Source organism: Allomesorhizobium camelthorni (assembly GCF_011045125.1).
Lineage (GTDB): Bacteria > Pseudomonadota > Alphaproteobacteria > Rhizobiales > Rhizobiaceae > Allomesorhizobium > Allomesorhizobium camelthorni.
Genome location: NZ_JAAKZF010000009.1, coordinates 56,336 through 149,904 on the forward strand (window position 1 = coordinate 56,336; position 93,569 = coordinate 149,904).

Annotated in this window: 81 protein-coding genes (1 of these 81 cut by a window edge); 43 read left to right on the forward strand and 38 right to left on the reverse strand. The window is 64.5% G+C overall.

Annotated features, from left to right (window positions below; translation table 11 throughout):
• The 4 genes in view from G6N73_RS09795 to G6N73_RS09810 are tightly spaced (each overlapping or abutting the next) and all read left to right on the forward strand, a layout consistent with a single transcriptional unit that may run on beyond the window.
• A protein-coding gene (locus tag G6N73_RS09795; protein WP_165026862.1) for an ABC transporter ATP-binding protein crosses the window boundary here: on the forward strand, positions 1-941 show its 3' portion. It extends 97 nt beyond the left edge of the window; 941 of the gene's 1,038 nt are visible here — the last part of the coding sequence; its start codon lies beyond the left edge, outside the window; it ends in the stop codon at positions 939-941.
• Entirely contained in the window at positions 938-1,792 is an 855-nt protein-coding gene (locus tag G6N73_RS09800) for an ABC transporter permease (protein ID WP_165026864.1), read from the forward strand. The genes G6N73_RS09795 and G6N73_RS09800 overlap by 4 nt, the downstream gene beginning before the upstream one ends.
• A complete protein-coding gene (locus tag G6N73_RS09805) occupies positions 1,789-2,592 on the forward strand; it encodes an ABC transporter permease (RefSeq protein WP_165026866.1) in 804 nt (267 codons plus the stop codon). Before G6N73_RS09800 ends, G6N73_RS09805 begins: the two co-directional genes overlap by 4 nt.
• Positions 2,592-3,362 (forward strand): carbon-nitrogen hydrolase family protein, encoded by a 771-nt coding sequence (locus G6N73_RS09810; RefSeq protein WP_206078771.1) that lies wholly within the window; start codon positions 2,592-2,594, stop codon positions 3,360-3,362. Before G6N73_RS09805 ends, G6N73_RS09810 begins: the two co-directional genes overlap by 1 nt.
• 98 nt (positions 3,363-3,460) lie before the next feature.
• Here G6N73_RS09810 and G6N73_RS09815 read toward each other — a convergent pair whose 3' ends face one another.
• From G6N73_RS09815 to G6N73_RS09845, 7 genes are all read right to left on the reverse strand, one after another.
• Positions 3,461-4,858 (reverse strand): MATE family efflux transporter, encoded by a 1,398-nt coding sequence (locus tag G6N73_RS09815; protein ID WP_165026867.1) that lies wholly within the window; start codon positions 4,856-4,858, stop codon positions 3,461-3,463.
• A gap of 189 nt (positions 4,859-5,047) precedes the next feature.
• A complete protein-coding gene (locus G6N73_RS09820; RefSeq protein WP_165026869.1) occupies positions 5,048-5,872 on the reverse strand; it encodes a TolB family protein in 825 nt (274 codons plus the stop codon).
• A 42-nt stretch (positions 5,873-5,914) separates the two neighbouring features.
• On the reverse strand, positions 5,915-7,498 hold the full coding sequence (locus tag G6N73_RS09825; protein WP_425484069.1) for an FGGY-family carbohydrate kinase: 1,584 nt from the start codon (positions 7,496-7,498) through the stop codon (positions 5,915-5,917).
• Positions 7,499-7,606: 108 nt separating this feature from the next.
• Positions 7,607-8,770 (reverse strand): N-acetylglucosamine-6-phosphate deacetylase, encoded by a 1,164-nt coding sequence (gene nagA / locus G6N73_RS09830; protein WP_165026871.1) that lies wholly within the window; start codon positions 8,768-8,770, stop codon positions 7,607-7,609.
• Complete coding sequence (locus G6N73_RS09835; protein WP_206078777.1) at positions 8,767-9,777, reverse strand: SIS domain-containing protein; 1,011 nt, start codon at positions 9,775-9,777, stop codon at positions 8,767-8,769. The genes nagA and G6N73_RS09835 overlap by 4 nt, the downstream gene beginning before the upstream one ends.
• A gap of 14 nt (positions 9,778-9,791) precedes the next feature.
• Positions 9,792-10,580 carry a GntR family transcriptional regulator gene (locus G6N73_RS09840; protein ID WP_165026873.1) on the reverse strand — a complete coding sequence of 263 codons (789 nt, stop codon included), beginning with the start codon at positions 10,578-10,580 and terminating at the stop codon, positions 9,792-9,794.
• Complete coding sequence (locus G6N73_RS09845; RefSeq protein ID WP_165026876.1) at positions 10,573-11,451, reverse strand: BadF/BadG/BcrA/BcrD ATPase family protein; 879 nt, start codon at positions 11,449-11,451, stop codon at positions 10,573-10,575. Before G6N73_RS09845 ends, G6N73_RS09840 begins: the two co-directional genes overlap by 8 nt.
• Positions 11,452-11,649: 198 nt before the next feature.
• Between G6N73_RS09845 and G6N73_RS09850 the strand changes: the two genes are divergently transcribed.
• The 7 genes from G6N73_RS09850 (at position 11,650) to G6N73_RS09880 (ending at position 19,330) form a co-directional block, all read left to right on the forward strand.
• Positions 11,650-12,585 carry an N-acetylmuramic acid 6-phosphate etherase gene (locus tag G6N73_RS09850; RefSeq protein WP_165026878.1) on the forward strand — a complete coding sequence of 312 codons (936 nt, stop codon included), beginning with the start codon at positions 11,650-11,652 and terminating at the stop codon, positions 12,583-12,585.
• A gap of 24 nt (positions 12,586-12,609) precedes the next feature.
• Positions 12,610-13,869 (forward strand): ABC transporter substrate-binding protein, encoded by a 1,260-nt coding sequence (locus G6N73_RS09855; RefSeq protein ID WP_165026881.1) that lies wholly within the window; start codon positions 12,610-12,612, stop codon positions 13,867-13,869.
• Positions 13,870-14,150: 281 nt separating this feature from the next.
• Entirely contained in the window at positions 14,151-15,080 is a 930-nt protein-coding gene (locus tag G6N73_RS09860; RefSeq protein ID WP_165026883.1) for a carbohydrate ABC transporter permease, read from the forward strand.
• Positions 15,081-15,090: 10 nt separating this feature from the next.
• Complete coding sequence (locus tag G6N73_RS09865; RefSeq protein WP_165026886.1) at positions 15,091-15,930, forward strand: carbohydrate ABC transporter permease; 840 nt, start codon at positions 15,091-15,093, stop codon at positions 15,928-15,930.
• A 199-nt stretch (positions 15,931-16,129) separates the two neighbouring features.
• A complete protein-coding gene (locus G6N73_RS09870) occupies positions 16,130-17,191 on the forward strand; it encodes a Gfo/Idh/MocA family protein (RefSeq protein WP_165026888.1) in 1,062 nt (353 codons plus the stop codon).
• Positions 17,192-17,208: 17 nt separating this feature from the next.
• Complete coding sequence (locus tag G6N73_RS09875) at positions 17,209-18,207, forward strand: ATP-binding cassette domain-containing protein (RefSeq protein WP_165026891.1); 999 nt, start codon at positions 17,209-17,211, stop codon at positions 18,205-18,207.
• 7 nt (positions 18,208-18,214) lie between these two features.
• Complete coding sequence (locus tag G6N73_RS09880; protein WP_246251839.1) at positions 18,215-19,330, forward strand: adenylate/guanylate cyclase domain-containing protein; 1,116 nt, start codon at positions 18,215-18,217, stop codon at positions 19,328-19,330.
• A 218-nt stretch (positions 19,331-19,548) separates the two neighbouring features.
• Here G6N73_RS09880 and G6N73_RS09885 read toward each other — a convergent pair whose 3' ends face one another.
• Positions 19,549-20,394, reverse strand: a complete 846-nt coding sequence (locus tag G6N73_RS09885) for a fumarylacetoacetate hydrolase family protein (RefSeq protein WP_165026894.1) — start codon at positions 20,392-20,394, stop codon at positions 19,549-19,551.
• Between the two features lie 23 nt (positions 20,395-20,417).
• Positions 20,418-21,152, reverse strand: a complete 735-nt coding sequence (locus G6N73_RS09890) for an SDR family oxidoreductase (RefSeq protein WP_165027067.1) — start codon at positions 21,150-21,152, stop codon at positions 20,418-20,420.
• A 203-nt stretch (positions 21,153-21,355) separates the two neighbouring features.
• On the opposite strand from G6N73_RS09890, the gene G6N73_RS09895 reads away from it, so the two are divergent.
• Entirely contained in the window at positions 21,356-22,213 is an 858-nt protein-coding gene (locus G6N73_RS09895; RefSeq protein WP_165026897.1) for an amidohydrolase family protein, read from the forward strand.
• A gap of 45 nt (positions 22,214-22,258) precedes the next feature.
• Here the strand turns inward: G6N73_RS09895 and G6N73_RS09900 are convergent, their stop codons facing one another.
• From G6N73_RS09900 to G6N73_RS09920, 5 genes are all read right to left on the reverse strand, one after another.
• On the reverse strand, positions 22,259-24,634 hold the full coding sequence (locus G6N73_RS09900) for an aldehyde dehydrogenase family protein (protein WP_165026900.1): 2,376 nt from the start codon (positions 24,632-24,634) through the stop codon (positions 22,259-22,261).
• A 233-nt stretch (positions 24,635-24,867) separates the two neighbouring features.
• On the reverse strand, positions 24,868-25,914 hold the full coding sequence (deoC, locus tag G6N73_RS09905) for a deoxyribose-phosphate aldolase (RefSeq protein ID WP_165026902.1): 1,047 nt from the start codon (positions 25,912-25,914) through the stop codon (positions 24,868-24,870).
• Between the two features lie 186 nt (positions 25,915-26,100).
• The gene (locus G6N73_RS09910) at positions 26,101-26,388 is read right to left on the reverse strand and encodes a hypothetical protein (RefSeq protein WP_165026905.1); all 288 of its coding nucleotides are present in this window, start codon (positions 26,386-26,388) and stop codon (positions 26,101-26,103) included.
• Positions 26,389-26,439: 51 nt separating this feature from the next.
• Entirely contained in the window at positions 26,440-26,850 is a 411-nt protein-coding gene (locus G6N73_RS09915; protein WP_165026907.1) for a DoxX family protein, read from the reverse strand.
• A gap of 98 nt (positions 26,851-26,948) precedes the next feature.
• On the reverse strand, positions 26,949-27,776 hold the full coding sequence (locus tag G6N73_RS09920; protein WP_165026910.1) for a ferredoxin--NADP reductase: 828 nt from the start codon (positions 27,774-27,776) through the stop codon (positions 26,949-26,951).
• 204 nt (positions 27,777-27,980) lie between these two features.
• Between G6N73_RS09920 and G6N73_RS09925 the strand changes: the two genes are divergently transcribed.
• The 3 genes from G6N73_RS09925 to G6N73_RS09935 all read left to right on the forward strand — a co-directional run bounded on the left by G6N73_RS09925 (position 27,981) and on the right by G6N73_RS09935 (position 33,152).
• The gene (locus tag G6N73_RS09925) at positions 27,981-30,050 is read left to right on the forward strand and encodes a hydantoinase/oxoprolinase family protein (protein ID WP_165026913.1); all 2,070 of its coding nucleotides are present in this window, start codon (positions 27,981-27,983) and stop codon (positions 30,048-30,050) included.
• Positions 30,051-30,363: 313 nt separating this feature from the next.
• Positions 30,364-32,106, forward strand: coding sequence for a hydantoinase B/oxoprolinase family protein (locus G6N73_RS09930; RefSeq protein ID WP_165026916.1), 1,743 nt, complete (start codon positions 30,364-30,366; stop codon positions 32,104-32,106).
• Between the two features lie 89 nt (positions 32,107-32,195).
• Entirely contained in the window at positions 32,196-33,152 is a 957-nt protein-coding gene (locus G6N73_RS09935; RefSeq protein ID WP_165026919.1) for a sugar-binding domain-containing protein, read from the forward strand.
• 113 nt (positions 33,153-33,265) lie between these two features.
• On the opposite strand, the gene G6N73_RS09940 is transcribed toward G6N73_RS09935, so the two are convergent.
• On the reverse strand, positions 33,266-33,754 hold the full coding sequence (locus G6N73_RS09940) for a CAP domain-containing protein (protein WP_165026921.1): 489 nt from the start codon (positions 33,752-33,754) through the stop codon (positions 33,266-33,268).
• A gap of 268 nt (positions 33,755-34,022) precedes the next feature.
• On the opposite strand from G6N73_RS09940, the gene G6N73_RS38255 reads away from it, so the two are divergent.
• Positions 34,023-34,376 carry a hypothetical protein gene (locus G6N73_RS38255; protein WP_165026923.1) on the forward strand — a complete coding sequence of 118 codons (354 nt, stop codon included), beginning with the start codon at positions 34,023-34,025 and terminating at the stop codon, positions 34,374-34,376.
• Between the two features lie 170 nt (positions 34,377-34,546).
• On the forward strand, positions 34,547-35,479 hold the full coding sequence (locus G6N73_RS09950; RefSeq protein ID WP_165026926.1) for a LysR substrate-binding domain-containing protein: 933 nt from the start codon (positions 34,547-34,549) through the stop codon (positions 35,477-35,479).
• 270 nt (positions 35,480-35,749) lie between these two features.
• Here G6N73_RS09950 and G6N73_RS09955 read toward each other — a convergent pair whose 3' ends face one another.
• The 3 genes from G6N73_RS09955 to G6N73_RS09965 all read right to left on the reverse strand — a co-directional run bounded on the left by G6N73_RS09955 (position 35,750) and on the right by G6N73_RS09965 (position 39,130).
• The gene (locus tag G6N73_RS09955) at positions 35,750-36,364 is read right to left on the reverse strand and encodes a short chain dehydrogenase (protein WP_165026928.1); all 615 of its coding nucleotides are present in this window, start codon (positions 36,362-36,364) and stop codon (positions 35,750-35,752) included.
• 207 nt (positions 36,365-36,571) lie between these two features.
• Complete coding sequence (locus G6N73_RS09960) at positions 36,572-37,543, reverse strand: phosphotransferase enzyme family protein (protein WP_206078773.1); 972 nt, start codon at positions 37,541-37,543, stop codon at positions 36,572-36,574.
• Between the two features lie 618 nt (positions 37,544-38,161).
• Positions 38,162-39,130, reverse strand: coding sequence for an aldo/keto reductase (locus G6N73_RS09965; protein ID WP_165026933.1), 969 nt, complete (start codon positions 39,128-39,130; stop codon positions 38,162-38,164).
• 392 nt (positions 39,131-39,522) lie between these two features.
• Between G6N73_RS09965 and G6N73_RS09970 the strand changes: the two genes are divergently transcribed.
• The 7 genes from G6N73_RS09970 (at position 39,523) to G6N73_RS10000 (ending at position 47,692) form a co-directional block, all read left to right on the forward strand.
• Positions 39,523-40,833 (forward strand): ABC transporter substrate-binding protein, encoded by a 1,311-nt coding sequence (locus G6N73_RS09970; RefSeq protein ID WP_165026936.1) that lies wholly within the window; start codon positions 39,523-39,525, stop codon positions 40,831-40,833.
• A 335-nt stretch (positions 40,834-41,168) separates the two neighbouring features.
• Positions 41,169-42,041: a carbohydrate ABC transporter permease gene (locus tag G6N73_RS09975; protein ID WP_165026938.1), complete on the forward strand. Its 873-nt coding sequence runs from the start codon at positions 41,169-41,171 to the stop codon at positions 42,039-42,041.
• A 246-nt stretch (positions 42,042-42,287) separates the two neighbouring features.
• Positions 42,288-43,112, forward strand: a complete 825-nt coding sequence (locus G6N73_RS09980) for a carbohydrate ABC transporter permease (RefSeq protein ID WP_165026941.1) — start codon at positions 42,288-42,290, stop codon at positions 43,110-43,112.
• Positions 43,113-43,131: 19 nt separating this feature from the next.
• On the forward strand, positions 43,132-44,130 hold the full coding sequence (locus G6N73_RS09985; RefSeq protein ID WP_165026943.1) for an ABC transporter ATP-binding protein: 999 nt from the start codon (positions 43,132-43,134) through the stop codon (positions 44,128-44,130).
• A complete protein-coding gene (locus G6N73_RS09990; RefSeq protein ID WP_165026944.1) occupies positions 44,127-44,903 on the forward strand; it encodes an L-iditol 2-dehydrogenase in 777 nt (258 codons plus the stop codon). Before G6N73_RS09985 ends, G6N73_RS09990 begins: the two co-directional genes overlap by 4 nt.
• 190 nt (positions 44,904-45,093) lie before the next feature.
• On the forward strand, positions 45,094-46,572 hold the full coding sequence (locus G6N73_RS09995; protein ID WP_165026946.1) for a mannitol dehydrogenase family protein: 1,479 nt from the start codon (positions 45,094-45,096) through the stop codon (positions 46,570-46,572).
• 328 nt (positions 46,573-46,900) lie between these two features.
• A complete protein-coding gene (locus tag G6N73_RS10000; protein ID WP_165026948.1) occupies positions 46,901-47,692 on the forward strand; it encodes an SDR family NAD(P)-dependent oxidoreductase in 792 nt (263 codons plus the stop codon).
• 227 nt (positions 47,693-47,919) lie between these two features.
• Here the strand turns inward: G6N73_RS10000 and G6N73_RS10005 are convergent, their stop codons facing one another.
• The 4 genes from G6N73_RS10005 to G6N73_RS10020 all read right to left on the reverse strand — a co-directional run bounded on the left by G6N73_RS10005 (position 47,920) and on the right by G6N73_RS10020 (position 55,752).
• Positions 47,920-51,621 (reverse strand): DUF7929 domain-containing protein, encoded by a 3,702-nt coding sequence (locus G6N73_RS10005; RefSeq protein WP_165026950.1) that lies wholly within the window; start codon positions 51,619-51,621, stop codon positions 47,920-47,922.
• A gap of 10 nt (positions 51,622-51,631) precedes the next feature.
• On the reverse strand, positions 51,632-53,605 hold the full coding sequence (locus G6N73_RS10010) for a hypothetical protein (protein ID WP_246251842.1): 1,974 nt from the start codon (positions 53,603-53,605) through the stop codon (positions 51,632-51,634).
• Positions 53,606-53,925: 320 nt separating this feature from the next.
• Entirely contained in the window at positions 53,926-54,537 is a 612-nt protein-coding gene (locus tag G6N73_RS10015; RefSeq protein ID WP_165026954.1) for a LysE family translocator, read from the reverse strand.
• Between the two features lie 369 nt (positions 54,538-54,906).
• Positions 54,907-55,752, reverse strand: a complete 846-nt coding sequence (locus G6N73_RS10020; RefSeq protein ID WP_165026956.1) for an AraC family transcriptional regulator — start codon at positions 55,750-55,752, stop codon at positions 54,907-54,909.
• 403 nt (positions 55,753-56,155) lie between these two features.
• Here G6N73_RS10020 and G6N73_RS10025 point away from each other — a divergent pair, with 403 nt between their 5' ends.
• The 3 genes from G6N73_RS10025 to G6N73_RS10035 are packed head-to-tail and all read left to right on the forward strand — an operon-like array spanning position 56,156 to position 58,792.
• Entirely contained in the window at positions 56,156-56,716 is a 561-nt protein-coding gene (locus G6N73_RS10025; RefSeq protein WP_165026958.1) for a sigma-70 family RNA polymerase sigma factor, read from the forward strand.
• Positions 56,713-57,381, forward strand: coding sequence for an anti-sigma factor (locus tag G6N73_RS10030; RefSeq protein ID WP_206078774.1), 669 nt, complete (start codon positions 56,713-56,715; stop codon positions 57,379-57,381). Before G6N73_RS10025 ends, G6N73_RS10030 begins: the two co-directional genes overlap by 4 nt.
• Entirely contained in the window at positions 57,371-58,792 is a 1,422-nt protein-coding gene (locus tag G6N73_RS10035) for a S8 family serine peptidase (RefSeq protein ID WP_165026962.1), read from the forward strand. The genes G6N73_RS10030 and G6N73_RS10035 overlap by 11 nt, the downstream gene beginning before the upstream one ends.
• 6 nt (positions 58,793-58,798) lie before the next feature.
• Here G6N73_RS10035 and G6N73_RS10040 read toward each other — a convergent pair whose 3' ends face one another.
• Positions 58,799-59,821 (reverse strand): substrate-binding domain-containing protein, encoded by a 1,023-nt coding sequence (locus G6N73_RS10040; protein ID WP_165026965.1) that lies wholly within the window; start codon positions 59,819-59,821, stop codon positions 58,799-58,801.
• A 348-nt stretch (positions 59,822-60,169) separates the two neighbouring features.
• Here G6N73_RS10040 and G6N73_RS10045 point away from each other — a divergent pair, with 348 nt between their 5' ends.
• The 5 genes from G6N73_RS10045 to G6N73_RS10065 all read left to right on the forward strand — a co-directional run bounded on the left by G6N73_RS10045 (position 60,170) and on the right by G6N73_RS10065 (position 66,828).
• A complete protein-coding gene (locus G6N73_RS10045; protein ID WP_165026967.1) occupies positions 60,170-61,525 on the forward strand; it encodes an ABC transporter substrate-binding protein in 1,356 nt (451 codons plus the stop codon).
• A 316-nt stretch (positions 61,526-61,841) separates the two neighbouring features.
• A complete protein-coding gene (locus G6N73_RS10050; RefSeq protein WP_165026970.1) occupies positions 61,842-62,855 on the forward strand; it encodes a carbohydrate ABC transporter permease in 1,014 nt (337 codons plus the stop codon).
• A gap of 1 nt (position 62,856) precedes the next feature.
• Positions 62,857-64,011, forward strand: a complete 1,155-nt coding sequence (locus tag G6N73_RS10055; RefSeq protein ID WP_165026972.1) for a carbohydrate ABC transporter permease — start codon at positions 62,857-62,859, stop codon at positions 64,009-64,011.
• A 4-nt stretch (positions 64,012-64,015) separates the two neighbouring features.
• A complete protein-coding gene (gene bglA, locus G6N73_RS10060) occupies positions 64,016-65,683 on the forward strand; it encodes a beta-galactosidase BglA (protein WP_165027069.1) in 1,668 nt (555 codons plus the stop codon).
• Between the two features lie 32 nt (positions 65,684-65,715).
• Positions 65,716-66,828 carry an ABC transporter ATP-binding protein gene (locus G6N73_RS10065; protein WP_165026974.1) on the forward strand — a complete coding sequence of 371 codons (1,113 nt, stop codon included), beginning with the start codon at positions 65,716-65,718 and terminating at the stop codon, positions 66,826-66,828.
• Between the two features lie 54 nt (positions 66,829-66,882).
• Here the strand turns inward: G6N73_RS10065 and G6N73_RS10070 are convergent, their stop codons facing one another.
• From G6N73_RS10070 to G6N73_RS10105, 8 genes are all read right to left on the reverse strand, one after another.
• Entirely contained in the window at positions 66,883-68,796 is a 1,914-nt protein-coding gene (locus G6N73_RS10070; RefSeq protein ID WP_246251845.1) for an adenylate/guanylate cyclase domain-containing protein, read from the reverse strand.
• Between the two features lie 58 nt (positions 68,797-68,854).
• A complete protein-coding gene (locus G6N73_RS10075; RefSeq protein ID WP_165026977.1) occupies positions 68,855-69,697 on the reverse strand; it encodes a metal ABC transporter permease in 843 nt (280 codons plus the stop codon).
• A gap of 424 nt (positions 69,698-70,121) precedes the next feature.
• Positions 70,122-70,982: a metal ABC transporter permease gene (locus G6N73_RS10080; RefSeq protein WP_165026979.1), complete on the reverse strand. Its 861-nt coding sequence runs from the start codon at positions 70,980-70,982 to the stop codon at positions 70,122-70,124.
• A complete protein-coding gene (locus G6N73_RS10085) occupies positions 70,979-71,896 on the reverse strand; it encodes a manganese/iron ABC transporter ATP-binding protein (RefSeq protein WP_165026982.1) in 918 nt (305 codons plus the stop codon). Before G6N73_RS10085 ends, G6N73_RS10080 begins: the two co-directional genes overlap by 4 nt.
• A complete protein-coding gene (locus tag G6N73_RS10090) occupies positions 71,893-72,807 on the reverse strand; it encodes a metal ABC transporter substrate-binding protein (RefSeq protein WP_165026984.1) in 915 nt (304 codons plus the stop codon). Before G6N73_RS10090 ends, G6N73_RS10085 begins: the two co-directional genes overlap by 4 nt.
• A gap of 169 nt (positions 72,808-72,976) precedes the next feature.
• Positions 72,977-74,788 (reverse strand): YbaL family putative K(+) efflux transporter, encoded by a 1,812-nt coding sequence (gene ybaL / locus G6N73_RS10095; RefSeq protein WP_165026987.1) that lies wholly within the window; start codon positions 74,786-74,788, stop codon positions 72,977-72,979.
• A 207-nt stretch (positions 74,789-74,995) separates the two neighbouring features.
• Entirely contained in the window at positions 74,996-75,445 is a 450-nt protein-coding gene (locus G6N73_RS10100; RefSeq protein WP_165026990.1) for a baeRF12 domain-containing protein, read from the reverse strand.
• 17 nt (positions 75,446-75,462) lie between these two features.
• Positions 75,463-75,675, reverse strand: coding sequence for a hypothetical protein (locus G6N73_RS10105; RefSeq protein WP_165026993.1), 213 nt, complete (start codon positions 75,673-75,675; stop codon positions 75,463-75,465).
• 222 nt (positions 75,676-75,897) lie between these two features.
• Between G6N73_RS10105 and cysG the strand changes: the two genes are divergently transcribed.
• The 6 genes from cysG (at position 75,898) to G6N73_RS10135 (ending at position 81,434) form a co-directional block, all read left to right on the forward strand.
• The gene (gene cysG / locus G6N73_RS10110; protein ID WP_165026996.1) at positions 75,898-77,343 is read left to right on the forward strand and encodes a siroheme synthase CysG; all 1,446 of its coding nucleotides are present in this window, start codon (positions 75,898-75,900) and stop codon (positions 77,341-77,343) included.
• Complete coding sequence (locus G6N73_RS10115; protein ID WP_165026999.1) at positions 77,340-77,648, forward strand: DUF2849 domain-containing protein; 309 nt, start codon at positions 77,340-77,342, stop codon at positions 77,646-77,648. The genes cysG and G6N73_RS10115 overlap by 4 nt, the downstream gene beginning before the upstream one ends.
• 31 nt (positions 77,649-77,679) lie before the next feature.
• Positions 77,680-79,350, forward strand: coding sequence for a nitrite/sulfite reductase (locus G6N73_RS10120; RefSeq protein WP_165027001.1), 1,671 nt, complete (start codon positions 77,680-77,682; stop codon positions 79,348-79,350).
• The gene (locus G6N73_RS10125) at positions 79,325-80,077 is read left to right on the forward strand and encodes a phosphoadenylyl-sulfate reductase (RefSeq protein WP_165027004.1); all 753 of its coding nucleotides are present in this window, start codon (positions 79,325-79,327) and stop codon (positions 80,075-80,077) included. The genes G6N73_RS10120 and G6N73_RS10125 overlap by 26 nt, the downstream gene beginning before the upstream one ends.
• 62 nt (positions 80,078-80,139) lie before the next feature.
• Positions 80,140-80,676 carry a DUF934 domain-containing protein gene (locus G6N73_RS10130; RefSeq protein ID WP_165027007.1) on the forward strand — a complete coding sequence of 179 codons (537 nt, stop codon included), beginning with the start codon at positions 80,140-80,142 and terminating at the stop codon, positions 80,674-80,676.
• 134 nt (positions 80,677-80,810) lie between these two features.
• Positions 80,811-81,434 carry a DJ-1/PfpI family protein gene (locus G6N73_RS10135; RefSeq protein WP_165027010.1) on the forward strand — a complete coding sequence of 208 codons (624 nt, stop codon included), beginning with the start codon at positions 80,811-80,813 and terminating at the stop codon, positions 81,432-81,434.
• A 63-nt stretch (positions 81,435-81,497) separates the two neighbouring features.
• Here the strand turns inward: G6N73_RS10135 and G6N73_RS10140 are convergent, their stop codons facing one another.
• Complete coding sequence (locus tag G6N73_RS10140) at positions 81,498-81,785, reverse strand: hypothetical protein (RefSeq protein ID WP_165027013.1); 288 nt, start codon at positions 81,783-81,785, stop codon at positions 81,498-81,500.
• Positions 81,786-81,985: 200 nt separating this feature from the next.
• Positions 81,986-83,098: a DUF1330 domain-containing protein gene (locus tag G6N73_RS10145; protein ID WP_165027016.1), complete on the reverse strand. Its 1,113-nt coding sequence runs from the start codon at positions 83,096-83,098 to the stop codon at positions 81,986-81,988.
• Positions 83,099-83,263: 165 nt separating this feature from the next.
• Here G6N73_RS10145 and G6N73_RS10150 point away from each other — a divergent pair, with 165 nt between their 5' ends.
• From G6N73_RS10150 to G6N73_RS10160, 3 genes are all read left to right on the forward strand, one after another.
• The gene (locus G6N73_RS10150; protein WP_425484070.1) at positions 83,264-84,274 is read left to right on the forward strand and encodes an AraC family transcriptional regulator; all 1,011 of its coding nucleotides are present in this window, start codon (positions 83,264-83,266) and stop codon (positions 84,272-84,274) included.
• Between the two features lie 149 nt (positions 84,275-84,423).
• A complete protein-coding gene (locus G6N73_RS10155; RefSeq protein ID WP_165027022.1) occupies positions 84,424-85,341 on the forward strand; it encodes an aldo/keto reductase in 918 nt (305 codons plus the stop codon).
• The gene (locus tag G6N73_RS10160; RefSeq protein ID WP_165027025.1) at positions 85,342-86,010 is read left to right on the forward strand and encodes a DUF6064 family protein; all 669 of its coding nucleotides are present in this window, start codon (positions 85,342-85,344) and stop codon (positions 86,008-86,010) included.
• A gap of 63 nt (positions 86,011-86,073) precedes the next feature.
• Here the strand turns inward: G6N73_RS10160 and G6N73_RS10165 are convergent, their stop codons facing one another.
• On the reverse strand, positions 86,074-87,099 hold the full coding sequence (locus G6N73_RS10165) for a fatty acid desaturase (protein WP_165027027.1): 1,026 nt from the start codon (positions 87,097-87,099) through the stop codon (positions 86,074-86,076).
• A gap of 78 nt (positions 87,100-87,177) precedes the next feature.
• Complete coding sequence (locus G6N73_RS10170) at positions 87,178-87,318, reverse strand: hypothetical protein (RefSeq protein WP_246251848.1); 141 nt, start codon at positions 87,316-87,318, stop codon at positions 87,178-87,180.
• A gap of 340 nt (positions 87,319-87,658) precedes the next feature.
• Between G6N73_RS10170 and grpE the strand changes: the two genes are divergently transcribed.
• The gene (gene grpE, locus G6N73_RS10175) at positions 87,659-88,294 is read left to right on the forward strand and encodes a nucleotide exchange factor GrpE (RefSeq protein ID WP_165027030.1); all 636 of its coding nucleotides are present in this window, start codon (positions 87,659-87,661) and stop codon (positions 88,292-88,294) included.
• Positions 88,295-88,499: 205 nt separating this feature from the next.
• Here grpE and G6N73_RS10180 read toward each other — a convergent pair whose 3' ends face one another.
• The 3 genes from G6N73_RS10180 to G6N73_RS10190 all read right to left on the reverse strand — a co-directional run bounded on the left by G6N73_RS10180 (position 88,500) and on the right by G6N73_RS10190 (position 92,211).
• Positions 88,500-88,889, reverse strand: a complete 390-nt coding sequence (locus G6N73_RS10180; protein ID WP_165027046.1) for an MmcQ/YjbR family DNA-binding protein — start codon at positions 88,887-88,889, stop codon at positions 88,500-88,502.
• The gene (gene olsB / locus G6N73_RS10185) at positions 88,858-89,691 is read right to left on the reverse strand and encodes a l-ornithine N(alpha)-acyltransferase (RefSeq protein ID WP_165027075.1); all 834 of its coding nucleotides are present in this window, start codon (positions 89,689-89,691) and stop codon (positions 88,858-88,860) included. Before olsB ends, G6N73_RS10180 begins: the two co-directional genes overlap by 32 nt.
• Positions 89,692-89,922: 231 nt before the next feature.
• Positions 89,923-92,211 carry an ATP-binding protein gene (locus tag G6N73_RS10190; RefSeq protein WP_165027049.1) on the reverse strand — a complete coding sequence of 763 codons (2,289 nt, stop codon included), beginning with the start codon at positions 92,209-92,211 and terminating at the stop codon, positions 89,923-89,925.
• A gap of 152 nt (positions 92,212-92,363) precedes the next feature.
• Between G6N73_RS10190 and nhaA the strand changes: the two genes are divergently transcribed.
• Positions 92,364-93,545, forward strand: coding sequence for a Na+/H+ antiporter NhaA (nhaA, locus tag G6N73_RS10195; RefSeq protein ID WP_165027052.1), 1,182 nt, complete (start codon positions 92,364-92,366; stop codon positions 93,543-93,545).
• Positions 93,546-93,569 lie beyond the last annotated feature (24 nt).

The window sequence follows — 93,569 nt, forward strand, 5'->3', positions numbered from 1 at the left end:
GCCTGCTCGGCCCGTCCGGCTGCGGCAAGACCACGCTGCTGCGCATGATCGCCGGCCTCGAGGAGCCGACCGAAGGCGCCATCGTCCTAGACGACGAGGACATCACGCCTGTCCCCACCCACAAGCGCAATCTCGGCATGGTGTTCCAATCGCTGGCGCTGTTTCCGCATCTTTCGGTCGGCGACAACATCTCCTACGCGCTGCGCATCCGCGGCGCCTCGCGCGAAGAGCAGAAGAGGCGCGCCGAGGAGCTTTTAAAACTCGTCCACCTGCCCGGCTTCGCCGATCGCCCGGTGGCAAAGCTCTCCGGCGGCCAGCGCCAGCGCGTCGCCATCGCACGCGCGCTCGCTCTGTCGCCGAAACTCTTCCTGCTCGACGAACCGATGTCGGCGCTCGACGCCAAGCTGCGTGAATCCATGCAGGTCGAGCTGCGCCAACTGCAGCAGCGGCTCGGCATCACCACCTTCGTCGTCACCCACGACCAGCGCGAGGCCATGACCATGGCCGACCTCGTCGTCGTCATGGGCGAGGGGCGCATCCGGCAAGCCGCCTCGCCGATCGAAATCTACCGCAAGCCGGCCGACGCTTTCGTCGCCGATTTCATCGGTTCTACCAATCTTCTGGATATCAGCGCCGACAGTTCCGGCTGCAGCTCGGTCCTCGGGCAGGTCATCCCCGACCTCGCCCTGCCCGCCGGCACGGCCAAGGCGTCGATCTCGATCCGCCCGGAGGACGTGCATCTCGGCAAGCCCGGCCCCGACGCGATCCCCGGCACCGTCACCTTCGTGCGCGATCTCGGCGGCACCATCGAAACCTTCGTCGAGGCCGGCGGCACCACCATCATAGCCGTCGCCACCCCGCGCGAACGCGTCGACGTCGCCCCCGGCGATCCCGTCGGCATCACCCTGCCGCCCGAAGCCTGCGTGGTGGTTAAGGCATGAGACGCGAAGCCCCAAAATCCATAGCCGACTACACGCCGCTGTTCTTCCCCGGCCTGATGCTGGTCGTTTTCTTCGTCGTGCCGTTCTCGACGATGATCGCGGTGTCGTTCTTCAAGCGCGATCCGGCCGCCTTCTACACGCCCGATTTCGTCTTCGAGAATTATGCCCGCTTCCTGTCCACTTTCTTCGGCGGCGTGCTCGGTTTTTCACTCGGGCTTGCGGTGCTCGTCGCCGTCTGCTGCGTCGCCATCGCCTTTCCCTTCACCTACCTCCTGACCAGGAGCCCGCGCGCCGTGCAGACGATCTGGCTGGTCTGCCTGCTGTCGGTGCTGTCGCTGTCGGAAGTCATCATCGGCTTTGCCTGGTCGACGCTGTTTTCGCGCACCGCGGGCATCACCAATCTGTTCGTCTGGCTGGGCCTGATGCAGGAGCCGATCGCGCTGCTGCCAGGCTTCGGCGCAGTGCTCACCGGCATGGTCTACCAGGCGCTGCCCTATACTATCCTGGTGCTCTACCCCGCGCTCGTCCGGCTCGATCCGACCTTGCTCGAAGCCGCGCGCACGCTCGGCGCGTCGCCGATCCGTGCCTTCTTCAACGTCGTCACGCCGGCGCTCAGGAACACCATCGTCGCTACCCTCATCATGGTCTTCGTCTTTGCGCTTGGTTCCTACCTCCTGCCGCAGATACTCGGCCGGCCGCAGCACTGGACGCTATCGGTGCTCATAACCGATCAGGCGATCTACCAGTCCAACACGCCGTTTGCGGCAGCCATGGCGGTGTTCTTGGTGCTGATCTCGCTGGGGCTGGTCGGCCTCACCCTTCTCATCGGACGCCGGGAGGCAGCGGCATGAGCGACACTTTCCTTCGCCGGCTCTATTTCGTCGCCGTCGCCATATTCCTGGCCGCGCCGCTGGTCGTCGTCGCAGGCGTTTCGGTCAACGAAAAGCAGGATCTCGCCTTCCCGCCGATCGGCTTCTCGCTGTCCTGGTACGCGCAGATTTTCCTCGATCCGGAATGGCGCCGGGCGCTCATCGCCTCGGTGGTGCTGGCGATCACGTCGGCCGCACTTGCCGTCGCCATCGCACTGCCGCTGGCCTGGTTCCTGTGGCGGCGCATCGCGCCGTGGGCCAACGTCTTCCAGCTCCTCGGCGTCGCGCCTTTTATTCTCCCGCCGGTCATCACCGCGCTCGGCTTCCTGACCTTCTGGGCGACGACAGGCTTTTACGGCCAGCCCTGGACGGCGGTCATCAGCCACGCGATCTTCTTCGTCACGCTGCCGCTGGTCACCTTGTCTCTCGGCTTCGCCTCGATCGACCGTTCGCTGGTCGAAGCCGCCGCGACCATGGGGGCCGATGACCGCAAGGTTTTGCGAACGGTGGTCCTGCCGCTCATCCTGCCCTATCTGGTCTCGGGCTATGCCTTCGCTTTCGTTCTGTCGCTCAACGAGTACATCGTCGCCTACATGACCGTTGGTTTCACCATGGAAACGCTGCCGATAAAAATCTTCAACGCGCTGCGCTACGGCTACACGCCGACCATGGCGTCGGTCTCGGTGTTCTTCGTCGCGATTGCAGCACTTGTCTTCGGCCTGATCGCCAGGTTCGGCGACATCAGGCGGCTGCTCGGCGCAATGTCGTCGGACGCGAACTGATGAAGCTTGCGGCGCTCCAGATGCACTCCGTGGCCGGCGACCGGACGGCCAATCTTTTCCGCATTGAGACGGCGGCGCGGGAAGCTGCCGAAAACGGCGCCGACCTTCTGGTCGCGCCGGAACTGGCGGTCACCGGCTACGGCGCTGGCGACATGATCTCTGAGCTGGCCGAGCCGGCCGACGGCGATCTCGCCGAGAGGCTCGCCGCCCTGTCGCGCGAGACCGGCGTGGCGCTCGTCGTCGGCTTTGCCGAGCGCGACGGCGAAACGGTCTTCAACAGCGCGATCTACGCCGACGGCCAGCGCAGCATCGTCTATCGCAAGTCGCATCTCTTCGGCCCCTATGAGCGCAAGCTCTTCGCGCCCGGAAAGCCTGCCGCCTGCATGGTCGAGCATCGCGGCCTGAAGCTCGGAATGCTGATTTGCTACGATGTCGAATTCCCCGAAAACGTCCGCCGTCTGGCGCAGGCGGGGGCGCAGGCAGTCATAGCGCCGACCGCGTTGCCGGTCAGCGACCACGCCGAATTCATCGCGCGCAAGCTGGTCCCGGTGCGCGCCTTCGAAAACCAGGTCTTCGTCGCCTACGTCAACCATTGCGGCAATGATGCGCTGTTTTCCTATGCCGGCCTGTCGGGCGTCGTCGCGCCCGACGGCACGATGCTGGCCGAAGCGCCCGAAACCGGCGAGGCGCTGCTTTTCGCGGAACTCGATCCCGCTGCCTACGCCGCCTCGATCGCCGCCAACACTTATTTGAGGGATATCAGGGTTTAACTACTTCCCTCTTCTCCCCGTCCTGAGCTTGTCGAAAGATACAAGGAGAACATGCCGGCAGGCGGATGAGGGGCAGCGCGGACTCGGCAAGAAAATGCCTACCGCCGGATCGTCAGCCCCAGTTCTTCCCTTCGCAGCCAGCGCGCCAGCAACAGCACGGCGACTACCGCCAAACCCGCCGACAGCCCGATCCAGATGCCGTTGCCCGCAAGCCCGAACTGGAACGCGAGCAGCACGCCGAGCGGCAGGCCCACGCCCCAATAGCCTATCGCTGCAAAAATCATCGGCACCTTGGTGTCGTGCAGCCCGCGCAGCATGCCCGACGCCACCGCCTGCGCGCCGTCAACGATCTGGAACAGCGCCGCAAACGCAAGAAACGAGACGGCCAGCGCGATCACCGCGGCGTTTTCAGGCGCCTGAAGATCGATGAAGGCACTTATCAGCAGACGCGGCCATAGGATCATCACCAGCGCCATCAGTGCCATGAAACCGACCCCGAGCGCATAGGCGGTCCAGCCGGCGCGGCTGATCCCGTCCGGATTGCCGGCGCCATAGGCGAGGCCGACGCGCACCGTCACCGCCTGGTTCAGGCCGAGCGGCACCATGAAGCTGATCGAGGCGATCTGGATGGCAATGGCGTGCGCGGCGAGCGATGCGGCGTCAATCAGCCCCATCAGAAGTGCGGCCGCATTGAAGATAGTCACTTCGAACGCCAGGATGCCGGCAATGGGCAGGCCGAGCCTGAGCAGCGCCTTGAAGCGGGGCCAGTCGGCGCGCCAGAATCGCCCGAACAGCCTGTAGCGGCGAAATTTCGACTCGAGCGTCACCACCAGCGCCAGCCCGAAAAACATCAGCAGGCTGGAAGCCGTTGTCGCCATGCCCGCTCCGGCGATACCGAACGCCGGAAAGCCAAGATTGCCGAACATCAGGCACCAGTTGGCGAGCACGTTGAAGGCGACGGCCGCGAACACGATGATCAGCGCCCAGCCTGGCCGCTCCAGCGCCGAAATGAAGGAGCGCAGCACTATGTAGCCGTAGAAAGGCAGCACCGCCCATTGCAGCCAGACCATGTAGATCGCGGCCTCGCGTGCCAGCGCCGGCTCCTGCCCCATCCAGACGAGGATTGCCTCGGTGTTCCACAGCACAATCCAGATCGGGATGCAGACGAGGATCGCCAGCCACAGGCCCTGGCGCACGGTGCGGCGTATGTCGCGCACCGAATGCCGTTTGCGGCCGAGTTCAGTGGCGATCATCGGCGAAGTCGCCAGCATCAGGCCGAGCCCGAAGATCAGCGGCGCGAAATAGAGGTTTGAGCCGAGCGCGCCGGCAGCCAACGTCGCCGGGCCGAGCCGCCCCATCATCATGACGTCGGTGGCGTTCATCGCCACTTGGCCAAGATTGGTGAGCACCATCGGCCACGACAGCGCAAGCATCGCCCGCACCTCGTCACGCCAAGGATGTGCAGGCGCTCTCGCGCCCGCCTCTAACGCAGTCATTGTCCGTCTTTCCGCAAGCTGGCATCCGCGAAATGCGCAAATGCCCCAAATCCGGCGGCAAAACGCCAGCCGCCATCCTGTTTGCGACCGTATCTGGACGAAACGAGCCTCAGAGGCAAGGGACGAAGCGCAGCAATGGTTGAGCCAGAGGCAAGTGCTATGCCTTCAATAACTGCCGCCCAGCACGCGTCATCCGGGAGAATATCGCACGAACGCGAAGCGCTGGCCGTCCGGCGCCCAGCAGGGCACGTTGATCGTCCCCTGACCGCCAAACAAGCCAAGCAGCACTCGCGGTTCGCCCCCGGCGGCCGGCAGCAGGCGGAGTTCCACGTCTTTGTCGCGCGGATGGCCGGTGACGCCGGGCTCATATGCGAGATAGAGCACATGGCGGCCGTCCGGCGAAGGATGCGGAAACCAGCTGACCCGCTCGTCGTCCGTCATTTTCTGGACGTCGCTGCCGTCCGGGCGCGCCCGCCACAGATCGACGGCGCCGCTCTTCTCGCCGTTGAACCAGATCCATTTTCCGTCAGGCGTATAGTCGGGCCCGTCGCAATGGTCGAAGCCGCGTGTGACCTGGAACTCCGCACCACCTCCGATCGGGCAGGTGTAGATCTGAAAAGTATCGCCACGCTTGGCCACATAGGCGAGCGTGCGTCCATCGGGCGACCAGCCGTGCCAGTAGGCGGGCGCTTGCTCCGTCACGCGGGTAGGCGTTCCGCCGCCGAAGGGCAGCGTATAAATCTCGCTCGACCCGCTCTCGGTGGAGTCGCTTATGACGAGCGTCGCGCCATCCGGGGAAATGCCGTGGTCGTTGTTGATATTGCGGGCAAAGCCGGTGTCGATCTCGACGAAGTCCGGATCAGCCAGATCGATCCGATAGAGCCTTCCGTTCCGGTTGGCGACCAGGGCTGCGCCGTCCGGCGTCCAGTTCGGCGCCTCGACGAGATCCGCCGTCTTCAGCACTGTCGTCACCGTCTCGCTCGCAAGCTCGAAGATCGCGATCTCGCTCTTCATCTCGTTTCTCCCTGAAATCTCGATAGAGATCGACTGGTCCGATCATCTGATTGCGTCGAGCACTTGTCGTTGCCGGTGCATCTCGAGAAAAATCCGGTAATCGCGATCGAACCGTTCCCGAGCCTTGGGATTGGGTTGCCGCTCCCTTCCTCCCTGCTGCATCGCCGCGCAGGCTTGCGCCAGCGTCGGGAACAGGCCGGCCGCGGTGGCCGCCACCATGCCCGTACCGAGCAGCATCGAATCCTCCGCCCGCGGCTCGATCACCGTGCAGCCCGTGGCGTCGGCATAAAGCTCCATCAGAAGCGGGTTCTTCGCATGGCCGCCGGTGACATGCAGCGTATCGACGGGCTGGCCGTTCTCGTTGAGCGCCTCCAGGATATGGCGCACGCCGAGCGCGATGCCGACGCAGGTGCGCCAGTAAAGGCGGCAGAGACTATCGAACGAGGCGTCGAGCGTCAGCCCACTGATGACGCCTACCGCATGCGGATCGGCGAGCGGCGAGCGGTTGCCGTGGAAATCCGGCAGCATATGCAGGCGTCCGGCGAGGTCCAGGCCCTCCCCGGCACGCAGTTCCATCACCCGTGCGGCGATCCGGCGATGAGTGGCCGCGTCGGGTTCGCCGCCCGCGCCGTGCCAGCGAATGATGTGATCGAGCAGCGCGCCGGTGGCCGATTGGCCGCCTTCGCTCAGCCAGCAGCCGGGCAGCGCCACGCCGAAATACGGCCCCCACCCGCCGACGAAGGGGCGCGGCTCTGCAGACATTGCCATCACGCAACTCGACGTGCCGGCGATCAGCGCGACATGCCGGTCGAGGCTCTGAAGATCGCCGGCATGGCCGCCAAGCACGCCGAGCGCGCCGGCATAGGCGTCGATCAAGCCGGCGCCGACGCGGCAGTTCACGGTCAGGCCGAGCGCCTCGGCCGCTTCCGCCGTCAGCGGCCCAAGATCCGCGCCGACTGGGCTCGCTTTGTTGGGCACGCGGCCGCGCTCCAGCATATCGTGGATGCCGACGAGCTTCAGGAAATCGCGCCGCCAGCCTTCCGCCTCATGGGCGAGGTAAGTCCATTTGCAGGTCAGCGTGCATTGCGAGCGGGCAAGCGAGCCGGAAGCCTTGAAGGTCAGGAAATCGGCCAGATCGTACATATAGCCGGCGCGCGCCCAGCTCTCGGGCAGGTTCCGCTTCAGCCACATCAGCTTCGGAGACTGCATTTCGGGCGACATCACGCCGCCGCAGAAGTCGAGCACGCAGTGGCCGGTGGCGGTGCATTCGTCGGCTTCCTCGAGCGCGCGATGGTCGAGCCAGACGATCGTGTCCCAGCGATCATCGCTTCCGGTCGAGACCGTAAGCTGGCCGCCATCGAAATCACGCAGCACCAGCGAGCAGGTGGCGTCGAAGCTGATGCCGGCGATCTCTCCGGCCAAGATGCCGGCCTTCTCGCGTGCCGCCCGGACCGCGAAGCAAACCGCCGACCAGATGTCTTCCGAATCGTGTTCGGCATGGCCGGGCTTCGGCCGGTTGATGATGATCGGGTGTTCGGCGCGCCCACGCAGTCCGCCGCTTTTGTCCAGAATGCCGGCGCGGGCGCTGCCGGTGCCGACATCGACGGCGCAGATGAAACGCTCCATCAGCAGGCGCTCTTTCGCGCTTGCGCTTCTGGGGAATGTCGCGACCGTTGCACCATGACGGCGAGCATAATGGCCGCCCGAAACGGCGCAAGAGGCAAGCGGGCGCCGCTAGGCAGCGGCAAACACTCTTTCGCCGCCGTTCCACACGCTCTCGACGTCCAGCGCATCCGACAAATGCACGATGTCGGCGCGCGCGCCCGGCGCAAGCCGCCCGTAACGCCCGCTCTGCCCAACACTGTCGGCTGGATAGAGCCCGGCCATGCGCAGGGCCTCGCCGAGCTCGACCCCGAGCGTCCGGTGCATGAAGCGGACGGCCGAGATCATGTCGAGATCGGCGCCGGCCAGTGTGCCGTCCTCCAGCGTCAGCCGTCCGCTTTCGCGCCTTATGGTGCGGCCGTTCAGCGTAAAGGAGGTCATGTCCGTGCCGATCGTCGCCATGGCGTCGGTTACGAGGAAGATCTTGCCCGACCCTTGCTTGGCGCGCAGCGCTATGCCGATCGTCGCCGGGTCGACATGGATGCCGTCGGCGATCAGTCCACACGACAGCGCGCCGGTGTCGAGCGCCGCACCGACCAGTCCCGGTTCGCGGTTGCCGATCTGGCTCATCGCATTGAACAGATGCGTGACCATCGATGCGCCGGCTTCCGCCGCGGCCGCTGCCGTGCGGTACGTCGCGTCGGAATGGCCGAGGCTTACAATCACTCCGGATTGAGCGAGTGAGGCTATGCGATCGTTTGAAACGGATTCCGGCGCAACGGTGGTCAGCAGCACCGGCACCTGCCAGCGCGCGGCGGCAAGTGCCGCTTCGTCTGCCTCCGTCATCGGCCGGATCAGCGCCGGGTCGTGAGCGCCCTTGCGGGCGGTCGACAAATGCGGGCCTTCTAGGTGCAGCCCAAGAAAACCAGGGATCTTTTGGCGCGCTGCGTCGGCCCCGGCGGCGATCGCTTGCGCGGTGATTTCCGGCGTGTCGGTGATCAGTGTCGGCAGCAGCGCCGTGGTTCCAAACGGCGCATGCGCTCGGCAGATGGTGCGGATCGTCTCGGCGTCGGGCCGGTCGTTGAACATGACCCCGCCGCCGCCATTGACCTGGACGTCGACGAAACCCGGCGCAAGCAGGCCGCCGTCGGCTTCCACCACGCGCATGCCGGACGGAATCGCGTCCGCCGCGACGATCGACTCGACCGACCCGTCGCGGATGAGCAGGACGGAGCGTTCATGCCAGGTCTCGCCGTCGAAGATCGTGGCGCCTCTTATGGCGAATGGCCCGCTCATATGGTCTCGGTCACTTTTCTGAGGTTCGGCGGCTCGTCCGGATTTAGCCCGCGATGCCGCGCAAACGCTTCGACGAAACCGTAGAACGACACGATCAGCGCCAGCGGGTCCGTCAGCGGATGCCCAGTATCGACATGGGGAAGCATTTTCGCGGCGCTGGCCCGCGCCGAGGTCAGGAACACCGATGCGCCCTTTTCGGCCAATCGGCCGGCGGCTTCCACCATGGACGGCTCCGAAGCGTCCCGAGCTGCGAGCGCCAGTACCGGAAAACCCGGGCCCACCAGCGCCAGCGGCCCGTGCATCACTTCGGCCGCGCTGTAGGCCTCGGCATGCATGGCGCAGGTTTCCTTGAATTTCAGCGCCGCTTCGCTGGCGATGGCGAAGGACGGGCCGCGGCCGAGAATGAATAGCGAACTCTGCCCGGTCAGCGCGGCCGAAATCTCCATCCAGTCGCATTCGACCGCCTTGCGAAAATGGCCAGGCAGTTCCGCCAAAGCGGCAAGCAACGCGGTGTCGCCGGTGCAATGCGCCATCAACGCCAGGCCGGCGACCGCCGAATTGACGAAACTCTTGGTCGCCGCGACGCTGCGCTCCGGACCGGCCAGGATGTCGATGGCGTAGTCCGAAGCGCACGCCAGCGGCGAATCTGCCGTGTTGGTGAGCGCGATGGTCAGCGCGCCGGCGGTGCGCGCGCTCTCGGCCATCGCGACGATATCGGGGCTCTTGCCCGACTGCGAGATCGTCAGGCAGGCCGACCCCGCGAGCCTGAGTTTCGCGCCATAGATCGAGGCGACCGACGGGCCGACGGAGGCTACGGGAATCCCGGCAGTCAGTTCCACGGCATACTTCATGAACGAGGCGGCGTGGTCGGAGGAGCCGCGCGCCACGGTTACGAGAAAAGCGGGATTGCGGTCGCGTACGCCACGCCCCGCCTCCGCCAGCGCCTCTCTCGAGCCATCGAGCAGGCGTGCCACCGCGTCGGGAATCTCGGCGATCTCTCGCCGCATATGCGTCATTGTGGTCAAACCGACGCTCCCGGATTGTCCGTGCGCCCGCTCAGGCGCAGTTCGGCGACGAAGTCGTAGGCGTCACCGCGATAGATCGAACGGGTGAATTCTATCACCTTGCCGCTGGCAAGATAGGAAATCCGCTCGATATTCAAACTGGCGGAGCCGGCCGGCACGTCGAGGAGCTTCGCATCTGCCTCGCCGAGATTGGCGGCCGAGATGCGCTGCACGGCGCGCACTGGGCGGTTGCCGGTTTTTTCCAGCGCCGCATAGAGCGACGAGCCGACCGCGCCTGGATCGGGCAGCGCGGTCGCGGACAGCGACGCGCGCTCGATTGCCAGCGGCGTATCGTTGGCGATGCGCAGGCGGCTGACGCGCGCCACGAACTCCTTCGACGAAAGGCCGAGCACCATCATCTCGTCGGGCGAGGGCGGATAGATGCCGCGGTCAAGCCAGGTGGATCGCACAGTCATGCCGCGCCTGGCCATGTCCTCGGTGAAGGAGGTCAAGAGCGACAGCGATTGCTCGACGCGCTCCAGGCGCGGCGCAACGAAAGTGCCGGAGCCATGTCGCTGGACGAGTATGCCGCCCTTCACCAGATCCTGAACGGCCTTGCGCACCGTCACCCGAGACACATCGGCTTTAAGTGCAATGTCGCGCTCCGAGGGCAGCGCATCGCCCGGCCCGATGACGCCGCTCAGCACCGCATCCTCGATGCTTTTCTTCAGTTGCAGGTAGAGCGGGGCGCCGCGCTGCGCTGCGTTCCTGACGCTTGCAAAGATCTGCTCGGCTGCGTCAGCCATGAGCCTTGCCCTCGCCGAACCGGCGCACCGCCATGGCGACCGCACCGCCAAGCGCATCCTGCAGCGCCGGGCGCACCATGGCCCGGTATTTCTGCGAAAGGCGCGGCTCCAGAAGCGGCGCAAGCCCGCCGAGCAGGCAGAGCGGATTGGCTTCGCGCAGATCGAGCACGCCAAGCGATGCCTCGATGTCGGAGACGGCGCGGGCAAGAATCCGCTCGCCGACAACGTCGCCCTTGGCGGCGTATTCGAAAACCATCGGCGCGAAACCGCCGAAATCGCCGGGCTTGGCCGTGGTCGTGAACTCGACCACGTCGCGCGGATTATCCCGAAACACGGCGAGCAATGCCTGGGTTAAGGGCGAAGCCTCGCGGATGCGGTCATAGGCGAGCATCGTTTCCTCAAGCAGGTCGCGGCCGATACGCCCGCCGCTTCCCTGGTCGCCGATCAGGAAGCCCCAGCCGCCGACTGTGCGTACCTGTCCGTCCTTGCGCACCATGAAGGCGGTGCCTGTGCCGAGCACGGCAATTGCGCCGTCGGCCTGGCCGAGCGCGCCTTCGAGCGCAATCAGCGCGTCGCTCTCGACGATGCTTCTGGGGAAGGGCAGTATGGCTTCGAGCTGCTGCCGGTAAGTGCCGACATTGCTGCCGGCCAGGCCGAGCAGGGCCGGTATTTCGGGGATCAGCGCCGGATCCTTGCCGGCATCGATGAGCGCAAGCCGCGCGGCCTCGACTATGTTCGCGCGGGCGCCGGTCAGGTCGGTGCGGATATTGGCTGGGCCGCTCTTGGCGCGGCCGATGATCGTGCCGTCGGGTCCGGCCACCGCCGCCCGGCAACTCGTGCCGCCGCCATCTATTCCAAGCACCAGTTCCACGTCGAAAGCTCCTCCGCAGTGATAATACCAATAAAATACCAATAGCCAAGTGCTAATTTGTTCGCCCGGTGCCGACACCGCTCATGTGTTTGAATGGATTGCATTTTACTGATGTTTCAACGAATCTGCGGAACAAATTTGTTAACGCCGCTGGACAAGTGGTATTTTTTTGGTATTGTCGGTTGATGGAGGGACATAATGGCCATTGCGCGTACCGAAGCGGTGCACAGAAATGCCAGCGGGCTGGATCTGCTGCCGCCGGAGGCCATTGTCCGTATTTTGCTCGACGCACAGGTCGAGGCCGCCAACAGTGCCCGCGCGGCGGCCGGCGATATCGCCGAGGCTGCCCGCTTGGCCGCGCATTGCCTCGCCACCGGCGGTCGGCTCGTTTATGCGGCCGCGGGCAGTTCTGCTCTGATGGCGCTCGCAGACGCGCTGGAGCTGCCGGGTACATTCGGTATCTCGCGCGATCGCATCGTCATACTCTTGGCCGGCGGCCTCGCCAGTCTCACCGACCTCGCTGGTGGCCCCGAAGACGACGCCGGTCAGGCGAAACGGGAAATCGCTTCGGCAGGCGTTTCGAACAAGGACTGCGTGATCGCGGTTTCGGCCAGCGGCTCGACGCCCTATGCGGTCGGCGCGCTCGAGGAGGCGAAAAGCCGCGGCGCTTCCACGATCTCGATCGCCAACAATGCAGGCGCACCGCTCACCGCGCTCGCCGATGTCGGCATCGTCGTTGAAACTCCACCGGAAGTGATCGCCGGCTCGACCCGGATGGGCGCTGGCACCGCGCAGAAAATCGCGCTCAACATGATGTCGACGCTGATGGCGGTTCATCTCGGCCATGTGCATGACGGCTACATGGTCAATCTCAATCCCGACAATCTCAAGCTGAAGGCCCGCGCCGCCCGCATCGTCGCGGCGATATCCGGCTGCACGGAGGTCGAAGCCGCATCGTGGCTCGACAAGGGCGGCGGTTCGGTCAAGGCTGCTATCCTGATGGCTGCCGGCGCGGCCAGCCGGGACGCGGCGCAGGAACTGCTCGCAGGCGCAGACCAGAAGCTCAGGCATGCGCTTGCGAAACTCGAGGGGAGCGCGGGCGCAATGTCCACGCCTCGTCATAACCGAACCTGAACAGGTCAAAACAGGGAGACTGAAATGAAGAACAAGGCACTGACAACGCTTCTGATGGCGTCCAGCATTCTCGGCTCGGCCGGGCTTGCTGTCGCCCAGGACAAGACGATCACCATCGAAAGCTGGCGCAATGACGACCTCGCCATCTGGCAGGAAAAGCTGATCCCGGCCTTCGAGGCCAAGAACCCCGGCATCAAGGTGGTGTTCGCACCGTCCGCGCCGACCGAGTACAATGCCGCGCTCAACGCCAAGCTTGACGCCGGCTCGGCCGGCGACCTGATCACCTGCCGCCCGTTCGACGCATCGCTTGAACTCTACAACAAGGGCCACCTCGCCAACCTGGCCGACCTGCCCGGCATGGAGAATTTCTCCGATGTCGCCAAGTCTGCCTGGACCACTGACGACGGCTCGGCCGATTTCTGCGTGCCGATGGCGTCCGTCATCCACGGCTTCATCTACAATGCCGACGCATTCCAGCAGCTCGGCATCGCCGTGCCTGCGACGGAAGCCGAGTTCTTCGCAGCCCTCGACAAGATCAAGGCCGACGGCACCTACATCCCGTTGGCGATGGGCACCAAGGATCTCTGGGAAGCCGCGACCATGGGCTACCAGAACATCGGCCCGAACTATTGGAAGGGTGAGGAAGGCCGCCTGGCGCTGATCAAGGGCGAGCAGAAGCTGACCGATCCGGCCTGGGTCGAGCCCTTCGCCACGCTCGCAAAGTGGAAGGACTATCTCGGTGACGGCTTCGAGGCGCAGAGCTATCCGGACAGCCAGAACCTGTTCACGCTCGGCCGCGCGGCTATCTATCCCGCCGGCTCGTGGGAGATTTCCGTCTTCAACACACAGGCGCAGTTCAAGATGGGCGCCTTCCCGCCCCCGGTGAAGAATGCCGGGGACGAGTGCTACATCTCCGACCACAACGACATTGCGATCGGTCTCAACCCGAAAAGCCCGAACGCCGACGCGGCCAAGACTTTCCTGTCCTGGGTGGCTTCGCCGGAATTCGCCACGATCTACGCCAACGCGCTGCCGGGCTTCTTCAGCCTGTCCTCGACGCCGGTGAAGATGGAAGACCCGCTTGCCCAGGAATTCGTGTCCTGGCGCGACAAGTGCAAGTCGACCATCCGCTCGACCTACCAGATCCTGTCGCGCAGCACGCCCAACCTTGAGAACGAGACCTGGGTCAAGTCGGCCAACGTGATCAACGGCACCGAGACGCCGGAAGCGGCGGCCAAAGTGCTTCAGGACGGTCTCGACAGCTGGTACAAGCCGGCTAAGTAAGAGCGACGCACCAAGTCGGGTTGAGCTACACGCTCGGCCGGGATTGTTCGCAGTTGTCTGCGCTGCTCCTCACCCTTACCCTCTCCCCGCGAATGACGGGGAGAGGTGGCGTCAGCGCTGGAGCTTGTACTTCTCCCGTCCAAGAAGAAGGGAGAGGCGCGATGCCGAAGACAGCCCCTTCTCCCTGTCACTATACGGGGAGAAGTGCCCGGCAGGGCGATGAGGGGCGGCGCTGTCGATAGACCAATGAAGCGCCCCCAGAACGGAACGGGACCAAGCCAATGGCGGAAAGCACCGAGATCAGGCGGCCAATGCGCTGGCATATTGCCGTGTTCCTGGCGCCGGCGGTGCTGGTCTATACGGCGGTCATGATCGTGCCGCTGTTCGGCACGCTGCAGCTTTCCCTGTTCAGCGCCGAGGGCCAGACGCGTGTTTTCGCCGGCCTGGATAATTTCCGTACCCTGTTCTTCGACCCGCGCTGGGCCGCGAGCTTCTGGAACGCGCTGTGGAACAACACCTGGTTCTTCATCATCCATATGCTGGTGCAGAACCCGATCGGCGTCGTGCTGGCGGCGCTACTTTCATCGCCCAGGCTGCACTTTTCCGCCTTCTACCGCACCGCGATCTTCATCCCCACGATCCTGTCATTCGTCATCGTCGGCTTCGCCTGGAAGCTGATCCTCTCGCCGCTTTGGGGTGTCGCGCCCAACCTGCTCGACCTCGTTGGCCTGAAGAGCCTGTTCACGCCATGGCTCGGCAAGGAGGAATATGCGCTGACGACGCTCGGCCTGATCTCGGTCTGGCAATTCGTCGGCATTCCGATGATGCTGATATACGCGGCGCTGCTGTCGATTCCCGACGAGGTGATCGAGGCCGCCGAATGCGACGGCATCACCGGCATGGCGCAGTTCTGGAAGATCAAGCTGCCGCTGATCCTGCCCTCCATCGGCATCATCTCGATCCTGACCTTCGTCGGCAATTTCAACGCCTTCGACCTGATCTATTCGGCGCAGGGCGCTCTCGCCGGCCCCAATTTCTCGACCGACATTCTCGGCACCTTCCTCTACCGCACCTTCTTCGGCTTCCAGCTGCAGATCGGCGATCCGTATATGGGCTCGACCATCGCCTCGATGATGTTCTTCATCATCCTCGCCGGCGTGTGCCTGTACCTGTTCGCCGTTCAGACGCGGCTGCGGCGTTATCAGTTCTGAGGGTGAGGAGATGAGCACCGCCACCTCTTCTCTACCCAGAACCATCGCTGCCCATGCCGTGCTGCTCGCCTACACGGCCATCGCGCTGTTCCCGGTCGTCGTTATCGTCGTCAACTCCTTCAAGTCGCGCAACGCGATCTTCCGCTCGCCGTTGTCGCCGCCCACAACCGAGACCTTCGACCTGATCGGCTACACGACCGTGCTGAGGCAGGGCGACTTCTTCCTCTATTTCCAGAACAGTTTCATCGTCACCGTCATGTCGCTGTTCCTGGTGCTGCTGTTCGGCGCGATGGCGTCGTTTGCGCTGTCGGAATACCGCTTTCGCGGCAATTCGCTGATGGGCCTTTACCTGGCGCTGGGCATTATGATCCCGATCCGGCTCGGCACCGTGGCGATCCTGCAATTGATGGTGGCGAGCGGGCTGGTCAACACGCTGACGGCGCTGATCCTGGTCTACACCGCGCAAGGGCTGCCGCTCGCCGTGTTCATCCTGTCGGAATTCATGAAGCAGGTTTCCGACGATCTCAAGAACGCCGGCCGCATCGACGGGCTTTCCGAATACCGCATCTTCTTCCGCCTGGTGCTGCCGCTGGTGCGGCCGGCCATGGCGACGGTCGCCGTCTTCACCATGATCCCGATCTGGAACGATCTGTGGTTCCCGCTGATCCTCGCGCCTTCGGAAGCGACCAAGACCGTCACGCTCGGCGCTCAGCTCTTCATTGGGCAATACGTCACCAACTGGAACGCCGTGCTCGCCGCGCTCTCGCTGGCGATCCTGCCGGTGCTGATCCTCTACCTCATCTTCTCGCGACAACTGATCCGCGGCATCACCTCGGGAGCGGTGAAGTGAGACAAGCAGTCTCTTCAAAAGTTAGCGCCGCACCTCACCCTTACCCTCTCCCCGTGAAGGACGGGGAGAGGGGGATTGCCCGACGTCGAAGCCGCCCTCCTCTCCCCGTCCTTACGGGGAGAGGTGCCCGGCAGGGCGGTGAGGGGCTGCGCCGACTTCCCAGTAAAGGCAGTTCGACATCGCAATTTGGAAGCCCGCAATGAACGCTGACATACCCCTCTGCGTCGTCGTCGCCGGGCTCGGCAATATGGGCCGGAGCCATGCGCTTGCCTACCACAACAATTCCGGCTTCGAGATCATCTCGCTGGTCAACCGTTCGGACGTGCCGTTGCCCAAGGAGCTCGGCGCCTATGAAATCCGGCGCTCGTTCGAGGATGCGCTGCGCGACCTGCGGCCCGACGTCGCTTCCATCAACACCTATTCCGACAGCCATGCCGACTACGCGGTCATGGCGCTGGAAGCGGGCTGCCACGTCTTCGTGGAAAAGCCGCTCGCCACCACCATAGCCGATGCCGAACGCGTGGTCGCTGCGGCCAAGGCCAACGGCCGCAAGCTCGTCATCGGCTACATCCTCCGGCATCACCCGTCCTGGATGCGTCTGATCGAAGAGGCGCGCAAATTGGGCGGCCCCTATGTCTTCCGCATGAACCTGAACCAGCAGTCGAGTGGACCGACTTGGCAGACGCACAAGGCGCTGATGCAGACGACCTCGCCGATCGTCGACTGCGGTGTCCACTATCTCGACGTGATGTGCCAGATCACCGACGCGAAACCTGTCGAAGTGCGGGGCATGGGTCTGCGGCTGACCGACGAGATCGACCCGGCGATGTACAATTACGGCCACCTGCAAGTGCTCTTCGACGATGGCTCGGTTGGCTGGTACGAGGCGGGCTGGGGGCCGATGATGTCGGAAACTGCATTCTTCGTGAAGGACGTGATCTCGCCTCAAGGCTGCGTCTCGATCGTCATGAGGGAGGGCGCGAAGTCCGACGACATTGACACCCACACCAAAACCTCGGTGATCCGTGTGCATGAGGCCGCTACCGGCCCCGATGGGCGGTTTCTACGTTCCGACCAGGACCTGGTAATGAGCGGCGAACCCGGTCACCAGGAGCTTTGCGACCGCGAGCAGGCGTTTTTGCTCAAGGCGATCCGCGAGGATCTCGATCTCACACGCCACATGGATGACGCGGTGAAATCGCTCCGCGTCTGCCTCGCCGCCGACGAAAGCGTGCGCTCCGGCCGCGCTGTAACCCTTTAGAACGGATCGGAATCGCCGTGGGCTCGCTGAAAATCGAAAACATAAAAAAATCCTTCGGCTCGGTCGACGTGCTGAAGGGCATCGACCTGGACGTGACGGATGGTGAATTTGTCGTCTTCGTCGGGCCGTCCGGCTGCGGCAAGTCCACGCTTTTGCGCATCATCGCCGGGCTTGAGGATTCCACCTCCGGCAAGGTCCTGATCGATGGCGACAATGTCGGCAACGTGCCGCCGGCCAAGCGCGGCATCGCGATGGTGTTCCAGACCTATGCGCTCTATCCGCATCTGACTGTGAAGAACAATATGAGCCTCGGCCTGAAGCAGGCCGGCGAGCCCGCCGACGAGATCGCACGGCGTGTCGGCATCGCCTCCTCGATGTTGTCGCTGGAACCTTATCTGGAGCGCCGTCCGGCCGAGCTTTCCGGCGGCCAGCGCCAGCGTGTCGCCATTGGCCGCGCGGTGGTGCGCGAACCGAAGCTTTTTCTGTTCGATGAGCCGTTGTCCAATCTTGACGCCGCGCTGCGCGTCAACACGCGGCTTGAGATCGCGCAGCTGCATCGCCGCCTCGCCGCGACGATGATCTACGTCACGCACGACCAGGTCGAGGCGATGACGCTGGCCGACAAGATCGTCGTGCTCAACAACGGTCAGATCGAACAGGTCGGCGCGCCGATGGAACTCTACAATTCGCCGGCAAACGAATTCGTCGCCGGATTTATCGGCTCGCCCAAGATGAATTTCATCGACGGCGGCAGGCTGGGCGAAGCCGCGAAGACGATCGGAGTTCGCCCCGAGCATATCACCGTCGACCGCAACGCCGGCACCTGGAAAGGCACGGTCATCCACGCCGAGCATCTTGGCGCCGACACCAACCTCTATATCGACACGGAAAAGGCGGGCCTGCTGACGGTGCGCATCTTCGGCGTTTACGATGCCGAGCCCGGCGCGGCGATCTATGCGACGCCCGATCCGGCCAGAACCTATCGCTTTGGCGCCGACGGCAGGGTAATTAGATAGGCGCCGGTTGAAAGCTCAAGTCGGCACTGCGATCATCGACACGCTGCATCCCGTTTACGAGGGCAGGGTCTTCCATTGGACCAGGGACACCCCTGACGATACCCGCGTCACCGAATACTTGCCGACCGCCGCGAGCGACAACGAGGAAAGCTGGCGCCGCAGTCCCTTCTATTACCTCCTTCAAAGCGGCGAGGACGAATTACGCCGCCGTCTCGAATTGGGCGAAACGGCCGGGTTTCCGATCCTCGACGAACTGATGCAGAGAGGCGAGACCGATTATTTCGCCATGATCCATCGGTTCGACAAGAAAACCGCTATCGGCGAGATGGATTGTTTAATGTCGCGCTGGACGACAACGCGGCCAGGCGGCTTCAACGAAGCCGATCTGAAGGCTCTGCGCCGGCTGGTCCCTGCCCTTGGCCTCGCGATCAAGTCGGCGTCGCTCGCGCGGGTCGCGGAATCGCTGGTCGAAGCCTATCTCGGGCGTGATCCGGGTCGGCGCGTGCTCCAGGGCCGGATGTCGCGCGGCGTGGTCGAAAAGATCAACGCCGTGCTGTGGTTCTCGGACATGAAAGGCTTCACCGCGCTTTCCGAAAGCATCGCGTCCGACCAGCTGATCCCGCTGCTGGACGATTACGCCGAGGCCGTCATTTCGGCTATCCATGGCGCTGGCGGCGATGTGCTCAAGCTTATTGGCGACGGCACGCTGGCGATTTTCACAGCCGACGATCCCGAGGAGGCCTGCTGCTCGGCGCTGCGGGCCGAGGCGGAGCTAAGGTTGCGGCTGGCCGAGCTCAACCAGCGCCGTGAAGCCGAGGGAAGACCGACCACGTCGATCTATCTCGGGCTGCATATCGGCGATGTCTTCTACGGAAACATCGGCAGCAAGGACCGGCTCGACTTCACCGTCGTCGGCCAGGCGGTGAACGAGGTGAGCCGCATCGCGTCGATGTGCAGTTCGGTCGATCGCGACGTTCTCTTTTCGGCCGCCTTCCGCGCGTCTCTGCCCGAGGCGGAGGGAGCGAAGCTCGTCTCGGTCGGCCGCTACGCGCTGCGCGGCGTCGGCCGCGCCCAGGAACTGTTCACGCTCGATCCGGAACTGGCGGTTTTCCCGCTACGTTGAGACGGGCGAGTCAAAAAGGTGCGTCCTTCGAGGCTCGCTGCGCTCGCACCTCAGGATGAGAAAGGTGGGCGCATCGTTGCCAGATTCTGAGACGCCGACGACTGCAATATGCTGCCAGCGAAGCGTGCTTTCGTCTCAGAACTGGCGATCAGCGCCAACAGCCCTCATCCTGAGGTGCGAGTGCAGCGAGCCTCGAAGGACGCACCCAATCGAAAAACCTACCCGTCGGCGCGAACCTGCTGGCGCTGCGATCCAAGCCCTTCGATGCCTAGTTCCACCACGTCGCCGGCCTTCAGATAGCGCGGCGGCTTCATGCCCATGCCGACGCCCGGCGGCGTGCCGGTCGAGATGATATCGCCGGGCAGCAGGGACATGAACTGGCTGAGGTATGAAACGAGATATGACGCCCCGAACACCATGGTCCTGGTCGAGCCGTCCTGCATGAACTCGCCATTGACCGTCAGCCACATCTTCAGTTTCTGCGGGTCGGGAACCTCGTCCTCGGTCACCAGCCACGGGCCGGTTGGGCCGAACGTGTCGCAGCTCTTGCCCTTGGTCCACTGGCCCGAGCGCTCGGTCTGGAAGGCGCGCTCGCTGACATCATGAACGACGCAGTAGCCGGCGACGTAATCCAAAGCCTCGGCTTCGGAGACGTATTTTGCTTGTCTGCCGATGACGATGCCGAGTTCGACCTCCCAGTCGGTCTTTTCCGAACCGCGCGGGATCAGCAGGTCATCATTAGGCCCGACGATCGCCGAGGTCGCCTTCATGAAGATGATCGGCTCCGGCGGCACGGTCGCGCCGGTCTCGGCGGCATGGTCGGAATAGTTGAGGCCGATGCAGATGAATTTGCCGGTGCCCGTTACGCAAGGGCCTATGCGAGGGCTGCCGTCGACCGGCGGCAGCGTCGCCGGGTCGATGCGGGAGAGATCCGCCAGCGACCGCGGATCAAGCGCCGCTCCGCCAATGTCGGCCACATGCGCCGACAGATCCCGGATCTTTCCATCCGCGCCGATCACGCCCGGCCGTTCGCTTCCGGCCTCTCCATATCGAACCAGTTTCACATCATACTCCTTGAGGACAAAGATCAGATCGCCATGCCGCCATCGATGGCATAGGCTTGGCCGGTCGTATAGGTCGCGCCGGCGAGATAGACCGCGAGGTCGGCTATTTCTTCTGGCGTGCCGATGCGGCCCATGGGTTGGCGCGCGATGAAGGCGGCGCGTGCGGCCTCGTAGTCCCCCTGCGCCCGCATCCGGTCTTCCAGCGAGGGGCTCTCGACCGTGCCCGGGCAGATGGCGTTGCAGCGTATGCCCTGGCCGACGAAGTCCGCGGCGACTGATTTGGTCAGGCCGATCACCGCCGCCTTTGTGGTGGAATAGGCGAAGCGGTTCGGCACGCCCTTTATGCTCGACGCCACCGAGGCCATGTTGATAATCGCCCCGCTGCCGCGCGCGATCATGCCGGGCAGCACGGCGCGGATGGTTCGCACCATGGATTTCACATTGAGATCGAAGGCGAAATCGAGGTCGCCCTCCTTCATGTCGAGGATCGAGCCGGCATGGACGAAGCCGGCGCAGTTGAACAGCACGTCGACCGGGCCAATGGCGGCCAAGGCAGTGGCGACCGCCGCATCGTCGAGAACGTCGAGCCTTTGCACCGAAAGCCCGCCCTCACGGCCGAGTTCTGCGAGCAGCTTCTCGTTGATGTCGGTGGCGTGCACCACGGCGCCCGCGCGTGCAAAAGCCAGCGCGGTCGCGCGGCCTATGCCTTGCGCCGCCGCAGTGACCAGAACCGTCTTGCCCGCCAGATCTCCCGTCATCGCCATTTCCTCTCCTGGCGCAGTCGTAAGTTTACACGCCGGGTTCGTCAACGCGGCCAGGACGCGGAGAGGAGCGCCCGGCGGCGAACGTGTCTGTTTATCGGTAAAGAACAGGTTTTTTGCCGTCAAGCCCGAGTGAGGCTTGCGGTGCGGCTTTCCTCGTCTATGAATTTCGGCCAGTCATGGGAGAACGGGAGCGCGCCATGCTGGTCGACACGCACCTTCACATCATCGACAAATCGCGCCTGCGCTATCCGTGGCTGGCGGAGGTTCCGGCGCTCGACCGCGACTTCCTCTACGCCGAATATGAGCGCCAGGCGCTGCGCGCCGGCATTTCCGACGCCATCCACATGGAAGTGGACGTGGCGCCTGACCAGATCGAGGCGGAAATCGCCTTTGCCGGCGAACAATCTCGGTCGGCGGGAAGCCTGATCCGCGGCTGCATCGCAGCCTGCCGGCCGGAGGAACCGGGCTTTGCCGCCCTTCTCGAGAAATATGCCGCCGACCCCTTCGTGCTGGGTTTCCGACGCCTCATCAACCCACTGTCGGAGGGCGTTTCGGACAGCCGCATCTTCGTTGAAAACATCCGCCGTCTTGGTGGAACATGGCTGACCTTCGACGCGCATGTCCACGGCCATCAGTTGCCGCGGGCGATCGCGCTTGCCGACGCGGCGCCAGAGGTTCGCTTCATCCTCGACCATTGCGGCGTGCCGGACATTCGCGGCGGCGATTTCTCTGGGTGGCAGGAAGGCATCGCGGATCTCGCGAGGCGGGAGAACGTAACCGCCAAAATTTCCGGCATCGTCGCCTATGCCGATCCCGACGGCTGGACGGCCGAGACGCTGCGGCCCTATGTCGAGCACATCATCGAAAGTTTCGGCTGGGACCGTGTGGTGTGGGGCAGCGACTGGCCAGTCTGCACGCTGGGCGGCGGACTGCTGGCCTGGACAAGCGCGACCCATGCGCTGCTTTCAGGCTGCGCCAATAAGGAACGTGAAAAACTGTTCTGGCGGAACGCGGACCGGATCTGGAAGCTGGGATTGGCCGGCGCTTGGGAATAGTGCGTCCTTCGAGGCACCCTCAACCGGTCCCGACCAAACCCATCCTCAATCCCCATAGGGCACCCAGACGTTCTTCACCTCGACAGCCCGCCTCAGAAACGCCTCGCCCCCCACGAGATCGGACGTCCAATCGACCGAGCGGCCATTACTGGTCCAGACCCGCTTGAGATTGCCGATCGATTCGGCCTCGGCCGACTTGCAGACATCGGAATCGGCGACGATCCACAGCCCGTCGACATCGTCGTGCCTGGCCAGCACGCCGGCCAGTTCGGCGGTCTTGCCGGTGACGATATTGATCGCGCCGGCCGGCACGTCAGAATATTCGATGACCTGATAGAGGTCGGCCGCCAGCAGCGGATATTTCTGGCTCGGCACAGCGACCACCGTGTTGCCCATGGCGAGCGCGGGCGCGATCAGCGAAATCAGGCCGAGCAGCGGTGCATCGTCGGCGGCCACGATGCCGATCACGCCGACCGGCTCATGCACCGCCAGTGTCACCGCGCGGGCCGGCGGCGCATGCACCCGGCCTTCGAACTTGTCGGCCATGCCGGCGAACGAGAAAAGCCGCTCGATCGACAGCTCCACTTCTTCGCGTGCGGCCTTGGCGCTCGCGCCGGTAAGTTGCACCAGCCGGGCGGCAAACTCATCGGCGCGGCCGGAGAGATTTTCAGCCAGGAAGTAGAGCACCTGACTGCGGTTATAGCCGGTCGCTTCGCCCCAGGCTTTCGCTCCACGCGCGGCCGAAACCGCGTCGCGGATATCCTTGCGGTTGCCGAGGCCGACTTCGCCGGCGAGCTTTCCCTTCCGGTCGGCGACGGCCAGCGAATAATTGCCGTCGGGCCGAACCTGCTTGCCTCCGATGAACAGCTTTGCCGTGCGGTCGATGCCGAGACTTTCGCCATCCGCGCGCTCCGCTACTTTCGCCTCGGCGGCGGGCTTGATCGGCGCGCCGAGCGGCAGCTTGGCCATCAGATATTCGTGCATGCCTTCGCGCCCGCCCTCGCGTCCAAAGCCGCTCTCGCGATAACCGCCAAAGCCGCAGGCGGCGTCGAACATATTGGTGCCGTTGATCCAGACGACGCCGGCCTTGAGCTGCGGCGCCGCGTGCAAAGCGAGATTGATGTTCTCACTCCAAACAGAGGCTGCAAGGCCGTAGCGCGTGTTGTTGGCGAGTTCGACCGCCTCTTCGGTGGTGCGGAAGGTCATCGCCGCAAGCACCGGGCCGAACACTTCCTCCTGCGCCAGTATATTGGCCGGCGCGACGCCGGTGGCGAGCGTTGGCAGGTGGAAAAACCCGGTCGAAGGCAGCGCGCAGTCCGGCTGCCAGCATTCCGCGCCTTGGCTGGCGCCCTGGGCGACCAGGCCGCGCACCCGGTCGAGCTGCGTCCTGTCGACGAGCGGGCCGATGTCGGTGTTCTTGTCGAGCGGGCTGCCGAGCCGCAGCCGGGCCATGCGCGTCTTGACCTTGGCGATAAAGGCTTCGGCGACGCCCTCCTGCACCAGCAGCCGCGAGCCGGCGCAGCAAACCTGCCCCTGGTTGAACCAGATGCCGTCGACCAGGCCTTCGACCGCGCTGTCGAGGTCGGCGTCCTCGAAGACTATGAAGGCCGACTTGCCGCCGAGCTCCAGCGAAATCTTCTTGCCCGAACCAGCGGTCGCCTTCCGTATGATCTTTCCGACCTCGGACGAGCCGGTGAAGGCAATCTTCTGCACGCCGGGATGGTTGACGATTGCAGCGCCTGCATCCGGTCCGCCCGGCAATATGTTGACGACGCCCTTCGGCACGCCGGCGCGCTCGCAGATTTCGGCGAACAATATGGCCGTCAGCGGGGTGAATTCGGCCGGCTTCAGCACGACAGTACAGCCGGCCGCCAGCGCCGGCGCGATCTTCCAGGCGAGCATCAGCAGCGGGAAATTCCACGGGATGATCTGGCCGACGACGCCGACCGGTTTATGACCGGGAAATTCCTTATCCAGCGACTGCGCCCAGCCTGCATGGTGGATGAAATGGCGGATCGCCAGCGGTACGTCGATGTCGCGGCTTTCGCGGATCGGCTTGCCGTTGTCGATCGATTCCAGCACGGCGAACAGGCGCTGATGGCGCTGCATAGCGCGGCCGATGGCGTAAAGCACCTTGGCTCGCGTGTAGCCGGAACTGGCGCTCCATTTCGGCAGCGCCTTTGCAGCGGCCCCAACCGACGCGTCAACGTCGGCGTCGCCCGCATCGGACACCTTGGCCAGCAGCTTGCCGGTCGCGGGGTCGTTCGTGTCGAACGTCTTGCCGCCGGCAGGCGCTTTCCATTCGCCGCCGATGAACAGCGACTTGGAGAAATCCCTGGCTGCCAGCCAGGCGTCCGCCTCATTGCGGGACTCCGGCGCGGGGGCGTAATCCATCGCGTGGTAGCGTTCGAGGATGTTCATGATGGGTCTCCCGTGCTTTGGTGACGGAGAGTTATTTGGGACCGACCCCCCACTGTCCTGCCGGACATCTCCCCCTCAAGGGGGGAGATCGGCCGTCGCATCGGCTTTCGCCAATCGCCAACGTCGCAGAAGAAGCGGTGAGACAGAAGCTGCCAATCTCCCCCCTTGAGGGGGAGATGTCCGGCAGGACAGAGGGGGGTCGTTTCAATCATAAGAACCAAGCCGGACCGCCATCAAGCCATTGCATGTCTGTGATTGGCCGAATAGCGGCCGGTCAGATGATGCTCGAGTTGCCGCTCTATATCGGTGAGCAGGCTCGACGCGCCGAAGCGGAAAAGCTCCGGCTCCAGCCAGGGCCGACCGAGTTCTTCCTTCATCAGCACCAGCCAGTCGAGCGAGGCCTTCGCGGTCGAAATGCCGCCGGCGGGCTTAAAGCCGATCAGATAACCGGTGTGCTCGAAATAGGCGCGGATGGAGCGGACCATAGCGAGCCCCACCGGCAACGTGGCGTTGACGCTCTCCTTGCCCGTCGAGGTCTTCACGAAATCGGCGCCGGCCATCATCGCCACCATAGACGCCAGCATGACGTTGCGCAGGGTTGCAAGGTCGCCTGTGCCGAGGATCACCTTCAGATGCGCTTCGCCGCAGGCGGCGCGGAACGCGACGATCTCGTCATAGAGCTCCTGCCACTTGGCGCCGAACACCAGGCCGCGCGGAATGACGACATCGATCTCGTCTGCGCCGTCGGCCACGGACGCCTCGATTTCCTGGATACGTGTCCTGAGAGGCGCCAGCCCGTGCGGGAAAGATGTCGAGACCGCCGCGACATGGATGCCGGTGCCCTTAACAGCCTCCGCAGTTGTTGCGACGAACGGATGATAGACGCATACCGCCGCCGGCCGGATTTTTTCGTCTCCAAGGCCCAGCCCCTCGATGATGTCGGCCCGCAGCGGGTTGATCGCCTTGGCGCACAAGCGGCGCACGCGCTCGTCGGTGTCGTTGGAGTTCAGCGTCGTCAGATCCATCAGCGAGATTGATCGCAGCAGCCACGCCGCTTGGTTATCAGCCTTGATCGAGCGCCGTTTGGTCAGGCTGGCGACGCGGCGCTCCAGCGCCGAGCGGTTGACGTTTCGCATCGATTCCAGGAAACCGAGATCGAGTTTCATGCCGGGATTGCGGGCAATGCCATGCGCCTCGATCGGCGCGTTGGCCGCCACGCGCACGGGCAGCGCCGTTACCGACGGAGCCTCCGTCTTCAAATCCGCCGCAGCCTTGGTCATGTGCCTGTCCTCGCGATCCCGGCCGGAGCCGCCCCTGTTCTACCCGCCATCGTGGGCCGATATCAAGGAGAGGAATTGCGGTGCTGTCCGCAGCATTGCCGCTTATCCCTTCTCCCCGTCTCTACACGGGGAGAAGGTGCCGGCAGGCGGATGAGGGGCGGCACTAACCTTGGAAATTGCGAAGGGCTAAACCTGGCAGATGATCCGCGCAAAGAACCGGTCGCGCCGGTTGTATTCCGGCCTGAAGCCCGAGAACTTCTGGTCCATGACCTTCAGCGATGTCGCCCCCTCGATCGGGAAGGTGCGGAACCCGACGCCGCTGCCGCCCGCCGTCTGCACGGCCGAAAGCACCAGTTCGCCATGCTCGTCATAGCCCAGGATGAACGGCTCCGCGATCCGGGCTTCGGATTTATAGGTGAAGGAGAGCAGGCACCGTTCGTTGATGGCCCGGCAAATTACGTCGACGACAGCCATTGCGTGCTCCCTCCTCATCAGCGGAAGCTAGATATAAGGCGGACGGTTCGGCTATCTAGCGGTGGCCACAGCGCGTCGCGCCGAATCGACGCTCCAAGCGCCCGACCCGGCGACGAACAGATAAAGATAGATAAAGCAGTACAGGACGGCCGCGTCGCCCATATTGTTGACGGGGAAGAAATTCTGCGGTGCGTGCGCCATGAAATAGGCGACGGCCATGAAGCCGGACAGGATGAACGCCACCGGCCGCGTCAGGAAGCCGATCAGGATCAGAAATCCGCCGAACGCCTCCAATATGCCGGTGACCAGCGTCAAGCCGTCCAATCCGCCGGCTCCCCCATCCATCGTGGACGGCGGGAATCCGATCAACTTCTGCGTGCCGTGCTCGATGAACAGCAACGCCGTCATGATGCGCAGCACCGCGAGCGCCTGTGGCTGATAGCGGGAAAGACTGTCAAGCATTGCAGGTCGCCTCCTTTGGAACCCGCGGGTCAGCCCACCGCACTCACCCGGACGAGGCGATATATGGCAAGGTTCCCGGGAAAGGACAGGTCGGCAAGTCAGCCGACGAACGCGCGCTCGACGACGAAGCTGTTGGGATGGCTAAGCGAGCCTTCGACGAAGCCGAGGCTTTCGACCAGTTCCTTGACGTCCTTCAGCATGTGCATGGAGCCGCAGATCATGACCCGGTCGGTCTCGGGATCGAGTTCTTCGATGCCGAGGTCGGCGTAGAATTTGCCCGAGCCGATCAGCGCGGTGATCCGGCCCATGAAGTCGGACGGCTCACGCGTCGTCGTCGAATAGAGCGTGACGCGGCCGGCGGTGAGTTCGCCGATCAGCGGATCGTTTTCAAGCTCGTCGTAGAGTTCCCGGCCGTAGGCGAGTTCGGCGATGTCGCGGCAGGTGTGGGTGAGGATGACCTCGTCGAATTTTTCGTAGGTCTCGGGATCGCGCAGCAGGCTGGCGAAAGGCGCGATGCCGGTGCCGGTCGAGATCATGAACAGCCGCTTGGCCGGCGTCAGCGCGTCGACCACCAGCGTGCCGGTCGACTTCTGGCGCATCAGCACCGTATCACCGGGCTGGATCTTCTGCAGTTCGGAAGTCAGCGGGCCGTCTGGCACCTTGATCGAGAAGAATTCCAGTTCCTCGTCCCAGTTCGGGCTGGCCACAGAATAGGCGCGGAACACCGGCTTCTCGGCGTTGGGTAGGCCGATCATCACGAACTCGCCGGAGCGGAAGCGCAGCGACTGCGGGCGTGTGATGCGGAACGAGAACAGCCGGTCGGTATAGTGCTTCACCGAGACCACGGTTTCGGCATAGACATTGGCCGGGATCGGAAAGCCGAGCGGCTTTGCCTCGTTGATGTTCAGGGCTGCTGCAGTATTCATGAACCCAAGCCTTTGTCTTGACGGCAAATTTCTGCCGCTGCGCCGACATGCCTTTCGGCCGGGGCGCCGCCAAAAATCCCGAAGCGGGAAACTCTTGTCTAGCAAACTTATTAGTGTACAAACGATATTCAGGTCAAGATAGCGGCGGGAAACACTCTTCCAAACTGCGCCGCATCCTTAGTCCGGGCATTTCGGGTTTGGCGCATGGCTGAGAATTTTCCGGCAAACGCGGGCAATGTCGTCGCCGGCATCGATGTCGGCGGCACCTTCACCGACCTTCTGCTGATCGACGGGCGTGGCAGCGGCAGGGTCCATATCGCCAAGACGCCGACCACCGTCGACAACCAGGCTTTTGGCGTGGTGGCGGCACTTGCCGATACCGGATTTCCGGTCGCAGACATCGACCTCATCGTGCACGGCACGACGACCACCACCAACGCCGTTCTCGAGCGCCGGCTGGCCAAAACCGGCATGATAACCACCCGCGGCTTTCGCGACGTGATTGAGCTCGGCCGCCGCACCCGGCCGCAGGCCTACGGCATGACAGGCACCTTCGTTCCCGTCATCCCGCGCAATCTCAGGCTTGAGGTCTCGGAACGCGTCGAGGCGTCCGGCGCTGTGCGCGTTCCGCTCGACGAGGAGGAGATGCGGGCGGCCGTCTCGGCGCTGCTGGCAGCCGGCTGCGAATCCCTCGTCATCCATTTTCTGCACTCCTACGCCAATCCCGAACATGAGCGGCGGGCGGCCGAGATTGCCGCCGAGCTTTGGCCGAACGGCTACATCACCGCCGGGCACTCGCTGCTTTCGGAAGCGCGCGAATTCGAGCGCGGCGTCACCGCCGCTGTCAACGCCTCGGTGCAGCCGATCCTGGAGCGCTATGTGGACCGGCTGCGGCGCGAGCTGGAAGCGCGTGGTTACGCCCGCGACTTCCTCATCATGAACGGCAATGGCGGCATGATCTCGGCGCGCTTCGTCACGCAGGAATCGGCCAAGACGGTGATGTCCGGCCCGGCCTCCGGCGTCATCGCGGCCGCCTATACCGGCAGGCGCGCCGGCTACGAAAACCTCGTCACCTACGACATGGGCGGCACCTCGACCGACGTCGCGCTGATCCAGGACGCCGAGCCGGCGGTCTCGAACGAGACCGAAATCGAATATGCTATGCCGATCCACGTGCCGATGGTCGCCGTCCACACGGTCGGCGCCGGCGGCGGCTCGATCGCGCGCGTCGACGCCTCGGGCCTGATCCAGATCGGCCCGGAAAGCGCCGGCGCCAATCCCGGCCCGATCTGCTATGGCCGCGGCGGAACCGGACCGACGGTCACCGACGCCAATTTGGTGCTCGGGCGGCTCAATCCGAAAAAACTGCTCGCCGTCGACAATCCGGTGACCGCTGACCATGTCCGCGCGATCTTCGAGGAAAAGATCGGCGCGCCGACGGGGCTTTCCGGCATCGAGGCGGCGGGCGCGGTGCTGCGTCTCGGCAACATAAAAATGGCCGGCGCGATCCGCATGGTGTCGGTATCGCGCGGCCACGATCCGCGCGACTTCGCGCTGTTCGCCTTCGGCGGCGCGGGGCCGCTGCATGCGACTGCGCTGGCCCGCGAACTCGGCCTGCCGAAAGTGCTGGTGCCGGCGCGGCCCGGCATCACCAACGCGCTCGGCTGCGTCGTCGCCGACCTGCGCCACGATTTTGTCAACACGATCAACCAGCCGGTGGCCACCGTCGACGAAGCGCGTATCCGGGAGACACTGGAGCGGCATCGGGCCGAGGGGGCCGCGCTTATCGCCAAAGAAGCGGTGCAGCCGGAAACGATCCGGTACAGCCATTCGGCCGACATGCAGTTTGTCGGCCAGACCCACATCTTGAACGTGCCGCTGCCCGCGGTCGATGTCGGCCGCGACCTGCTGCAGCGCCTGTTCGAAGAGGCCTATTTCGCACGCTTCAAAGTCGAGCTGCCGGAAATCCGTGCCAATCTGGTCAACCTCAACACCTCGGTCATCGGTATGCGCCCGGCGGTTGATCTATCCCGGCTGATCGACCCGGACGGACGCAGCGACATGCTGAACGGCGCGCTCAGCGAGATACGGCCGGTCTGGTACGATGGAAGTTGGCACGACACTCCGGTCTATGCCCGCGAAAAGCTGCCGCTCGACGCGGTGATCCAAGGGCCGGCGATCCTCGAACAGATGGACGCAACAACGGTGCTGGAACCCGGCGACTGGGCCATGACCGACGCGGATGGGAATATTGTTATCGAGGTGGGGAGATGAGCGGGTTCTCCCTCCGACCTGGTGCTCACCGGTACCGGCCCTGGTGTCTTCAAATCCGAGGCGTGGATTTCCGACACTCTCCGCTCCCTTCGGTCGCTCACGAGGTCGAGAATGACGAATTGCATTTTTGCCCTCGCTCAATCTTCCGCGTGGATGATTTGCGTAAGCCGTCCAAAAAATCCGTCATTCCCGGCCTCGTGAGCGACCGAAGGGAGCGGAGAGTGTCGGGAATCCATGCCTCGACCAGGATGAAACCAGAGTCGGTGAATAGGACCATTTCACTGCTACTCAGAGGTTCCGCCGGAGCCAACCCATGACCCTCGACGCCATCACCCTTTCCGTCATCCAAGCCGCGCTCCAGCAAACCTGCGACGAGATGGACCTTACGTTCTCGCGCGCTGCATTCTCGCCGGTCATCGCCGAGGCCAATGACCGTTCCGACGGCATCTATTCGGCCGAAGACGGTTCTCTCATCGCACAAGGCTCGCAGGGCCTGCCGGTCTTCGTCGGCGTGATGCAGTACTCCACCAAGACGATCATCGAGATGATCGCCGACGGGCGCTGCCTAGAGCCGCAGGAAGGCGACATCTACATCGTCAACGATCCCTATCTTGGCGGCACGCATCTGATGGATGTGCGCTTCGCCATGCCGGTCTGGCGCGGCGGAAAAATCTTCTGCTGGCTTTCCAACACCGGTCATTGGCCAGACATCGGCGGCTCGGTGCCGGGCGGATTTTCGGCCTCGGCCACCGCCGTCGAGCAGGAAGGGCTGCGCCTGCCGCCGGTAAAACTCTTCAAGAACAAAAAACTCGATCCGGAAATCTACGCGATCATCTGCTCCAACATCCGCGTCGCCGACCAGCGCATCGGCGACATCCGCGCCCAGGCGGCCGCGCTCTATGTCGGACAGGAACGGCTCTTTGCCATCCTGGATCGTTACGGAGACGAAACTGTTGTTGCGGCGATTTCCGAGTTGCGAAACCGCGCGGCCGAGCAGATGCGAGCGCATATCGCTCCCATCCCGGACGGCGTCTACCGCTCAAAGGCTTTTGTCGATTCCGACGGCGTCGTCGATCAGCCGCTGACCATTGCGCTTGCGGTCGAGAAAAAGGGCGACACGCTCACTTTCGACTTTTCCGAATCCAGCCCGCCCTGCATCGGCCCGATGAACAGCGTGCTCGCGACAACGCTGTCCTCCGTCTATCTCGCCATGCGCCACATCTTTCCCGACGTGCCGATCAGCGCCGGAGCGTTCGAGCCGCTGGTCGTCAAGCGGCCGGAGGGCACGTTCCTCGACGCGAAATATCCGCGGCCTGTGTCGGGTTGCGCGGCCGAGGTGTCGCAGCGCATCGCCGAGGCGGTATTCGCCGCCATGGTCCAGGCGCTGCCGGAAAAAGTCACCGCCGCGCCCGCCGGCTCTAGCGGCAATTTCGCGCTCGGCGGCAACGACCCGGCGCGCGGCCGCGACTACGTCATGTACCAGATCTCCGGCGGCGGCTATGGCGGCAATATCTCGCATGACGGCCTCTCCAACGGCTGCTCGACCATCGGCATTTCCAAATCGCCGCCGGTCGAAATCATGGAACAGGCCTATCCCGTGCTCTACCGGCATTATGCGCTGCGCGAAGGCTCGGGCGGCGCGGGAACGCAACGCGGCGGCTTCGGCCTCGCCTACGAGGTCGAGATCCTGCGCGGCGAGGCGCGTGCATCCTTCGTCATGGACCATGGCCGCACCGGCCCGCAAGGCGCCTGCGGCGGCAAGGACGGCGTGGTCAACACGGTCACCGTTTTCCGCGACGGCAAGCCGCATGTGCCGAAGCACCTGTCCAAGGAGCAGGACATTCCGCTGAAAGCCGGCGACCGTGTGTGCGTCGGTACGCCCGGCGGCGGCGGCTACGGCGACCCGTTCCTGCGCGATCCGGTGCTGGTGCTGCGCGATGTCAGGCTGGGATATTACACGGCCGAGCAGGCGGCGGAGCTGTTTGCTGTGGCGCTCAGCGCCGACGGTCAGATCGACCTTGCTGCGACCGAAACGCTCCGTTCCGGAGCCCAATAGGCCGAACAATTGCCGCCGTGCATTGGCAATTGCGCATTCCTCGATTCCCTGCGAAACTGCTCGGAAAGGGCAGGAGGCAGGACAGGATCGTGAATATCCGGCAGGACACCGGCCGCAACCGGCTCGACGACGCGGCGCGAGCGGGCTGGCTCTATTATGTCGCCGGCAACACCCAGGACCAGATCGCGGCGAAGCTTGGCGTATCGCGGCAAACCGCGCAGCGGCTGGTGTCGCTCGCGGTCTCTGAAGGGCTGATCAAGGTTCGCGTCGACCATCCGATCGCAAACTGCCTCGACCTCGCGGCCAGGCTCAAGGCGCGCTTCGCGCTCGATCTCGTCGAAGTCGTGCCGAGCGACCCTTCATCGACCTCGACGACGCTCGGCGTAGCGGAAGCGGCGGCGGCCGAGATCGAACGGCGGCTGCGCTCGACCGAGCCGATCGTCATGGCGATCGGCACCGGCCGCACGCTGAAGGCGGCGATCGAGCAGCTGCCGTCGATGGAGTGCCCGCAGCACAAGCTCGTCTCGCTCACCGGCAACATCTCGCCGGACGGCTCGGCCGCCTTCTACAACGTCATCTTCACCATGGCCGACCGCATCAAGGCGCGCTCATTCCCGATGCCGCTGGCGGTCATCGCCTCCTCGCCGGAGGAGCGCGAAATGCTGCTGTCCCAGCCGATGATCCAGCCGACGCTGGCGCTCGCCGCGCGAGCCGACGTGACCTTCATCGGCATTGGCGACCTTGGCCCGAAAGCGCCGCTCTACGAGGACGGCTTCATCAGCGAGGCCGAGCTGAAGGCGCTGCAGAAGGCCGGCGCGGTGGCCGAGATCGTAGGCTGGGCCTATGACCGTGAGGGCCGGCTGATCGAGGGCATCACCAATGACCGCGTCGCCTCGGCGCCGCTGCCCTCGCGCGAAAAATCGCTGGTCATCGCGCTGGCCATGGGCGAGCGCAAGGTCCCCGGCATACTGGCGGCTGCCACGCGGCGGCTGATCAACGGGCTGATCACCGACGAACGCACCGCCGAGGCACTGCTTGAAGCCTGATCCATTCCGACGGGATCGGAATGGGGCTCCAAATTATTGTCCTGTCGCATGATCTCGTTCGACTTTTCGCTGGCCGACCTTCGGCTGGGAATCATGCTCTTCGCGGGATAAACCTACTTCCCGACGACCAGCGCCCAGTATTTGCGGCCGTCCGCCTCACCGGCATAGGCCAAGCCGAAGCGGTTGAAGCGCGGGTCGAGCATGTTGCGGCGGTGGCCGGAGGAGTTCATCCACATGGAGAACAGCTTGTCCATTTCCATGCGGCCCTGGGCGATGTTTTCCGCCGCGGGAGCGTCGACGCCGTTCTTCTTCATGCGCCGACCGAAATCCTTGCCCCAGCCGGTCGTGTGCTCCATGCGGCGCGACCGCGCCATAAAGGCGGCCTGCTGCAGCGCCGCCTTTTCCAGCCGCGCATCGTAGGCGAGCGGCGGCAGGCCGTGCGAGGTGCGGATCTCGGTGAGATAGGAAACGCCGGACACCGATGCGCCGCCGCTGTCGCCGACAGACCCGCCGGTCTGGCAGGCGGCGAGAGCCAGCGCGGCGCAGATTGCCGCCATCGGGAGAAGACGCCGCCCGACGGCGGGAGAGTGAGAATCCGGCATGAACGTCCCCGGTTGATATCAGTCAGGAGCATTTTCGGCTTAAGCCGCTAACGCCCGGTTTCCGGAATAACGTTCATTGTGGCATTTGCCGGGCAGGGCGGTGTCGTTGTCGCTTCTGCGACTGACCTGCCCTAACAGAGTTGTAGAAGGCAGCCTATCGCACAGCCGTATTAGTTTTCGGCGAGCTTCCTGCCGTGCTGTCATCTCTCTTGCGTTCAGGCATGGATTCCCGACACTCTCCGCTCGTTCCTCGCTCACGAGGTCGGGAATGACGGACTTCGTGGGGCGCTTCCGCAAATTGTCAACGCTGGGTTTCCGCAAGCCAGCAACGCTCGAGATCGGCGGAGACATCAATGCATTCGTCATTCCCGACCTCGTGAGCGAGGAACGAGCGGAGAGTGTCGGGAATCCATGCCGGAACGTGGGAGACATCATCGCCGGGGCAAAGAGGCCCCGTATTCATGAGAGACACCGCCCGGTCACCGCGACGCCTTCACCTCCTCCGGCCCACGCGATTTCCGTCGAGAAACCCCATGTCGCGCTTCAGATGATCGGACAGGTCCCTGACATCCAGCCTCGCCTGGCGGCGGCCGGGCCGCGCAAACCACGCTGCCAGCCATGAATTCAGGAATCCGCTATGGGCCTGTTCGAGCCGTACCGTTGTATGCGCCATCGTGTCTGCCAACCTTTTCAAGGGTTGCTCCCTTTATCCGTTGGCCTTCAATCTGGTCCCGAAAGGCGCTAGTTTCCAATTGAATGTCGATAGGCATGCATAAGGCAGTTTAATCCATCATGGCTTCGCACGTCCCTCCGCTCCCTCAGCCCCCTCCGCTCCCTCCGCTGCAGGCGCTCCGGGCCTTTGAGGCCGCCGCGCGGCATCTGAGCTTTACCAAAGCCGCGGCCGAACTCGGCATGACGCAGGCGGCGGTCAGCTATCAGGTGAAGGTGCTGGAGGAGCGGTTCGGCGCGCCGCTTTTCCTGCGCCGGCCGCGCCAGGTGGCGCTGACCGAGGCGGGCCAGCGGCTCGCGCCCGCCATCACCGAGGCGTTCGAGATGATCGCCTCGGCCTGGGCCTCGGGCCGCAGCGGTGCTCAGGGCACGCTGTCGATCAGCACCGTCCAGACTTTTGCATCGCAATGGCTGGCGCAGCACCTGGGCTCGTTCCAGATGGCGCATCCGACGCTCGCGGTGCGGCTCGACACCTCGCCGCGCTTCGTCGATTTCGCTCAGCAGGAAATCGACGTGGCGATCCGTGCCGGCGGAGGCAAGTGGCCGGGACTGGAAACACATTTGCTGATGCATACCGGCTTCACACCGATGCTGAGCCCGAAGCTCGCTGAAAGCATAGGCGGGGTGAAGGAGCCCGCCGACCTGCTGCGGCTGCCGATCGTCGGTCCGGACGATCCGTGGTGGACGCAGTGGCTGACCGAGGCGGGCGTGCCGACCGACGGGCTGCAGAACCGGACGCGCAGCCGCATGGGTTCGCAGTCGCTCGAGGCCGGCGTTGCGATCGCCGGCGGCGGGGTGGCCATGCTGACGCCCGCCTTCTTCGCCGCCGACCTTGCCGCCGGCAGGCTTCTCCAGCCCTTCGACCTCGTCTGCAACGATGGCCACGCCTACTGGCTGGCCTATCCCGAATCGCGCCGCAACGCGCCGAAAGTCAGCGCCTTCCGGACGTGGATCCTGGCCGAGATGAAGGCGTTTCTGGGCGAAGCCGAGGGATGACGGACGTTACTTCGGATAAGCCGATCATTGAAGAGTTTGATTTGTGGGCCGTTCAGGCACTCCCTGTTTTGAACCGGCTCTGACGCGTTTCGTTGAGGCATGGCATCCCAAGGTCGCGCTCCGCTTCGCTTGCCCGAGGATGACGAAGCAGGGGCGCTCGCGTCACTCACTCGGCCACCCGGCTTGGTTGCGGCAGACTCGCCGAATTGCCTTCGCGAGCCAAGCTTTTCGCATCGATTTGGCGGGTGGTTCTGGCAACCTGGTAAGTTTTCAATGGTCGCGAGACCAGCCGATGCGATAGACGCGGCCGGTTTGCGCGCCCTCGACGCTCTTGGCATAGCCAAGCGCGGCCTCGCTCGCGGGCACGGCCTTGGTCCCCCGGAAATAAGAACCATAGGCCGGCAATGATTCCTCGACCACGGTCGGGCTGACGACGTTGATGCGCAGGCCGCGCGGCAGCGTGATCGCCGCGCCGTGAACGAACCCCTCAAGCCCACCGTTGACCAAGGCGGCCGACACACCCTCGCGGATCGGATCATCGTTGAGAAGGCCGCTGGTCAGGGTGAACGAGCCGCCGTCGCGGATGTGCTTTAGGCCCAGGGTCACAAGATTGACTTGGCCCATCAGCTTATTGCGCAAGCCAAGCTCGAAGTGCTCTGAGGTGAACTGTTCGAACGGCCCGAAATGAACTTTCCCGGTGGTGCAGACCAAGGCGTCGAACGCGCCGGTCTGCTCGTAAAGTCGCTCGATCGACGTCGGGTCGGCAATGTCGACTTGAAAGTCGCCGTTGGTGCGGTTGACGTGCACGACTTCGTGGCGGGCACTTAGCTCCGTATCCACGGCCTTGCCGATGGTGCCGCTGGCTCCGACGAGGATAATTTTCATGATGCGTTCCTTTTCTGGCGGAAGGTTCGTCAGTCCCACCCATCGTGAGTGTGAACCGAATAGCAAAGAGGCCCGCTTGCGCTGTGGGAGTGGTGGCGTTCCTCGCGGGGAATCAGGTGACGTTGGACACTACCAGCCCGCCATGATCGCCTCTCGGGGAATTTGGGAGAACCTTCGGCACCACAGCCAAGCGCTCAAGGTTCTTGATCAGAAGAGACGTGTCAGGAGATGTTGTTCCTCCCAGTTGCGCAGGAAGGCCACCTGTCTGTCCAGCCACGCCGTCGACAGGTGATCAAGGCCCCATATGGATGCATGGGCAGCGTACTCTCCGAGCAGCCAGATGTGCCGGATGGGGACGAACAGAAGCGTCGCATCGAGATCATTCGAGGCAAGCGGGAGAACGCTCCGATAGCCTTCCAGAAATGGGGGCCAGAGATTCAGGGTGGCGGGATTGAGCGCCTTGTTCCAGAGATAGACTGCCAGATCATATCCGAGCCAACCGGGACCGCCGTCGTCGAAGTCGAAGAAGGCAGCCGCCCGGCCTAGTGAGCCGCTCTCGGTGATCCTGGCGTTGAACCCATGGCAATCACCGTGGCAGTGGCCCCATGCGAGTGTGCCTTTAGCCGCGTCCAAACGCTCCCCCAGCCGCGGCACAAGCGCTGCAAAGAAGTCGCGATGTGCGGTCTCAAGCGTTCGGAGAGCGAGAAGGGCGGCGAGCGGGCGGGCCGCGAGGTGCTGGAAGTCGAGCTGAAACCGACTTGCAGGACCTGCATACGATTGGCCGGCCCGATGGACCTCGGCCAAGGTTCGTCCTTGCGCGTATGCGTCGGGCGCGGACCCGTGACGTGCGGTTCGCCCCGGTAGGAAATGAAACAACGCGACCGGTCGCGGGCCTTCTGCAAAGGAGCCCAGGCACCAGTGCCGGCCATCTCGCGCAGTAACTGGCGCCGCGACCGGAACTTTGCATTCATCGAGATACGCCAAAAATGCCGTCTCGTAGTCGAGATTTGCCTCATTACGCGTACGGCGATTTGCAATTCGGAGCACGAAACGCCGACCTGCCTCTGTACCAAGCTCATAGGTGTCGTTGAACCCGCGGTTCAGCAGGTTGCAAGCCGTGACCTCACCGATGTCGTATGCGTCGTTTACGAGCCTCGCCACGTCATCTGCAGCGGGCATAGAATAGAGAGTTCGCACGTCTATGCCTTTCCAGGAAGATCGGCGGTGCAGGAACGCGATTTGTCGGGGGCACTGTTTGATATAACCATCGTCACTGAAAGACCGCAACGTTCAGGTCGGTCACGCCTGGCCGATATGTCAGCGTCGGGAATTGCCCTGCGTGCACCGGCTCTTATGTTTTCGCCGTCGCGGCATGGATCCCCGGGTCGCGCTCCGCTTCGCTGCGCTTGCCCGAGGATGACGACGTTGGGGCGGGCGCGCCGGCAAGCGCAGAGGCGATGGCATTGTCTTTCACGACTTCATTTCAGGTCCTTCGTCATTCCGGGGCCGCGAAGCGGAACCCGGAATCCAGCACGCTGGTCCTCGTTCAGTTGTCCGACAGCGTCCGATCTCGCTCCGATCGCATCGGATGCATCTCGTTCCTTAAGTGCCGACGCTCTGGATTCCGGGTTCCGCTCCGCGGCCCCGGAATGACGAGCACAGCGCCAGTCAATGCACGCTTCCCTCGGTGCAGATGCCGATAAGCAGCACGCTCAGAGTTGATGACGAAGGGAGGCGGCCATCTCACTCGGCGGCGCGGATGCCGCCGATGCTGCTCGCAGGATGCCGCGGCGCTGGTCAGCGCAGCCGTAGCGCGTCGATTGCGGCGGTCTCCTCCGGCGGCAGCGGGCCGGCGGCCTCGGCGTCGAGGCATTGGCGCAATTCCTCGCGGTTCTTGACGCCGAGCACCAGCGTGTCGACGCCATCCATGCCGAGTGCATAGCGATGAGCGATGATGGCCGGGTCCGCGCCCCATCTGTCGCATAGCGCCCGGAACGGGGCGGCGCGAACGAAGTCGCGGGCGTCGGGATGGTCGGGGTCGAGCGGGCGGTCGATGGCTCTGGTGAGGGCGCCGGCCTGCACGGCGCGGATTCCCATCACGCCGACACCGTTCGCCTGCGCCGTAGCGATGATGTCGCGCGGCCGCGCCGGAGTTCTTAGCCGCGTCAGCCCGCCCGGGCTGTCGAGCAGGTTGGCCACCGCCTGGACCGCCTGAGGGCGAGGCGCCTCTTGCAGCGCGTCGATGATCGCTTCGGGTACGCCCACCCCGGTGATGCCCCAGGCGCCGATCAGGCCTTCCTGCTTGAGCCGCTCGAAGGCGGGCACGACGGCGTCGCGATAGAGCGACCACGCCGTCGCGAATTCGGACAGGCGCTCATTGTCCACCGGATAGGCGAAATCGTCCGGGCAGATCTCGTTGTGGAGAAAGAACAGATCGACCCGTTCGAGCCGCATTGCAGCCAGGCTCTGCTCGAGCGAGGCGCGGAATTTCGGATAGACTTCCCCGGCCGGCGGGGAGCCGATGCCGCATTTGGTAGTGATCTTCATCCCCTCCGGCAGGCGGCCGCCGAAGGCCTCGCCGATGAGTGCTTCGCAGACCTTGTAGCCGGGCGCGGCGTCGATGACGTCGATCCCGCCATCGACGGCCAGCTTCAAGGTGGCGATGCCTTCTTCGCGGCTGGTGCTGCCCCAGACCTGACCGATGCCGCCACCGCCAAGGGTGAGGCGGCTGACCTCGCCAATCGTGCCGAACCGACGCTTTTCCATTGCCATGCTCCGTTTGGTGAGAGGCGGGCAGGATAGCATCCTGCGCCGGGTCGGCTACCCCGCGAAGGCGGGTCCTGCGCGAAGCTCCCGCCGCCACCGGGGATAAAATCTCGAAACAGCGCGCGGGCGACACGGAAAAATCGCTGCAATAACAGCGGTATCGGCTGCTGGACCGCCGCTTCGGATGCGCAATTTGTTCACAAAGCCCGCCGGAGCCGTGAATGGCGGCGGGTTCAACGCAATAGCCGGGCTCGCTCGATGCATTCCGGTGCGATGTCTCGAGTGCCAGCCCTGCCGCACTGCAGCACAGAATCCCGCTTGACATAAATCACGGTAAGTGAATAATTGCCCACAGCCAAGGCAAATGCTCACTTGGTCTATGGGAGGAATTCATGAAACTGACCACGCTCATTCTGGGCCTGTGTTCCGCGAGCGCACTTGCGTTTGCCGCTCACGCCGAATCCATCACCATCGCCACGGTCAACAATGGCGACATGATCCGCATGCAGAAGCTGACGGACGACTTCACCGCCAAGAACCCCGACATCCAGCTGCAATGGGTGACGCTCGAGGAGAACGTGCTGCGTGAGCGCGTGACCACCGACATCGCCACCAAGGGCGGCCAGTATGACGTGATGACGATCGGCACCTACGAGGTTCCGATCTGGGCCAAGCAGGGCTGGCTGCTGCCGCTGGAAAACCTCGGCGCGGATTACGACGCGGACGACATCATCCCCGCGATCCGCGGCGGCCTGACCGTGGACGGCAAGCTTTATGCCGCGCCCTTCTACGGCGAAAGCTCGTTCATCATGTACCGCAAGGACCTGATGGAGAAGGCCGGGCTGACCATGCCCGATGCGCCGACCTGGGAGTTCGTGGCCGACGCCGCCCGCAAGATGACCGACCGAGCCGCCGACATCAACGGCATCTGCCTGCGCGGCAAGGCCGGCTGGGGCGAGAACATGGCCTTCCTGACCGCCACCTCCAACTCGTTCGGCGCGCGCTGGTTCGACGAGAACTGGGCGCCGCAGTTCGACCAGCCCGAGTGGAAGAACACGCTGCAGTTTTACGTCGACCTGATGAAGGACGCCGGCCCGTCGGGCGCGTCCTCGAACGGCTTCAACGAGAACCTGGCGCTGTTCCAGCAGGGCAAATGCGGCATGTGGATCGACGCCACGGTCGCGGCGTCTTTCGTGTCGAACCCGAAGGACTCGATCGTCGCCGACAAGGTCGACTACGCGCTGGCGCCCGACACCGGACTGGGCAAACGCGGCAACTGGCTGTGGGCATGGTCGCTGGCGGTTCCGGCCGGCACGCAGAAGGCGGACGCCGCGCAGAAATTCATCTCCTGGGCGACCAGCAAGGATTATCTGGCGCTGGTGGCGGAGAAGGAAGGCTGGGCCAACGTGCCGCCCGGCACCCGCACCTCGCTCTACGAGAATCCCGAATACCAGAAGGCCGCGCCCTTCGCCAAGATGACGCTGGACTCGATCAACGCCGCCGACCCGACCAAGCCGACGGTGAAGCCCGTGCCCTATACCGGTGTGCAGTTCGTCGCCATCCCCGAATTCCAGGGGCTCGGCACGACGGTCGGCCAGTTGTTTTCGGCCGCACTCGCCGGGCAGATGAGCGTCGACGACGCGCTGGCGCAGGCTCAGTCGGTTGCGACGCGGGAAATGACGCGTGGCGGGTACATCAAATAGGCATAGGGCATCCTCCCGGTGCCTGGCCGTCCGGGTCCCAGCCTGGGCGGCCCCTTTCAAGGACAGCGCTCCCGTTCTTACCAGAGCAATCATGTACGATTGGAACTGGACGCTGACGACCCCCTCCCCCTTGAGGGGAGGGATAGAGGGTGGGGGTAGAACCGCATCAAGCATGTCAGAACTACTTTGTGTGAAATCAGGTAGGGAAGCAGCCTTCATACCCCCACCCTCTATCCCTCCCCTCAAGGGGGAGGGGGTCGTCAGCGCCGAGTCTCCGACCTGAAAAGGCCGGCGAGAAATAGTGCAGCCGAAGCGGTTCATTTCGGAGGAAGATCATGGCCACGCGACAGACCGGCACGCTAGCGCGCTTCATGATGGCGCCGTCGGTGATCCTGCTGCTCGTCTGGATGACCGTGCCGCTGGCGATGACGCTGTGGTTCTCGTTCCTGAACTACAATCTGCTCAACCCCGGCAATGTCAGCTTCGCCGGCCTCTTCAACTATCAGTATTTCTATACCGACCCCGCCTTCTTCCAGTCGATCTGGAACACGCTTCTGATCGTGGTCGGCGTGCTGCTGATCACCGTCATCGGCGGCATTGCGCTGGCGCTTCTGCTCGACCAGCCGATCTTCGGGCAGGGCATCGTGCGCATATTGGTGATCTCGCCCTTCTTCGTCATGCCGCCTGTCGCAGCGCTGGTGTGGAAGAACATGATCATGCACCCCGGCTACGGCGTCTTCGCCGACATATCCCGGTTCTTCGGGCTGCAGCCGGTCGACTGGTTCGCGCAGTATCCGCTGTTTTCAATCATCGTCATCGTCGCCTGGCAGTGGCTGCCCTTCGCCACGCTGATCCTCTTGACCGCGCTGCAGTCGCTGGATGCCGAGCAGAAGGAGGCGGCCGAGATGGACGGCGCGAATTTCGTCAACCGCTTCATCTACCTGACGCTGCCGCACATGGCCCGCGCCATCACTGTGGTCATCCTGATCCAGACCATCTTCCTGCTCGGCGTCTATGCCGAGATCCTCGTCACCACCAATGGCGGCCCGGGCTACGCCACGACCAACCTGCCCTTCCTGATCTACCGCACCGCGCTGCTCGGCTATGATGTCGGCGGAGCTTCGGCGGGTGGGGTGATCGCCGTCATCCTCGCCAACATCGTCGCCTTCTTCCTGATGCGCGCGGTCGGCAAGAATCTGGACAGGTGAGGGCGAACTAATGCGACTGACATTCGAACTGTCGACACCCAATCGCCTTCGGGCATCGCCCCCTCCACCGCCTTCGGCGGTCCCCCTCCCCCGTAAACGGGGGAGGATCAACGGCGACGCCGGTTCCTCCCCTGCGAAGCGGGGGAGGGGGACCATGCGAAGCATGGTGGAGGGGGCGTCCAGCAAGCTGACCGCCGAAGGCGCTGGAGGGGGCGGCCTCATGCATCCCGTGAAGGAGACCTAGCCATGGCCCGCGCAGTTTCGACACGACGCAAGGCAGCCTTCACCGCAGCTGCATGGCTGGTCGCGTTCGTGATCTTCTTCCCGATCCTCTACACCATCCTGACCTCGTTCAAGACCGAGCCCGAGGCGATTGCGGGGTTCAGCCTGTTCCCTAGCTGGACCGCCGAGAACTATGTCGAGGTGCAGACGCAGCGCGATTATTTCAAGCCGTTCATGAATTCGGTCGTCATCTCGGTCGGCTCGACGCTGCTGGCGCTTTTGGTCGCCATACCCGCCGCCTGGTCGATGGCGTTTTCGCCGACCAAGCGGACCAAGGACATCTTGATGTGGATGCTGTCGACCAAGATGATGCCGGCGGTGGCGGTCTTGGTGCCGATCTACCTGATCTTCCGCGACACCGGCCTGCTCGACACCCGCATCGGTCTCACCGTCATGCTGACGCTGATCAACCTGCCGATCGTGGTGTGGATGCTCTACACCTATTTCCGCGAGATACCCGGCGAGATTCTCGAGGCCTCGCGCATGGACGGCGCCTCGCTGCTGAACGAGATCGTCTATGTGCTGACGCCGATGGCGATCCCCGGCATCGCCTCGACCATGCTGCTCAATATTATTCTCGCATGGAACGAGGCATTCTGGACGATCCGCCTGACGACGACCAACGCGGCCCCGCTGACGGCGTTCATCGCCTCGTTCTCCAGTCCGCAGGGGCTGTTCTGGGCGAAGCTTTCGGCCGCCTCGACGCTGGCCATCGCGCCGATCCTGATCATGGGCTGGTTCTCGCAGCGGCAATTGGTGCGCGGCCTGACCTTTGGCGCGGTTAAATAGAATCCCCGGGGAGGAAGCCATGGGCCAGATCACGCTGAAAAATGTGTCGAAATCCTTCGGGGCGACGGTCATCATCCCGGAGATCGACCTGACCATCGAGGACGGCGAGTTCGTCGTCTTCGTCGGGCCGTCGGGCTGCGGCAAGTCCACGCTTCTGCGGCTGATCGCCGGGCTCGAAGACACAAGCGCCGGCGCGATCGTCATCGACGGGCGCGACGTCACCGGCGAGGCGCCGGCCAAGCGCAAGCTGGCGATGGTGTTCCAGTCCTACGCGCTCTACCCGCACATGACGGTGGCGAAAAACATCGCCTTCCCGCTGAAGATGGCCGGGGAGGACAAGGCGGCGATCGACCGCAAGGTGGCGGACGCGGCGCGCATCCTCAACCTCACCAACTATCTCGACCGGCGGCCGGGACAGCTTTCCGGCGGCCAGCGCCAGCGCGTCGCCATCGGCCGCGCCATCGTGCGTCAGCCGTCGGCCTTCCTGTTCGACGAGCCGCTGTCCAACCTCGACGCCGCCTTGCGCGGCACGATGCGGCTGGAGATCAGCGAACTCCACCACCAGCTCAAGACCACGATGATCTACGTCACCCACGACCAGGTCGAGGCGATGACCATGGCCGACAAGATCGTGGTGCTGAACGCCGGCAATATCGAGCAGGTCGGCTCGCCGATGGAGCTCTACAAGACGCCGAAGAACCTGTTCGTGGCGGGCTTCATCGGCTCGCCGAAGATGAATCTGATCAACGGCGCGGTTGCGGCCAAGCATGGCGCCGCGACGGTGGGCATCCGCCCCGAGCACATGCAGATCTCGACCAGCGCTGGCGAATGGAAGGCAACGGTCGGCGTTGCCGAGCATCTCGGCTCCGACACGTTCCTGCATGTCAACGCCGACGGGGTCGGGCCGCTGACGGTGCGCGCCGACGGCGAAATCTCGGTGCGGCACGGCGACACGGTTTTCCTGACGCCCGACCCGACAAAACTGCACCGGTTCAGCGAAGACGGGAGAGCCATGTGACGAAGAGATTAGCCGGCAAATCGGCTCTGATAACCGGCGCTGCGCGGGGCATCGGCCGCGCCTTCGCCGAAGCCTATGTGCGCGAAGGCGCGACCGTCTGCATCGGCGACATCAACCTGGATGCGGCGATGAAGGCTGCCGACGAGATCGGCGACGCTGCCTATGCGGTCAGCCTCGACGTGACCAACCTTTCCTCCATCGATGCGGCGGTGAAGGCGGTCGAGAAAAAGGCGGGCGGGCTCGACATACTGATCAACAATGCGGCGCTGTTCGACGCAGCGCCCATCGTCGAGATTTCCAGGGCGAGCTACGACAGGCTGTTTTCGGTCAACGTCGCGGGCACGCTGTTCATGATGCAGGCCGCCGCCCGTTCGATGATCGCGCGCGGAAAAGGCGGCAAGATCATCAACATGGCGAGCCAGGCCGGGCGGCGCGGCGAGGCGCTGGTGGCGGTCTATTGCGCGACCAAGGCCGCCGTCATCTCGCTGACCCAGTCGGCGGGGCTCGATCTCATCAAGCACGGCATCAACGTCAATGCGATCGCGCCGGGCGTGGTGGACGGCGAGCACTGGGACCACGTCGATGCGCTGTTCGCCAAATACGAGAACCGGCCCAAAGGCGAGAAGAAACGGCTGGTCGGCGAAGCGGTGCCGTTCGGCCGCATGGGCAGGGCGGAAGATTTGACCGGCATGGCGGTTTTCCTCGCCGGCGCCGAGGCCGAATACATCGTCGCCCAGACCTACAATGTCGACGGCGGCCAGTGGATGAGTTGAGGGCTCCGCTTCGCTCTTCTCCCCGTTCACGGGGAGAAGATGCCGGCAGGCAGATGAGGGGCAGCGCGAAGATTTGCAAGGCCAGTGCCGCCCCTCATCCGACCCTTCGGGCCACCTTCTCCCCGTATAGAGACGGGGAGAAGGGGTCGTCGACGGCGGCGCCACGCAGCAAATAAGAGGTGCGGTTCACATGACCATCAAATTGTCGTCCGAGTCTCTGACCCACCTCCCCTCAAGCGTCGCCGCGCCAAAATACCGCCGCAGCGACCTCACCCCCGGAATCCTGCATTTCGGCGTCGGCAATTTCCATCGCGCGCACCAGGCGGTCTATCTCGACGATTTGTTCAACGCCGGGATAGACCGCGACTGGGCGCTGGTCGGGGCGGGGGTCTTCGAGGGCGAGAGAGTGGGGCGCGACAAGCTCGCGAGCCAAGATTTTCTGACCACCGTGGTCGAGCAGGATGACGGCCACGTGCAGGCGCGGGTAACCGGCGCGATGGTCGATTTTCTTGTCCCCGGCGACAGCGCCGCCATCATCCGCCGGCTCGCCGATCCCGCGATCCGCATCGTCTCGCTGACCATCACCGAGGGCGGCTATTTCATCGATCCGGCTTCGGGAAAATTCAATCCGGAGCATCCCGCGATCGTCGCTGACGCAGCAGACATCGACCGGCCGTCGACCGTGTTCGGCATGATCCTGGCCGGACTGAAGCGGCGTCGCCAGGCCGGGACGCCGGCTTTCACGATCATGTCGTGCGATAACATTCCCCACAATGGTCATGTCACCTCTGACGCGATCATCGGCCTGGCGCGGATCGCCGATGACGGACTGGCAGACTGGGTGAGAGAGAACGTCGCCTTTCCCAACGGCATGGTCGACCGCATCACGCCCGCCACCACCGACCGCGAACGCGCGATCCTGGCCGACAAATTCGGCGTCGAGGACAATTGGCCGGTGTTTTGCGAGCCGTTCCGGCAATGGGTGCTGGAGGACAATTTTCCGGCCGGCCGGCCGGCGCTGGAAAAGGCGGGCGTCCAGTTCGTCGACGACGTCTCGCCCTTCGAGCTGATGAAGATCCGCATTTTGAATGGCGGCCACGCCACGATCGCTTATCCCGCCGGGCTGATGGACATCCATTTCGTCCACGAGGCGATGCAGGAGCCGCTGGTGCGGGCGTTTTTGGCCAAGCTCGAGCGCGACGATATCATCCCGACGGTGCCGCCGGTGCCGGGCGTGGTGCTGGACGACTATTTCGAGCTGATCGAAAAGCGCCTTTCCAATCCGAAGATCGGCGACACGGTGCGCCGGCTATGTCTCGACGGCTCGAACCGGCAGCCGAAATTCATCATCCCGACCATCGCCGACCGGCTGAAGGAAGGGGCAGCCGTAGAGGGCCTGGCGCTCGAATCGGCGCTCTGGTGCCGCTATTGCTTCGGAACCACGGAGTCCGGCGCCAAGATCGCGCCAAACGATCCGAACTGGGACCGGCTGCTGACGACCGCCCGCGCTGCGCTGGCCGATCCCGCCGCGTGGCTTGCCATGGAGGATATTTACGGCGAGGTCGGCCGGTCGCCGGTATTTGTTGAGGCGTTTGGCGTTGCGTTGAAGGCGCTGTGGCGGGACGGCACGCGGGAGACGCTGGGGAGATATTTGGAGGGCGGCTTGTGAAGCCGATGCCCGCCGCCCGCACGTGAGTATAGTGCGTCCTTCGAGGCTCGCTTCGCTTGCACCTCAGGATGAGGGAAGTTGGTGCTGGCCGACAACCTTAAAGGCCGGTGTCGGTTGAAACCTCAAACTGGTGTCGTCCAACGATCCCCGAAAGCTAGTGGTGACCGAAACCACAATGCTGTTTCGGTCAACTTCGAAGGTTGAGGCAGGTTACCATACGGTCCTCATCCTGAGGTGTGAGCGAAGCGAGCCTCGAAGGACGCACCTAACATTGCATCAGCCCAACTCCGGCGGTTGATCTGACAAGAAGAATAGATTGGAGAACCGCATGGACCTCGGACTGAGAAACAAGGTGGCCGTCATCACCGGCGCGAGCGTCGGCATCGGGCTCGGCGTCGCCGAAGCCTTCGCCAGGGAGGGCGCGAACCTCGTCATGGCCGCGCGTGGCGAGGAGCGCCTTGCAGCCGAGGCGGCGCGGATCGCGAGAGAGCATGGCGTCACCGCGGTTCCCGTGGCGTGCGACGTGGCGACGGCGGAAGGCGCGGCTTCCCTGGTTGAGGCCGCGCGGCAAAAATTCGGCGGCGCGGATATTCTCATCAACAATGCCGGCACCGGTTCCAACGAGACAATCATGGAGGCCGCCGACGACAAGTGGCAGGCCTATTGGGAACTGCATGTGATGGCGGCGGTGCGGCTGGCGCGCGGCTTCGTGCCTATGATGCGCGCGCGGGGTGGTGGAGCCATACTTCACAACGCCTCGATATGCGCCGTGCAGCCGCTATGGTACGAGCCCATCTACAACGTCACCAAGGCCGCGCTGCTGATGTTCTCGAAAAACCTCGCCAATGAGGTGATCAAGGACAATATCCGCGTCAACACCATCAATCCCGGGCTGATCCTGACGCCCGACTGGATCAAGACGGCGAAGCAACTTACCGCGGAAACCGGCGGCGACTGGGAGGGCTATCTGCAATCCGTCGCCGACGAGCACGCGCCGATCAAGCGTTTCGGAACGGTCGAGGAACTCGCCAACTTTTTTGTCTTCCTGTGCTCGGAGCGCGCGAGCTACGCGGTCGGGGCCACTTATCATGTCGACGGCGGCATGCTGAGGACGATCTGAAGGCTGGCCGCCGGCCGGCGGAGAGGGCGGGAGCGGCAGGCGCCACGGCCGCGACGGTGCATTTCATCGATTTCGCATTGCATTGGTTCCTCCTGGATGGTGTTCGTTTTCCGGAGGTGTGTCGCGCGGCGGCGCGAAACGGTTCACGGGCCGGCCAAAGCCGCGCGGCAGACAAAAACCCCGCCGGCTGGGCCGGCGGGGTTTCGCTTCAGGCAACTCGCCTGCTTCTATTGAACCGGCTTCTGGTTCTGCTGCTCGCGCCGGGGGAGGATCTTTCTCAACGTATCCGGATTGATCCGGATGTTGGGCTGAGTGGGTTGCGTCACCTTCCGGCAGTTCGGAGGCGTGCCAACGGTGCCGCGCGGGCAACGGAGCGGCTGGACCTCCACCTTGCGGCAGTTCGGCAGCGTGCCGATCGTTCCGCGTGGGCAACTGAGCGGCTGGACGGTGACGCACCGTCCGTTGCGCAGCGTTGTGCCTTTCGGGCACTCGACCGTCGTCTGCCGGCACTGGCCACGCACCAGGCGCGTGCCGCGCGGGCAGATGCAGCGGCCGTCCTGGGTCCGGATCTGGCCGGGCAGGAGCGTGCACTGGTGGACCGGCGGCACGTCCTTGACGCAGCGGTTGTTGCGCAGCTCGGTTCCGCGTGGGCAGATGCAGCGCCCGTCCTGCGTCCGGATCTGGCCGGGCAGCAGCGTGCACTGGCGGACCGGCGGTACGTCCCTGACGCAGCGGTTGTTGCGCAGCTCGGTTCCACGCGGGCAGATGCAGCGACCGTCCTGGGTCCGGATCTGGCCGGGCAGCAGCGTGCACTGGCGCACGGGCGGAACGTCCCTGACGCAGCGGTTGTTGCGCAACTCGGTCCCACGCGGGCAGATGCAGCGTCCGTCCTGTGTCCGGATTTGTCCGGGCAACAAGTTGCACTGTTGCGGCTGCGGTTTGCGCGGTTTCGGCGTCGGGGTCGGCGTGGTGCCCTGGTCGCCCGTGCACCGGCCATTGCGGAAGGTCGTCCCTTCCGGGCAGACGCAGCGGCCGGCATTGTTCATCACGAACCCTTCCGAGCACTGATCCTTGGGCTGTTCCGGCTTGGAGATCGTGAACGGATGGCAGGCATATTGGCCTTCCTCGGGCGAGCCCTCGACGAGCGACTGGCCCTCCGAAAGACCGCCGCCATTGCGCACCGGCGTGTCGGGGCTGAGCACCGCCACGCAGTTGCGGCCGTTGATCGGGCCGTTCTGGTTGTCGAAGCGGCCGTCGTCCGGGATCACCACGGTGACCTGGTGGACCCTGGCTTCGCCCGCTCCGAGCGAGAGGTCGGCGACGCAGGAGATGGGCAGCGTCGTCGGCTCCGGCGCGCAGCCGAAGGGCGGGACTATCTCGGCGATCTCGACGCCTTCGAGACGGCCGAGACCTTCGACGCCGATTGCGTCGCCGATCCGCACCGGCCCGTTGAACGCCGTGTCGCTGTCGTTGCGGATGGTGACCTCGAACGTGCAGGGCTCGCCGACGCGGCACTCGCGGTCGCCGGTCTTCTCGACCCTGATGCTCGAGCCGCCCTGATCGCAGGCTTCGCCGATCGGATAGACGATGTCGTCTCCCGGTGCGGGCCCGTACGAGGCGCGGGCGCAGTTCTCGAACCGCTCGTTCGGCGAGACGTTCACCGTCACATCGAAATGGCGGCTCGTTCCGGGTGTCATCACCGCGCCCGGGATCTGGCACGACAGCGTGTCGGCCGGAACCGGTCCGCAGCTCCATTCCGCGCCGTCAGGGGTGACGGTTTGGATCTGGACGGGCGTGCCGGCGCCGATCAGTTCGGCCGCGTCATTGACCCGGACCGGGCCCGAAGGCGCGGTGGTGCCGAGGCTGATGACGGTTATGCGGCAGGTATATCCCGCAGCGCCGGCCACCGCTTCGCAGGTCTTGGTGATGCGGAGCGTCGGCTTGCCCGGATCGCGGCGGGGGATGCGCGCCTTGGCGCATGCCTTGTTGTTGGTGAGATCGCTCTCATCGGCAACGGGCAGCACTTCGGCGCAGTTCTCGAGGAGGTCGGCGGGGAAATCGTCGCCGACGATCGCCCTGACGCCAAGCGGGATGAAAGCGCCTGGAGCCAGCATCACGTCCGGATGGTCGCAGCGGAACCGCCCGGCCACTTCCGGCACGCACGACCATGGCGGCGACGGCACGAAGTCGGACGAAGCCGGCACGTTGACCGGATATTCATCGATGACGGTGATCGGGCCGTTGATGGTCTCGGCGCCGGTGTTGATGACGTTGATGATGAAGAAGCAGACGCCGTCGGGCGAACAGACCGGAGTGCGGGCCTGCTTGGTGATGCCGAGATCGACCTTCTTCTCCACCGGCGGCCTGCAATCCCGGTCGTTGGGACGGCAGAGCCTGATTGCCGCGCAGGCCCTGTCGTTCGCCTGCGAGCCGAACAGCTCCTTCTCGCTCGCCGGATAATCATATGCGGCGCAGTTGCGGATGTAGCGGGCGCCCCAGCCGGCACCCGGCTTGAAGCCGAGCTTCAGGTCGATGGATTCGCCAGGATTGAGCGTGGTCGCAGGATGCTCGCAGCTCATCGGGCTGGTCAGCGGGGCGCAGACCCATGGCGGGTTCGGGCCGCTGTCGATAGTTGCATTGCCGGGCAGCGTGACCTCGTCCAGCACGATCTTCCCGTTATAGGGCGCGTCGCCGACATTGGAGACGGTGATGGTGAAGTTGCAGCCGCCTTCGATCGTGCAGGTCGCCACGTCCGCGCGCTTCTCTATCCTGATGTCGGGTTCGCCGCGTTCGTCCGGGCAGTCGAGATCGTCGGGGATGACGAGGTCGACGGTCTGCGTGCAGCAGAGGCCGACGCCTTCTTCCGGCCCGGCATAGGTTTCGATGCCGGTGACGATCAGGTGCACGACGTCGCCCGGCAACGCGCCGGTGATCGTCCAGGCGAGCACGCCGCCGCCGGCCGGCACGAGTTGCGCCGCGGGCGCCACCATGATGCCCGGCGTCGTGGTGCGGAGCTGCACCCACTTGCCGGCCATGTCGGCGCCGACAGGCATGTTGTAGATGAAGGCGCCGCCGCCAGGCACGCAGTCGACATCGCCGGTCTCGACCTCGAAACAGGCCTCGTCGCCGCCCGGGGGCGGTGGCGGAGGCGGTTCGCAATCGGTCACGTCGATGCCGATTTTCGTCGGCTTGCCGGTCAGGAAATCGCCATCGTCCGGCAATGCCGGGTCATGCGAGGGGATTTCGATCGCGGCAGCGCCCGGGCGGGCGAGCGTGACGAAACCCTGATTGTCGACCGCGGTCGCCGCCGGGAAGGCGGCGTGGTCGATTTTCGCCGTGATGATCACGTCGAAATAGCGCCGGTCCAGAAGGCCGTCGCCATCGAGGTCTGTTCCCGAGAGGCGGAAATCCTCGATCGTCACCGTGTCGTCGGGCGAACCCGTCGTCGAGACGGAAGCCGCCGGTGCGGGTCCGCCCGCAGAGTCGGTAATGTCGCCGTTTATCTCGACATTGACCACTGAAAGCCCGGCCGGAAGCTGGTCGCGGAAATCCATGCGGATCTGCTTCAGCTCGTTGCCGAATTTTTCGCTGTTGAGCACTTCCGGTTCGCCCTCCGCGCCGAAGCGCAGACGGTATTTGACGTATTCGCAGCTTATCTGCTTGCCGATCTTCTCGAAGAACGGCTCGACGCGCTCGCGCTCCTGAATTGGTCCATCCGGCCTGTCGAGTTCGATGAGCGGCCTGTCGTCGGCCGGAACCAGAAGCGGCGTCTGGGCGGCGGCGGGTGCGATGCCGAAGGAGGCAAACGCCAGCCCGGCCGCCATCAGCCAGCGCGACGCGCGCGCGGCGATGGTTGCAGGTTTCATGATCGTCTCCATGACATCGGTTTCAGTGCGCCCCGCCAGGGGAAGATGTGAGAACATGGTCATCTCTCCCTCCTCACGGCGCGCAGCTTGCGGGTGGCGTTTCGAGCGTCACCGTGACTTTGCAGCACGGGTAGTAGCCGCCCCGTTCGGCATCGGCTTGCCTGTAGAAGCAGAGCCCGACATCGACATTCTCGCCGGGGAAGTGCCCGGTAATGCCCAATGTGAACGGAGCGCCTGCAGGTTGCGTCTGCTGCAGGGGCGAAACGCCGATCCCCGGTGTCCTGGAGTCGGCCTTGATCGTGTCGCCGCCGATGCCGGCGACGTCGCGCACGTAAAGATCGGCCTCGAGCCCGGCCGGCGTGCAGAAATACTCGACCGCATCGAGATCGATGCAGGGCGGAATGTCGTCCCCCGGCTGCGGGAAGATCGGCGGCCAGATGGGCGGCGGGTAGCCGCCGCCCGGAACCGGCTCGTAATAGCCGGCGCGGCCTTCGCAGGGCCGCCAGACTTCCACGTCGCCGACATGGCCCTCGACTTCCGGGTCTTCGAAAAATCCGTCGAAATCGACGAACCAACTGCCGAATGGCGGCTCGTTCTTCGGGCGCACCAACGGCGTCGGCGTGATCTGCACGCCGTGCACGGCTAGCGGCCCGCCCGGGATGAGCTGCTCTTCGAGCGCCGGATTGTCGCGCAGCTTATCGCCGGTCTTCACCAGCGTATCGGCGCAGGCATTGGTGTTGATGAAGCCCTGCGCGTCATAGCCATATTGCAGGTCGATGCCGCCGGCGCTCTGGCGGTGGCCTTCGGGGAAGCCGACCGCATATTCCTCCGGCGCTTCCACCCAGATCGATTCCGTCGCCGGATCGTCGGGGCTTTCGCGCCAATAGCGCAGCACGACGCCGTCGCCGGAATCGGCGAAGCGGCTATAGTCGTAGCGGTTGTCGATCTCGCCGCGCTGGGCGAGATACATGAAGCCGCGCGTGTCGAAGGCGATGTCGGTCACCGCCAGCTCCTCGGGAGCGGCGACTGTCAGCTCCCAGCGCGGATCGGCAGCGAACGTCCCATCGCGGGCGATGCCGACCGACCAGATTTCCGCCTTCTCGCCGACGGCGTAGTAGAGCCGGCCGCCATGCACCTGGACGCCCCAGACGCGGCGTTCGTCCTGCGTGTAACCCCAGGTGTCGGGGTCCTCGCTGTCGAAGGCAGCGCCCTCTATGTCCATCACCGCGCCGTCGTCGGCGACGGCGTCGAGGCCGCGCGCCGGCCGTCCGGCAACGCCGTGATCGAAGATGTCGATCAGGGCGCCGTCGGCGCCGATGCGGTGGATCAGGCCCGTGTCGAGGTCGGAAGCGAAGAACTGCCGGTGCGCCTTGTCGAAGGCGACGTTGCCGATGCCCGGCCCGCTATTGCTGTCGATGTCGGCAAACAGCGAGACCTGGCCGGTCAGCCCGTCGATCTTCCAGATCGTGCCGGGCCCGCCGCCATTCTCCTCGGCGAACTGGCCTTCCATGAAGGTCGCGCCTTCCGCGCCGCGGCGCTGGCGTTCCGGCCGGCCGTCATCGTCCTCGTCGGGCGTGACGATGCGGACGCCGTGCAGCGAGCTTGCGGCCGCATAGAGGTTCGGCACGCCGCTCGAGATGCCGTCGCGAACGCCGTCGTCATAGGCGAGGCCGAAAACCTGGCCGATCTGGCCGGCCATCACCTCAAAGGGTTGCGGCGTATAGACGAGCTGCCCGGAAGGCGGTCCGCCGAGCGCATTGACGTCGAAAACGCGCAAGGTTGCGCGGTCGAGGTCGATGAAGGTTTCGTCGACCGGGTCGACGCCGGGCGGCAGTCCCTCGTCGAAATTGGGAATGATGGTGCCGGAAAATCCGGTCGCCGCCATCGATCCGGGATGGATGATCTGCGTTTCCTGCGCCCTGCCGGGGCCGGCGAACCAGAGCCCGGCCGTCAGCGCCAGCGCGACGATTGCGCTCGTCGAGGCCAGTGCGTTGCGGCGGCGATGGTGAAGGGCGTGCAGGATGGATGTTCCGCGGACATGCGGCATGAGGCTTCTCCCGAATTTCGTCGGAGAAACCACCGGTGCGGCCGCGCGAACGACCGCCGCGTGTCCGGCACTTTCCCCCCTGGCAATACGGTGTCCGCCCCTCATCTGCACGTTACGCGGGCAATGACGTTGCGTCAACGGGACGAGGCCGAAGCCCAGCGCGTCCGTTTCGTCTCCGAAACGGTGGTCGCACTGAGCGCCGGCTGGTCCCGTTGACCTGTAACTGTCGGTGGTCATGGGTTTTCCTTTCCGGGGCCGCACCATGCGGCTCCTGGACGCTCAGTCGCGGCGGAAAGGAGAAAGGTTCACCGAGCGGGCAGTCAGCGGTCCGACAGCGCGAGCCGCAGCCCAAGCGCCGCGAAGGCGCCGGCAAAGCCGCGCCGCAGCCAGGCAAGCACGCTGGGACTCGAAATGACGTAGCGCCTTGTCGCCGAGGCGAACGCGCCGTAGCCGACGAAGACGATGAAGGTCAGCGCCATGAACACGCCCGCCAGCCCCAGCATGTAGGAGGTCGGGCTGGGCGTGTTCGCCGGCACGAATTGCGGCAGGAAGGCCAGGAAGAACAGCGACAGCTTGGGGTTGAGAATGTTCAGCATGAAGCCGCTGGCGATGATCTTTGCCGGCGAGCGCGTGGAGTGGCGTTCGGAAACCTGCAGCGCGCCGCCGTCCCGCATCACCCCCCAGGCCATGTAGAACAGGTAGGCGACGCCGAGATATTTGACGATCTGGAAAGCCAGCGCGCTGGTGTGCAGCAGCGCCGCCAGCCCGGCTATGCTGGCCGCGATATGCGGGACGATGCCGAGCGTACAGCCGATTGCCGCGAGTACGCTGGCGCTCCAGCCCCGGCTCAGCCCGAAGGCCAGCGTGTAGAGCACGCCGGTGCCCGGCAGGAGAATGACGATGATCGAGGTCAGCAGATATTCGGGGGTCATGATGGCGCTCCAGGTTCGGGATTTTCGGAACCGCAGGAAAGCCGATCGGGAGGAGCTGGTCTTGAACGAAATTGCAGTGCTTTTCGGATGGATGAAATCGCTAACCGACGCGCGTCGTAGCGCTGCAAATCAGGTGCGAGCGGACGTTTCGCCGGGTGTCCATACCTGAGGGAATCCATGCCTCGCCACATCGGAAGTCAAAGGCGGGGCAGAACAGGCGGCCACTGAGCTTCGCCCAAACATGTTCCATATGCGATCGCCAGCCTGCGAACGGGGAGGAGATTCTGGCAAGGATGTTCGAAAGAGAGGTTGACTGGTGGTCGTGGGGCTGCCGATCACTCTACCGGCCCATTGGCATAGCCACCAAAATCAGCCGACCGCCTCGGCATAAGCGCCGGGCGAAATCCCATAGGTCCGCACGAACATTCGGGTCATGTGGCTCTGGTCGGCGAAGCCGCTTTCAAGGGCGGCCTGCGCCAACGGCCTGCCTTGCGCGATCAGCCGCCGCGCGGCCGCGATCCGGCGCTGGAGAATATAGGCATGTGCCGTAAGCCCGGTTGCCCTCACAAAACCGCGCAGCACCTGGAAGCGGCTGAGGCCGCTTTCGCGCGCCAAGTCGGCCAGCGTGATCGCCGCCGCCGGATCGTCGTCGATCAGGCTGCGGGCGACGGAAATCGGTGCGGGCATCGATCGGTCCGGGACAAAACCGTTCCCGTCGCGCATGACCTCCGCCAGCAGCATCAGCATCGTTTCCTCGCGCGCGACCGACGCTTGCGCACCGGCCGGCGTCGTCGCTTCGTCTTCGGCGTCCTGCCTGCCTGCCGTCATCGCCGAAAACAGCGCGCCGAAGCAGGCGGCGATCCGAGGGTCCCCGATGACCGGCCGGGTGAATTCGAACGTGCTCGTCCGGCCCTGGCTGATGTCGCGGGCGGCGTCGGCGATCAGCGGCGGGTCGAAATAGAGCATGCGCCAGGAGCGGCCGGCGTCGCCGATCGGCGCGCCGTCATGCACCTCGCCCGGATTGACGGTGATCGCGTCGCCGGGGCCGGCCTCCACCATGCCGCGGCCGCTAAGAGATTTCTGCGCGCCGCGATGGATGACGCCGATGCCGAACTGCTCGTGCGTATGGCGCGGAAATGTGTGGCGCGTTTCCGCTTCCACCGCGTCCACGCCGGCGATCGCGCACCGGAGCATTTTGAATTGGGCTCGTGCCATCTGGTCATGCCTCCTCCGGCAGTTTGCCTGCCCGTGCCATGAACCGCAACGGGAGGGGCGGTGTTGAAGCGCCAGGCGCATTGCAACCCCTGCCTATGCCCCCTCCACCGCCTGCGGCGGTACCCCTCCCCCGTAAACGGGGGAGGATCAGCGGCGACGCCGGTTCCTCCCCTGCGAAGCGGGGGAGGGGGACCACGCGAAGCGTGGTGGAGGGGGCAACCCCATGCTTCAGCCTTCGCGATCATCCCACCCGCCTCGCTGCGCTCGCCCGCCTTCCCCCATCGAGGGAGGTAGGGCGGCGACGCTGCCAAGCTGGCGCAGTTCCCCCTCTTGGTCTAATCCTTCATCAACGGGGTGAACCTTTCCGAGGCTGCATGCGACAGAGCCGACAGAAGCGCCGGTCATGACGAACGATACCGATCGTGACCTGGTCGGCCGCGTCGCCAAGGGCGACCGCGCTGCCGTGCGGCTTCTGTTCATGCGCCACCACGCGCGGGTCTACCGTTTCGTGGCGCGCCAGACGGGATCGGAAGCGATGGCGGACGACATAGCCAACGAAGTTTTTCTGGAGCTGTGGCGGCAGGCGCCGCGCTTCGAGGGCCGGTCGGAAGTCTCGACCTGGCTGCTGGGCATTGCCCGCTTCAAGGCGCTGTCGCATCTGCGCAAGAAAAGCGAGGCGTGGATCGACGATGACGACGCTGCCGCGATTGCAGACAGCGCCGATACGCCGGAAGTGACGGTGATGAAGGAGAACAAGGCGGCGGCGCTCAGGCGCATGGTCGACGCGCTGCCCGAGGAGCATCGCACGGTGGTCGACCTCGCCTATTATCACGGCAAGTCGGTCAGCGAGATCGGCGAGATCCTGTCTATACCGGTGGCGACGGTGAAGACCCGGATGTTTTATGCCCGCAAGAAGCTGGGCGAGGCGCTGAAAGCCGCCGGTCACGACAGGGGTTGGCCATGAGCGCCGGGGAAAACATGTCGCGCCGCGACGAACTGGAAGCGCTGCTGCCTTTCTACCTGAACGGCACGCTGGAAGGCGACGACCTCGAAGCCGTCGAGGAGTGGCTGGCCTCAGACCCTGAGGCGGCGGTGGCGCTCGCCGAAGCCGACGCGGAATTTGCCGGCGCGGTCGCCGCCAACGAGGCGCTGCGGCCTCCCGCCGATGCGCTGAGCCGCTTTTCGAAGGCGCTGGAGGCGGAAGCCGTGCCCGCGAGGTCGCAGGCGGGAAAATCCTGGCTCGCCAACGTCTGGGAACGGATCGCCGGCCTGCCGGCGGGGCTCGCCTGGGCAACGGCCGCCGCGGCGGTCATGCTGCTTGTCGTGCAGACGGCGCTCGACACCGGCAGGCAGGGCGGCGATTTCGAGATCGCCGGAGAGCAAGGCGGCGTCGGCGCGATGCCGTTCGCCTTCGTCAAGTTCAGGCCGGAGGCGGAGATGGCCGACATCTCGGCCTTCCTCATGGAAAACGGCGCGGCCATCGCCGGTGGGCCGACGGCGGGCGGCGTGTTCCGCATCGCCATCCCCGCGAAGACCGCCGCCGACTATGACAGGCTGGTCGGCCTTATTGCCGCCCAGCCCTTTGCCGAGACTGTTTCCGAAGGCAGGAAACCGTCCAATGGCGGGTAAGGCATTCAGGATTGCGGCGTTTTCGGCTGCCATGCTTGCGGGCGTGGCTCCGGCTTTGGCGCAGACCAACGACCCTTCCGGCGCGCTCCCGACCGATCGGATAACCGTTCAGCCTGAAGGCACGGATCCGGACGATGATCGCGGCGGCCAAAATGCCGTGCTGCTGCCGGATTTGCTGTTCGACCTGTTTCCCAATCCCGCCGGCCGCGAGCCGGCTCAGCCGGGCAGCGGCGCGGGACAGGCGCCGCCCTCAAACACGCAAGCGGGAGGACCGCCGCCTGTGCCGGCGCGAAATCCGCTCGGCGCGGCCGCTGCCACTGCTGCGCGCCAGCCGCTCGCCGCCCCGGCGCAGGCGATTGCCGGCGAGTTCGTCCCCGACGAGGTGCTGGTGACCATCGAAGGCGACGGCGCGGTCGTCCAGGACATCGCGGCGGATTTCGGGCTCGAGATACGCTCGCAGCGGCTTTCGACCCTGCTCGGCCTGACCGTCGTGCGCTTCGGCATTCCCGACGGCCGGCCGGTCGGCGTCGTGCTGGCCCAACTTGCCGCCGACGGCCGCGCGCAGGGGCGCGTGCCCAACCACGTCTACGACCTCCAGCAGGCGCCGGCAGTCATCAACTACGCCTTCCAGCGCATCGCGCTGGATTCCGCCGCGGCCAGCGGCAAGGATGTGCGCATCGCCGTCATCGACACTGCGGTGGACGAGACGCATCCGGCGTTGAAAGGCGTCGTTGCCGAGATTTTCGACGCCATGCCGGAGGTCGAGATCGCCTCGCGCGACCACGGCACTTCGGTCGCCGGGCTGATCGCCGGCACGGGGCCGTTTCGCGGCATGGCGCCCGGATCGAGCATCTACCATGCCCGTGCGTTCGAGAACGGCAAGTCAACCATGGACACGATCCTGAGCGCGCTCGACTGGGCGGCAGGCAGGGATGTGCGCATCATCAATATGAGCTTCGTCGGGCCGCGCAACGAATTGCTGGAGACCGCCTGCCGCAATGCGCGGGCGCAAAACATGGTGCTGATCGCGGCGGCCGGCAATAACGGCCCGAAAGCGCCGTTCGGCTATCCCGCCGCCTATGCCGGCGTGACCGCCGTGACCGCAACCGACGAGCAGGACCGGCTGATGCAGCAGGCCAATCGCGGGCCTTACGTCTATCTGTCGGCCCCCGGCGTCGACATGATCGCGCCGGTCGGCGGCGGCTCGGACCTCGTCACCGGCACCTCCTTCGCCGCAGCGATCGTCTCGGGCGCGGTCGCCAATCTGATCCGCAGCAATCCCGAGCGCTCGGCCGACTGGATCGAGAAGGCGCTGGCCGAAACCGCCACCGATCTCGGCAGCGCCGGCCGCGACGGCGATTTCGGTTACGGCCTGCTCAACGCCAAGGCGGCGGATGCGGCGAAGGAATAGGCGCGGTTAGCCCGCCGCGCCGGCGATCGAGCCGCGAACGACCAGGTCGACCGGCCAGATCTCACCCCGCGCGCCCTCTTCCAGGCCCGAAATCCGTGCCACCAGCCGCTCGGCGATCCGCGCGCCCGCCGCCCGGATCGACGAGCGCGTCGTCGACAGCGGCACGGAAAAATGCTCGGGCCTCAGCCACGGAAACACGTCGTCATGTGCGACTAGCGACACGTCGCCGGGGATGGTCAGGCCGAGATCGCGCACGGCGCGCACCACGCCGAGCGCCATGATCAGGCTGGAGCAGGCGATCGCCGTTGGCGGTTCGGGCTGCTCGAGCAGGCTGCGCGCCGAGCGGTAGCCGTTCTCTTCGGTCATCGCCACCGAGCGGATCCTTTCGGGCGGCAGCGCCAGCCCGGCGGAAGCCAGCGCGCGCCTGACGCCGCGCTCGCGGAAGATCGCGAAAGTCTGCCCGTCGTCGCCATTGATCAGCGCAATGCGTTTGTGGCCGAGTTGGACCAGCAGCCGCGCCGCCTCGTGGAATGCGCCCTCATTGTCGATGTCGAGGAAGGGATAGTCGAAATCGAGCCCTTCGGCGCGGCCGTGCACCAGGAAGGGCAGGCCGAGCTGGTTGACCAGCGAGATGCGCCGGTCGGCGGGGCGCGGCGCGGAGATATAGACGGCGTCGACCTGTTTGTTGGCGGCGACGCGCCGGTAGGTCGTCTCCTCGTCGTCGGCGTCGGCCGGGCTCAGCACCAGATCAAGCTCGTGCGAGCGCGCGTAATCGCCCAGCCCCGACAGGAATTCGACGAAATGCGGGTCGATGTCGACCGAGGCGCCGGTCGGCAGCACATAGCCGATCATGCCGGCCTTGCCGGTCGCCAGGCGTCTCGCGCTCGGGTTCGGCCGGTAGCCGTGGCGCTTGGCGGCGTCGGTGACGCGGCGGCGGGTTTCCTCGCTGACTTCCGGGTAGCCGTTCAGCGCCCGGCTCACCGTCGTCTGCGAGAGTTGCAGCATATGCGACAGCTGTTTGAGGTTCACAGCAGAGCTCCAGATTCTCAAAGCGCTTTGAATGCAGCCGGATTGCCGCTTTTGTCTCCTGTCGCGCAACATTCACTATAGGTCGCGAATCGCCTGTTCAGAAGCGATATTGCATGCTGCAGCCCCAAAAAAGCATGCTGCGCTGCGCGATTGGCGCATTTTAAATCGGTTTATGACCCGGAGCTCTTGACTCTTTGCCGGTTCGGTGGCGTGATGCAGTCAGCCAAAGCGCTTTGGGAGCTCTACCTATGCGGTTGCGATCCGCACGGGGCTGGGGCACATTCGAGCGGCCGCCGGCAGGACGGAATGGAGGTTCCGTCTCCATTGAGAACCGTTGGGAGGACTATCATGAAAAAAACCCTGATGCTGGGCGCCGCCCTTGCCGCGCTCGCTTTTGGCGCGCCGGCTCACGCCGAACTGAAATTCCAACCGGGCGAGGATCCCCGCTTCACCTGGGCCAACTACGAAGAGCTGAAGAAAGTCGACCTGAAGGGCGAGACGCTGTCGATCTTCGGCCCATGGCGCGGCGAAGACGAAGCCTTGATCCGCTCCGTTCTCGAATATTTCACCGAGGCCACCGGCGCGACGATCAACTATTCTTCGTCGGAAAATTATGAACAACAGATCGTCATCGACACGCAGGCGGGCAGCCCGCCCAACATCGCCGTACTGCCGCAGCCGGGTCTGATCCAGGATCTTGCTTCCAAGGGCCTGCTGACGCCGCTCGGCGAGGAGACCGCGACTTTCGTCAAGGACAATTACGGCGCAGGCCAGTCGTGGGTCGACCTCGGCACCTACAACGACAAGGACGGCAAGCCGGGTTACTTTGCGTTCCCTTACAAGGCCGATCTGAAGTCGATTGTCTGGTACGTGCCGGAAAATTTCGAGGAAGCCGGCTACGAAGTGCCGAAGACCTGGGAAGAACTGCAGGCTCTCGCCGACCAGATCGTCGCCGACGGCGGCAAGCCCTGGTGCATCGGCCTGGGTTCGGGCGGCGCGACCGGCTGGCCGGCGACCGACTGGATCGAGGACATCATGCTGCGCACGCAGCCGCCGGAAACCTACGACAAGTGGACCAAGAACGAGATTCCGTTCAACGATCCGGCGGTCGTCGAGGCTCTCGACATCTTCGCCAATATCGCGACTAACGACGCCATGGTAGACGGCGGCGCGGCGGCTGTCGCGGCCACCGACTTCCGCGACAGCCCGAAGGGCCTCTTCGGCATCCCGCCGAAATGCTATCTGCACCGCCAGGCCTCGTTCATCTCATCCTTCTTCCCGGAAGGCACCGAGCTCGGTGAAGGCGCGGATTTCTTCTACCTCCCGCCCATGGCTGCGACGCCTGAACTCGGCAAGCCGGTGCTCGGCGCTGGAACGCTGTTCAGCATCACCAAGGACTCCAAGGCCGCGCGCGCCTTCATCGACTTCCTGAAGATGCCGCTGTCGCACGAGATCTGGATGGCGCAGTCGGGCTTCCTGACCCCGCTGAAGACGGTGAACGGTGAAGCCTATGCCAATGAAGCGCTGAAGAAGCAGGGCGAAATCCTGGTCAATGCGTCGACCTTCCGCTTCGACGGTTCCGACCTGATGCCCGGCAAGATCGGCGCCGGCGCCTTCTGGACCGGCATGATCGACCTGGTCGGCGGAAAGCCGTCTGCCGACGTCGCGGCCGATATCCAGACGAGCTGGGACGCGATCAAGTAGAGCAAAGTTCGGCATGCCGCGCAGCTAGACGTGATTGCGCTGCCCCTCACCTGCCTGCCGGCATCCTCTCCCCGTTATCCTTCGACAAGCTCAGGACGGGGAGAGGGCCGCCTTCATAGGCTCCTTCGCCAATTGTCATCGTTGAAAGTTGGCGAAACCGGTGCGGTTCTGGCCTCTCCCCGTTCTTCACGGGGAGAGGATGCCGGCAGGCAGGTGAGGGGCAGCGCCAAGTTTGAAGAAAGTAGCTGCTCGCGGACAAGGTCGAAGCAACAGGCCGCGAGCCCCACATCGCAGGCCACATCAGGGGGAGGAACCCATGGCGGCTCAGATTTTTTCGGCGATCCTGGTCATCATCATCGGCGTCGGCGGCTGCGTCGGCTATTTCTGGGGCGCCAACAAGCTGCTCGACGTGATCTTTCCCTCGCGTGGCGTGAAAGGTGGGGCGGCGATCGACAATCTGCGCCGCCAGGGAGTCATCCGGCCATGGCTCTTCATCGGGCCGGCGCTGATCATTCTGACGGTCTATCTGATCTATCCCGTGGTCCAGACGCTGATCCTGTCCTTCCACGACCGCGGCGGCGAGAATTTCGTCGGCGTCGCCAACTATTCCTGGGCGTTCGGGGACCGCGAGTTCCGCAATTCGATCTTCAACAATCTGCTTTGGCTGCTCGTCGTTCCGGCCGCCTGCACGTTTCTCGGGCTGGTGATCGCCGTTCTGACCGACAAGATCTGGTGGGGCACGATCGCCAAGAGCCTGATCTTCCTGCCGCTCGCCATTTCCTTCGTCGGCGCCAGCGTGATCTGGAAGTTCGTCTATGAATATCGCGGTGAGGGCCAGACCCAGATCGGCATCCTCAATTCCATCGTGCAGTTCTTCGGCGGCTCGCCGCAGGTCTGGATATCGCTGCCGCTCTGGAACAATTTTTTCCTTATGGTCATCCTGATCTGGATCCAGACCGGCTTCGCCATGGTCATCCTGTCGTCGGCGCTGCGCGGCATTCCCGAGGAGACGCTGGAAGCCGCCGTCATCGACGGCGCCAACCCGTTCCAGATTTTCTGGAAGATCATGATACCGCAGATATGGGGCACGATCGCCGTCGTCTGGACCACCATCACCATACTGGTGCTCAAGGTATTCGACATCGTGCTGACCATGACCAACGGCCAGTGGAACAGCCAGGTTCTCGCCAACCTCATGTTTGATTGGATGTTCCGTGGCGGCGGCGATTTCGGCCGCGGCGCGACGATCGCCATCATCATCATGCTCGCGGTGCTGCCGATCATGATCTGGAACATCCGCCAGGCCAACAAAGAGACCGGAGGACACTGAGATGGCCAATCCGACCGGCAAGTCCTACCTCGGCCGCTTCGGCGTCCACATAGCGGTTCTCTTCTTCGTCGCGCTCTGGACCCTTCCGACGCTCGGCATCCTGATCTCCTCGCTGCGCGACAAGGATCAGATCATCGTCTCCGGCTGGTGGACATCGCTTACAAGTTCCACCCAGACCGAGGCCGGGCGGCTGCCGCCGCCCAACACAGCGGCCGAAAGGGACGGCAAATTCGTGCTGGAAGGCAATCTGTTCGAGGTGCCGGGAAGCCGCGCGATCACCAATTTCGGCATCCGCGCCCAGGCGCCGACCGAGTTCGAAGCCGGCAGCGTCGCCGATCTCGGCGACGGCGAGACCATGCAGGTCAATGCCGATGGCGGTTTCATCATGACGATGCCGGCAGCCTCCGACGCCACGCGCGGCCGGCGCGTCTATTATGCCGCGACGGTGCCGCCGCGCTTCACCACCGAAAATTACGCGAACGTGCTGTTTTCTGAAGGCATCGGCCGCTCCTTCATCAACTCTCTGACGGTCACCATACCGGCGACCGTGATCCCGATCATGATCGCCGCCTTCGCCGCCTACGCGCTCGCCTGGATGCGCTTTCCCGGCCGCGCGCTTCTCATTGCGACCATCATCGGCCTGCTCGTCGTGCCGCTGCAAATGACGCTGATCCCGCTGCTGGAACTGTATAATGACGTGGGCGAACTGTTCGGCGTGCCGTCCAAGACCTATCTCGGCATATGGCTGGCCCATACCGGTTTCGGCCTGCCTTTCGCGATCTACCTCTTGAGGAGCTACATGGCCGGCCTGCCACGCGAACTGATGGAATCGGCCCGCATCGACGGCGCCAGCGACTTCGAGATATTCGTCAAGATCGTGCTGCCGCTGTCGTTCCCGGTGCTCGCTTCCTTCGCCATCTTCCAGTTCCTGTGGGTGTGGAACGATCTGCTGGTAGCGATGGTCTTCCTCAAGACCGACGCCACACAGCTCGTCTTGACCGCAAGGCTCAACGCGCTCCTCGGTTCGCGCGGCGGCGATTGGGAAATCCTGACGGCTTCGGCCTTCGTGACGATCATCGTGCCGCTGATCGTGTTCTTCTCGCTGCAACGCTATTTCGTCCGCGGTCTGCTCGCGGGCTCGGTCAAAGGAGGCTGATATGATGCAGGCCGTTCTGCGCAAGGCGGAAGAGCCGGCGCTCGCAGTCGACCGCGACTGGTGGCGCGGAGCGGTCATCTATCAGATCTATCCGCGCAGCTACCAGGATTCCAACGGCGACGGCATAGGCGACCTGAAGGGCATCATCCGCCGGCTTCCCTACATTGCCTCGCTGGGCGCCGACGCGATCTGGATCTCGCCGTTCTTCAAGTCGCCGATGAAGGATTTCGGCTACGATGTCTCGGATTATTGCGACGTCGATCCGATGTTCGGCACGCTGGCCGATTTCGACGATCTAATAGCCGAGGCGCACCGGCTGGGCCTGCGGGTGATGATCGACGAGGTGATCTCGCATACGTCCGACGAGCATCCCTGGTTCAAGGAAAGCCGCTCCAGCCGCGACAACGCCAAGGCCGACTGGTACGTGTGGGCGGACGCCAAGCCCGACGGCACGCCGCCCACCAACTGGCTGTCGATTTTCGGCGGCTCGGCGTGGCAATGGGACACGCGCCGCCAGCAATATTACCTGCACAATTTCCTGGCCGAGCAGCCGGACCTCAACTTCCACAACAAGGACGTGCAGGACGCCTTGCTCGGCGTCACCCGTTTCTGGCTCGACCGCGGCGTCGACGGTTTCCGGCTCGATACAATCAACTTCTACTTCCACAGCCAGGGGCTGGAGGACAATCCGCCGCTGCCGCCCGAATTGCGCAACGACCAGACCGCCCCGGCGGTGAACCCGTATAATTACCAGCACCACATCTACGACAAGAGCCGGCCGGAAAACCTTGCTTTCCTCGCCCGCTTCCGCGCTTTGCTCGACGAGTATCCGGCGGCGGCGGCGGTCGGCGAGGTCGGCGATTCGCAGCGCGGGCTCGAAGTCGTCGCTTCCTACACAGCCGGCGGCGACAAGGTGCAGATGTGCTACGCCTTCGATTTCCTGGCGCCCGAAAAGATCAGCGCCGCCAAGGTGCGCACCGTGCTCGAGGATTTCGGTGCGGCGGCCAGTGACGGCTGGTCGTGCTGGGCCTTCTCCAACCATGACGTGATGCGTCATGCCACGCGCTGGGGCAAAGGCGAGGCCGACAGGACCGCTTATCTGAAGGTCATTTCAGCGCTGCTGATGTCGCTGCGCGGCTCGGTCTGCCTCTATCAGGGCGAGGAATTGGGCCTGGGCGAAGCCGATCTCGCCTTCGAGGATCTGCAGGACCCCTACGGCATACGCTTCTGGCCCGAATTCAAGGGCCGCGACGGCTGCCGCACGCCGATGGTGTGGGACCAAAATGCGCCGAATGGCGGCTTCTCATCGGCCAAGCCATGGCTGCCGGCGCCGCGGGAGCATCTCGCGCAGGCGGTCAGCGCACAGCAGGGCGACGAAAACTCGCTGCTCGAGCACTACCGCCGCTTCCTCGCCTTCCGCCGCGCGCATCCGGCTTTCGCCAAGGGCGAGATCGAGTTCCTGGCCGGGGAGGGCGATGTTGTCGCCTTCACCCGGCGTCAGGGCAATGAGGAGATCGTCTGCGCCTTCAACCTCGGCGCCGGACAGGCAAGCGTCGATCTCGGCGGCGATCGCACGGTCCAGCCGCTTACCGGGCACGGGTTTACCGGACAAGCGGATGCAGGCAAAATCCGGCTGGGCAGCTACGGAGCGTGGTTCGGGCGCATTGCCTGAGCGACAGACAAGAAGAATTCGGGAGGAAAAGCATGGCCGATCTCACCCTCAGGCAAATCAGGAAAGCCTACGGCAACCTGAACATCCTTCACGGCATCGACCTCGACATAAAGTCGGGCGAATTCATCGTCTTCGTCGGGCCGTCGGGCTGCGGGAAGTCGACGCTGCTGCGCACGATCGCCGGCCTCGAGGAAATCACCTCCGGCACGCTGCAGATCGCCGGCGAGACGGTCAACGACGTGCCGCCATCGAAGCGCGGCATCGCCATGGTGTTCCAGAGCTACGCGCTCTACCCGCACATGACCGTCTACGACAACATGGCGTTCTCGATGAAGATCGCGCGCGAGAGCAAGGCCGAGATCGACAAGCGCGTGCGCCAGGCCGCCGAGATCCTGCAACTGACCAAATTTCTCGACCGCCTGCCCAAGGCGATGTCGGGCGGCCAGCGCCAGCGCGTCGCCATCGGCCGCGCCATCGTTCGCAACCCGAAGGTGTTCCTGTTCGACGAGCCGCTATCGAACCTCGACGCCGCGCTGCGCGTGGCGACCCGCATCGAGATCGCCAAGCTCAAGGAATCGATGCCCAACACGACGATGATCTACGTCACCCACGACCAGGTCGAGGCGATGACGCTGGCCGACCGTATCGTCGTCCTGAAGGAGGGCGTCATCGAGCAGGTCGGCACGCCTATGGAGCTTTACCGGCATCCCGGCAATCTCTTCGTCGCGCAATTCATCGGCTCGCCGGCCATGAACATCGTGCCGGCGACGATCGACAGACCCGGCCGCGAGACGGTCATCACCCATGTCGGCGGTCGCAAGGTAAGCCTGCCGGTGACGACGCCGGCCGAGGCCGCCGGCGCGACGATCAGCTTCGGCGTCCGCCCGGAGGACCTTCGAGTGGCGACGGGCGCGGACTTCCTGTTCGAGGGGCCGGTCGACTATGTCGAGCAACTGGGCGAGGTGCAACTGGTCTATGTCGGCATCGGCCGCGCCGACGAGCCGCTGGTGGCCAAGCTGCCCGGCAATGCCGAGGTCAAGCGCGGAACCGTGCTGCGCCTGACCGCCGACGCCGGCGATCTGCACATATTCGACGCTGAAGGGCACTCCTTCGCGCGCGAAAGGCTGGCGGCGCAGGCGGCCTGACTCTCCTCCCGTCTGGCGTCTTGTGGCGGGCTCCCGAACGGGAGCCGCCTGCTGTCAGGCCACGCTCATTTGGCGTTCGGCCGCAGCTTCGGCGCTGACATCGGCGACTTCGCCCACAAGAAAGAGCTCGATCGCCTCGCCCCTGCCGCGCAGCCTGTGCCGCCCCGAGGGTATGACCTCGAAGCGTTCGTCGAGGCGCGACGCGGTCTCGGCCGAGATGGCGATCATGGTCTGGGCTTCGGGCGCCAGCGTCTTGCCCAGCCCCTGCAGCCTCTGGCTGACATTCACCGTGTCACCGATGATCGTATAGTTTACGCGGTCCGAAGCGCCGATATTGCCGACGATGACTGGGCCGGTATGGATGCCGATCCGCACCTTGAGGGCCGGCAGTCCCTCCAGCACTGCCGCCTTGTTGTCGGCTGCAAGATACTCCCTGATCTGAGCGGCGGCGCGGACGGCCGCAGCGGCATGGCCCTTCAGCCGGTCGGGAGCGCCGAAGAATGCCATCATGCCGTCGCCGAGGAATTTGTCGACTGTGCCGCCATGCGCGTCCACGGCGCGGCACAGGATGGCGAAATGACGGTTCAAGAGCTTCGACACCGCCGCCGCGTCCAACTGCTCCGACAGCGCCGTGAAATCGGCGATGTCGGTGAACATCACCGTGACGACCGTCTCACGCGGTTCGGCGATGCCGATCTCGCCAGTGCGCACCAGCTTGGCGACAAGTGAGCGCGGAATGTAGGTGGAGAAGGCGCGCAGTCCGATCAGCATGGCATTGAAGGCTGACGCCTGATCGTCCAGTTCCTTGATCCGGCTGCGCGGCAGCGGAGCCACGCCGTCTAGATCGAAATCGGCGACTCGCGTCGCCTGTCCGGCGATCGCCTGTATGGGTCGCGAAAGGCGCCTGCCGAGTAGGATGGCGACGATCACCGCGGCGGCCATCGCGGCAAGCCCGAGCATGGCCGATCCCATGACACGCTCGATCTCGCTGCCGACCTGGCTGCCTTTGAAGTATGCGCCAATCGTCCAGGGCCGCTCGCCATAGCCAGGAATCTTGCGGGTGATGGCAACGTAGGCATTGTCGCCCCACCAGTCATCGTCCCCGCCATCGATATTTATTTCCGAAAGCTCGACATCGCGGGTGCGTCTGGCGTCGAACTGATCCTCTACCTTGCGAGTGGAATAGGTGGCCAGCACCGGGTCACCGAACGTCGCGAGCGGCATCAGCGGCGCCATGCCGTTCTTGCGCGCATCGGGTTGGGACAGGCGTTCGTCGGCAATGACGCGGTCCTCGCCATCAAGGATGAAGGCATGCGTTCCGAACCGCATCGAGAGGTCCCGCGTGATCTCGGAGAGCTTCTGCAGCTCGACCGCCGCGATCACCCAGCCTTGCGGTGCGGCCCCGCGAGAGAGCGGCGCCGACACATTGGCGTACAGGCCGTGCTCGTTGGCCACAAAGGATCCCCACAACAGCCGGTTGGTCTGGCGGCGTTGCTCCAGGGCGGCCAGCACCTGCGGCGATTTCTCGACCTCAGGCGGCAGAAGCTCGACCTTTCCGTCTGTATCGCGGGCGACGCCCCGGCAGATCATATCCGGCGTGCAGATCAGCATGGCGGTCGCGGGCTGGGCGGCCAAGAGTGCGCCCGAAAGAGCCGCCGACATAGCGTCATCGTCGTCGATCAGGAACTCGCCCTGCGCATAGAGCTTGGAGATGCCGTTCACGGCGCTTTCAGCCTGCTCCATCTCCGCGCGCAACAAATCCTCCATCGCATCGACGAGCAGGGTGGACTGCGCGCCGAGCAGGTCGAGTGTGTTGCGGATATTGGCGCCGACCGTCAGAGTCAGCACGCCGCCGATCGACAGGAAGACGAGCGTGCCGAAGCTGATCGCCATGATGGCCGCGACCGGCATGCGCCGCCACTTCTTGGCGGGGCGGACCAGGCGCACCGGTTCATTCGACGAATCCATGGCATCAAATGTCGTGACGGGCCGACGAATTGCAAGCCTGGAGTGCACGCAACAACGTTCAGGCTGGCTCGGCAGCCTGTTCGGCGCGGGCGGTCTTGCGGCGCGAGATGAAGAAAGCGGCGACGAAGGTCAAGCTCATCAGGAGCACGATTGTCGGCGCGGGCGCCGAATCGAGGAAGAAGCTCAGATAGACGCCGAAGAACGACGCCAGGGCCGCGATGGCGACCGCGAACATGAGCATGCGGTCGAAGCGGTCGGTGAGCAGGAAGGCGATGGCGCCGGGCGCGATCAGCATTGCGATGGCGATGATGATGCCGACCGCCTTCAGCGCCCCTACAATGGTCAGCGACAGGATCGACAGCAGCCCGTAGTGGAGGAGCCGGACCGGCAGGCCGATGGCGCGCGCGTGCTGCGGGTCGAAGGCGTGAACGAGGAGATCGCGCCGGAAGATCATGATCGCGCCGCCCGCAATAGCGGCGATGACGCCGCTTTCGGCCACGTCGGCCCAGGTGACGCCGAGCATGTCGCCGAACAGTATATGGTCGAGGTGAACGTCGGTCTCGATCTTGGTGTAGAGCACGATGCCGAGCCCGAACATGCCGGAAAAGACGACGCCCATGACGGTATCTTCCTTGACCCGGCTGTTTTCCTTGAGGAAGCCGGTGGCCAGCGCGCAGACCATGCCCGCGCCGAATGCGCCGACGGCGAGCGGCAGGCCGGCAATATAAGCGAGCACGATGCCGGGCAGCACGGCATGGCTGATGGCGTCGCCCATCAGCGACCAGCCCTTCAGCACCAGAAAGGACGACAAGAGCGCCATCGGCACGGCGACCAGCACGGCGATGACGAAGGCCTGCTGCATGAAGGGAAACTGGAAGGGCAGGAGGATGGTGTCTAACATGGCCGCACCTCGTGGACCGGCGCAGCACGCCTTCTATTTCGTGCTTTGTCGAAGGGCCGGACATCTTCCAAACAAGGCAGGGCGATACTATATAATTGGACGCATCCCTTCCCCTTGCGGGGAGGGATAGAGAGTAGAGGTAGAAACTGCGTCAGGTGTCTTCGAACTACTCTGTGTTTAGCGTGAAATCGGACAGGGACGCTGCTTAGATGCCCCCACCCTCTATCCCTCCCCCCAAGGGGGAGGGATGCGTCAGCGCCCCACTTCATCCATATGCGGCTGCCCCGATTGGCGGCTTTTGCGCCTACGCTCGCTGTGCGACGGGGGCGATTGGCGAAGGCGGCCCTGACGGCTGATCCCTCCCCTTGCGGGGGAGATGTCCGGCCCTTCGACAAGACTCCGGACTGCGGAATGCCACCCGGCATCATATCCCCGCCTCCAGCGCTTCGCGGGCGCGCCGCTTGGCCGCCAGCATGCCGTGCTTGGGCGCCAGCGCGAAGGCAGCCAGGAAGATCGCCGTCTGCAGAACCACGATGATGCCGCCGGTCGCGCCGTCGAGGAAATAGCTGGCGTAGGCGCCGACGAGGCTCGTTATCGCCCCGATCGCGACGCTGATCATGATCAGCCGCGGAAAGCGGTCGGTGAGCAGGTAGGCGGTCGCGCCGGGCGTCACCACCATGGCGATGACCAGGAACGCGCCAACCGTCTGTAGCGCCGCCACCGTGCAGGCCGAAAGCAGCGTGAAGAACACCGCCTTCAGCCAGTCAGGATTGAGACCGACCGATCGCGCATGGTTCTCGTCGAAGAATACGACCATCAGGTCCTTCCATTTGACGAGGAGTATCGCGAGCGACACCCCGGCGATGATGACCAGTTGCAGCGTGTCTCCGGGCGTCACCGCCAGGATGTTGCCGAGCACGATGGTCTGGATGTTCACCGAAGCCGGCGACAGCGAGATCATGAAAAGGCCGAGGCCGAAGAAGGAGGTGAAGATCAGCCCGATGATCGCGTCTTCCTTGAGCTTGGTGCGCTGGTTCAGAAACAGCATCGCCGCCGCCGCCAGCCCGCCCGAAATGAACGCGCCGAAGGCGAAGGGCAGCCCGATCATATAGGCGCCGGCCACGCCCGGCACGATGGCGTGGGAGAGCGCGTCGCCGATCAGCGACCACCCCTTCAGCATCAGATAGGCTGACAGGAAAGCGCAGACGCCGCCGACCAGCGCCGACACCCACATGGCGTTGACCATGTAGCCGTAGGCGAACGGCTCGGCGAGCGCGGCGATCATTTCTTCTCGTCCAGTTCGTCCGGGCCGGCCGAGTCGTGCGAATCCTCGCCATTGCCGTAGATGACGAAGGGCCGTTCGTCGTCGGTGAGCACAGTCACCCGGCGCGGATCGGCATCGTCGTGCAGGTCGGCGCCGCCGAGGATGAACTGACGCAGCACGCCGCCGAAAGCTTTTTCCAGATTGGCGTGCGTGAAGACTTCATTCGTTGGCCCTTCGGCCAGCACCGTGCGGTTGATGAGCACGGCGCGGTCGCAGAAGCGCGGCACCGAACCCAGATTGTGCGTCGAGACCAGCATGATGCGGCCTTCGTCGCGCAACGCTTGCAGGAGAGCGATGATTGCCTCCTCCGTGCGAACATCGACGCCGGTGAACGGTTCGTCGAGCAGGATGATTTTTCCCTCCTGGGCCAGCGCGCGGGCGAGAAAGACGCGCTTCTTCTGGCCGCCGGAAAGCTCGCCGATCTGCCGGTTGCGGTAGTCGGCCATGCCGACCCGCGCCAGCGCCTCGTCCACCGCCTTCCGGTCGGCGGGCCGCGCCATACGCAGGAAATTCATGTGGCCGTAGCGGCCCATCATCACTACGTCCTCGACCAGAACCGGAAAGTTCCAGTCGACATCCTCGCTCTGCGGCACATAGGCGACGGCGTTCCTTTTCAGCGCATCGGCTGCTGGCCCACCGAATATCCGCACCCGCCCGGCGGCGAGCGGCACGAAGCCCATGATCGCCTTGAACAGGGTCGACTTGCCGCTGCCATTGACCCCGACCAGCGCCGTGATGCTGCCTTTCGGGATCGAGAAGGAGGTGTTGCGCAACGCCGTCTGGCCGTTGCGGTAGGTGACCGCTATGCCCTCGACCGAAAGCCCGTCGCCGGGCTGCGGCGCTTTGCGGAGCCTGGTCGAGAGCGGCGCGTTCACTCGGCAAGACCTTTCGCGATGGTCTCGGTGGTGACGCGGAGCAGGTCGAGATAGGTCGGCACCGGCCCGTCCGCGGCGCTCAGCGAATCGACATAGAGCACGCCGCCATATTTGGCGCCGGTCTCGCGTGCCACCTGCTCGGCCGGATCGGCGGATACGGTGCTTTCCGAAAATACCGCCGGGATGTTGTTGGCGCGCACCGCGTCGATGACCTTCCGGACCTGCTGCGGCGTGCCCTGCTGGTCGGCATTAATCGGCCAGAGGTAGAGTTCCTTCAGGCCGAAATCGCGCGCCAGATAGGAGAACGCGCCCTCGCTGGACACCAGCCAGCGCCGTTCCTCGGGAATGGCGGCGAGCCGCGCCCGGATCGGCTCGACCGTCGCCTTGATCTTCTCCGAATAGGCGGCGGCGTTCTTCGCGTAGGTTTCGGCGTTCTCCGGATCATGCTCCGCGAAGGCCTTGCGGATGTTCTCGACATAGATCAGCGCCGCTTCGGGCGACATCCAGGCATGGGGATTGGGCTTGCCCGTATATGGCCCTTCGGCGATGCCCATCGGCTCGACGCCCTCCGACACGACGGCGCTCGGCACATCGCTCAGATTGGAGAAGAACTTTTCGAACCAGAGTTCGAGGTTGAGGCCGTTCCAAAGGACCAGGTCGGCCTTCTGCGCCTTGATCAGGTCGCCGGGCGTCGGCTGGTAATTGTGGATCTCGGCGTCGGGTTTGGTGATTGATTCGACTACCGCCGCGTCTCCGGCGACGTTGCGGGCGATATCAGCGATCACGGTGAAAGTGGTCACCGCAACCATCTTTTCGTCCGCCCCCCGGCTTCCGGCGTCGTCGCCTTCGGCAGAACATGCGGCGAGAACAAGGGCGAGGAGCAGGGCCGAAGCACGAGCGAGCAATCTCATAAGACATCCTGATTTTTGCGCGCCGCGAAATGCGGCAGCCCACGCATAGGTAGGGCAGGCCGTTGCGCCTGTCAATGCAATTGCAAATCGTTTGCAACAAGGACTGCGAGATTGGCTTGCGAGAAGCGCGCACCTGCAGAGCGTGTAAGCCTGAAACACAAGGACGACCCTAAGCGGCCGCGGGTGGTTCCGTCGGTTTCGTATCGTCCGGCGTCGCCGGCTCGTCGCCTGCCAGGGGCGGCTCCACATCGCCCTGCAAAACCTGCTCGACGATGCCGCGGGCGATCTCGCGTTCGCCCATGATGACGGTGTCGGCGCCGAGCCCGGTCAGGTGCTCGACCTCGGCGTCGGAATGGGCGCGGGCGATGATGGCGATGGCCGGATTGGCCGCCCGCGCGCGCAGGATGATCTGGCCGGCCTCGAAGGCGTTGGGGATGGCGAGGATCAGCCGCTTCGCGCCGGCTGCATTGGCCGAGGCGAAGACCTCGCCCTTGGCGGCGTTGCCGGCCACCGTCTCAATGCCGTCGGCTTGCAGCCGGGCAAGCGTCTTGTCGGCGTCCTCGATGACGAGAAACGGCAAACCGGCTTGCTTGAGCGATTGACCGACAAGACTGCCGACCCGGCCGTAGCCAACAAGAATCGTGTGCCCGGTGAGCTTTGTCGGCGGAGGGCCATCTTCAGCCTCGCCTACGGCCGGCGCCAACGTGGCTACCTCGCCGGGTTCGGTCGCCGGCGCGACCGCTGTCTTGCCAGCCCGCTTTTCCAGCCAGGGTTTCAGACGCTCTGCGCCCGCAAAAACCAACGGGTTGAGCATGATGGACAGGATCGCGCCGGCGAGGATCAGGTCGCGCCCCTGCTCGGGAAGCAGGTTCAGCCCGACGCCGAGCTCGGCGAGAATGAAGGAGAATTCGCCGATCTGCGCCAGGCTGGCCGAGATGATGAGCGCCGTGGCGATCGGATAGCCGAAGGCCAGGACGATCAGGAAGGCGGCCACCGACTTGCCGATGACGATGATGAACAGCGTCGCCAGGACCGGCCAGGTGTTGTCGATCAGGCTTCCGGGATCGAACAGCATGCCTACGGACACGAAGAACAGCACCGAAAACGCATCGCGCAGCGGCAGCGATTCTTCCGCCGCCTGATGCGACAATTCGGATTCGCTCATGATCATGCCGGCGAAGAACGCGCCGAGCGCCAGCGACACGCCGAACAGTTTTGCCGCGCCGAAGGCGACACCGAGCGCAATGGCGAGAACCGCAAGCCGGAACAATTCGCGCGAGCCGGTGTGCGCGGCATAGTGCAGTATCCACGGGATCACTCGGCGGCCCACGACAATCATGAGGATGATGAAGGCCGCGACCTTGGCCAGCGTGACGCCGACGGCGCCCCACAGGCCGAGGTCGAATTGCAGCGACAAGAGACTGCCGCCGCCGTCCGCTGCCTGCCCTGTGCCGCCGAGAATGCCGGCCAGCGCCGGCAGCAAGACCAGCGCCAGAACCATAGCCAAATCCTCGACGATGACCCAGCCGACGGCAATGCGGCCGCGTTCGGTCTCGATCATGCGCTGTTCTTGCAGCGCGCGCAAAAGCACGACCGTGCTCGCCACCGAAAGCGCCAGGCCGAAGACGATGCCGGCGCCGACGGACCAGCCAAGCATCCAGGCCAGGGCGACGCCCAGAGCCGTCGCAAATCCCATCCGCACCACGGCTCCGGTAACGGCGATGGCGCGCACCGACAAAAGGTCCTTGAGCGAAAAATGCAGGCCGACGCCGAACATGAGCAGGATGACGCCGATCTCGGCGAGCTCCTGCACAAGGCTCTGGTCGGCGACGAAGCCGGGTGTGTTCGGCCCGACCAGAACGCCCGCGATCAGATAGCCGACCAGCGGCGGCACGCGGAAACGGCTGGCCAGCGCCCCGAAAATGAATGCCAGCCCCAGACCGGCGACGATTGTTGCGATCAGGGGCGTTTCATGCGGCATTGTCGTGGATGCGCCTTACTCAAACATGGAGGACCGCCGCGAAAGCCGCAGCGATTCCAATATGGCGGAGAGGTTCGCACCGGCGCAATCCCGGCTGGCCGCAGAGGAGGCAGCCGGGGCATTTATTGGATAGTTTCGCCGTCCTGCCGGACGGCAGGACGGGAGGCGCACGGCCCTCGGCGAAGTTGCCGCGGCGCAAAGGCGCTCTCACGCTTCCTGCAGGATCCGCTCTATTTCCGGAACCGGATGGTTGGTCAGCGTTTTCGGCACTTCCGCCAGGATGCGGTCGATCACTTCCTTGTGCAGCTTCCTGCGCATTTCGCCCAGCACCAAGGGCGGAGCGATCAGCACAATCTCTTTGAAATCTCCGCGATGCGCCATCGTATAGAGCCGTTCGGCGATCTCGTCGGCGAAGCGCTCCTTGCCGAGCCGGTGCCAGTCCGTATCGGCCACGGCGCTTTTGTGAGCGCCCGACCCGTCGCTGAAACGCCCGGGGCGGTCGGTGCCCTGCTCGCGCGTCGCCGGATTGTCGTCGTGCACTTCGCGTACGACATTCAGGTCGGGGGTTCGGGCGTCGCCATCATTCTTCAGGAACAGCGCTTTCTCACCATCGGCCACGAGTATCCAGAGGCCGTGCTTCAGCCTGACATCGCTCATCGGACGCTTCCTCATTGTTAACGGCGTGAATTGCGGCGGGCTTTGCTTTTCTCCTGCTTCTGCACGCGGGTCGCGCCGGCGGGGCGCTCGAAGCCGCGTTTCATATCGTCCTGACTGCCCACGTCACGGGCCACTCCGCCGCCGCTGGCGCCCCCTTCCATGCTGCCCTCCGTGCCGAGATGTTCGGCGCTTTCGAGCTGTTTATCGCGTTCGCCCTTCTTGCGTTCCATGCCGTCATCTCCTCATAGTGGCTGTCGTCGCTAAACGCCGGCTCGGCATTGATGTTCCGCTTTTCGAACTGGACCAGGGTCGCCGGCCAAGAATTATTTTCTGCCGATTGCCTGCAATCCGGAAAATGCATCGCCTAGTATGTGGCGCGGCGCGAGGCCATGCCTTCTTAAGAGGGCCACTTTCGCCGACAATTCCAATCCAAATCCAGGAGCCTGCCTGAAGTGACCAACGGCGCCGCGAAACTCAATGCATTCCCCGTCTTCGTGCGGGTGGAAGGCGAAGCTGTGATCATCGTCGGCGGCGGCGACGAGGCGCTGGCCAAGGCGCGGCTGCTCGGACAGACGAGCGCCCGCTTGACGATCGTTGCGGATCACGCCGAACCCGCTCTCGCCGCATGGATTGCCGCCAATGGCGCGACGCATGTGAACGCCCCCTACGAGCCTGCGCTGCTCGAAGGCGCGGTGCTGGTTTTCGCCGCAAGCGGCGACGAGGCGCTCGACCGGCAGGTGTCGGACGACGCCCGCCGGCTCGGCATCGCCGTCAATGCCGTGGATCGCCCCGAACTCTGCGATTTCTTCACGCCGGCGCTGGTCAACCGCGCGCCGCTGGCTGTCGCCGTCGGCACGGAAGGCGCGGGTCCGGTTCTGGCGCAGATGGTGCGGGCCAAGATCGATCGCATGCTGCCGCCCTCGCTCGGGCCGCTCGCCGCGCTCGGCAATTCGCTGCGCGAGGCAGCCGACAAGGTTTTGCCCAAGGGCAGCCGCCGCCGCAGGTTCTGGAACGATTTCTTCACCGGCGCGCCGGCGCGGGCGATGGAGATCGGCCATGCTTCCGAGGCCCGTGCGGCAGCCGCCGAACTCTTGGCGCGCAACGCGCCTGCCTCGGGTCATGTTGCCCTGGTCGGCGCCGGACCGGGCGCCGAGGACCTGCTGACGCTGCGGGCGCAGCGGCATCTGATGGAAGCCGACGTGATCATGTATGACGCGCTCGTGCCGGAGGCGGTCGTCGCCATGGGCCGCCGCGACGCCGAGCGGCTGCCGGTCGGCAAGCGCAAGGGCTGCCATTCCAAGTCCCAGGAAGAAATCAACGCGCTGCTGGTCAGGCTCGGCCGCGAGGGCAAGCGCGTCGTGCGGCTGAAATCGGGCGATCCGCTGGTTTTCGGCCGTGCCGGCGAAGAGATGCAGGCGCTGCGCGATGCGGGCATCTCCTACGAGGTGGTGCCGGGCGTGACCGCGGCCTTTGCCGCGGCCGCCGACTGCGAGCTGCCGCTGACGCTGCGCGGCGTGACCTCGTCCATGGTGTTCACGACCGGGCACGATCTGAAGGGCGGCACGCTTCCCGACTGGGCGAAGCTGGCGATTTCGGGCGCGACGGTCGCGGTCTATATGGGCCGCTCGGTCGCAGCCGACGTCGCGGCGCGGCTGATCGAGGCCGGCCTGTCGCCGGATACGGCGGTCGCGGTGGTGGAAAACGCCAGCCTGGCCGAGCGCCGGCTGTTCCACGGCACTATCGCCGACCTTCCCGCGCTTCAGGATCGCGATGAACTTACCGGGCCGGTCATGACACTCATCGGCGACGCCGTCGCAGGCGCAAACTTCGCACGCTCGACACCGCTCGCCGACCAGAACCGCGTTGCGGCAAAAGAGAATCTGGGAGCAGATGCATGAAGATACTCACCGCAAACCGGCTGACCGACGGCGAGGCCGTGTGGTTCTCCACCGGCCATGTCTGGGCCGAAACGATCGACAATGCCGAACTCGCTGGCGACAAGGCCGGCGAGGAGAGGCTGGAAGCTATAGGCAAGGCCGCCTTCCTGAACAATGAAGTGCTCGATGTCGACCTGATTGATGTCCAGCTGGTCGATGGCGTCATCCGGCCGAACCGGTTGCGCGAGCAGATCAGGGCGAGCGGGCCGACCAACCGCAACGATCTGGGCAAGCAGGCGCGGCCGGCTGTTCCGCAGGCGGCATGAGGAGAGGGCCGGGCGGCCCTGAAGGACGAAAATGTACCGTTACGACGAGTTCGACCAGGATTTCGTGAATGCCCGCGTCGCCGAGTTCAGCGACCAGGTCGACCGGCGGCTGGCCGGCGAAATCACCGAGGAGCAGTTCCGGCCGCTGCGGCTGATGAACGGCGTCTATCTGCAGCTTCACGCCTACATGCTGCGGATCGCGATCCCCTACGGCACGCTGCACCCGCGCCAGCTCCGGATGCTCGCCCACATCGCTCGCAAATACGACAAGGGCTACGGCCATTTCACGACGCGGCAGAACATCCAGTTCAACTGGCCGGCGCTTTCCGACGTGCCGGCGATCCTGGCGGATCTCGCTTCCGTCGAGATGCACGCGATCCAGACGTCGGGGAACTGCATCCGCAACGTGACCGCCGATCATTTCGCCGGCGCGGCCGCCGATGAGGTGGCCGATCCACGGCCCTATGCCGAGATCCTGCGCCAGTGGTCGTCGGTCCACCCGGAATTTTCCTATCTGCCGCGCAAGTTCAAGATCGCGGTAACCGGCGCCGAGCGCGACCGCGCGGCGATCCAGGTTCACGACATCGGCCTGCATCTGAAGAAGAACGCCGCGGACGAACTGGGCTTCGCCGTCTATGTCGGAGGCGGGCAGGGCCGCACGCCGATGATCGCCAAGAAGATACGCGATTTCCTGCCGGAGAACGAGCTTCTCTCCTACTGCACGGCCATTTTGCGGGTCTACAATCTCTATGGCCGCCGCGATAACAAGTACAAGGCGCGCATCAAGATTCTTGTCCACGAAACCGGCGCCGAGGAGTTCGCCCGGCAGGTGGAAGCCGAGTGGGAGGCGCTTAAGGACACCGAACTGAAGCTTCCCGAAGCCGATATCCGCGCGATCGAGGCGTATTTCGCGCCGCCGAAGCTTGTCGCACGCCCCGAAGGCGACGAAGCCGTACGCCTGGCCAGGCTCGACAGCAGAAGCTTCGGCGAATGGCTGGACCAGAATGTCGTCACGCACCGTCATCCTGACTATGCCGCCGTCACCATCTCGCTGAAGGGCATTGGCGAGGCTCCCGGCGACGTCTCGGACAGCCAGATGGAAGCGGTCGCCGAACTCGCCGAAAAATACGGCTTCGACGAGATCCGCGTCACCCACGAGCAGAACCTGGTGCTGCCGCATGTCGCCCGCGCCGATTTGCGGGCGGTCTATGACGCGCTGGTCGAGATGGATCTGGCGACCGCCAATTCCGGCCTGATCACCGACATCATCGCCTGCCCCGGCCTCGACTATTGCGCGCTGGCCAATGCCCGCTCGATCCCGGTCGCGCAGGAGATTTCGCGCCGCTTCGCCTCGCTGGAGCGGCAGCGCGAGATCGGCGAACTGAAGCTGAAGATTTCCGGCTGCATCAATGCCTGCGGCCACCACCATGTCGGCCATATCGGCATATTGGGCGTCGAGAAGAAGGGCGCCGAGCTCTATCAGGTGACGCTCGGCGGCTCCGGCGACGAGAACACGTCGGTCGGCGAGATCATCGGCCGCGGCTTCGGCCCGGAAGAGATCACGGACGCGATCGAGACGGTCGTCGAGACCTATCTGCGCATCCGCGCCGATCGCTCGGAAAAATTCCTCGACGCCTACCGCCGCGTCGGCGCCGCGCCGTTCAAGGAGGCGCTCTATGGAAGCGAAGCCAAAGCCGCTTGATGCCGAAGCGCAAATGCTGGACGAGGCCGCCGGCCTCGACGCGCTTTACGGCCATCTTCCGCCGGCCGAGATCATAGCCCGCTCGGTTGAGCTTTTCGGCGCCGGCGACATTGCCGCGGTGTCGTCCTTCGGCGCCGATTCGGCGGTGCTGCTGCACATGGTCGCCAGGATCGACCGCTCGCTGCCGATCGTTTTTCTCGATACGGGCAAGCATTTCGGCGAGACGCTCGATTACCGGGATGCGCTGGCCGCCGATCTCGGCCTGACAGACATCCGCATTATCACGCCCGAGGAAGCCGCGCTCAATCGCGAGGATCCGGATGGTAAGCTTCACCTTACCAATACCGACGCCTGCTGCGCCATCCGCAAGGTCGAGCCGATGGCGCGCGGCGTCGAGCCATTCCGCGCCTGGTTCACCGGCCGCAAGCGGTTTCAGGCCGCGTCGCGCAGTTCCCTGCCTGCGTTCGAGGCGGTCGGAACCCGCATCCGCATCAATCCGCTGGCGCGCTGGACGACGTCCGATCTGGCAAGTTATATGCGCAAGCATCAATTGCGCGAGAACCCCCTGGTCGCGTACGGCTATCTGTCAATCGGCTGCTTTCCCTGCACGCAGCCGGTGCAGCCGGGCGAGGATGCCCGCAGCGGACGGTGGGCCGGGCATGCCAAGACGGAGTGCGGTATTCACTTGTCCGGCCTCGAACAGTCGCTGACCGACGCCTCGCTCTAACTTTTGATCGCCGCATGGTCCTGCCCCTGCAATTTTGCGGGTTCATGCCCTAGGATATTGAAATGACCGAAACCACCGCCGACAACGCCACGCGCCTGTGGACGCCGCAAGGCTTTCGTGAGGACGAGTGGGTCCATGCAGAGAGCGCCGACGCGCTCGTCGGCAATGGCCGCTTCATCCTGCCGCTGCAGGCTTTTCTCGACCTCGACCCGGAGGTGCGGAAATCCGCGAAGGAGAGGCTAGGCGTGCTCCTGCTGCCCGGCGATGCGCTGGAAAAAATCGCCGATTTGCTCGACGATGTCTCGCTGGTGGCGCTGGCGTTTCCCGCGTTCAATGACGGCCGCAGCTTCTCGAAAGCCGAACTTCTGCGCAGCCGCTACCGCTTCGAGGGCGCGGTGCGCGCCACCGGCCAGGTGCTGATCGACCAGCTGCCGCATATGTTGCGATTGGGTTTCACCGAATTCGAGGTGTCGCATCCGACATTGATCGCCCGCCTCGAAGCCGGGCGCACAGGCGGCATTCCGCTCTACTATCAGCCGACGGCCAAGCCAGCGGGCAAGGGCGCGAAATATTCCTGGCGCCGGGTTCCGGCAGCGTAGCCGTTCGCCCAATATGTGATCTGCGCCGCCAACGTCGCGCCGCATTTCCGGCTTTTCCTTTCAAAGTTTCCGCCATACGATGCGCGTGATTATTTCGGCTGCCGAAATAAATCTGATCCGGGAGGAGAACCGAGATGCCGGGCAAAAAGATCCTGATGCTGGTGGGGGAATTCAGCGAAGAGTACGAGATTTTTGTTTTCGAGCAGGCCATGCACGCGGTCGGCCACACGGTGCATGTCGTCTGCCCCGACAAGAAGGCGGGTGAGGCGATCAAGACCTCGCTGCATGATTTCGAGGGCAACCAGACCTACACGGAAAAGCTCGGCCACGACTACGTCTTGAACAAGAGCTTCGCGGAAGTGAAGCCGGACGAGTACGACGCCGTCTATTGCGCCGGCGGGCGCGGGCCGGAATATATCCGTATCGACAAACGCGTGCAGGCGATGGTCCGCCACTTCCACGAAACCGGAAAGCCGATCTTCACCATCTGCCACGGCGTGCAGATTCTGATAGCGGTCGACGGCGTGGTGCGCGGCAGGGAGGTCGCGGCGCTTCAATATTGCGAGCCGGAGGTCCGGCTTGCCGGCGGCATCTACATCGACGTGGCGCCCAATGGGGCGCATGTCGACGGCAACCTCGTTTCGGCCAAGGGCTGGCCGGGCCTCGCCGCCTTCATGCGCGAGTGCCTGAAGGTGCTCGGCACCGAAATCGCCCATGGCAAGACGTTGATGCGCGAGACCCGGCAAGCGGCCGAGTAGTTCCGGCGGGCATCCGAAAACCTTGAAGTTCGGGTGGCTTGCCGGCCACCCGAACGCCAGGCATCAGTTCGAGGGCGCTTCGCGCGGGAAACGGCCGGCGCCGCCATACGGGAAAAGGCGGAGCTTGCCGTCTTCAAGCTTGGCCGTGAATGCGTAGCCGTTGTTGACGGGGCGCAAATCCGAGGCGGTCGGATCCTGTCCGTAGAACATCTGCGGACGGACGGGCATGCCGACCCAGAACCTGTTTTCAACCTGATTGTCATCCTGGGAGGCGAGTGCCCCGGCGGTTGCCGAAACTGCGGCGGCGATGACCGCCGCGGCGGCCAAAGACGATATGATTGCGTTCTTCATTTTCTTTCCGTTGGCCGAAGCCACTCATTTGTTGCTGCGTTGCAGCATGGAAGTATGGTGCGTTGCACAATTTAGCAAATGAGAAATTTTTAGCTGCCCGATAAGAATTCCTCATCGGCATGAGCAGCCACCAACGCTGGCCGGCGACAACCCAAAATGGAAGTTCGACGCCCAATGGCCTCCTGATGCAGGTAGCGCCGTCAGTCCTTGGACGCTGTGATGATGAGCGCCGGCATGTCGAAGGAGACCTCGCCACTGGCGGTCACGAAAGTTGCCAGCGTTCGCTCGGCTTCTTCCAGAAGTCGCCCGAACTGATCCTCATTGAGAAGCCCACCGAGTGTCCAGACGCATGCTCTTTCGGTCGAGATCAGCGCTTTGATGGAGGCAAAACGAACTGTCCCGCGATGCCGCCTCACTTTGGCGCGCTCTATGCCTGCCGTCGCGCAGAGCGAGTGCAGCAGTTTCGCATCTCCGAGCACGAAGGGCGCGCGGAACGCATTCGCCACGTCATCCCCGAAAAGCAGCCCCAACATATCCGCGACCGCAGCATAGCCTGGAGACTGATCGAGCGAGTCGCAGACGGCGACGGCCAGCCTGCCGCCGGGCTTAACCACGCGCATCATTTCTCGAAGGCCGGCGGCGCGGTCCTCGAAGAACATCAGGCCGAACTGGCTGATCGCCGCGTCAAAGCGTCCATCCGGGTATGGAATCTCCTCCGCGCGCCCCTCACGCCAGTCGATGCGCGTGCTTTTGCGGCGGGCCACGCCGAGCATGTCGGAGTTGGGGTCGAGCCCGACCACCTCGCCGTCTGGTCCGACGCGATCATATGCGGCCAGCGCCAGCACACCTGTCCCGCAGGCGACGTCGATTACCCGGTCGCCCCTGCCTATTTGCGCCTCGCCAGCAACGATCGGTCCCCATTGGAGAAACAGCGCCGGAACGAAGAGTGCGTCGTAGATCTCGGCCGGGGATTTCGACATGCCTTCCCTGTGGGTTTGGACTGCCGCTTCCCCCGATTCCGGCGTTGCACCTTCAAGGAACACCGCGTTGGAACGGGTTCCGGCCAGGCGAAGCGCCTTCAGCGGCTCGTATTCGGGTGATGAGTACCAGCGTTGCGCCTGCTGGTTGTCGGAAAACTCTAGGATCACCGGATAGACCGGCTGCCAGTTTCCTTCGACAAGCTCGGGTTTCCCGCCGAGCACCAGGTAGCGTCCTCCATATTGTTCGACCGTTGCAAAGACCCCCGCCAGATATTGTTCGACCTTGGCATGGTCTGTGATTTCACGCACGTCGAAGAACCAATAGGCTGACATGACCGACCTCCCTTGATCGCGCATGGACTCCGCCGGATGCGCGGTGGATATGCTGTTCGGTGCATAGTAGACTTGGCCATGGGCACGCTCCATGACCCGGCGTCTCAATCGCTTGCCGCAGCGTCCATTCTGCGGCAACCGCTTCCGCGGCCGCCGGAAGAGTCCATTCCGGATGCTGCAGTTACCGGCGCGTCAGGGAAGGATGTGCTCTCGGATGTGCTTCGTGCAATAAAGCTCACAGGCGCGCTTTTCTTCTGGGTTGATGCTTCTTCGCCCTGGAGTGTGGAAGTGCCAAGGGCGGATTCGTTCGCCGAAGCTATCCTGCCAAGCGCCCAGCACGTGATTTCTTACCACATCATCACGAAGGGATCGGGGTGGATCAGCATCGGCGAAAGCCCGCCGATGAAATTTGTCGAAGGCGACATATTGGTGATCCCGCACGAGGATACTTATGCGATGCGCAGCGCCCCCGAAGAGCGATCGGGTTTGACGCCGGAAGATTCGCTTGATTTCTTTCGTGCCATGGCGACAGGACATCTGCCCTTTGTGGTGACCGAAGGTGGCGGCGGCCCCGCGCTGACCAGATATGTATGCGGCTTTCTCGGTTGTGACGCCCGGCCGTTCAATCCTCTGCTTGGAGCCTTGCCCCGGCTGATGCGCATCCCACGCGTTGGCGGTGCGCCAGGCGACCTCCTCGATCGACTGATCGAGCTAACTCTGGCTGAGGCGCCCGCCCAACGGCCCGGGGCTGAATGCGTCCGCCTGCGCCTGAGCGAATTGATGTTCGTCGAGGTCGTGCGTCGCTATCTCGAAACACTGCCGCCGGAGCAGACCGGCTGGCTCGCGGGATTGCGTGACCCCGCCGTAGGCCGGGCTGTTGCGCTCTTCCACGAGAATCCGGCGCGTGACTGGACAATTGAGGAACTCGCGCGCGAAACCGGCGTCTCACGGTCTGTGCTAGCGGCCCGCTTCATGCGTCTCGTCGGATGCCCGCCGATTCAATATCTTACGCGATGGCGCGTGCAATTGGCCGCGCGACTGCTCACTGATGGGCTGGTCAAAGTCTCGGCGGTTGGGCGTGATGTCGGCTACAAGTCCGATGCAGCCTTCAGCCGGAGCTTCAAAAGGATCGCGGGCGTCTCTCCTGCCGAGTGGCGCGACGGCAGGCGCGAATAGCGGCGAACGGGGCGGGGTAAAGTCCGGCTTCCGGGGGCGCGAAGTTGGCTTCCCCCTTCGACCGCCCGCCCTGCGTTCCGGGAAGCTTTCAAAAGACCGCCAACCCGGGACCGTGCGCCGGCGCTGGAGTGCGAAAGGATCGCGGACGGATGACCCTCACCCGCAGAACATTCGTGAAGGCTGCTGCTGCCTCCGGAGCGGCTTTCGCGCTGCCCGGAGTGGCGTCGGGCCAGGCGCATGCGCCGCTGACGCGGACCATTCCGTCCTCCGGTGAAGCGATCCCGGCGGTCGGCCTCGGCACCTGGATCACCTTCAATGTCGGCGATGACCCGGTGCTGCGCGACGAATGTGCCGACGTGATGGCGGCGTTCTTCGAGGCGGGCGGAAGCACGATCGACTCCTCGCCCATGTACGGTTCCTCGCAACCCGTGATCGGCTATGGCCTCGAAAGACTGGGCCGGCCGGACACGCTGTTTTCCGCGGAGAAGGTCTGGACCTCCTCCGCGGCGGATGGACCCACGCAAATCGAGCAGTCCCGGCGCTTTTGGGGTGCCGAGCGCTTCGACCTCGTGCAGGTCCACAATCTCGTCGGCTGGGAGGCGCATCTCGACACCCTCTTTGCCATGAAGGCGGACGAGCAGATCCGCTATGTAGGCATAACCACCTCCGAAGGCCGCCGGCACGATCTGTTCGAACGGATCATGCGGGACTTTCCACTCGACTTCGTGCAACTCACCTACAACGTCGTCGACCGGGAGGCGGAGGAACGCCTCCTGCCGCTAGCGGCTGAGCGGGGCATAGCCGTCATCGTCAACCGGCCGTTCCGACAAGGGGAGCTGACGCAACAGCTCGAAAGCGAGCCCCTGCCGGCCTGGGCCGCTGAGATCGGAGCTTCAAGCTGGGCGCAGTTCATCCTGAAGTTTATCCTCGCGCATCCTTCGGTCACCGTCGCCATCCCCGCCACCACCCGCGTCGATCATGTGCGCGAGAACGTGGCCGCCGCGGCCGGTCCGCTCCCCGACGCGGTCATGCGCGAGCGGATGGCCGCCCATGTCCGGGATCTCTAGATGTCGGAATGGTGGACTTACCGGCCGGAAGACTTCCTGCTCTTCTCGCCGCGCGTCTACTGGCGCATGTTCGAGCTGCACAATGCCGCATTCTGGCCGCTGCATTTCGCAACACTTGCCGCCGGCCTTGCCATCATCTTGCTCGTGCTTCGGCCGCCGCCCAGGCGTGGGCCTTGGGTCGAACTCATCCTCACAGCGCTCTGGGCCTTCGTCGGCTGGACTTTTCTATGGAGCCGCTATGCGGCGATCAACTGGGCGATCGTCTATGTCGCGCCGGCCTTCGGCGTGCAGGCGTTGCTGCTGGCGATCGCAGCCGCACGCGGCGGTCTCGCCTTGGACCGGCGGGACACAGGCGCATGGGTCGGAGTGGTGTTCTTGGCGATTGGCATCGTCGCCTACCCGCTCCTGCCGCCGCTCTTCGATCGGCCTTGGCGAAGCGCGGAAGTCTTCGGAATAGCACCGGACCCGACGGCGATTGCGACGCTCGGCGTCCTGCTGACGGCAAGCTGCCGGCTTGCGCCGCTGCTGTCTGCGATCCCGCTGCTTTGGCTGCTGCTCAGCGGCCTGACGCTGCGGACAATGAGCGATCCTCAGGCTTGGCTGCCGCTTTTGACGGCCGGGACGGCTGTCGCTGTCCTGGCCCTGCGCCGCTTGACCCCGGCTAAATGAGCAGACGATGTCCAACGCCCTCGGGGCGTCAGGCCGTCAGCACAAATTTGTCCGCGCCTGCCATCACGCCGGGGCATGCGCCTCGCGGAACGACACCAGCTTGCGCCGGCTCTCGTCCCACAGCACGAGCTTGACGCAGCGCAGGCTGTCGGGGATCGTTATGCGCCCGACATCGCGCAGTTCCGGATAGTCTCTCAACACTTCCGGAAGCCGGTAGTGCGGAACCTTGCTGGATAGATGATGCACGTGGTGGATGCCGATATTGCCGGTAAGCCACCTCAGCACGCCCGGCAGATCGTAGTGCGAGGAGCCGTGAAGGGCGGCCTGCTGGAACTCCCACTGGTCGCCATCCGCCCAGTGCGTGTCCTCGAACTGGTGCTGAACGTAGAACAGCCAGACGCCGACGGCGCCGGCGATGATGACAATGGGCAGGTGGACGAGCAGGAACGGCACGAGACCGACCAGCCAGATCAGCACAACTGCGATCGTCGCGATCGCCAGATTGGTCGCCATGGTCGAGACCCAGGGAGTCAGGCCCGACCGCATCATGCCGACGGGAAGCCGCTGCTGGATCAGGAACAGCCAGGCCGGGCCGATGCCGAACATCACGCCGGGATGGCGGTAGAGGCGGTAGCGGAGTTTGCCCCAGCGCGACAGCGCCTGGTACTCCGCGACGGTCAGGGTGGTGATGTCGCCGACGCCGCGTTCGTCGAGATTTCCGGCCGAGGCGTGGTGGGCCGCATGCGCCCGGCGCCAGTAATCGTAAGGCGTAAGCGTCAGCACGCCGATAGCGCGGCCGGTCCAGTCGTCGGTGTGGCGGTGGGCGAAGAACGAGCCGTGGCCGCAATCGTGCTGGATCATGAAGAGCCGGACCAGGAAGCCGGCGGCCGGGATGGTGAGGACCAGCCCCCACCATTGGCCGTAAGCGACCGCTGCCCATGACAGCGCCCAGAGCGCCGCGAAGGGGATGACCGTGACGGCCAGTTCGAAGGCGCTGCGCAGCCGGTCAGGTTTGCGGTAGCGAGCGAGAATCTTGAGCCAGGCGCGGTCGCCCGCGCCTGCGGGGAGATTTGGGGGCATCATGTTCATCCCGGACCATAAGCGTGCCTTTGAGGCCGGTGCAAGGCGGGATGCGGATGAATTGTGGGGATGGCCTGCGTCGAATCGTCAGGAGCGGCCGTTGCTGTTGCGGTCGCGGGCCCTGGTTTTCTTCTCGGCGCGGTTTAGTTCATCGAGCAGATCGCGCAAATGCGCCGGCACATCCGGCTTTACCGCGAAGGGCGGCAGCGACCGCACAAACCTGCGCATCTGTTCGCTGCCTATCTGGCGCCGCACTTCCGTCGGTAGACTTTTCACGGGATGTTGAGGGTCGCGGGTCATCACTTCAGGGCCAGTCTGTTTACGGTTGAAACTCCCTGCGCAAAGCAATGGTTCCTACATTTCTGCCCCGCTGCAAGCGCAACCCGCCGGTACGGTAAAGTTTTAATTAATATCGAACGGCCTCCGCGGCTGGCGCGCGCGGGCTGCTCCAGACAGCCCGGAACGGTTGTCGAACGGGGGTCGCGGAAGCCTTTACCCTTGATTTTTGGAACCCGAAGCTCGATATCGGGCGCTACTTCCAACCCTTTCCGAACGACGGGATATGGCGATGAGCGACCAGATAAAAGACGAACGCGCGCCTGACGAGAACGAGACGGCCGACGCGGCGCCGAAGAGCAATGAGGACGGCGTCAATGGCGATTACGAAGCACTCGTGCGGCTCCTGAAGGAAAACGAGGAGCTTAAGGATCGCGCTTTGCGGGCCGCGGCCGACATGGAGAATCTGCGCCGCCGCACCGCGCGCGAACTGCAGGACGCACGCGCTTATTCGGCCGCCAATTTCGCGCGCGACATGCTGTCGGTCTCCGACAATCTCCGCCGCGCCCTCGACGCCATTCCGGCCGAGGCGAAAGCCGCGGGCGACGCCGGTTTCACCGCGCTGATCGAAGGTGTCGAAATGACCGAACGGGCCATGCTCGCCGCGCTCGAACGCCACGGCGTCAAGAAACTGCAGCCCGAAGGCGAGAAATTCGACCCGAACTTCCATCAGGCGATGTTCGAGGTAAACAATCCCGATGTTCCGGCCAATACGGTCGTGCAGGTGGTGCAGCCCGGCTATTCGATCGGCGAGCGCGTCCTGCGCCCGGCCATGGTCGGCGTCGCCAAGGGCGGGCCGAAGCAGGCGGCAAACGATGCGCCGCCCGAGCCGGGGCCGGTGAACGAACAGGCCGAGAAGGACGCGTGAGGAAGTTGGGGGAGTAGGGGAGTAGGGGAGTAGGGGAGTAGGTTGGTTCGTCCGGGCTGAACAGAAACCGCCGGGGAACTCAGTTTTCAGCTATTGCGCTGCCTGAATGCCGGATAAGCTACACTCCCCTACTCCCCTACTCCCCTACTCCCCTACTCCCCTACTCCCCTACTCCCCTACTCCCCTACTCCCCTACCTATCCTGACTATTTCCGCCATGCCTTAAGCACCGCCTTCGGCGCCTGCATGGCGAAGGCGCGCTCGAGCCGGAGCGCAAGTTCGGCGGTTGAGATGGCGTGGATGCGCACGAGGATCGCCGGCCAGCCCTTGTAGTGGTCGGTCTCGAAATAGATTTCCGGCGCCGCGGCGATCAGCAGTTCCTTCTCCTCCAGCGGGCACATCAGCACCACGGTATCCGGATCCTTGACCCGGCAGAGCGATTTGCCGCGCACCTTCAATGAGGGGGTGTTGAACCAGGTGCTTTGCGTGATTTCGGGCAGATGCCCGGCTGCCTGGACCAGCTTCGCAAAAGCGGGAACAAGCTCGGCCTCGGCAAATTGCGGATTACGCCGCGAAACGGTGCGTCTCCCCGCCATAGTAGCTGATGTAGCGCTGGCCGATCTCCCGGACCGGCATGACCACGAAGACGTCGACCGTATCGAATTCGTGGTCGACGACGCAGCCGTCTCCGATTTTTGCGCCGACGCGCAGATAGCCCTTGATCAGCGGCGGCAAGGCCATGGCCGCCGACCGGACATTGATCGCTTCGGCGGGCATCAAATCCATGCTGCGGTAGCGCTCGGGCACCGCCCGCACGTCGAACTCGGCGCTGGTGCGGCAGCGATGCGCCAGATAGGACAGCGCTTCGGCGTGTGCGGCGGGCACCGTACCGTGGAATGAGGCGCACCCCGCCATGACGCCGATGCGGTAATGGCTGATATAGGCCCAGATGCCCTGCCAGAGCAGTTCTATCGTGCGCTTCGAACGGTATTCCGGCAGCACGCAGGAGCGGCCGAGTTCCAGGAACCGTTGGCCGGGATGGCGCGCGATGAGCTTCCCGAATTCGAATTCCCTGTCCGAATAGAAGCCGCCGGCCGCGAGCGCCTTTTCCTGACGCAAGAGCCGGTAGGTGCCGACGATGCGGCGGTGTTCGGGGCCGGCAAGCGCCGTGTCGAAGACCAGGAGATGGTCGCAGGCTGCGTCGAAGCGATCAGCGTCGCGCCGCTCGGACGGGAGGCTGCTGCCCCTGGCGCCGAGCTCATCGTAGAAGACGCGGTAGCGAACCTCCTGCGCCGCGGCGATCTCGGCCTCGTTGCACGCGAGCCGAACCTGCAGCGTGCCGATCCGGCCGAGAATGGCGGCCGCAAAGTCCGCCTCCAGGCCGCGCGAAGCGGCCATGCCGCCATTTGGACCTGGGAGACAATCCATCACGGGCAACGCTGTTTGCACGGGTGATTCTCCTCGAGCCATCCTCATGCCGCGGAACTAGCGGGACAGTGCAACAGGATTGTGACTCTAGTCGAACAGCGAAATAGCGGCAACAGCCGGCTAAGGGTCTGTTTGGAAACTCTACTCTGGCGGTCTTCTGACGGCGTTTTCTGCGCTTCCGGGGCTTAATGACCGGTCGATCTACGCGGCCGCCTGCTCCTCGACCGCTTCGACCAGCGCTTCCGGGTCGAGCGGCTTGGTGACGAAGCCGCTGGCGCCGTGGGCCAGAACCGCATGGCGGGTCTTTTCCTGGTTGTCGGCCGACAACACCATGATCGGCACCGGGGCAATGCCCATTTCTTCTTCGTGCCGCCTGATGACGGCGATCGCGTCGAGCCCGTCCATGACCGGCATGTGCAAATCCATCAGCACGACGTCGTAGCGGTGTTTCGGTCCGGCGCCCGTCACCGCCTCGACAGCCGCCTTGCCGTTGCCGACGATCTCCACCCTGTGGCCGGCCTTCTGCAGCGTGGCGCGTGCCAGCATGGCATTGATGTCGTTGTCCTCGGCGATCAGGATGGACAATCCCAGCGGCTTGCCATGCCTAGACGGGGCAGAGGCGGCTTTGGCCGGGGCTTGGCCCTGTGCCGCCGGAGCTGCCGCCCCGGCAAGCAGGACACGCAGCAGGGTTTCGCCACGCACCGGTCGCGCCAGGAAAGTCGCGTAGCCGCTCGCCCTGAATTCGCCGAGCATGCCGCGGTCGGTCGGCGCGATCAGCGTGATCGCCTCGCCCGCCGTGAACCCCGCCTGGCGCAGGCGCTTGAGGATGCGGCCGTCGCCGGCTTCAAGGGCCGCGTCGACGAGCAGCGCGTCGCAATGGCCGGCGAAGGGAGTCGCCTGCTCCACGGTCGCGGCGACATCTGCCGAGCCGCCATAAGCGCGAATGGTGCAGGCGATCGCCTCGGCCTCGACGGTGTTCTTCGAAAGGATCACGGCATGGTGTCCGGCAAGCACGGCGCCGCGCGCCTGCTGGGCTTCCGTGGCCGCGGCGGCGGGGATCTCGAAGGAGAACTCGGAGCCGGCGCCGAATTCGCTTGTGACGGAAATCGAGCCGCCCATCGACTTGACGATGCGCCTGGAGATGGCGAGCCCGAGGCCGGCGCCGCCATGGGCACGGGTCGACGTGCCGTCGGCCTGCTCGAATTCCTCGAATATCCGCTCCATATCCGTCTGGCGCAGCCCGGGACCGGTGTCGGCGACGGAAAAGCGGATCATGCCGGAGCGCCCTTCGCCGGAACGGGTAACGGTCACCAGCACGCCGCCGGCATCGGTGAACTTTATCGCATTGCCGATGAGGTTGAGCAGCACCTGGCGGACGCGGCCGGGATCGGCGGTGATCATGTGCGGCACTTCGGGCGCGACGTGACAGCCCAGGCCGATATTCTTGGCGAAGGCGCGCGATGCCAGCAACTCGACCACGTTCTCGGTGAGATCGCGCGGCGACATGGGTTGCGGCTCCGGCTCGAACCGTCCTGCCTCGATCTTGGAATAGTCGAGCAGATCCTCGATCAGGGCCAGAAGCGCGCTGGCAGAAGTCGAGACCGCGCCGACATAGGTGCGCTGTTCAGGCGAAAGCCTGGTGTCGGCCAGGAGCTTGGCCATGCCCATGATGCCGTTCATCGGCGTGCGGATTTCGTGGCTGACCGTAGCCAGGAAGCGGGATTTGGCTTGGCTCGCATGCTCGGCGCGCTCGCGGGCGTTGATCAGCGCCGTCTCGGCGCGCTTGCGAGCGGTGATGTCGCGAGCGATCGCCCGGTGCGAGACGCTCTTGCTGGCCTTGTCTCGCACCGAGAGCTCGATCCAGGAAAACCAGCGCGTCCCGCCCGGCGCCTGGATGGCGACATCGGTGGAACTCAGGCATTCGCCGTCGGAGAACGCCGCGTCGGGCACGACGCCGACGTCGACGCCAAGCTCCGACAGGGTCTGGCCGCAGAGATCGCGCGCCTCCATGCCGATGAGTTCGGCGAATACCTTGTTGGCGTAGACGATGCGGCCGTCGCGGTCGCGGTGCACGACAAGATCGCCGAGCGCGTCGATCAATCCATGGAAGCGCTCTTCGCTTTCCTGCAGCTCCCACATCTGGTCGGCAAGCGTCTCGATCTCGGCGCGGCTCTGCGCGACCCGCTCGTCGATGATCGAGGCAGCTTCCTTCTCGGCGCGGTAGCCGCGCAGCAGCACGAACAGCCCGGCCGCGGCGGAGGCGAGCAGGCACACGCTGATGAAGATCGGCGCGCCGGTAAGGCGGGTTACGCCTGCAAGCATCGCGACGGCTGCGAGCGTGGCATAGGCGAGCGCGCGAAAACGCTTCGGTGGAAGCTCGGGCGCGAGCGGCGGCGCGGCGATATGACTGCGCGCTGGCGCTGCCGGCCCTCCGCCGGAAGCGCGACCCGCCTCCCGTACCCGCCTGTCTTCGTCCAACCCCGCGATCATGACCCATTCATAGGCAGATAGTGCTTAGAGAAGCTTTTGGCCGATCGTTCGAATTTTAGCGGTATGCCGCGATTGACAGGCAATTTGGCGCAGTGGATACCATTCCGCACACTTCCGGTTGAGACGGAACTGGATTTGTGGAATGTGGGGCCATGCAGATAGAAAAGCCGCGTCGCGCCCCATCGATTCTCCGATCTTTCATGGACAGCGAGGCCTCGGGCGGCCTGACGCTGATGTTTGTCGCCGCTCTGGCGCTGCTGATCGCCAATTCGCCGCTGGCGCCGCTCTATTTCGACGTCCTGCACCGCTACGTATTTGGCCTTTCGGTGCTGCATTGGATCAACGATGCGCTGATGGCGGTGTTCTTCCTGCTTGTCGGGCTCGAGATCAAGCGCGAATTCCTGGACGGGCAGCTCGCGACCTGGTCGCGCCGCGTCCTGCCAGGCATAGCGGCGCTTGGCGGCATGGTCGTGCCCGCCGCGATTTTCGTCGCATTGAACTGGGGCGACCCGGAGCAGCTGCGCGGCTGGGCGATACCGTCGGCGACCGACATTGCGTTTGCGCTCGGCGTGCTGTCGCTGCTTGGTCCGCGCGTGCCTGTTTCGCTGAAAATATTCCTGATGGCGCTTGCCATTCTGGATGATCTCGGCGCGGTGCTGATCATCGCGGTCTTCTATACGGCCGAACTCTCGCCGCTGATGCTCGGTCTTGCGGCCGCGATGCTGCTGGTCCTGGCGGCGCTCAACAGGGCAGGCGTCAAGCACCTGTCGCCCTATCTGGTCGTGGGCGCGGCGCTTTGGTTCTTCGTGCTGAAGTCGGGCATCCATGCGACGCTTGCGGGCGTCGCGCTGGCGCTCTTCATCCCGCTGAAAATCTCGGCCGGCGACCACCCGGAATCGCCGCTGCACCGGCTCGAGCACACGCTCCAGCCGTGGGTCGCGTTCGCGATCGTTCCGATCTTCGGTTTCGCCAATGCCGGCGTATCCTTCGCCGGCCTCACCTTCGCCAAGCTGGCGGAACCGGTGCCGCTCGGCATCGCGCTCGGCCTCTTCGCCGGCAAGCAGGTCGGCGTCTTCGGCTTCGCCTGGCTCGCGGTCCAACTGAAGCTTGCCGACATGCCGCGCTATGCGTCATGGCCGCATCTCTACGGCGTAGCGGTGCTTTGCGGCATCGGCTTCACGATGAGCCTGTTCATAGGGTTGCTCGCCTTCCCCGATTCAGCCCAGCTTCAGGACCAGACGAAGTTCGGCGTGCTCCTGGGCTCGACCGCCGCCGGGCTGGTCGGCTGGCTGATCCTGCGCCTGACCACGGCCGATTTTCCTAAGCAGCCCTGAGAGACCGTTTGATAATTCTACTCC

Coding starts and splice junctions, on each gene's coding strand:
- G6N73_RS10170 (WP_246251848.1), bottom strand. CDS start 87,318: ATGCGCAGGTTTGTGCGGTCGCTGCCGCCCTTCGCGGTAAAGCCGGAT.
- G6N73_RS10065 (WP_165026974.1), top strand. CDS start 65,716: ATGGCCGATCTCACCCTCAGGCAAATCAGGAAAGCCTACGGCAACCTG.
- G6N73_RS09895 (WP_165026897.1), top strand. CDS start 21,356: ATGCTGGTCGACACGCACCTTCACATCATCGACAAATCGCGCCTGCGC.
- G6N73_RS10155 (WP_165027022.1), top strand. CDS start 84,424: ATGACCCTCACCCGCAGAACATTCGTGAAGGCTGCTGCTGCCTCCGGA.
- G6N73_RS09960 (WP_206078773.1), bottom strand. CDS start 37,543: ATGCCCGCTGCAGATGACGTGGCGAGGCTCGTAAACGACGCATACGAC.
- G6N73_RS10145 (WP_165027016.1), bottom strand. CDS start 83,098: ATGTCAGCCTATTGGTTCTTCGACGTGCGTGAAATCACAGACCATGCC.
- nagA (WP_165026871.1), bottom strand. CDS start 8,770: ATGAGCGGGCCATTCGCCATAAGAGGCGCCACGATCTTCGACGGCGAG.
- G6N73_RS10130 (WP_165027007.1), top strand. CDS start 80,140: ATGACCGAAACCACCGCCGACAACGCCACGCGCCTGTGGACGCCGCAA.
- nhaA (WP_165027052.1), top strand. CDS start 92,364: ATGCAGATAGAAAAGCCGCGTCGCGCCCCATCGATTCTCCGATCTTTC.
- G6N73_RS09925 (WP_165026913.1), top strand. CDS start 27,981: ATGGCTGAGAATTTTCCGGCAAACGCGGGCAATGTCGTCGCCGGCATC.
- G6N73_RS09910 (WP_165026905.1), bottom strand. CDS start 26,388: ATGGCTGTCGTCGACGTAATTTGCCGGGCCATCAACGAACGGTGCCTG.
- G6N73_RS10190 (WP_165027049.1), bottom strand. CDS start 92,211: ATGATCGCGGGGTTGGACGAAGACAGGCGGGTACGGGAGGCGGGTCGC.
- G6N73_RS09870 (WP_165026888.1), top strand. CDS start 16,130: ATGAACGCTGACATACCCCTCTGCGTCGTCGTCGCCGGGCTCGGCAAT.
- G6N73_RS09860 (WP_165026883.1), top strand. CDS start 14,151: ATGGCGGAAAGCACCGAGATCAGGCGGCCAATGCGCTGGCATATTGCC.
- G6N73_RS10050 (WP_165026970.1), top strand. CDS start 61,842: ATGGCGGCTCAGATTTTTTCGGCGATCCTGGTCATCATCATCGGCGTC.
- G6N73_RS10180 (WP_165027046.1), bottom strand. CDS start 88,889: ATGGCGGGGAGACGCACCGTTTCGCGGCGTAATCCGCAATTTGCCGAG.
- G6N73_RS10030 (WP_206078774.1), top strand. CDS start 56,713: ATGAGCGCCGGGGAAAACATGTCGCGCCGCGACGAACTGGAAGCGCTG.
- G6N73_RS10120 (WP_165027001.1), top strand. CDS start 77,680: ATGTACCGTTACGACGAGTTCGACCAGGATTTCGTGAATGCCCGCGTC.
- G6N73_RS10080 (WP_165026979.1), bottom strand. CDS start 70,982: ATGATCGCCGCGCTCGCCGAGCCGTTCGCCTACGGCTACATGGTCAAC.
- G6N73_RS10025 (WP_165026958.1), top strand. CDS start 56,156: ATGACGAACGATACCGATCGTGACCTGGTCGGCCGCGTCGCCAAGGGC.
- G6N73_RS10010 (WP_246251842.1), bottom strand. CDS start 53,605: ATGCCGCATGTCCGCGGAACATCCATCCTGCACGCCCTTCACCATCGC.
- G6N73_RS10055 (WP_165026972.1), top strand. CDS start 62,857: ATGGCCAATCCGACCGGCAAGTCCTACCTCGGCCGCTTCGGCGTCCAC.
- bglA (WP_165027069.1), top strand. CDS start 64,016: ATGCAGGCCGTTCTGCGCAAGGCGGAAGAGCCGGCGCTCGCAGTCGAC.
- G6N73_RS09975 (WP_165026938.1), top strand. CDS start 41,169: ATGGCCACGCGACAGACCGGCACGCTAGCGCGCTTCATGATGGCGCCG.
- G6N73_RS09820 (WP_165026869.1), bottom strand. CDS start 5,872: ATGAAGAGCGAGATCGCGATCTTCGAGCTTGCGAGCGAGACGGTGACG.
- G6N73_RS10005 (WP_165026950.1), bottom strand. CDS start 51,621: ATGACCATGTTCTCACATCTTCCCCTGGCGGGGCGCACTGAAACCGAT.
- G6N73_RS10165 (WP_165027027.1), bottom strand. CDS start 87,099: ATGAACATGATGCCCCCAAATCTCCCCGCAGGCGCGGGCGACCGCGCC.
- ybaL (WP_165026987.1), bottom strand. CDS start 74,788: ATGCCGCATGAAACGCCCCTGATCGCAACAATCGTCGCCGGTCTGGGG.
- G6N73_RS09900 (WP_165026900.1), bottom strand. CDS start 24,634: ATGAACATCCTCGAACGCTACCACGCGATGGATTACGCCCCCGCGCCG.
- G6N73_RS10035 (WP_165026962.1), top strand. CDS start 57,371: ATGGCGGGTAAGGCATTCAGGATTGCGGCGTTTTCGGCTGCCATGCTT.
- G6N73_RS09965 (WP_165026933.1), bottom strand. CDS start 39,130: ATGGAAAAGCGTCGGTTCGGCACGATTGGCGAGGTCAGCCGCCTCACC.
- G6N73_RS09810 (WP_206078771.1), top strand. CDS start 2,592: ATGAAGCTTGCGGCGCTCCAGATGCACTCCGTGGCCGGCGACCGGACG.
- G6N73_RS10100 (WP_165026990.1), bottom strand. CDS start 75,445: ATGAGCGATGTCAGGCTGAAGCACGGCCTCTGGATACTCGTGGCCGAT.
- G6N73_RS09855 (WP_165026881.1), top strand. CDS start 12,610: ATGAAGAACAAGGCACTGACAACGCTTCTGATGGCGTCCAGCATTCTC.
- G6N73_RS10090 (WP_165026984.1), bottom strand. CDS start 72,807: ATGAGATTGCTCGCTCGTGCTTCGGCCCTGCTCCTCGCCCTTGTTCTC.
- G6N73_RS09980 (WP_165026941.1), top strand. CDS start 42,288: ATGGCCCGCGCAGTTTCGACACGACGCAAGGCAGCCTTCACCGCAGCT.
- deoC (WP_165026902.1), bottom strand. CDS start 25,914: ATGACCAAGGCTGCGGCGGATTTGAAGACGGAGGCTCCGTCGGTAACG.
- olsB (WP_165027075.1), bottom strand. CDS start 89,691: ATGGCCGCTTCGCGCGGCCTGGAGGCGGACTTTGCGGCCGCCATTCTC.
- G6N73_RS09940 (WP_165026921.1), bottom strand. CDS start 33,754: ATGCCGGATTCTCACTCTCCCGCCGTCGGGCGGCGTCTTCTCCCGATG.
- G6N73_RS10045 (WP_165026967.1), top strand. CDS start 60,170: ATGAAAAAAACCCTGATGCTGGGCGCCGCCCTTGCCGCGCTCGCTTTT.
- G6N73_RS09930 (WP_165026916.1), top strand. CDS start 30,364: ATGACCCTCGACGCCATCACCCTTTCCGTCATCCAAGCCGCGCTCCAG.
- G6N73_RS09995 (WP_165026946.1), top strand. CDS start 45,094: ATGACCATCAAATTGTCGTCCGAGTCTCTGACCCACCTCCCCTCAAGC.
- G6N73_RS09955 (WP_165026928.1), bottom strand. CDS start 36,364: ATGAAAATTATCCTCGTCGGAGCCAGCGGCACCATCGGCAAGGCCGTG.
- G6N73_RS09890 (WP_165027067.1), bottom strand. CDS start 21,152: ATGACGGGAGATCTGGCGGGCAAGACGGTTCTGGTCACTGCGGCGGCG.
- G6N73_RS09920 (WP_165026910.1), bottom strand. CDS start 27,776: ATGAATACTGCAGCAGCCCTGAACATCAACGAGGCAAAGCCGCTCGGC.
- G6N73_RS10075 (WP_165026977.1), bottom strand. CDS start 69,697: ATGTTAGACACCATCCTCCTGCCCTTCCAGTTTCCCTTCATGCAGCAG.
- G6N73_RS10135 (WP_165027010.1), top strand. CDS start 80,811: ATGCCGGGCAAAAAGATCCTGATGCTGGTGGGGGAATTCAGCGAAGAG.
- G6N73_RS09950 (WP_165026926.1), top strand. CDS start 34,547: ATGGCTTCGCACGTCCCTCCGCTCCCTCAGCCCCCTCCGCTCCCTCCG.
- G6N73_RS10140 (WP_165027013.1), bottom strand. CDS start 81,785: ATGAAGAACGCAATCATATCGTCTTTGGCCGCCGCGGCGGTCATCGCC.
- G6N73_RS09850 (WP_165026878.1), top strand. CDS start 11,650: ATGGCCATTGCGCGTACCGAAGCGGTGCACAGAAATGCCAGCGGGCTG.
- G6N73_RS10000 (WP_165026948.1), top strand. CDS start 46,901: ATGGACCTCGGACTGAGAAACAAGGTGGCCGTCATCACCGGCGCGAGC.
- G6N73_RS09840 (WP_165026873.1), bottom strand. CDS start 10,580: ATGGCTGACGCAGCCGAGCAGATCTTTGCAAGCGTCAGGAACGCAGCG.
- G6N73_RS09985 (WP_165026943.1), top strand. CDS start 43,132: ATGGGCCAGATCACGCTGAAAAATGTGTCGAAATCCTTCGGGGCGACG.
- G6N73_RS09800 (WP_165026864.1), top strand. CDS start 938: ATGAGACGCGAAGCCCCAAAATCCATAGCCGACTACACGCCGCTGTTC.
- G6N73_RS09835 (WP_206078777.1), bottom strand. CDS start 9,777: ATGCGGCGAGAGATCGCCGAGATTCCCGACGCGGTGGCACGCCTGCTC.
- G6N73_RS10125 (WP_165027004.1), top strand. CDS start 79,325: ATGGAAGCGAAGCCAAAGCCGCTTGATGCCGAAGCGCAAATGCTGGAC.
- G6N73_RS10015 (WP_165026954.1), bottom strand. CDS start 54,537: ATGACCCCCGAATATCTGCTGACCTCGATCATCGTCATTCTCCTGCCG.
- G6N73_RS09865 (WP_165026886.1), top strand. CDS start 15,091: ATGAGCACCGCCACCTCTTCTCTACCCAGAACCATCGCTGCCCATGCC.
- G6N73_RS38255 (WP_165026923.1), top strand. CDS start 34,023: ATGACGGACTTCGTGGGGCGCTTCCGCAAATTGTCAACGCTGGGTTTC.
- G6N73_RS10160 (WP_165027025.1), top strand. CDS start 85,342: ATGTCGGAATGGTGGACTTACCGGCCGGAAGACTTCCTGCTCTTCTCG.
- G6N73_RS09825 (WP_425484069.1), bottom strand. CDS start 7,498: ATGGAGCGTTTCATCTGCGCCGTCGATGTCGGCACCGGCAGCGCCCGC.
- G6N73_RS10105 (WP_165026993.1), bottom strand. CDS start 75,675: ATGGAACGCAAGAAGGGCGAACGCGATAAACAGCTCGAAAGCGCCGAA.
- G6N73_RS10070 (WP_246251845.1), bottom strand. CDS start 68,796: ATGGATTCGTCGAATGAACCGGTGCGCCTGGTCCGCCCCGCCAAGAAG.
- G6N73_RS09970 (WP_165026936.1), top strand. CDS start 39,523: ATGAAACTGACCACGCTCATTCTGGGCCTGTGTTCCGCGAGCGCACTT.
- G6N73_RS10115 (WP_165026999.1), top strand. CDS start 77,340: ATGAAGATACTCACCGCAAACCGGCTGACCGACGGCGAGGCCGTGTGG.
- G6N73_RS09915 (WP_165026907.1), bottom strand. CDS start 26,850: ATGCTTGACAGTCTTTCCCGCTATCAGCCACAGGCGCTCGCGGTGCTG.
- G6N73_RS09815 (WP_165026867.1), bottom strand. CDS start 4,858: ATGACTGCGTTAGAGGCGGGCGCGAGAGCGCCTGCACATCCTTGGCGT.
- G6N73_RS10020 (WP_165026956.1), bottom strand. CDS start 55,752: ATGGCACGAGCCCAATTCAAAATGCTCCGGTGCGCGATCGCCGGCGTG.
- grpE (WP_165027030.1), top strand. CDS start 87,659: ATGAGCGACCAGATAAAAGACGAACGCGCGCCTGACGAGAACGAGACG.
- G6N73_RS09805 (WP_165026866.1), top strand. CDS start 1,789: ATGAGCGACACTTTCCTTCGCCGGCTCTATTTCGTCGCCGTCGCCATA.